Genomic DNA, 110,601 nt, shown 5'->3' on the forward strand with positions numbered 1-110,601 from the left:
CTGATCACCCCGATCGCGATGGAAGAGAAGCTCCGCTTCGCCATCCGCGAAGGCGGCCGCACCGTCGGCGCCGGCGTGGTCTCCAAGATCACGGAATAGTCGGCCTCAAGCCGCGAGCCTCCGCGAGGCGAGCATAGGCCAACAAGACAGAGCGGCCCCCGGAGCGATCCGGGGGCCGTTTTGCTATGCGAGCACGGCCTGCACGGCCCGCGCCGCGGCCGCGCCGGTGCGGAAGGCGCCGCCGCAGGTCTGGATGAGGCCGCCCGCGAGGGCTTCGCCGGCGAAGAAGATGCGGTCGCCGACGGGGCGGGCGAGGGCTTCGCGGGCGGCGTAGCGGCCGGGGCTGGCGGCGGCGTAGGCACCCCGCGTCCACGGGTTGGAGGCCCAGGGGGTGAGGCCGCCCTTGACGACAGCGGAGGCGGCGCTGGAGCCGAACATCTCGACCAGGCCCTGGGTGGCGAAGTCGACGGCGGCGGCCTCGCCGGCGGCGGACAGCTCCCAGCCCAGATCGCCCCCCACGAAGCCCACCATCAGGTCCGAGGCGAAGGGGAAGCTGAGAAAATACAGGTCGCGACGTCCGCGCCGGGCCAGCAGGACATCGGTGAAGGGCTCCAGCCCGAATCGCTGGTCGCGGATCTGCAGCGGGATCTTGGCCAGCATGCCCATGGGTATGTCGGCCACGGCCTCCTGCGTCGCCGCGGGCAGGTCGGGGGTGAAGCGGATGGCGCCCGAGGCCAGCACCCCTGTGGAGGCGGTGACGATGACGGCGCGGGGGCGGATCGATCCCGCATCGGTCTCCACCACCGCGCCCGGGCCGTCCCAGCGGATGTGGCGGACCGGGGTGTTCAGCCGCACCGCGAGGCCCCGGCCGCGATGGGCGACGATGGAGCCGTAGCCCTGGGCGCAGAGGAAATTGGGCGCGAGGTCGTCGGCGTTGGCGTAGTCGAAGGTCGACAGCTCATCGAGGTCGACCGCCATGTCGAGCGCGCCGAGATAGTCGCCCGCCGCCTCGTTCACGGGCGAGGCGACATCGACGACCGTGGATGCCGCCACATCGGCCGGAGCCGCCATGATCGCCTCACTCATCGCCTCCTCGGCTTCGTTGACGAGATGGGCGGGGGTCGGCTCGGGGCCCAGCCAGACCCGCTCCAGATCGTATTCGTGGGCCTGAAGGGTGAAGCCCTCGGCCCGGGCGTAGGCGGTGTAGGGATTGTCGTCGGCCTTGTGCAGCCAGGCGCAGCCGACGTCGAAGGGCGAGCCGAAGGTGGCGGTGTCGGTGAAGGCGCGCCCGCCGATCCGGTCCATGGCTTCGAGGACGAGGACGGACAGACCTGCCGCCTGCGCGGTCAGGGCGGCGGCGATGCCGGCCGAGCCCGCGCCGACGATGACGACATCGGGTTCGGACGGACGCCTTAGCGCGCCGAGCGTCGCGACGCCGGCCAGTCCCGCCAGGGCGGCCCTTCGGGTCAGCATCATCGGCGCATCCTCCCGGTCGCGACTGTGCCACGGCCGCGCTTGCGGCGACAGGGTGGGGCTCGGGTTCGCCCGATGGGGGACGAAGGCGGTTAATCCGCAACCGCGAAGCGCGGGCGCTTGCATGCAACCCCGCGCCGGTCCCTACGTTCGGATCACGGACGTTAGGGATTCAGTAACCATGCGGCGCGCGCTTCGGACCGGACTGTTCATCGGCACCCTGATCGGGATGTCGGCCTGCGCGGCGCTGGGCCCCAATGACGGCTCCACGACCGGCCCGTACGGCGGCGTAGAGGCCGGGCGCACGCGCTGATCGCGAAAGGCATGGCGGCGGGGGCAATTCCCCCGTATCATCGGACCTGCGGACGCCGGATGTCGCGCCGCGCTGGTCCCGCCACCTCTGGATGTTAGCCTTCGCCATCGCCGTCGTACTGCTGCTCGTGGTGCTGAACGGCCTGTTCGCCATGACCGAACTCGCGGTCGTGTCCTCCCGCAAATCCAAGCTTCAGAGCCGGGCCGAACGCGGTGACCGCGGCGCCCGGGCGGCGCTGCATCTCGCCGAGGATCCGACCCATTTCCTGTCGGCCGTGCAGGTCGGCATCACCCTGATCGGCATCGCCGCGGGCGCCTATGGTCAGGCCTCGATCGCGGGCGAGCTGACCCGCATTCTGGGCGACGCCTTCCCGGCCCTGGGCCACTGGAACCAGATCATCTCGACCGGGCTGGTCATCGTCTTCATCACCTATGTGTCGGTGATCGTCGGCGAGCTGGTGCCCAAGCGGCTGGCGCTGATCTTCCCGGAATCGATCGCCTCCAAGATGGCGGCCCCGATCTCGACGGTGGCGATCGTGCTCAAGCCCTTCGTCGTGGTCCTGACAGCCTCGACCTCGGGCATTCTCAAGATCATGGGCGTCAAGGACCGCGACGGCTCCGACGTCACCCAGGAAGAAGTCGAGACCATGATCGCCGAGGGCACGGCGTCGGGTTTGATCGAGCCGGAAGAGCAGGAGATGATCGAGGAAATCCTGCGTCTCGGCGACCGGCCCATCCGGGTGGCCATGACGCCGCGCCACGAAGTGTTCTGGATCGCGCTCGACGACACGGAGGAACAACTGCGGGAGGAAATCCGCAACTGCCCCTATTCGCGCATCGTGGTGGCGCGCGAGAACGACGTCGATAATCCGCTGGGCGTGGTCCACAAGAAGGACCTGCTGGACAGCCTGCTGGACACCGGCGAACTGAACGTCGAACGGCACGTCCAGACCCCCGCCTTCATTCCCCAGTCGACTTCGGTGCTGAAGGCGCTGGAGATACTGAAGGCGTCGAAGGTGCACATGGCCTTCCTCGTCGACGAATTCGGCGCCTTCGAAGGGGTGTTCACAGCCACCGACCTGCTGGAGATGATCGCCGGCGACTTCGACGAGGGTCACGACGAGGAAGAGGCCTATATCCGCCAGCGCGAGGACGGCAGCTGGATGGTCGACGGCCAGGCCGACATCGAGGAACTGGCGGATACGCTGGGCGAGGACTTCGGCGAGGCCGAGGGATTCCACACCGTCGCCGGTCTGGTCCTGCACCAGCTGTCGCGGGTGCCTGACGAGGGCGAAATCCTGCAGCTGGGCCGTTTCGAGGTCGAGGTCATCGACATGGACGACCGCCGCATCGACAAGCTGCTGTTCCGCCAGGTGGTCAAGCCGGAAGACGAGGCCAGCGCGGTCGCCGCACACCACGACGATTGACGGTTCCGCCCTTGAAAACCCCGGCGGCGTCGGGCATACGCCCCGGTCTGGCGATCACATCCGCTCCTCGGAGCGTGCTGTCGTTTGCTCCAGGAGTTTAGCTCAGCTGGTAGAGCACCGGTCTCCAAAACCGGGGGTCGTGGGTTCGAGTCCCCCAACTCCTGCCATTTCCCCTGTCGCCGCCGGATGGGAGCCCCTATCTGGGGGCGGCAGGTATAATTCTTAGACGGATCCATGATGGCCAAGGCCAAGACCCCCGGGCGCCGCCCGCAGACCGCCCAGCCCGCGATCGCCGGGGCCGCCGTCGCGGCTGACGCGCCGAAGAAGCCGCGGGTCACGATCCCCCAGTTCCTCAGCCAGGTTCAGGCCGAGGGCCGCAAGATCGTCTGGCCGAGCCGCAAGGAAACCTGGATCACCTCGGTCATGGTCTTCATCATGGTCGTGATCGCCGCCGTGTTCTTCTTCGTGGTGGACACCGGCCTGGCCCTCGCCTCGCGCTTCATCCTGGCCATCGGCCAGTAAGAGACCCGCCCATGACCGACGCCGCTCCCGCCAAGCCCGCCGCCAATCCGCGCCACAAGTGGTACATCGTCCACGCCTATTCGAACTTCGAGAAGAAGGTCGCGCAGCACCTGACCGATCAGGCGCGCCAGCAGGGCCTCGAGGACTGTTTCTCGGAAATCCTGGTGCCGACCGAGGACGTCGTCGAGATCCGTCGCGGCCGCAAGGTCAACTCCGAGCGCAAATTCTTCCCCGGCTATGTGCTGGTGAAGATGGAGATGACCGACGACGCCTACCACCTGGTCAAGAACACCCCGAAGGTGACGGGCTTCCTCGGCGCCGCCGGCGGCACCAAGCCGCTGCCGGTCTCGGAGCGTGAGGTCCAGAACATCATCGGCGCCGTGGAAGAGGGCGTCGAGCGTCCGAAGCCCACGATCCGCTTCGACATCGGCGAGACCGTCAAGGTCATCGACGGCCCGTTCGCCAGCTTCGACGGTCAGGTCGAGAGCGTCGACGAGGACTCGGCGCGCCTGCGGGTCGCGGTGTCGATCTTCGGCCGCCCCACGCCGGTGGATCTGGAATACAGCCAGGTGGAGAAGGTCGCGGGCTAGGCCAGGCGTCCTCGAGTGTTTCGCGGCGGCGGCCTTCGGGCCGCCGTTTGCTTTTCGGGCCCTTATCCGCTACACGCGCGCCTCGCTCTGAGGAGCGGTGCGGGTTCGCCCGCATAAATCCGTGGGAGGCAGCCATGCCACGACCACGGCTCACCGGTCGCGATTAAGTTCGGGGCCACTGTAAGGAGAGACCAATGGCCAAGAAGATTCTCGGCTACATCAAGCTGCAGGTGCCGGCCGGCAACGCCACGCCGTCACCCCCGATCGGCCCGGCCCTGGGTCAGCGCGGCGTCAACATCATGGGCTTCGTCAAGGAGTTCAACGCGCGGACCGAGAAGGAAGTGAAGGGCACGCCTCTGCCGACGGTGATCACCGTCTATCAGGACAAGAGCTTCACCTTCGTCACCAAGACCCCGCCGGCGACCCACTACATCAAGCAGGCCGCGGGCATCACCTCGGGCTCGAAGATGACGGGCCGCGAAGTGGCCGGCAAGATCAAGCGCAGCCAGCTGCGTGAGATCGCCGAAAAGAAGATGAAGGATCTGAACGCCAACGACCTGGATGCGGCGACCAAGATCATCGAAGGCTCGGCTCGCGCCATGGGCCTCAACGTCGTGGAGGGCTAAGCACATGGCCAAGCAAACCAAGCGCTTCAAGGCTCGCACCGGCGACACCCTGGTCAACATGCCGTTCGCCGACGCCATCGCGGCGGTGAAGTCCAACGCCTCGGCCAAGTTCGACGAGTCGATCGAGATCGCCGTCAACCTGGGCGTCGATCCCCGTCACGCAGACCAGCAGGTCCGCGGCGTCGTCAACCTGCCGTCGGGCACGGGCCGTGACGTTCGCGTCGCCGTCTTCGCCAAGGACGCCAAGGCCGACGAAGCCCGCGCGGCCGGCGCCGAATACGTCGGCGCCGAGGATCTGTACGAGCAGATCAACGGCGGCATGATGGACTTCGATCGCGTCATCGCCTCGCCCGACATGATGGCCCTCGTCGGCCGTCTGGGTAAGGTGCTGGGCCCGCGCGGCCTGATGCCGAACCCGAAGGTCGGCACTGTGACGCCGAACGTCGCGCAGGCCGTCAAGGACGCCAAGGGCGGCGCCGTCGAGTTCCGCGTCGAGAAGGCGGGCATCGTCCACGCCGGCATCGGCAAGGCCTCGTTCGACCAGGCCGCCCTGGAAGCCAACGTGAAGGCCTTCGTCGACGCTCTGACGCGCGCCAAGCCGTCGGGCGCCAAGGGCACCTACGTCAAGAAGATCAGCCTGTCGTCGACGATGGGCCCGGGCTTCAAGATCGACCCGGCTTCGCTGGGCGCCTGATCCCGTCTTCCAGACACGAATGAGCGGCGGCGGAGAGCGATCTCCGCCGCCGTTTTCGTTTGCGCGCGTCCGTTTCCGGGGCGAGGGTGGGCCATCGAGGGGAAGGGCCATGCGAATATTCGCCATCATCGCCGCCGTGCTGACGGTTTCCGCCGCGCCGGTCATGGCGCAGGACGCGCCGGACGCGCCGGATCCGGCCCGTGCGGCCCAGCTCGCCCGCGCCGATCGCTATCTGGCGCTTTCGCAGGGCAGCGGCCTGACCAAGATCGTCCGGCAGCAGATTGAAGAGGGGTACGGGGAAGGCTCGATCCCCGATGACCAGCGCGTCTGGCTGACCGACAACATGGCCGCGGTCTATGAGGACGTGATGGAGCTGGTGATCGCAGAGGTCCGCGACGACGTCGCCGACCAGTTCACGGCCGCCGAGCTGGACGCCCTGATCGCCTTCTACGAGACGCCGCTCGGCCGCTCCATCATCAACAAGGAGGCCGAGCTGAGCATGGATATCCAGCAGGCGATGATGCCTCACCTGATGACGCGGATGGCGTCGGTGGGCGAGAAATTCTGCCTGCGGTTCGACTGTTCGGCGATGGGCGACGCGGCGCAGAAGGATTCGCGCTGAGCCAGACCGGCGAACCGTCCGCCTTCTGACGGGTTGACGCACCCGCGTGGACGCGGGACTGACCGGTCACGGATTCTGCGGGAGATTCGCCGATGCTGGGCTGGTTTCAGGCGCTGCTGCCCAAGGAAGACAACTTCTTCCGGCTGTTCGACGCCCATGCGGCGACCCTGATCAAGGGCGCGGAGGCGCTGCGCAAGATGCTCGAGGGCGGCGACGAGGTGCCGCGCTGGTGTCAGCGGATCGTCGATCACGAGCATGAGGCCGACGCGGTGGCGCGCGAGGTGCTGTTCGCGGTGCGGCGCAGCTTCATCACCCCGTTCGACCGCTCGGACATCCGCGGCCTGACCAACTCGCTCGACGACTCTATCGACCAGATGCAGAAGACGGCCAAGGTCATCACCCTGTACGAGATGCGCGACTTCGCCCCGCACATGCGCCAGCTGGGCGATATCGCGGTGGAGGCGGCGGCGCTGACGGTCGAGGCCGTGGGCCTGCTGCCGGAGATGCGGAAAAACCGCGCGCGGCTGAACGAGCTGACCGAGCAGATCGCGCGGCTGGAGAGCGACAGCGACGCCCTCTACGACGAGGGCATGAAGGCGCTGTATCAGGCGCACAAGGGCGGCGACGCCATGGCCTTCATGATCGGCGGCGAGATCTACGACCACCTTGAGAAGGTCGTCGACCGGTTCGAGGACGTGGCCAACCGCATCAGCGGCATCCTGGTCGAGCACCTGTAGGAGCGCGCCCCATGGACGGCGCCCTGCTGATCCTGATCTTCCTGATCGCCGTCGCCCTGCTGTTCGATTTTCTGAACGGGCTGCATGACGCCGCCAATTCGATCGCCACCATCGTGGCGACGCGGGTGCTGCCGCCGGTCTATGCGGTCGGCTGGGCGGCCTTCTTCAACTTCATCGCCTTTCTGTTCTTCGGCCTGCACGTCGCCAACACCATCGGCAAGGGGATCATCGATCCGGCGATCATCTCGGATCAGGTGATCTTCGGCGCCCTGATGGGGGCGATCAGCTGGAACGTCATCACCTGGCTGGCGGGGATACCGTCCTCGAGCTCGCATGCCCTGATCGGGGGCCTGCTGGGGGCCGGCGTGGCCAAGGCGGGGACCGGGGCGATCGTTGTCGCCGGGGTGACCAAGACGGTCAGCGCCATCTTCCTGTCGCCGGCCGTGGGCTTCGGCCTCGCGCTGGTGCTGGTGCTGATCGTGTCCTGGGCCTTCGTGAAGGTGAACCCGGCGACGGCGGACCGGGCGTTCCGACGGATGCAATTCATCTCGGCCTCGGCCTATTCGCTCGGGCATGGCGGCAATGATGCGCAGAAGACGATGGGCATCATCGCCGTGCTGCTGTTCTCGCGCGGGATGACCGGCGGCGAGTTCCACGTGCCGTTCTGGGTGGTGATCAGCTGTCAGGCGGCCATCGCCATGGGCACGCTGTTCGGCGGCTGGCGCATCGTCCACACCATGGGCTCGCGGATCACGCGGCTGAGCCCGCAGCAGGGCTTCTGCGCCGAGACGGGCGGGGCGATCACCCTGTTCCTGGCGACCGGACTGGGCGTTCCCGTTTCGACGACCCACACCATCACCGGAGCCATCGTCGGCGTCGGCGCGGCCCGGCGGGCCTCGGCCGTGCGCTGGGGCGTGGCGCGCAGCATCGTCACGGCCTGGTTCATCACCATGCCCGCGGCGGCGGCCATCGGGGCGCTGTTCTACTGGATCGGCGGAGCCTTCCTGACCTGATGGCCAAGGACCCCACCCGCACCGAACAGGCTGAGCGGCGTCAGGTCGCGGCCCTGCCTTGGCGGCACGGAGCCGGTGGTGTGGAGATCCTGCTGGTGACCTCGCGGGAGACGCGCCGCTGGGTCACGCCCAAGGGCGGGCGGATGTCGGGCAAGACGGACGCGGAAGCGGCGGCGCAGGAGGCGCTGGAGGAGGCGGGAATCGAGGGCGTGGTCAGCGACAAGCCGATCGGGACATTCCGCTATCTCAAGGTGCTGAAGCGCCGGGCGTCGCGCTGGTGCGTGGTGTCGTTGTACGGGCTGGAGGTCACCGCCGAGCACGGGGACTGGCAGGAGCGGGACGAGCGCGAGCGGGTCTGGGTGTCGCGCGAGGAGGCGGCCAGCCGAGTGGACGAGCCGGATCTCAAGGCGCTGATCGCGTCGTTCGATCCCTGAAGATCAGGCCCGTCTCGCGGCGGCCATGAAGCAGCCGCGGCGGGCGGTGTGCAGGTGGATGCATTCCACGGCGGGATCGGCGAACCATAGGTCCAGACGCGCCGCCAGATCGCGGCCCTCGACCACGTCAGCGTCGGTCATCATCCAGTCTGCGTCATAGGCCCGGACGGACAGCAGGCGTCGGCCCAGCATATCCGGGATGTCGCCCGGCTGGAGCGCCGCTTCCACCGCCGCTTCACGGACAAAGATCGGGCCTTCCGCACGATAGGGGCTCCCGGCCGCATCGCGGTGCCGGTGGTTGAGCAGGATCAGGCGCTCGCCCGGCTCGGCGTCGGCCAGGCTGATGCGGCAGGGGGCGGCGTGCGGCGCGTCGGCGATCATCCCGCGCGCGCCCAAGGCGGCGAGCGCCGCGTCCTCCAGATCGAACAACGGCTGGAAGGGCGAAAGCGGCAGGCCGTGGATGCGGAAGGTCATGCGAAGTCTCCTTGCCGGCCGGTGTGACAGGCGGGCCGTTGGTGGTCTGGCGGCTTTCGGCCGTTGCGCCGGGAGGCTCGCGTCCCCACAACGGAGGCATGAACGCACCCTTCAAGACCCCCGCCGATCCCGCCGAAGCTCCGCTCTGGGACCTCACCGACCTCTATGCCTCGCCGAAGGACCCGAGGGTCGAGGCTGACCTGGACAGGGCGCGCGCGCTGGTGAGCGAGCTGAACGGGCTGCACGGCAGGCTGGTGGAGGCGCGAGGGGACGCGACCGTGCTGGGCGAGCGGCTGGACCGGGTCGTGACGCTGTACGAACAGGCGTCGGACCTGCTGGGTGCGCTGGGCGCCTACGCCTTCCTCGCCGCCTCGACCGATCGCAACGACGCCGCGGCGCAGGGCTTCGAGGGCACGGTTCGCGAGAGGATCACCGCCATCGCCACACCGACCGTCTGGGTCACTCTGGAGATCAATCAGCTTGGGGAGGCGGAAATCGAGGCGGCTCTGTCCGCATCGCCCGCCGCCGCGCAGTGGCGGCCGTGGCTGCGGCGGGTCCGGTCGATGAAGCCGCATGAACTTAGCCAGGAGCTGGAGACCTTCCTGGCCGAGAGGGGACCGATCAGCGCCCAGTGGCCGCGTCTGTTCGACGAGACCCTGGCGGCGATGAAGGTCAAGGCCGGCAAGGACGAGCTGACCCTGTCCGAAGCGCTGAACCGGCTGTCGGACCCCAAGGGAGCGCGGCGCAAGGCGGCGGCCGAGGGGCTGAACGAGGCGCTGGGCGCGCGGTCGCAGACCATGGCGCTGGTGCTGAACACCGTGGCGGCGGACAAGGCGCTGGAGGACAAATGGCGCGGCTTCAAACGGCCCGCCGACAGCCGCCACCTGGCCAATGAGGTTGATGGCGAGGCGGTCGACGCCATGGCGGAGGCGGTGGCGGCGGCCTATCCGCGCCTGTCGCACCGCTACTACGCCCTGAAAGCGCGGGCCTTGGGCAAGGCGAAGCTGGATCAGTGGGACCGCAATGCGCCGCTCGAGACCAGCGCGCCGCGTGGCTACGACTGGGCGCAGGGCCGGGAGCTCGTGCTGGAGAGCTTCTCCGATCTCGGGGGCGAGTTCGCGGACCGGGCTCGGGGCTTCTTCGAGCGGCCATGGATCGACGGCCGGGCGCGGCCGGGGAAACAGTCGGGGGCCTATGCCCACCCGGTGACCTCGGACCGTCACCCCTATGTGTTCCTGAACTGGATGGGCGAGCGGCGCGATGTGCTGACGCTGGCGCACGAGCTGGGCCATGGCGTGCACCAGACGCTCGCGGCGGGGCAGGGGAGCCTGCTGGCCGACACGCCGCTGACGCTGGCGGAGACGGCCTCGATCTTCGCCGAAGGGCTGACGTTCGACCGGCTGCTGAAGACGGCGCCCAAGGCCGAGCAGCGGGGGCTGCTGGCCGGCCGGATCGAGGACGGGCTGAACACGGTCGTGCGCCAGATCGCCTTCCATCGGTTCGAGACCCGCTTCCACGACGAGCGGGCGGCGGGCGAACTGCCGGTCGAGCGGATCGGCGAGCTGTGGCTGGAGGAGATGGGCGGTTCGCTGGGCCCGGCGGTGACGCTGAACGCCGGCTACGAACACTGGTGGAGCTATGTCAGCCACTTCGTCCACTCGCCGTTTTACGTCTACGCCTACGCCTTCGGCGACCTGCTGGTGGCGGCGTTGATGGAGACGCGGGCGAAGGACCCGGGGGGCTTCACCCCGCTGTATCGCGAGCTGCTCGCGGGCGGCGGGTCGAAGGGCTACGTCGAGGCCTTGGCGCCGTTCGGGCTGAACCCGCGCGATCCGGCCTTCTGGACCATCGGCACGAAGCGGCTGGAAGGGCTTATCGACCAGTTCGAGGCGCTGGTCTGAGTTGACGGGGCGGCGAGGTCGGGCGACCGTCCGGGCATGCGCTTCCTGATCCTGGCGGCTGTCGCCGCCCTTGCCGGTCCGTCCTTCTCCCAAGCCCAGACTCCGGCGCAGACGCCAACGCCCGCTACGCGCGCCATGGCGGCGGGCTACAAGGCGCTGATGGTGTGCGGGGCGCTGAAGAACGCCGAAGATGCGGGCGGATCAAGGACGGTCGAAAGCGTCGAGGCCAACGAACTGGTCGGCATCTATCCCGAGCTCGATGCACTGGTGCGCGAGATGCCGGTGGAGGTCGGGGAGCGGACCGTGTCGGTCGCCTGGGATCCCGCCATGGCGCCCCGGGTCGCCGTGTGGAGCCCGGATCGGGGCTGCGCGATCATGCCGGTCGGCTGGTCGGGGCAGGCGGAGACCGTTGCGTCGCCCCGTCCGCCAGCCAATCGGGATATTCCCCTCGCCGAGCCGCCGAGCATCGACTCGCCGTTGCAGGACGCCATCGAGAGAGCTTTCGGCGGCGGGTACGGCGAGCGCGCCAACACGACGGCGATCGTGGTCCTGAAGGACGACCGGCTCATTGGCGAGTGGTACGCCCAAGGCTTCGGAGTCGACACGCCCCAGCGGACCTGGTCGGTGGCCAAGAGTTTGGCGGGAACGGTTATCGGCGCGGCGGTCCAACGGGGCGAGGTGGACGTCAACGCCCCGGCCGCTATCGCCGACTGGAGCCGTCCGGGCGATCCGCGCGCAGCCATCACCCTCGGTCAGCTGATGCGGATGTCGTCCGGCCTGACCAGCGACTTCGCCGGCAACCGCACCGACGCGATCTATTTCGGCGGCGTCGGCGTGGACGAGCAGGTCACGACCTGGCCGCTGGTCGCCGCGCCGGGGTCGCGGTTCCGTTACGCCAATAACGACATCCTGCTGGCGATCCTGAGCGTCGCGCCGACCTTCGCGGAACACCCGCCGGCCGAGCTGTTCCACTGGCTGGGCATGTATGACACCTGGGCCGAGACGGACTGGCGCGGGAACTATGTGCTGTCCAGCCAGGTGTGGTCGACGGCGCGGGACCTCGCCCGGTTCGGGCAGCTGTATCTGCATGACGGCGTGGTGGACGGTGAGCGCGTCCTGCCCGAGGGCTGGCGCGACTATGTCTCACGCGCGTCGGGCCCCCAGCCGAACGGCGAGCAGGGCTATGGCGCGACCTTCTGGCTGTTCGACAAGTCCGAGGGCATTCCCGCCGACGCCATCTCGGCCAACGGCAACCGGGGCCAGTATGTGATCATCGTGCCCAGCCGGAACATCGTCATCGTGCGGCGCGGCGAGGACCCGGCCAACGCGCGGTTCGACCATATCGCCTTCACCCGCGACGTGCTGGCGGCGCTCGATTAAGCCGCCGGTGCGAATTGTCGCCGCCCGCTTGAGCGCGCGGCGCGCGCCGCTATAAGAGCGCCCAACGCCTCATCCAGATTCCGGACCCGATCATGGCCGACCCGCACCACGCCTCCGACGCCCACGACGACTACGTGCGCGGCTCGCAGCACATCGATGAACAGGCCTCGACGTTCGAGCTGTTCATCAATCTGGCCAAGTGGGGCTCGCTGTTCATCGCCTGCATCCTGACCTTCCTGGTGCTGTGGTTCCAGCCGGGCGGCAGCTTCATCGCCGGCGCCATCGCGGCCTTCGTGCTGCTGGTCGCGGGCGTGTTGTTCCTGCGGTCGGGCAAGAAGGCCCACTGACCCCAGCATCCGCCCTGCGGAAACCGGCCCAGTCTTTTTGACGCGCCGTCCCCGATCAGCCTAACGTTCCTGCGTCGAGAGATGACGGAGGGATTCGCTTGGTTGTCGCCATCGCCGTGACCCGCGAACGCCGTGATGGCGAGACGCGCTGCGCCGCCACTCCGGAAACGGTGAAGAAGCTGATCGCCCTCGGCGCGACCGTGACGGTCGAGGCCGGCACGGGGAGCGGCTCGTCCATTCCCGACGCGGACTATGCGGCCGCCGGGGCGGTGGTGAAGCCGGACATCCGGACCGTGCTGGCGGGGGCGGACATCCTGCTGAAGGTGCGTGGGCCGACGGCGCAGGAGACCAGCGCCCTGAAGCCCGGGGCGGTCGTCGTCGCCATGCTGGACGCCTACCGTGACAAGGAAACGGTGACGGCGTTGGCGGGGGCCGGCGTTACCGCCTTCGCCATGGAGTTCGTGCCGCGGATCACCCGGGCGCAGGTCATGGACGCCCTGTCCTCGCAGGCCAACCTCGCCGGCTACCGGGCCGTGATCGAGGCGGCCTACGCCTTCGGCAAGGGCTTCCCGATGATGATGACGGCGGCGGGCACGGTCGCCCCGGCCAAGGTCTTCGTCATGGGCGCGGGCGTCGCCGGGCTGCAGGCCGTCGCCACGGCGCGGCGGCTGGGCGCGGTGGTCACCGCCACCGACGTCCGGCCCGCTTCCAAGGAACAGGTCGAGAGCCTCGGGGCCAAATTCGTGGCCGTGGAGGATGAGGAGTTCAAGGCCGCCGAGACCGCCGCCGGCTACGCCAAGCCGATGTCGGCCGAGTATCAGGCCAAGCAGGCCGAGCTGACGGCCTCGCACATCGTCAAGCAGGACATTGTCATCACCACCGCCCTGATCCCCGGCCGCGCAGCGCCGCGGCTGGTCACGGCAGCGCATGTGGCCTCGATGAAGCCGGGAAGCGTGCTGATCGACCTGGCCATCGACAACGGCGGCAACGTCGAGGGGGCGAAGGCCGGCGAGGTCGTGACCACGGCCAATGGCGCGCAGATCGTCGGCTGGACCAATATGGCGGGCCGGATCGCGGCGGACGCGTCCGCGCTGTACGCGCGAAACCTGAGCGCCTTCATCGGCCTGATGGTCAAGGACGGGGCGCTGACGGTCGATCTGGAGGACGAGATCCTCAAGGCGGCGGCGGTGACCCACGGGGGGGCTGTAGTGCATGAAGGAGTGAAGGGCTGATGGAACACGTCGATCCCACCATCTTCCGACTGGCCATCTTCGTGCTGGCGATCTTCGTCGGCTACTATGTCGTCTGGTCGGTGACGCCGGCGCTGCACACGCCGCTGATGGCGGTGACCAACGCCATTTCCTCGGTGATCGTAGTCGGCGGGCTGATCGCGGCGGCGGCCCTGTCCGCGAACAGCGGCGCCGACGGCTGGATCGCCAAGGGCGCGGGCGTGGCGGCGGTGACCCTCGCCAGCGTCAACATATTCGGCGGCTTCATGGTCACGCGGCGGATGCTGGCCATGTACCGCAAGAAGGAACGACCCAAGTGATCCCCGCGCCCGACCTGTATTTCCTGTTCGCCTTTCCGGTCGTCCTGATCCTCGTGATCGGCTTTCTGGTGCTGGGCGGCAGGCTGGAAGGCGAGAAGCGGCAGCGCGTCGAGCGCGTGATCGCGGCGATCATCTATCCGCTCATCGCCCTGTTCTGGCTGTGGAAGGCCTATGACTACGGCGCGCGGGAGCAGTGGGCGCTGGGCGTGGCCATGCTGGGCGTCGGCCTGATCTTCGTCATGAACGGCATCCGCTCCGTGCATCAGGGCCGTCTGGCGCCGAGGAAGCGGGCGCGGTGACCTTCGATCTCCAGCAGTTCGCGATCGGCGTGGCGTGGGTGGTTTCCGTCGTCGGGCTCGGGCTGTGGGTGTGGAGCTGGTTTTTGGAGAAGGACGCCGTGCGGCGCATCCGCCTCCTGGACTGCGGGCTGGTGCTGATCTCGTCCGCCGTCTTGCTGCGCATCGTGGCGCAGGAAAAGTCGATGAGCATTCTGGACTGGGCGATGGCCTTCCTGGCTCCGCTGTTCATCGCCGCGGCCCTGTGGCGGCTGGCGCGGACCGCCTGTCCGCCGCCGGGGAAGTGAATGCGATGATGAGGGGGATCTGACCATATGAACGCATCGATCGCGGCCCTGGCCTATCTGGTGGCGGGCGTCCTGTTCATCCTCAGCCTGCGCGGGCTGTCGAGCCCGGAGACCAGCCGGCGGGGCAATACGCTGGGCATGGTCGGCATGGCGCTGGCGGTCGGTGTGACGCTGGCGACGCTGTGGTCAAGCGGCACGCTGGATCCGCTGACGCTGGCGCTGATCGCCGGCGGCGTGGTGGTCGGCGGCGGGGCCGGAGCCCTGATCGCGGCGCGGGTCCAGATGACCCAGATGCCGCAACTGGTGGCGGCCTTCCACTCGCTGGTGGGTATGGCGGCCTGTCTGGTGGCGGTGGGGGCGGTCTATGCGCCCGACAGCTTCGGCATCGCGACGGCGGCAGGCGGCATCAAGGTCATCTCCATCATAGAGCTGAGCCTCGGGGTGGCCATCGGGGCGGTGACCTTCACCGGCTCGGTGATCGCCTTCGCCAAGCTGAACGGAAACATGAGCGGGGCGCCGATCCTGCTGCCGGCGCGGCACCTGATCAACATCGCCCTGGCGCTGGGTCTGGTGCTGCTGATCGGGGTGATGATCGGATCGGGCGGCACGGCGGTGTGGGCCTTCTGGGGCGTATTCCTGATCGCCCTGATCCTCGGGGCGACCCTGATCATCCCTATCGGGGGAGCCGACATGCCGGTGGTGGTGTCGATGCTCAACTCCTACTCGGGGTGGGCGGCCGCGGCGCTCGGCTTCACGCTGGAGAACATCGCCCTGATCATCACCGGAGCGCTGGTCGGCAGCTCGGGGGCTATCCTGAGCTACATCATGTGCAAGGGCATGAACCGCAGCTTCGTCTCGGTCATCCTCGGCGGCTTCGGGGGCGGCGACGCGGCGGCCGGTGCGGCCGGCGCGGTCGAGACCCGCCCGGTCAAACAGGGCTCGGCCGAGGACGCGGCCTTCATCATGAAGAACGCCTCGAAGGTCATCATCGTCCCCGGCTACGGCATGGCGGTGGCACAGGCCCAGCATGCGTTGCGCGAGATGGCCGACAAGCTGAAGGAGGAGGGGGTCGAGGTGAAATACGCCATCCACCCCGTCGCCGGCCGCATGCCGGGTCACATGAACGTCCTGCTGGCCGAGGCCAATGTTCCCTATGACGAGGTGTTCGAGCTGGAGGACATCAACTCGGAGTTCTCAAGCTGCGACGTGGCCTTCGTCATCGGCGCCAACGACGTCACCAATCCCGCCGCCAAGACCGATCCGCAGAGCCCGATCTATGGCATGCCGGTGCTGGACGTGGAGAAGGCCGGGACGGTGCTGTTCATCAAGCGCGGCATGGGCTCGGGCTATGCCGGGGTCGAGAACGAGCTGTTCTTCCGCGACAACACCATGATGCTGTTCGCCGACGCCAAGAAGATGGTCGAGGGGATCGTGAAGGGGCTGTGAGCCTTCAGGAGAGCTAGACATGGCCGCCGAGCCCAAGACGAAGCCCACCGACGTTCCCGTCGCGGACTTCATCGCCGCCGTCGATAATCCCAAGCGCCGCGCGGACGCCGAGGCGGTGCGGGCCATGCTGACCGAGGTTACCGGCGAACAGCCAGTCATGTGGGGGCCGTCGATCGTCGGCTACGGCAGCTACAAGGGTCCGACGGGCGACTGGCCGATCATCGGCTTCTCGCCGCGCAAGGCGCAGCTGGTGCTCTACATCATGCGCGGCTTTGGCGATTTCGGAGACCAGTTGGCGCGGCTCGGTAAGCACAAGACCGGCGGCGGCTGCCTCTACATCAACAGGCTGGACGACGTCGATCTGGGCGTGCTGCGCGAGATGGCGGCGTCGTCGGTGGCGTGGATGCGGGAAAAATACCCCGCCTGAGCCTCAGCCCTTGCCGTAGGCGTCGAAGAACGGCTGGAGCTGCGCCTCGTACGTCTTCCAGGCCTCTTTCGAGGAGGCGTACATCGGCTTGCGGACCTGGGCGAAGCTGGCGGTGGTGACGGCGCGCTCGGTCTTGTGGAAGTCGCGGACGCCGTCTTCCCACTCGAGCCCCACGTGCTCGATGATGCGGCGCATCCAGGTATCCGGGTCGTCCACCAGCGCCTCGTAGGGCACGGTAAGAAGACTGTCGCCCAGCACGGCCGACCAGTGGGCGTGCAGCCGGTCCTCGCCCTTGAAATAGGCGGCGATGTCGGTGAGCGAGCGGGTCCAGTCGACGCCCTTGGCGAAGCGGGTGCGGTAGCAGGACCAGGCGATGCCGGCCGGCGCGCGGCGCAGCCAGATCAGCTTCGCCTTCGGCAGCACCTGATGGATCAGGCCGAGGTAGCGCGTCTGGTTCAGGGTCTTGTCCACGACCCGCCCCGTCTTGCCGAAGCGCTCGTCGACGAGGTGCAGATAGGCCTTGCCCATGCGGGTGGGCAGGGCGTCGGCGTCGGGACGCTCGAACGAGGCGCGGATTTCGTCGGGCGTATAACCCTTGATGGCCATTGATGCGGGGCGAAACAGATTGGCCTCCGCGCCGTCCACGACCTGCGAATGGCTGACCAGAATCTGCTCCACCAGGGTAGTGCCCGAGCGGGGCAGACCCAGGACGAAGATCGGCCGGTCGCTGTCGACTGAACTCTTCGGCAGGCTATCCATGAAGGCGCGGTCGTAGCCCTTGACCACGGCGTCCACGAAGGCGTCGGCCTGGGCGGCGTTGAAGGTGCTGTCGATCTTCTGCAGGCGCGCCGCCTCGTCGAAACAGGCGAAGGCGCGGTCGTTCTGGCCGGCGTCGTCCAGCGCCTTGCCGAGCGCATAGAGCATCACGACCCGGTTCTGCCGATGGGCTTCCGAGGTTCCGATCCGCTCCAGCATGGCCTCCATCTGCGCGATGTAGGGGTCGCCGGGCGCGAACTTCTTGATGTCCGCCAGGACGTGCCAGGCGTTCTCGGCCCCCAGCTGAACGCTGGGCAGGGCGATGATCCGGCGCAGGTTGGCGATGGCGGCGTCATGGTCGCCGAGCTGGACCTGGCAGGTGGCGAGGAAATGCAGGGCGGTGGGGTCGTTAGGCCGTTCACGCGCCAGCGCAGCGCCTTCGCGCAGGGCCTCCTGGGTGCGGCCGCTCTGGATCAGCAACTGGGCGTAGGCGAGCCGGGCCTCGGCCGTGGGCGTGGCGGCGACGTGTTTGCGCGCCGCGGCCAGCGCCAGGGTGATTTCGCCGATGGTGGCGGCGAGCCGCGACACCGACGCCCAGCGCGCGCCGAGCGGCGGATTGGCCTGCATCGCCTTGGCCAGCAGATATGCGGCGTCGTCGCGCTCGCGAGCCTGGAATGCGGCCAGCGCACCGTTGACCAGCTGCGCTCCATCGACCGTCTGCGTCGCCATGCTCATTCATCCTCCCGAGGCAGGAGGAGGGCTAGCCGTCCGGGCGGCGGCCCGCAAGTCCGGAGCCGCAGCGCCGGGTCAGGCCGCCATGCGGAAGTCTTCAGCCGGGTCGAAGGCGGGACGGGCCTCGTCCCACAGGGCGTCCTCGTCGGCGTAGCGGGCCGAGGCGCGGGCGTCGATGACGTCGATCACCTGTTCTTCGAGCCGGTCCCAGATGACGGCCAGATCGCCGCAGCCGTCCGCCTCGCACGGGACGATCAGGTAACGGGAAGCTGCGACGGCGGATTGGGGGGCGAAAGCGCGGGCCATGAGAGAACTCCTGAAGCGGTGTGTCTGTCGATGGTGCGACTATGGGGCAGCGTTGCGTCAAAATCGGACGTATGCTCTTCTGGCGGTATGAGACACGACAAGGCGGCCATGGTTATCGACCTGGCGCGGCGGATGGCCGCCAGCGCTGAGGGGCTGACGCTGGACGACATCTCGCGCGAGCAGGAAGTCGGCCGCCGGACCGCGGAACGCCTGCGGGACGCCGTGATCATGCTGTTCCCGCAGACCGAGGAAGTGTCGGACCCGCCGAACAAGCGGTGGCGTATCCGTGGCGGGCTCTCGGCTTTCGAACAGGCGCCGACGACGGAGGAACTGGTCGAACTGACCAAGGCCGCGCAGGGACTGCGCGCCACCGGCGAACCCGGGCGGGCGTCAGCACTGGAGGGGCTGGAGCGCAAGCTGAAGTCCGCCATGCGGTCGACGACGCTGAACCGGCTGGCGCCCGATCTGGAAGCGCTGGTGCGGGCCGAGACCATCGCCGTGCAGGCGGGGCCGCGGCCCTCGGCGGACGAGGCGGTGCTGACGGAGATCCGTCAGGCGATCCTGGCGGGGCGGCCGCTGGGCTTCATCTACAGCCGGCCCGGCGCGGAGGCCCGGCGGCGCAGCGTGGCGCCGTGCGGGGTCATGTTCGGACGCGCCAACTATCTGGTCGCCGCCGACCGCGAGAGCGGCCGCATCCAGACCTTCCGCCTCGATCGCATGAGCGGCGTCCGGGGCGAGGACGGGATGGCGTCACCGCCCGCCGACTTCGACCTGCAGGCCTTCGCCAGCCAGTCCTTCGGCATCTATCAAGACGAGATCGAGGACGTGGTGCTGGAGGTCTCGCCGGACGGCGCGGCCGAGGCCCGGGCGTGGCGCTGGCACCCCACCCAGACTGTCGAGGACCGGCCGGACGGCGGCGTCGTAGTCCGGTTCCGCGCCTCCGGCATGCGGGAGCTGGCCTGGCACCTGTTCACCTGGGGCGAGCAGGTGACGATCGTTCACCCCGCGCGATTGAGGGCGGTCATGGCCGGCGAGCTGGAGGCGGCCCGGCGGGCGCTCGAACGAACTTCCGTCCAGAAAAAGCAGTGAAACTTCCTCAGGATCGCCGGAACTGCGACTTCGCCGCAGCGTTAGGTCGAATTCCGCAGGAACCGTGGCCGGGGGGCGACGCATGAGATCTGGAGAGGCCTTGGGCGCGCCACCTGTTGTCGAAGACCGGTATCGACTGCTGGTCGACGCCATCACAGACTACGCCATCTACATGCTCGACACAGACGGACGCGTCACCAGCTGGAACGCCGGGGCGCAGCGGTTCAAGGGCTACGAGCCCTCGGAGATCCTCGGCGAGCATTTCTCCCGCTTCTACACCGACCGCGACCGCGAAGTCGGAACGCCGGCGCGCGCGTTGCGGGTCGCCGCCGAGGAGGGCCGCTTCGAGCAGGAGGGCTGGCGCGTCCGCAAGGACGGCACGGAGTTCTGGGCCCATGTCATCATCGATCCTGTGCGGTCGCCGACGGGCGAACTGGTCGGCTACGCCAAGATCACGCGCGACCTGACCGAGCGGAAGCTGGCCGAGGAGAGCCTGCGCCGCAGTCAGGAGCAGTTCCGCCTGCTGGTCGAGGGCGTCACCGACTATGCGATCTACATGCTCGACCCGTCGGGCAAGGTGAGCAGCTGGAACCCCGGCGCCGCCCGGATCAAGGGCTATATGCCGGACGAGATCGTCGGCGAGCATTTCTCGCGGTTCTACACGGACGAGGACCGGGCGACGGGGGAGCCGGCGAAGGCGCTGGAGACTGCCGCGCGGGTGGGCCGGTTCGAAAAGGAAGCCTGGCGGGTGCGCAAGGACGGCAGCCGCTTCATGGCCCATGTCGTCATCGACGCCATCCGGGACAGCGACGGCGAGGTTATCGGCTTCGCGAAAGTGACGCGCGACGTCACCGAGCGGATGGAGTCACAGCGCGCGCTGGAGGAAGCCCGCGAGGCCCTGTTCCAGTCGCAGAAGATGGAGGCGGTCGGCCAACTGACCGGCGGCATCGCCCACGATTTCAACAATCTGCTGATGGCGGTGCTGGGCAGTCTGGAACTGGTCAGGAAGCGGGTGCCTTACGATCCGCGCATCACGCCGCTGATCGACAACGCCATGCAGGGAGCGCAGCGCGGCGCCGTGCTGACCCAGCGGATGCTGGCCTTCGCGCGCAAGCAGGAACTGAAGATGGAGGTGGTCGATGTGCCGTCTCTGGTCCGAGGCCTGATGAATTTCCTCGACCGGACCATTGGCCCCAGCATCGAGGTCAATATGCGCTTCCCCGGCAATCTGCTCCGGGCGCACACTGACCCCTACCAACTCGAGGCGGCGCTGATGAACCTGGCCGTCAACGCGCGCGACGCCATGCCCCGCGGCGGCTCGATCACGATCAGCGCCAGGCCGGAACGCGTCAAGACACACCCGACGCTCGCGCCCGGTGACTATATCCAGCTGGTCGTCGCCGACACGGGGGACGGGATGGACGAAGCCACCCTCGCTCGCGCCACCGAGCCGTTCTTCACCACCAAGGGCGTCGGCAAGGGGACGGGACTGGGCCTGTCCATGGTGCATGGCCTGGCCGCGCAGTCGGGCGGCTGGCTAACCATGAAGAGCCGGCCGGGCGTCGGGACCCAGGTCGAACTGTGGCTGCCGGTCATCGCCGGTGCTGCGTCCCACGTCCCGACGGGCGAGTGCGACCGGCCCGCCGAAACCGGTCGCCGCCTGCGGATCCTCGCCGTCGACGACGACAGCCTTGTCCTCACCAATACAGCCGCCATGCTGGACGATCTTGGCCACGAGGTGATCGTCGCCTCGTCCGGCAAGGAGGGTCTGGAAGCGCTGCGCAGCCGGCCGGACATCGATCTGGTCATCAGCGACGAGGTCATGCCGAACATGACCGGGTCGCAGTTCGCCCAAGCCATCCGCCGCGACCATCCGGAGCTGCCGGTGATCATCACCTCCGGCTATGCGGACGTCGCGCCCGAGGAGACAAACCCCGACATACCCCGGCTGGCCAAGCCGTTCGGACAGGGCGATCTGGCCGAGTACGTCCGGGACGCCACGGAACCGACCGTCCCCGCCTGACGGGTCTACGGGCGGGCGGCGTCGTCGAACGGATAGGGGCTGATCGACTTGGCCCAATCATCCACCTTGAGCGGGCGATCGACCGGCGGTGCAGCGCGCTCGGCGCAGGGGTGACGATGGCACAGGCGGCAGGCGGGCCCGATGGGCGTAACCTCGGGCGCTGACAGATCGAGGCCGCGCGCGTGGATCAGACGGTGGGCGTGCTTGAGTTCGCAGCCGAGGCCGATGGCGAGATCATGCCCTTCGGTGAAGGCGTCGTGCCCCTGACGGTCGACGGTGCGGGCGAGGGTGAACCACCGCTGGCCGTCGGGCGTCTCGATGATCTGGGTGACGATGCGACCGGGCGTGCGAAAGGCGCTGTGCAGCCGCCAGCGCGGGCAGGCCCCGCCGAAACGCGAGAACGGGAAGGCGCCCGAGGCGAACCGCTTGGAGATGTTGCCGGCCTGATCGACCCGCATCAGGAAGAAGGGCACGCCGCGGGCCGTGGGCCGCGACAGCGTGGTGAGCCGGTGCGACGCCTGCTCGAACGAGACGCCGAACCGGGCCTGCAGCCGGGCGAGGTCGTAGCCGCCGGCCTCCGCCGTCTGGTGGAAGGCGGCGTAGGGCATCAGGACGGCGGCCGCGAGCGTGTTGGTCAGGGACACCTTCAGCAGGCGGCGGGTCGGCTCGTCGGGCGGTGAGGCGGCCTCGGTCAGGGCGGTCAGCTCGGCGTCGTGCTCGGCCAGGGCCAGCTGGAAGGCGACGGCGAAGGCGCGGGACGAGGGGCCCAGCGTCTCGGACAGCAGCAGCCGGCGGCGGTGGGGATCGTAGCGGCGCGTCCACTCGACCATCACGTCGGCGGGCAGGGTGCGGACGGCGAGGCTGTGCCGGGACTGCAGCCATCTCCGGGATCGCGTCTCGAACGATTCGCCCGGCGTCTCGTCATCCAGCGCGGCGGCGAGGGTTTCGCCCAGCGCGTCGAGCTCGGGGAAGTGGTTGCGGCGGGACTGAACGTATTCGCGGACCCAGTCGGCGGGCGTCTCGTCGCCCGCCCCGCCAGTGACATCGGCCTCGGCGCGGTCACGGGCGCGGCGGTCGGAGAAGGCGCGATAGAGGCGCAGCAGGGCGTCGGCGGCGGCGGGCTGGTCCTCGGCCATCTGCACGATCTCGTGCCGCGGCACGGCCAGACCCTGGAACAGCGGGTCGGAGAAGGCCTCCGCCAGCTGGGACTCGGTCGCGGGGCCGCCGGACTGGCCCAGCGTGCGAAGATCGACGTCGTAGGTCTCGGCCAGCCGGAGCAGGAGCTGGGCCGAAACCGGCCGCTGGTTTCGCTCTATGTGGTTGAGATAGCTGGGCGAAACGCCGAGATCGGCGGCCATCGCCGTCTGCGTCAGGGCGAGGTCGCGCCGAAGCCGTTTGAGGCGGCCGCCTAGGAACAGCTTCCGGTCAGCGTTCGTGTCCATGACTGGATGATGTCACAGAATGACTTAACAGCAAGTGTCATAGTGTGACCAAACGACCGAAATCACGCGGGTATAGGTGTGTTGTTCGTGACCGTCGCGTGTTGTCCTCTGCGAGCCCCGGACCCAGTCCTGAACCCGCAGAGACCGCCATGACGACCTTCGCAGACCTCGTTCCTTCGCCTTTGGGCCGTTTCGACGGCCTCGAGCGCCCGTATTCGCCCGAGGATGTGCTGCGCCTTCGCGGATCCCTGCCGATCACCCACACAGTGGCCGAGCGGGGCGCCAACCGGCTGTGGCAACTGCTGCACGACGAGCCGTTCGTGAATGCGCTGGGGGCGGTCACCGGCAATCAGGCGATGCAGATGGTCCGGGCCGGGCTGAAGGCCATCTATCTGTCGGGCTGGCAGGTGGCGGCCGACGCCAACACAGCGGGGGCCATGTATCCGGACCAGTCGCTGTATCCGGCCAATGCCGCGCCCGAACTGTGCCGCCGCATCAACCGGACGCTGCAGCGCGCCGACCAGATCGAGCATGCCGAGGGCGGGGCGAAGCGGGACTGGTTCGCGCCGATCGTCGCCGATGCCGAGGCCGGTTTCGGCGGCCCGCTGAACAGCTTCGAGATCATGAAGGCCTTCATCGAGGCCGGGGCCGCCGGGGTGCATTTCGAGGACCAGCTGGCGTCCGAGAAGAAGTGCGGCCATCTCGGCGGCAAGGTGCTGATCCCGACGCAGGCGCACGAGCGCAATCTGATCGCAGCCCGGCTGGCGGCCGATGTCATGGGCGTCTCGACCCTGACGGTGGCGCGCACCGATGCAGAGAGCGCCCAGCTGATCACCTCCGACGTCGACAAGCGCGATCACCCCTTCATCGACCGGGACCAGCGTACGCCGGAGGGCTTCTTCCGCCTCAAGGCCGGCACGGGTCTGGACCACTGCATCGCCCGCGGACTGGCCTATGCGAAATACGCCGACGTCCTGTGGTGGGAGACCTCGCACCCCGATCTGAACGACGCCCGCCGCTTCGCCGAGGCAATCCAGCGCGAGCACCCCGGCAAGCTGATGGCCTACAACTGTTCGCCCTCGTTCAACTGGAAATCGAAGCTGGATGACGAGACGATCGCGAAGTTCCAGCGCGAACTCGGGGCCATGGGCTACAAATTCCAGTTCGTGACCCTGGCCGGCTTCCACAGCCTGAACAACGCCATGTTCGAGCTCGCGGACGGCTACCGCGACCGCGGCATGGCGGCTTACTCCGAGCTGCAGCAGCGCGAGTTCGCCAACGAGGCCGCCGGCTATACGGCGACCCGCCACCAGCGCGAGGTCGGCACCGGCTATTTCGATCAGGTCGCCACGGTCATTTCGAGCGGGCGCTCGTCGACCACGGCGATGAAGGAATCCACCGAGGCCGCGCAGTTCGTCGCGGCGGAATGAGAAGGAGAGACCCCATGGAACCCATGTCCCGACCGCAGGCGATCATCGACTTCTGCCTGGAGCCGCTGAACCTCGACACTCAGACCGAGGCGGAGCGCGAGGTGCGCCGCCGGCTGGAGCACGTCATCAAGACGTTCCAGCTGAAGGCCGCACGGCCGGTCGCCGTCGATTTCTCGTCCATGCCCTCGCAGGTCATTAACGAAGCCGCTCACGGCTACGAATAGGCGGCTCGGATCAGGCGGCGATCGACTTGGCCATCGCCTTCGGCAAGGCCACGACGAGGTTCAGCAGTTCAGCCGCGTCGAACGGCTTGGCCAGATGCAGGTCGGCGCCCGCCGCTTCCGCGGCCGCAACGTGCTCGGGCAGGGCGTTGGCGGTCAGCATGACCACCGGCGTCCGCTCCAGCCCCATTGCGGCCTCGTGCAGGCGGATTTCCCGGGTCGCCGTCAGCCCGTCCATAACCGGCATCTGCATGTCCATCAGGACGAGGTCGTAGTCCGCGTCGCGCATGGCCTGCAGGGCCTGGGCGCCGTCCTCGACCGAGGTCAGGGCCACATCGGCCTGGGCCAGGATCATCTCGACCACGCGGCGGTTCACCGGGTGGTCGTCGGCCAGAAGGACGCGGACGGTGGCGCCGTCGCCCGCCGTCTGCTCGGCCACGCCCGCCGCAACGGCTGAGGGCGCCTCCAGCGCCTTGAACGGCACAGTCAGAATGAAGGCCGAGCCGCCGCCCGGCTCGCTTTCGCAATCCAGTTCCCCGCCCATCATCTCTGCCAGCTGGCGCGAGATGGCGAGGCCGAGGCCGGAGCCGCCGAATTTGCGGGTGATGGCGCCGTCCGCCTGTTCGAAGCGGCTGAACAGCCGCTCGCGGGTCTGGCAGTCGAAGCCGATGCCGGTGTCCTCGACCGAGAAGCGCAGCGTCGGCTTTCCGTTCTGGTCCGGCCCCGGAGCCGCGGTCAGAGACACGAAGCCCTCGGTGGTGAACTTCACCGCGTTGGAGACGAGGTTGGTCAGGATCTGCTTGAGGCGCACCACGTCGCCGGCGATCCAGCAATCGGCCTCAGGCGCGATCTCGACGAAGAACTGGAGGCCCTTCTCCCTGGCCGAAGCCTCGTAGAGCTGGGCGGCATCGCGGACAGCGCGGCCAAGGTCATACGCCTCCTCCGACAGCTCCAGCCGTCCGGACTCGACGCGCGCCAGATCGAGGATGTCGCTGAGCAGGACCTGCAGCGTGCGCCCGGAGGACTGGATCAGTTCCAGCATCTCGGTCTGCGTCGGGGACAGGCCGGTGTTGGCGAGCGCTTGGGCCACGCCGATCACGCCGTTCAGCGGCGTGCGGATCTCATGGCTCATATTGGCGAGGAACTGGCTCTTGGCGGCGTTGGCGGCCTGGGCTGCGTCGCGGGCCTCTGCGAGAGCGCGGGCGTCGTTCTTCAGGTCGGTGATGTCGGTGCAGACCGTGACGATGCCGCCCGCGGCCGTGCGGCGGTCAGCCACCCGCAGCCAGCGGTCCCCGGCGATCCGCTGCTCCATCATGGTGGACAGGGCGCGGCGGGACGCCATCCGCTCCTTGATCCATTCCTTCTCCCGGCCCTTGGCCTCGGCGTAGAGGCCCTCGTCCAGACCGATCTGGATGATCTCGCGGAAGGTCATGCCAGCCTGCAGGTTGGACGACAGCTCCGGGTTCACCTCGTCGTAGCGGTTGTTCCAGAGCACCAGGCGGTCGTCGGCGTCGTAGAAGGCCATGCCGTCAGGCATGGCGTCGATGGCCTCGCGGATCTGCTTCAGGGCGCTGGAGCGCGAGAAATAGCCCATCCAGGCCACGGCTCCGGCGACGGCGACGATGCCCATGACCATAAGGGCGAGCACCGCCAGCATGGTCGAGGCGGACAGGGTAGGCCCGGACACGCCCGCCGCGACGATCTCCGGCGAAACCGACATGGCGCTCATGGCGGTGAAATGCAGGATGATGATCGAGAGGGCGGCGCACAGGCAGGTCGCCGCAAAACGGGCTCCGCTCTTTCCGTAGACCACCGCGCCCGTGAGCAGGGCCATGGCAAGCCCGCCCGCGACGGCCGCTCCGGCGAGGACCGGATCCCAGCCAATCACACGGCCGGGCAGCTGAAGCGCGGCGATGCCGACGAAATGCATGGCGGCCACGCCCGACAGGCCCACGAGTCCCCCGAGGCCGCGATAGAGGCGTCCCTCCTTCACCATGACCAGCATGGAGCCCAGCGCCACGCCGGTCACGCCGAGGGCGAGCGACACCAGCGTCAGGACCACGCCGTAGCGGACCTCGCCGCCAGCGTCGTAACCCTGCATCGCCACGAAATGGGTGGAGAAGGCCGCCACGCCGCCGACCATCGCGCCCAGAAGCGCGACTTCACGCCGGCGGGCGCGCTGTAGCGAGCGGGCCTCGACCAGCAGCCGGAAGGCTGTGCCGAGTCCGAAAATGCACAGGATCGCGGCCGCCAGCGTCCAGCGCAGGTCGTGCTCGATCGTCAGGCAATAGAGGATTCGGTCCAAGTCGCCCCCTTCTCAGGGGCGCGTTATCGGACAAAGGGATGAAGAAACCGTGGGTCCGGGAGCCGACTTAGGCCGAGGCCTGGGTCATCTGAACCGCGAACTCTTGGCCAAGGACAGAGGTGGGATTGACCTGGGCCTGATCGCGGCGGACCTCGAAATGCAGGTGCGGGCCGGTCGAATGTCCTGTCGTTCCGACCAGACCGATCCGCTCCTCGGCGGCCACACGATCGCCCTTGGCGACGTCGACGCGGCTGAGGTGGGCGTAGAGGGTGCTCATGCCGTTCGGGTGACGCACTTCGATGAAGCGTCCGTAGCCGGCGGCGTCATAGCCCGTGCGCAGAACCTCGCCCTCGCAGGCCGCGAAGACGGCGGTGCCGGTCGGGGCCGCCATGTCGACGCCCTTGTGTTGGCGCGCACGGGCTTCGCTGGCGAGCCGGCGCAGTCCGAAGGCCGAGTTGATGGCGTAGCCGCGCAGGGGGGCGACGAAGGCGATCAGCCGCGTGATGGGGCCGACGGACTGGGCCACGGCAGTCACCGGCGGGGCTTCCGGAACCTCGAGTTCGGCGGCGACCGGCGTGTTGTAGTAGGGCTCCGGCAGGGGCGAAGCGGCCATGGCGAGCACGGCGACCGCGGCGAGCGCGGCGGCCTGGCCGGAGTGAAGAAGAAACGACCGGGCGGTCGGCAACAGGCGTCGCATGGGCGGCGTCAGCTCCGTCTTTTCGGCTCTTTTGAGCGATGGAGGCGCCGGCGGGCCGCGAGATGGCGACACTCTCGGCCGGCGACCGGGAGAGCTGTCTTTCTACGGGCCGCGGCGGGCGACTTTGGGGCCGAAAAGGTTCCACCGGGGTGACAGGTGGTCGCAGCGGAGCCGTAAACTCCTGAACGATTTCAACGAATGTGCTCCCCACGAAAAAGGCGCGCCGCCCGAAGACGACGCGCCTGATCCGTTAAATGCGGTCGGGCTACTGCAGCGGAATGCTGAAGCTGATCGCGCCGACGTGGCTGTTGGCGGCGTCGCCGAAGCGGCCGCGATAACCGAACGACAGGGTGCCGGGGCCGACATCGGCCTCGACGCCAGCAGAAGCGATCATCGAGCCGCCGAACGGATCCTCGATGTCGCGCTCAAGGATCTGCGCCGGGTTGCCGGCGATGCCGACCCGGACCGCGTCGCTGCTATCGGCGAAGGTGTCGCGATAGCCGCCCTCGACCCAGAAGCTCATGCCCTCGCCGCCGCCTTCGGCCCGCAGCGAGATTTCGCCGCTGGCCGACTGCACGGTCCGGTCCTCGTACTGGTACTGGGCGGCGATGCCCTGTTCGAAATAGCCGTTCACATCGGTCGAGACGAAGCTGACCGCGGCCCGCGGCGACAGGGCGATGCCGCCCATGTCGAACCAGGTACCGGCCTGCAGGCGCGCGCCGACGCTGCCGCCGTCGGTGTCGCCGCTATGGACGATCGGAGCCAGCGAGGTGCGACGCTTGATGTCGTCGTACTGGTCAATCGAGCCGCCCGCCGTGGCGTTGACGAAGACGCCGCCCGAACGCCAGCCGGCGTAGATGTCGAAGGCATAGGTCTCGACGTCGAAGTCCATCGCCCCGGCCTCGACCTCGGCGGTGCGGAAGGTGCCGGCCATGCCGAAGCGCATGCTGTCGGACATGACGTGCTCGAGGCCGACACGTCCACCCCAGCCCGTCGCATCGGCCGCGGCCACGACGCCGCGCGCATCGGTTTCGACGCTGTCATAGAGGGCGCCGAAGGTCAGGTGGGTGCCGGGCTCCCACGCAGCGCGCGAGGACAGCCCTTCGCTGGCGATGTCGAGGAGGTCTTCGCGCTGACGGAAGCCGGTCTCGGCCTGAACCGTCGATTGGGCGCCAAGGTCGCCGTAGTAGAGGTAGTCGTCGGCCAGCGCCGCGATCAGCCGGTGACCGGCCGCCGTCGGGTGGACGCCGTCCCAGTACAGATAGCTGTCCGGGTTGGCGCAGACCGTCATGGCGACCTGGTTGAAGCAGGAGTCATGGGCGTTGGTCAGGCCGAAGATGCCCGGGTTGCCCGCCAGGGTGTCGCTGATCTTGTACAGGTCCATCAGGATGATGTTGCTGTTGGGATTGGCGGCGGCGACGGTGAACAGACCAGCCGACAGGGCCGAGTTGAAGGTCGTGCCGGCGAAGTCGGCGAGGGGGCCGAGCGCGGCGCCCGCCCCTTGGTTGAACTGGGGCGTGATGCCGAGACGGGGCAGGTTGGTGACCAGGACGGTGCCGGCGCCGGCGCCGGCCACCGAATTGACGATGAAGTTGATGTCGGCGGCCGCGGCCAGCGCAGTCGGCTGGACGAAGGCCTGCGGATTGGTCACGGCCTGCTGGGCCGGCGGCAGGACCGCGAAGGCCGTGAGGCGCTGGAACAGGTTGTTGGCGCCGCCGAGGACGCTGACCAGGTCATTGGCGCCGAAGGTGCCGCCCGCGCCCGTATAGGCCAGCAGCTGGTTGCGCATGCCCGGAGGGTTGGCGGCGTTGTCCGTGCGGGCGCCGCCGAAGGCGTAGTTGACGCTGCCCGTCACCGGCGCGCCGGCGGTGAAGCGGCCTGCGTTGAAGCCCAGCAGTTCGGTGAACACCGGGCCGTTTGAGAATCGACCCTGGTAGTAGGGCGGGGAGGCAGGCTGGGTGTTGCCCGTGACGGCATACAGGTTGCCGTTGTCGCTCAGGCTGTCGCCGAAGACGACGAGGCGGGTGTAGGTTTGCGCGCTGGCGGCCGAGGCGAAAGCGCCCACGGCGGCGACGGCGAGCGCGGCGGCGGCCGCGTTGCGCAGGAAACGAGACATCGAAAAATCCTCCCTCGGCCGTCACTTGCGACCGTTGCGGGCACTCTGCGCCCGATTCCGCGCCGCGCAAGATGCCGCCGGGGAAGCTTTCACTGCAGCATGCGGAAACGCAGCGTTCCGGCAACACTCTTCAGGGCCTTGAGCGCGGCTGGATCGTAGTCGCGGTCGACGTCGGTGATGACATAGCCGGTGCGTTCGTCGGTCTTCAGGTGCTGGCCCAGGATGTTCAGCCCGGCCGCCGCCAAGGCGCGGTTCAGCTCGGCCAGAACGCCGGGCTGGTTGCGGTGGATGTGCAGGATGCGGTGGGCTCCGGAAACCTCGGCCAGTTGCACGTTCGGCAGGTTGACGCAGAAGGTGGTGTCGCCCCGGTTCAGATAGGCGAGCAGCCGCTCGGCGGCGAACTCGGCAATGGCCTCCTGCGCCTCTTCGGTGGAGCCCCCGATGTGCGGGGTCAGGATGACGTTCTTCAGGCCGCGCAGGGGGCTGTCGAACGGGTCCGCGTTGGTCGCGGGCTCGTCGGGGAAGACGTCGATGGCCGCGCCGCCGATCCGGCCCGAGCCGAGCGCCTGCGCCAGCGCCCCGACATCGACCACATGGCCACGCGACAGGTTCAGCAGGAGAGCGCCCGGCTTCATCCGCGACAGCTCGGCGGCGCCGATCAGGGCGGTGTTCTCGGTGCGACCGTCGACGTGCAGGCTGACCGCGTCGCTCTCTGCGAGAAGGGCCTCAAGCGAGTGCATCCGCTTGGCATTGCCGAGCGCCAGCCGCTCCGTCAGGTCGTGGAAGATGACCCGCATGCCCAGCGCCTCGGCCAGAACCGACAGCTGGGAGCCGATGGCTCCGTAGCCGACGATGCCCAGCGTCTTGCCACGCAACTCGCGCGACCCGGTGGCGGACTTGTTCCACTCGCCGCGGTGCATGGCGGTGGACTTGTCGGCGACGTCGCGGAGCAGGGCGATGGTCAGGCCCACGGCGAGCTCCACCACGGAGCGGGTGTTGGAATAGGGGGCGTTGAAGACGGCCACGCCGCGCCCGGCGGCTGCGTCGAGGTCGATCTGGTTGGTGCCGATGCAGAAGGCGGCGACGGCCATCAGCTTGTCGGCGGCGTCGAGGACGCGGGCGCTGACCTGCGTCTTGGAGCGGACGCCGAGGACGTGGACGCCCCGGATGCGGTCGATCAGGGCGTCCTCGCCCAGGGCGCCCTTCACCGTCTCGACCTGATAGCCGGCGGCTTCGAGGCGTTCGACGGCGGCGGGGTGGACGGCCTCCAGCAGCAGCATCCGCATCCGGCTGCGCGGATAGGACCAGCGGCCTGACAGGCCTTCGAGGTGCAGCAGTTCATCGATGGAGCGGACCTCGGCGTCGGCGGCGGCGACGGCGCGCTCGCGGCGGACGATCTCGGTGAAGGCGTAGAAGCGGTCGGCGGCGCCGGCCTGCTTCACCTCCGCGTCGGTCCAGCCGTCACCGATCATGACCACGGGGCCGGGGAGGGCGAGGGCCTTCAGCGCCTCGGCCTTGCCGAAGGGGGCCAGCAGGGGGCTGTCGGCGACGCCGGTGACCCGGCCCCCGGCGTCGTAGATCAGGTCGTTGGCGATGACGCGGTCGGGGGGCACGCCGAGGTTCTCGGCGACGCCGGCGATGACCTCGCGAAAGCCGCCGGAGACGATGACGATCTGGCCGCCTCGCTCGTGGAAGAAGCCCATGTTGCGGATTACGGATTCTGTGACCCTCAGAACGGCCTCCGCGGCCAGCGCCTGAATGTGGGACCGGGTCAGGGGCAGGAGGGCGAGGCGGCGCTTCAGGGCCTCGGCGAAGGGAAATTCGCCGGACATGGCGAGGTCGGTCAGCCGCTCGATTTCCACGCGGGTGGAGGGGGCGTCGGGGCTTTCCTCGAGAGCCAGTTCGGCCAGCAACTCGAGGGTTTCGAAGTCGACGAGGGTCGAGTCGAAGTCGAAGACATAGGTCGCGTCAGCCATGGCGCGACCTTGGCTCACCCTCGCAGGTGCAGCAACGTCGGACCGACTGTTCGCAAGAAAACAGGGTCCAAAGAGTCCGAAGAGTCGGTTTTGCTCCCCGGCGGCCTCGTCACACGAAACCGCGAGACACAGGCTAGCAGACGGCTACGTCAATATCGGTCGCAGGTCAGAACCGGCCGAGGCTGCGCAGCTTGCTGTCAGGCCGACGGGCGTCGAGGGCGGCGGCGCCCACCGCGGCCGCGATGGTGGCAAGGGCGAGGATGGCGCCGCCTTCCTTTGCGTGCTCGCGGGCATAGGAGCCGGCCTCGGTGGCGTAATGGCGGGCCCGCTTCCCGTGCTTCTTCAACGCCTTGCGCGACGAGTGTCGGGTGTCGTGGAGGAAGCGACGCGAGCGATGGCCGGCCTCGTCGCCGAACTCGGCGGCGCGTTCGCCGGCCTCCGTCAGGCCGTGACGGACCGTCTCGCTGAGGTCCTCGAACCGGCTGCGGAGGCCGTCGGTGTCGATCCAGCCGCGCGGATTGAAGCGGCCGCGCAGGTTGTCGAGCCGGGTCGGGCCGGTGCGCTGGTTCAGCAGCAGGGTGGCGAGGCCGACACCCGCGAGGATGGCGACGACGCCGGCGGCGATGCCGGGGTGTTTGCGGACTTCGGCGAGGGCGGAGAACTGTCGAACCATGGGGTAGTGGACCTCTTCGTCGAGACCGTCCTCGGTCGGGTCGTAGAGCCCGTCCTCGTCCGGCAGCCAGGCGGAACGCCTGTCCCGCATGAGGCTAGGAGCGAACCGCGCGAAAAGAGGTTCCGCCAGTCCCGGCAGGGCCGAGTAGAAGCTGGCGATCAGCCGTCCGCCGCCGCCCACGGTGATTTCCCGGATCGGATGCTCGGCGCAGTACAGGATGGTGTCCGCCACCACATGGGTCGCATAGACCGGTTGCGGATTGTGCATGGCCTGACCCGTCAGATTGCGGGCATGCCGGTTGTAGGGCGTGTCGATGGCGCTGGGCTTGACCAGGCTGACGGTGATCGGCGCGCCGTCGCGCATCAGCTCCATGCGGAAGGCATTGGTGAAGCCCTTCACCGCATGTTTGGACGCCGAATAGACGCCCTGTACCGGGATCGGCGCGTCGGACAAGATCGAGCCGACGTTGATGATCGCTCCGCCGCCCGGCCGCTCGCGCAGGTGTTCGGATGCGACGATGGAGCCGTTCACCACGCCCCAGTAGTTGGTCTCGAACAGCCGCCGCTGGTCCTCCAGTGTGGTCTCGCGGATCTCGCCGAAGATCGAGATGCCGGCGTTGTTCACCCAGGTGTCGAAGCCGCCAAACAGCCGCACGCATTTCTGCGCCGCCTCGGTCAGGGCGTCGTGGTCCGCCACGTCGGCGACGGCCCAGGCCGCCCGCGCGCCGGTGGCCTGAAGCTCTTCGGTCAGGGCCTTCAGATCGTTCTCGCCGCGCGCGATCAGGAAGACGCAGGCCCCGGCCCGGGCGGCGCGCCGCGCCACCGCCAGGCCGATGCCCGAGGTCGCGCCGGTGACCACGATGGCCTGCTGCTTCAGGGGCTTGAGCGTCGCTTTGGTCATGAAACCGCCGGCTGGATGGGGTCTGGAAGAGTCATCAGGAACGGGGGCCTGACCCCGCCGGTTCCTGCTGTAGCACGCTGCCCTTACCATCTGCGATACGGGCGCCTATCTTGCGGCGCTTCCGCACAATCACCTTTCGAGGACCGCCGTGACCGATCACGCGCCCGCCGCTCCCCACGCGCCTCTGGCCGACAATCTGGCCGCCGCCTTCCAGATCGAGGGCTGGCCGGTGCGCGGCCGTCTGGTCCGGCTGGGCGACGCCATCGACTCCATCCTGTCGGCCCATGCCTACCCGGAGCCGGTCGCCGCCCTGCTGGGCGAGGCCTGCGCCCTGGCGGCGCTGATCGGCTCCAGCCTCAAGTTCGAGGGCCGGCTGATCGTGCAGGCGCAGGGCGACGGGCCTGTCCGCTACGTCGTCGCCGACTACGACACCCAGGGTCATATGCGCGGCTACTGCCGGTTCGACGAAGCCGAGGTGGCCGAGGCCTCTCAAGGCTTCGCGCGTCCCGGCGCGAAGACCCTGCTGGGCGACGGCGTGTTCGTCATGACGCTGGACCGCGGGCCGGACTTCGAGCGCACCCAGGGCATCACGCCGATCGAGGGCGAGAGCCTGTCGCTGGCCGCCGAACACTATTTCCAGCAGTCGGAGCAGATCCCGACCAAGGTGCGTCTGGCCGTCGGCGCCGTCACGACCGACGCCGGCACGGTGTGGCGCGCGGGCGGGGCGCTGATCCAGCTGATCGCCGGCGACGAGGCGCGCGGCGAGACGACGGAGACCTGGGACCGCTCGCGGGCTCTGTTCCAGACGCTGGGCGACGATGAACTGGTCGACCCCACCATCTCGCCCGAAACCCTGCTGTTCCGCCTGTTCCACGAGGACGGCGTTCGGCTGGAGGATGCGCGGGCGTTGCAGGCGGTGTGCCGCTGTTCGAAGGACCGCATCGGCGCGGTGCTCGCCTCGTTCAGCGCGGAAGAGCGCTCGGAGATGGTCGAGGACGACGGAAAGATCCGGGTGACGTGCGAATACTGCGCCAGCGTCTATGAGCTGGAGCCGGAAGAGATCGTGGCCGGCTGACGTCGGTAGCGAAGGGCCGCAGTTTGAGGATGCGGCGTCGTGGTGGTGAAAGCACGCCGAGCGCTGACGGCAATAGACTTCGCTCGCAAATCCGTGTTCGGAGCGCCGTTGCCGGGTCGGATTCTACTGGATTAAGGTTCTCCATCTGAGGTGGAGTGACCCATGCCGACCTATACCGGAACGAACGCAGCCGAGACGCTGACCGGCTCCAGCGGCGACGATTTCATCGATGGCCGGGGCGGCGCCGACACTCTGTTCGGCCTCGAGGGCGCGGACAATTTCTTCTACCGCACCGGGCGGGGCTTCATATCCAGCGGGGACGGCGACGGCGCTGACGTAATCGACGGCGGCGCCGATATCGACCGGTTCGAGGTCCAGGGCGACGAGCTCGAGGAGCGCTGGGGCAGCAACAGCTACACCAACGTTGCGTTCTATGGTCTGACGGCCGGGGCGGGCGGCGACGTCTCGTTCACTACCACTCAGGTGTCCGGCTTCTATGGCGAGCCCGGCGGCTCGACCGACACGCGGGTGGTGACCCTGCGAAACGTGGAGACGATCACCTTCAACTTCACCCACAACCCGCCTTCGCCGCCGTTCAGCCCGACCGGCAGCTTCGGCTGGAGCTATTCGACAAACGACGTGCTGACGATCGGCGACCTGACCGGGACCGGAATGACGGGCCGGATCGACTTCGACGGTGGGCATGGCGACGACCAGCTGATGGCGGGCGCGGCGACGAACCAGATACTGGCGCGCGGCGGCGTCGGCGCCGACCGGCTGACCACGGGCTCCGGGAACGATCTGATCTACGGCGAGGACGGCAACGACATCATTATCGGCGGCGCGGGCGCGAACGCGATTTCGGGCGGCGCCGGGCAGGATACGGTGGACTATTCCGGCGTCGGCCAGGGCGTCACCGTCAACCTGAACTCCGGTGTGGCCAGCAGCAACGGCTATGGGGCGCAGGACACGCTGACGGAGGTCGAGAACCTGATCGGCTCATCTCTCAACGATGTGCTGATCGGCAACGCATCTGCAAACCGACTGACCGGCGGGGCCGGCAGCGACTATCTGATCGGACTGGGCGGCGACGACATTCTGGACGGCGGCGCCGGGGCCCTCAACTCCCTTCAGGGCGGACTGGGCGACGACAGCTATACCGTGTGGAATACCGGGGACACGCTGACAGAGTTCGCGGGCGAGGGAACGGACGAGGTCCGCACGAACCTCATCGCCTATACGCTGAGGGATAATTTCGAGAACCTGATCTTCAACGGCGCGGGCGCCTTCACCGGGCGCGGCAACGCGTCGGCGAACCGTATCTATGGCGGCGCGCTGGTCGACAGCCTCTACGGCGAAGCCGGCGACGACGTTCTGACGGGCTACGGCGGCTCCGACATCCTGTATGGCGGCGCCGGTAACGACATTCTGGACGGCGGCGCGTTCAGTGGCGACACGGCCAGCTATCAGTTCGCGGCGTCCGGTGTCTTCGTCACGCTCGATCAGGCGACGCCCCAGGCCACGAACGACGGCGACGGCGGGGTGGACACCCTGATCGACATCGAGAACCTGACCGGCTCGAACTTCAACGACGTGCTGATCGGCAACGGTCTGGCGAATGTGCTTGTCGGCGGCACGGGCAGCGACACCCTGATCGGTCTGGCGGGCAATGACGTCATGTCGGGCGGCGTCGGGGCGGCGAACGAGTTGCAGGGCGGATTTGGGGACGACCGTTATCTGGTCTCGGCGGTCGGCGACACCCTGATCGAGTTCGCGGGCCAGGGCGCCGACACCGTCGAGGTGACGCTGCAGTCCTACACGCTCAAGGACCATTTCGAGGGCCTGAAGTTCATCGGAGTCGGAGCGTTCACCGGCTTCGGCAACAGCGGCGACAACGGCGTGATCGGCGGGGCGGGCGGCGACACTCTCTCGGGCCTCGATGGCAATGACGTCCTCGGGGGCGAAGGTGGCGACGACACCCTGTGGGGCGGCGCCGGAATGGACCGCCTGATCGGAGGATCCGGCGCGGACACCCTGAACGGCGGCGACGGCAACGATACGCTGGAAGGCGAGGGCGACTCGGATCTGATGCGGGGCGGCCTCGGCAACGACATCCTTGACGGGGGCGGCGGCGAAGGGATCGACATCGCCGACTTCAGCGACGGAACGACCGGCCTGACCCTGCGGGTGACCGGGGCCAACAACGACGGTCGGGGTGGCACTGACACCCTGTCGAACATGGAAGGGCTGATCGGCACAGCCTTCAACGACACGCTGATCGGAGGCGGAGAAAATAGCGTCCTGTCCGGCGGACTGGGGTCTGACCTGCTGCTCGGCTTCGGCGGCGCCGACGTCCTCGACGGAGGGACGGGGCTCGCCAACCAGATGCAGGGAGGAACAGGCAACGACCGCTACATTGTCCGGGTCGCGGGCGACACCTTGATCGAGGCCGCGGGCGAGGGGGAGGACACCGTCGAGACCACGCTGACGACCTATACGCTGCGGGCTAATTTCGAGCGGCTGAGCTTCATCGGTGCGGGCGCGTTCACCGGGACCGGCAACGCCCTGGACAATGTCATGATCGGCGGCTCGGGCGCGGATGTCCTGACCGGTCTCGGCGGCAACGACAACCTCAGCGGCGGCCAGGGTTCGGACGTCGCGGTCGTGTCGGGCGTGGCGGCGGACTATTCCGTGGTCTTCTCGGGCGGAGGCTTCATCGTCACCGACAGCGTCGCCGGGCGCGACGGCGTCGACATCCTGTTCGACATCGAGCGCATCCGGTTCAGCGACGGGACCTATATGGACCTGACGCCGCCCGCGCCGTCGCCCGCCGCCGCCCTGCTGGAGCAGACGCTCGCCGTGCTGGACGCGCCCGCGGGTCTGGCGACGCGCACGGACGATATCGCCCTGACGCTGCCGCACGCCTCGAGCGACTGGGACGCCTGGTAGGGTTCAGCCGCCGAGATCGAGGGAATAGCCGGCCGAGCGCACCGTACGGATCGGGTTGACCGTGTTCTCGAGGTTTAGCGCCTTGCGCAGGCGGCCGACGTGGACGTCCACGGTGCGGGCCTCGACATAGACGTCGGAGCCCCAGACGGCGTCGAGTAGCTGTTCGCGGCTGAAGACCCGGCCGGGGTGCTGCATCAGGTGATCGAGCAGGCGGAATTCGGTGGGGCCGAGGTGGATTTCCTGCCCGGCGCGACGAACGCGGTGGGCGACGCGGTCGATGACGATGTCGCCGTGGTTCAGGCGGTCGTCGGCCAGCCCCGGACGGATGCGGCGCAGCACGGCGCGGATGCGGGCGTTCAGCTCGACCATCGAGAACGGCTTGGTCATGTAGTCGTCGGCGCCGGTGTCGAGGCCGCGCACGCGGTCGGTCTCCTCGGCGCGGGCGGTCAGCATGATGACCGGCAGGTTGCGCGTTTCGGCCTTGCCACGGATGCGCCGGCAGACCTCGATGCCCGACAGCTTGGGCAGCATCCAGTCGAGCAGGACCAGATCGGGCATCCGCTCCTCGATCTGCAGCATGCCTTCCTCGCCGTCGGAGGCGACGACGACGCGGTAGCCTTCCTTTTCGAGGTTGTACTGGACGAGGGTCGCCAGGGCGTCCTCGTCTTCCATCACCAGAACATAGGGTTGCACGGCGTCTCTCCGGAGATCAGGCGGTCGTCGGCGGTTCGGGGGTGGTCTCGGCGACGTCGGGGTTCCAGCGCGGGCGTTCGCCGATGAACTCCTGGCCGGTGACCTCGTAATAGATGGTCTCGGCGATGTTGGTGGCGTGGTCGCCGATGCGCTCGAGGTTCTTGGCCATGAACAGCAGGTGGGTGCAGGCGCTGATCGTGCGCGGATCGCCCATCATGTAGGTCAGCAGTTCGCGGAACAGGCTGTTGTAGTGCTCGTCGACCTCGTCGTCGGTGTTCCAGACGGCGATAGCGCGGTCGACCTCGCTGGCGGCGTAGGCATCGAGCACGTCGCGCAAACGCATCGACACCAGCTTGCCCATCCGTTCGATCGAGCGGGTCAGGGGCTGCATCGGCTCGCCCTCCGCGAGCACCAGACCGCGCTTGGCGATGTTCTTGCCGAGGTCGCCGGTGCGTTCCAGATCGGTGGCCAGCTTCATCGCCGACAGGGTGCGGCGCAGGTCGGTGGCGACGGGCTGGCGCAGGGCGATCAGGCGGATGGCCTTCTTCTCGATCTCGCGGTGCAGGGCGTCCAGCTTGTGGTCGCGCTCGATGACGGCGCGGCCCAGCGCCACATCGCGGCGGGCGACGGATTCGATCGCGTCGGCGACCTGGGCCTCGGCCAGACCACCCATGCGGGCGACCTCGGCGGTCAGCTGGTCCAGTTCGTCGCCATAGGCTTTGACGATGTGCTCGGTCATGGGCGGGTCCTAGCCGAAGCGGCCGGTGATGTAGTCGAGCGTGCGCCGCTCGCGGGGATTGGTGAAGATGTCCTCGGTGTCGCCCATCTCGATCAGCCGGCCGAGGTGGAAGAAGGCCGTGCGCTGGCTGACCCGCGCCGCCTGGGCCATGGAGTGGGTGACGATGACGATGCAGTAGCGCTCGCGCAGCTCGTCGATCAGCTCCTCGATCTTGGCCGTGGCGATGGGATCCAGGGCGGAGCAGGGCTCGTCCATCAGGATGACTTCGGGCTCGACGGCGATGGCGCGGGCGATGACCAGCCGCTGCTGCTGGCCGCCGGACAGGCCGGTGCCGGCCGAGTGCAGGCGGTCGGCGACCTCGTCCCACAGGCCGGCGCGCTTCAGCGAAGCCTCGACGATGCCGTCCAGCTCGGCCTTGCCGTCGGCGAGGCCGTGGATGCGGGGGCCGTAGGCGACGTTCTCGTAGATGGTCTTGGGGAAGGGATTGGGCTTCTGGAACACCATGCCGACGCGGGCGCGCAGCAGGACCGGGTCGACGGAGCGGGCGTTGACGTCCTGGCCGTCGATCTCGATCCGGCCGGCGACGCGAGCGCCGGCGATGGTGTCGTTCATGCGGTTCATGGTCCGCAGGAAGGTCGACTTGCCGCAGCCCGACGGACCGATAAGGGCCGTGACGGTCTTGTCGGCGATGTCCATCGAGACGTCGAACAGCGCCTGTTTGGCGCCATAGAAGACGGACACGTCGCGGGCCGCGATCTTGATGGGCGCGTTCGGGTCGGCGCTGTGCAGCACCGGCGGGGGCGCGATCACCGGCGTTTCCGGGGGCGTTCCCCCATGTGTGCCGTCGGGTGCACGGAAGAGACTGAACTTCATTGACTTACCACCGGCGTTCGAAGCGGCGCCGCAGAAGGACGGCGGCGGCGTTCATGACGACCATGAAGGCGAGGAGGACGATGATCGCCGCGGCGGTGCGTTCGTGGAACGCGCGCTCCGAGGCGTTTTCCCAGATGTAGACCAGCGAGGGCAGGGCGCCGGTCGGTTCGGTGATGCCGTGCGGCACGCCCGGCACAAAGCTGACCATGCCGATCAGCAGCAGGGGCGCGGTCTCCCCCAGGGCGTGGGCCATGGAGATAATGGCGCCGGTCATGACGCCGGGCATGGCCAGCGGCAGGGTGTGCTGGAACACGGTCTGGGTCTTCGAGGCGCCCATGGCCAGGGCGGCCTCGCGGATCGACGGCGGCACGGCCTTGAGCGACGAGCGGGTGGCGATGATGATGGTCGGCAGGGCCATCAGGGCCAGCACCAGACCCCCGACCAGTGGACTGGCGCGTGGCAGGTGCATCCAGTTGATGAACAACGCCAGTCCCAGCAGGCCGTAGATGATCGACGGCACGGCGGCGAGGTTGTTGATGTTGACCTCGATCAGGTTGGTCAGCCGGCCGCGGGGCGCGAACTCTTCCAGATAGAGGGCCGCGCCGACGCCGAGCGGAATGGCGATGACGGCGGTCACCAGCAGCATCAGGGCCGAGCCGATCACCGCGCCCAGAACGCCGGCCAGTTCGGGCTCGGTCGAGTCGCCGCGCGTGAACAGGGCGGTGTTGAAGTGGCTTTTCACCCGGCCCTCGGCCTGCAGGCCTTCCAGCCAGGCGATCTGCTGGTCCGAGAGGCGGCGCTGTTCCGCAGGGGTGTCGAGCGAGATCTCGCCCTTGAAGTAGAGGTCGGCGTCGTCGGACAGGGGCGCGGAGATGGGCACGGTCCGGCCGATCAGGTCCGGCTGGGCCTTGACCTGGTCGGCGGCGATGAACTTCAGTTCGGATGAGAAGAGGCCGCGCATGGCGGTGGCCTTCGAGCCCGCTTCGTCATCGGCGATGCCCAGGCGCGCCAGCTGCTGCTCGGCCACCAGCAGCTCGAAATTGGTCCCCTGAGGATAGCTCCGGTCGATACGGGCCGGGTCCATGTAGACGGGGACGGTGACCGTATGGGCGTAGAAGGCGGTATGGCCCTGTTCAACGATGCGCCCGAGCAGCAGCAACAGGAAGGCCACCGCCACGCCGATGGCCAGCAGGCCATAGAGGCGGAAGCGCGTCTCGCGGGCGCGGCGGCGCTTAAGCCCAGCGCGCATGCGGTCGGCGCGCGTGGCGCCGTTCGCGGGCGAGGCGACGGTCGGGGACAGGGCCGCGTCAGTCATACTGCTGCCGGTAGGTGTGCACGATCCGCTGGGCGATGACGTTGAGCGCCAGGGTGATCAGGAACAGGGTCAGGCCAAGGGCGAAGGCGGCGAGGGTCTTGGGGCTGTCGAACTCCTGATCGCCGGTCAGCAGGGTGACGATTTGGACGGTCACCGTCGTGACGGTGTCGAGCGGATTGAAGGTCAGGCGCGCGGCGAGGCCGGCGGCCATGGTGACGATCATGGTCTCGCCGATGGCCCGCGACATGGCCAGCAGCATGGCGCCAGCCACGCCCGGCAGAGCCGCCGGCAGCAGCACGCGAGTGACGGTTTCGGACTTGGTCGCGCCCATGGCGTAGGAGCCGTCGCGCAGGCTCTGCGGCACGGCGTTGATGATGTCGTCGGACAGGGAGCTGACGAAGGGGATCAGCATGATCCCCATGACCCCGCCCGCGACCAGCGCCATCTGGTTCTGGACCAGCATCAGATACTGGCCGAGCCCGTCCAGCGGTCCACCGGCCAGCTGGGCGCCGATGCCGTTGAAGAACTCGCGGAAGGCCGGGCCCACCGTCAGGGCGGCGAAGAAGCCGTAGACGACCGTCGGCACCCCGGCGAGGATCTCCAGCACCGGCTTGACCGTCGCGCGGAAGATCGGCCCGGCGTACTCCGACAGATAGATGGCGGCGAAAAGGCCGACGGGCGCGGCGACGGCCATGGCGATGAGCATGATCAGGAAGGTGCCGGCGAACAGGGGCAGGGCCCCGAAGGCGCCGCTGGAGCCGACCTGGTCCGCGCGGATCGCGGTCTGCGGGCTCCACTGGGTCCCGAACAGGAACTCCGTGATCGGCACCGAGGCGAAGAAGCGCAGGGAGTCGAACACCAGTGAGGCGATGATGCCGATGGTCGTCAGAATGGCGATGGCCGAACAGACGAAGAGGGCGCCGACGATCCAGCCCTCCACGCGGTTGCGGGCCCGCAGATCGGGTCCGATGCGGCTGAAGGCGAACAGCGCGCCGGCCACCGCCGCGAGCGCGGCGCCCGCTCCGGTCGCCAGCGCGCCGAGCGAGGGAAGGAAGATCGCCGCCCCGACCAGCACCGCCAGCGCCGGAACAAGGCTCCAGATCAGGGCATAGGCCGCGTGCTGATTGGGCCGCGAGTGCGCCCTCTGGCCCTGCTGACGCCGACGCGCCAGCGCCCGGCCGCCCAGCCAGGAGGCGAGCGCCGCGACGATCAGGATCGGCAGGAAAAGCCAGGTCATGCGGGTCCGGAATCGGGAATCAGGACGCCCCGGTCCCCCGGTCGTCCGTGGCCGGAAACTGCCCGCGAATGGTCAGCGGATTAAGACGGCAGCGTGACAGTTCTGTTACGGCGTTCGGCCGCCGTGAATGCCTCTCAGGAGGCCTTCGGAGCCGCTACGGGGAAGTAGGCGGTGAACACGGAACCCTGTCCCGGCGCGCTTTCCACGGTCAGTCCGCCCCGGTGCCGGTTGACGATGTGCTTGACGATGGCGAGCCCCAGGCCGGTGCCCGCGCGCTCACCGCTCTTCTGCCCCTCGACCCGGTAGAAGCGCTCGGTCAGCCGGGGCAGGTGTTCGCGCGCCATGCCGGGGCCGTGGTCGCGCACCGTGACGGCGGCGTAGAGCATGCCGGTCTCGCGGTCCGGCGTCACCAGCGGCAGCCGTGTCGCGCCTTCGCCCCGGTTGCCGCCAGACCAGGGGGCCGAGGCCTGGTCCAGCGTCACCTCGGGCTGGATGACGACCTCGACCGCGTCGCCGGCGGCGGAATACTTGATGGCATTGTCGACGAGGTTCTGGACCACCTGGACGATCTCGTCGCGGTCCCCGTGCACCGGAGCGCTGGCGCCGCGATCCTGCAGCACGACCCGCACCTGCCGGTCGTCCGAGAGCACGCTGACGGCGTCGATCACGTCCGAGGCGGCCCGCGCGAGATCGACCCGGCCCGACGGTGGAATATGCTCGTTCAGCTCGATGCGGCTGAGGGACAGGAGATCGGCCACCAACCGCCCCATCCGGTCGGCCTGCGTCGCCATGATGTCGAGAAACTTGTCGCGCGCCTTGGGGTCATCGCGGGCGTGGCCCCGCAGCGTCTCGATGAAGCCCGAGAGCGAGGCCAGCGGCGTGCGCAGCTCGTGGCTGGCGTTGGCGAGGAAGTCGACGCGCATCAGCTCCATGCGGCGCACATCCGTTTCGTCGCGCAGCACCACCAGCGCCATCGCATGTCCGTCGTTCGGCGCGAGGGGCCGCGTCATGACCCGCCAGTGCCGTGTCTGGGCGCCGACTCCGGCATAGGCGGCCGTCCTCTCCACGCCGCCGAACAGCGCTTCGTCGACCGCCTCCAGCACCACCGGATCGCGCAGGGCCGAGACCAGAAGGGTGCCCTCACGCGGTATGCGAAGCAGGTCGCGGGCGGCGGCATTGGCCAGCACCACCCGCCGCGCCGCCAGATCGTCGGCCTCGCCGCCGGACACCACCATGACCGGATCGGCCAAGGTCTCGAACAGTTCGTCGAGCAAGGTCTGATCCGCCAAGAGAGGTGCGGCATCCGCGTCGCCGACCGTGGCCGCGGCGGTCGAGCCCGGCGCCGGGGCGCGTTGGGAGGGCCGGTTCAGCGCCCAGGCGGTCAGGGCCACTACCGCAGCTCCGGCCAGCAGCGGGCCGGCGATGTCGCGGTGCAGCGCCGCGAGGCCAAGCAGCACCACCACGGCCACGCCGGCCGTGGCCCCAGCCGTCCACAGGCGGGAGCCGGGGGGCGGCGCGACGGGCGAGGGCGTGATTTCGTATGGCATCCAGTCTTCCGGCCGGCTGCCCGACTCTGTCCACGGAACATGACACGGAATTCATGACAAGGGCACGGCAGTCGGGCGCTGGGCTGTTGTCAAACGTCCTTTACAGACCTACGACTGTCGCCAGTGACCGGAGTCCGGGGGAGGGCATATGACAGCGGCATTGACACTCGACGGGGTGAGCAAGCGATACGGCGACTTCCAGGCCGTTCGCGACCTCAGCTTCGAGGTCGAGAAGGGCACGATCTGCGGCTTCCTCGGCCCCAACGGCGCGGGCAAGACCTCGACCATCCGCATGATCCTGGGCCTGCAGCCGGCGACGGCGGGGCGGATCACCATCCTGGGCGCCGACGACGGCCGCAAGGTGCGGGACCGCATCGGCTTCCTCCCCGAGGAACGCGGCCTCTACAAGAAGATGACGCCGGTCGACGCCATCGCCTTCTTCGGCGCCCTGAAGGGCCTGCCGACCGGCGAGGGCCGTCGCCGCGCCCGCGAGATGCTGGATGCGCAGGGCCTCGGCGCCTCGAAGCGCAAGAAGATGAAGGAGCTGTCCAAGGGCATGTCCCAGAAGGTGCAGCTGATCGCGTCGGTGGTGCACCGGCCCGAGTTCGTGATCCTCGACGAGCCCTTCTCCGGCCTTGATCCGGTCAACCAGCAGGGGCTGGAAGCCATGATCCGCGGTCTGGCCGCCGACGGCGCGACCGTGCTGTTCTCGACCCATGTGATGCAGCATGCCGAGCGGCTGTGCGACAAGGTCGTGCTGCTGGCGCGCGGCAACAAGGCGTTCGAGGGCACCGTCGCCGAGGCGCGGGCCACCACGCCGCGCTTCCTCGAGCTCGAGGGCGCCATCGCGCCCGATCAGGCAGCGGGCCTGCCCGGCGTCAGCGGCGTCGAGGTGGTCTCGGAAGCCGACGGCGTTCGCGTGCTGAAGGCCGGACTGGTCTCCGGCGGGCGGGGTCAGGACGCGCTGAAGGCCGCCTTCCTGAACGGTCTGGACGTGCGCCGCTTCGAACTGCGCGAGCCCAGTCTGCACGACGCCTTCATCGGCCTGACCGGCGACAACCCCGATCAGGATCAATCCGTCAAAGCCGCGGAGGCCGCCCGATGAAACGCACCCTGCTGATCGCGCGGCGCGAGTTCGCCGCCTACGCCAAGACCGTCGGCTTCTGGCTGTCGCTGCTGGCGTTTCCGATCTTCGGCGTCCTCGGCGGCGCCATTCCGATCCTCATGAAATCCAGCGAGCCTGTGCGCGAGGTCGTCGTGGTGGAGGAGGGGCCGCAAGCCGCCGGCTTGGCCGCGGCAGTTCAGACTGCGCTGAAGGAGGATCAGGCCAGACGTGACAAGCAGCGTCAGGAGGCCGAGGCCAATATCCAGGCCGCGGCGGGCGGAACTTCCGGCGGCAATGCGGCCAAGGGCGCGCTGAGCGGCCTCGACGGGCCGAAGATCGCCATCGTGGCGGCGCCGGCGGACCTGTCCGCCGCCGCACCCGGGGCCGCCCGCGAGGCGGTTGCGCGCCACTATCTCGGCGACGAGGTGGACAAGGCCGACCGGCTCGACGCGGTGGTGCTGCTGAACCGGGCCGATGGCAAACCCACCGCGCGGGTGTGGAGCCGCCGGGCGACCGACAGCTCCGTCCAGCGGTTCGTGAGGACGGCCCTGAAGGAAGAATACCGTCGTGAGGTGTTCGAAAAGGCCGGCATCGACGCGACGGTTGTGTCGTCCACGGCCGCTTTCGATCCCGACGTGACGACCCTGTCGCCGAAATCGGCCAGCGGCGGCGAGGTTTCGTTCCGCGACCAGCTGCCGATGATCATCGGCCTGGCGTCGGGCTTCATCCTGTGGTCGCTGATCATCACCGGCGCCTCGATCCTGCTGAACAGCGTGATGGAGGAGAAGTCGAACAAGATCCTAGAGGTGCTGCTGTCGTCGGCGTCGGCGACGGAAATCCTGACCGGCAAGGTGCTCGGCGTGGCCCTGCTGACCATGACGGTGCTGCTGGTCTGGGGCGGGATCGGCGCCGCGGGCCTGATCGCCGGCCTGCCGCAGTATGCGCCGATGATCGGGGAGGTGCTGCTGAGCAGCGGCCTGCTGTTCTATTTCGCGGCCTATGCGGTCGGCGGATATCTGATGTACGCGGTCCTGTTCGCCGCCATCGGGGCCTTCTGCGAGACGCCGCGGGACGCCCAGACGCTGATGGGGCCGATCATGATGATCCTGGTCGTGCCCTTGCTGGTCATGCAGATGGCCATCCGCACGCCGGACGCGCCTGTGGTTCAGATCATGTCTTGGATCCCGTTCTTCACGCCGTTCCTGATGAGCGCCCGCGCCCCGTCCGAACCGCCGATGATCGAGATCGTCGGCACCATGGCGGGCATGTTCGCCTTCGCCCTGCTGATGGTCTGGGTCGCGGGCCGGGCCTTCCGGGCCGGCGCCCTGTCGGACGTGAAGCTCAGCTGGAAGGCATTCGGCGCGGCGATCGGGCGGGGAAGGTAGGAAATGAAGGTCGAGGCCGGAGAGTATGAAACCCTCCGGCGTTGGGCGGCGGAGATGTTCGAACTCACGTTCGAGCCACTGCCCAACCTCAAACCTGAAGACCACCCGATCTCGGTTCTCGACGCCACGGCCGCCGGCGCGCCGGCGCGGGCGCGCCAAGGTCTCGCGATGATGATCGGGGATGAGGTGGAGATGACGGCGGCTTTTTCTCCGGAGGAGGTCGCCCGCCTAGACTCGCACTTGCGCGCGTTGGCGCTGCCAACGCTGTCAGAGATGCGCCTTCGTGTCATGAAGGCCGTGAGGCGCATCGCAGCGCGGGGCGCCATTCGATCCGACGACGAATACTTTCTGATCCGGAACGCCGTCGAAGCGCTCGGCGACAAATCGAATGCGCAAGAGTTCTGGCGACTGCTCGGGGACTACGAACTGCGCAGCTCCACGTCGTAGAAAAAGGCCGCTCCGGTTTCCCGGGGCGGCCTTTTGATCTTCGGTTCGTAACGTCGGCTTATCCGCGGGCGGGACCAGCGCCGGGCACGCGGGGCTTCGGCGGCGGCAGCAGGCCTTCGCGCTGGGCGCGCTTGCGGGCCAGCTTGCGGGCGCGGCGCACGGCCTCGGCCTTCTGGCGGGCGCGCTTCTCCGAGGGCTTCTCGTAGTGCACGTGGCGCTTCATCTCGCGGAAGCTGCCTTCGCGCTGCATCTTCTTCTTGAGGGCCTTCAGCGCTTGATCGACGTTATTATCGCGAACGAAAATCTGTACCAGGTTGAACTCTCCTTTGGCCGCCCGCCGCGTCCTGTGAGGGAGACGGGCAGACAAATAAAAATCTTCCTCGGCGAACCGGGTCCGCGAGTGAAGGCGGGCTGATACACGAGCGGCCCCCCGCTGTCCAGATCGTCGCGGCAAGATGTGAAGGGTCGAAACGCCCGCCCGACGGGCTTATGCTGGCGCCATGACCGATGCGCCACACCTGTCGAACGACCCGTCTCAAGGAGACTGGGCCGACCGCATGGAACAGGCGGTGCTGGACGCCGCCATCCAGCGCGCGCCGGCTCTGGGCTGGAACAGCCGGATGGTGCGGGCCGCGTGCGAGGCGAACGGGCAGTCGCCCGGCGACGAGGAACTGCTGTTCCCCAATGGCGCGCGCGATCTGGCCGCCCTGCTGTCCCGCCGTCACGACGACCGGGCGCTGGCCGCATTGGCCGAGGTCGATCCGAAGTCGCTGAAGATGCGGGAGCGAATCGCCCGCGCCGTCTCGGCCCGGATGGAGGCGGGGGCGGCCGATCTGGAGGCTGCGCGCCGCTGCGCCGCCTTCCTGACCCTGCCGACCAACGCCGACCTGGGGCTGAAGCTGGCCTGGGAGACGGCGGACCAGCTGTGGAATTGGGCCGGGGACACGGCCACTGACTGGAACCACTATTCCAAGCGGGCGATCCTGTCGGGCATCCTGATCCCGGCCCTGACCATGCGCTGGTTCGACGGCCGCGACGCCGCCGAAGCCTTCGTCGCCCGCCGCATCGACAACGTCATGGCCTTCGAAAAATGGAAGGCCGGCAAGGACTTCGACGCCCCGCTGCGCAAGGCAGCGGATGTGCTGAGCCGGATGCGGTACGGGGCGAAGACGGACCCGGCCTAGAGCGGCTTCACCCGGTTCACATGGCCCATCTTGCGGCCGGGGCGAGCCTCCGCCTTGCCGTAGAGGTGGAGGCGCATGTCGGGCTTGGCGGACAGGGTCTTCCACTGTTCGACCTCGTCGCCGAGGAGGTTGGTCATCTCGACGCGGGCGTGAGCGTTCGTAGGGCCCAGCGGCCAGCCGGCGATGGCGCGGATGTGCTGTTCGAACTGGTCGCAGACGCAGCCGTCCTGGGTCCAGTGGCCGGTGTTGTGGACGCGCGGCGCGATCTCGTTGACCAGCAGCTTGCCGCCGCCGAGGTCGAACAGCTCGACCCCGAGCACGCCGACGTAGTCGAGGCCGTCGAGGATGGCCTTGGCGATAGCCTTGGCCCGCTTTTCCGTCTTCGCGTCGACGGTTGCGGGAGCGACTGTGGTCTTGAGCACGCCGCCCTTGTGGGTGTTTTCGCCCAGCGGATAGACGGCCAGCGTGCCGTCCCGGCCGCGAGCGGCGATCACTGACAGTTCGCGCGTGAAGTCTGCGCGGGCTTCCAGAATGGCGGGCCGCTCGCCGATGGCGTGCCAGGCGTCGGCGGCCATCTTCGCCGAGCGCGCCCAGATCTGGCCCTTGCCGTCGTAGCCTTCGCGCCGCGTCTTCAGCAGGGCGGGCGTTCCCAGCCGCTCGAGCCCGGCCAGCAGGTCGTCGAGGCTGTCGACCGGGACGAAGTCCACGGTGGTCGCGCCGACGCCATTGAGGAAGGTCTTCTCGTCGACCCGGTCCTGCGCGACGGCCAGCGCCTTGGGTCCGGGGGCGACGAGGGCGCCGCCTTCAGCCAGCCGTTCGACCGAGGCGGCGGGGACGTTCTCGAACTCGAAGGTCACGGCCGCGCTGGTCTGGCCCAGCACGCCCAGCGCCGTCGGATTGTCATAGGCGGCGACGATCTGGCCTTGGGAGACACGACCGGCGGGGCTGTTTTCCTCCGGATCGAGGATGACGACATTGAAGCCGAGCCGCGAGGCGGCCTGGCTGAGCATCCGCCCCAGCTGGCCGCCGCCGAGAATGCCGAGGGTCGATCCGGGGGGGAGGGGCGCCACTCAGTCCTCGACCGTCTCGTGGACCGCCTCGGTCTGGGCTTCGCGGAAGGCGTTCAGCCGCCCGGCCAGCACCTCGTCCGAGAGGGCCAGGATCTGTGCCGCGAGGATGCCGGCGTTCTTGGCCCCCGGCTCGCCGATCGCGAGCGTGGCGACCGGAACGCCGCCGGGCATCTGGGCGATGGAGAGCAGGCTGTCCATGCCCTTGAGCGCCTTCGACTCGACGGGCACGCCAAGCACCGGCAGCTCGGTCATCGAGGCGGCCATCCCCGGCAGGTGGGCGGCGCCGCCCGCGCCGGCGATGATCACCTTGTAGCCCGCGGACCTAGCCCCCGTAGCGAAATCGAACAGGCGTTTGGGGGTGCGGTGGGCGCTGACGACCTTGGCCTCCCAAGCGACGCCGAGCCGATCCAGCGCGTCGGCGGCGTGCTTCATCGTCGGCCAGTCGGAACGGCTGCCCATGATGATCGCAACGGGCGGTGTCTGAGTCGCCATGCAGAACACTTTCGCGGGAAAGCGGCGCGATACAGGACTCGCGTTGCGCCCGCAACCGACGGCGTTAGGCTGAACGCAGGTCTGCACACAGTGAGTCGCGGACCGGGGAGCCCTATTCGCCTGTGACCGACGCGGCCGTCATCGACCCCATCGCCGAGATCGAACGGCTCCGCGCCGAGGTCGAAGCGCTGCGCCGCCGCGCCGAAGTGGCTGAGGCGGCTGCGGACCACGACGTGCTGACGCCGTCGCTCAACCGGCGCGGCTTCGTCGCGGCGATGAAGAGCGCCATGGCCTTTTGCCAGCGCCACGACGTGCCGGCGGTGCTGCTCTACCTCGACCTCGACGGCTTCAAGGGCGTGAACGACAGCCTCGGCCACGCCGCCGGCGACGCGGCCCTGGTCTATGTCGCCGAGATGATGCGGGCCAATCTGCGCGAATCCGACGCCGTCGGACGACTGGGCGGCGACGAGTTCGGCCTGCTGATGCTGAACGCCGGTCTGGAGGAGGGCCGCGAGAAGGCGCGCAAGCTGGCCGCCGCCCTCGAGGATGCGCCGTTTGAGTGGGAGGGGCGCTCGGCCGGGCTGGGCGGCTCGTTCGGCGTCCGCGCCTTCGCCGCCCACACGGATCCAGAAGTCTGGCTGGCCGAGGCCGACGCGGCCATGTGGATCAGGAAGAAGGCCCGCTGAGTCTCAGGCGATGATGTCCGGAAGGACGATAGCCTCGAGCTTCACGATCTCGTCCCGCAGCGTCAGCTTCTTCCGCTTCAGGCGCGCGATCATCAACTGATCCGGCAGCGGCATGTGCATCAGGGCGTCGATGGAGGCGTCGAGGTCGGAGTGCTCCTGACGCAGTTCCTTGAGCCGGGCGTGCAGCGCCAGCTCTTCCTCGCTCAGAAACGGATCGTCGTCGTTCATTCGTCAGGGCCCCGGACGCGGCTGTATAACCCGCGTCGGCCTAGGCCGGAAGCCGTTCGGCGAGCTGAACCAGCCCCGGGCGCGGCGTCATCGCCGACCACTGGCGGGCCACGGTGACGAGCGCGTCCTGAACGGGCCTTGGCGTCAACCCGGCGGGCGGCGACAGGGCCTCCAGCGCCATAAGCAGACGCCGCTCCGCCTCGAGTTCGACCGCCTTCACCTGCGCCCGGACGGCCTCGCGGTCGGCGTCCTCCAGATCGGGATTGCGGCCCTTGAGCGTGCGCCGAACCGCCCGGAGCGGGGCGATGGCCGCATCCTGCCAGGCGCGGGCGATGTCACAGGCCGCCTCGATGGCGTCCTCGTCCGGGGCGCGTCCCGTGCGCGCGGTCCACGCCGCCCACAGCAGCAGGGGCACGTTCTGGCCGGCGGCGTCCTGCAGGTGCAGGCAGGCCTCGCTCACGCCCTCGAACGCATAGGCGCGGACGGCCCAGTCCCACAGGCCGATGTCGGAGCTCATTCGGCCGTCACGCCCTTCAGCCCGGCCCAGCGACGCACCCCGGACCATTCGAGGCCGAACAGGTCGAGCGCCCGGCCCACCGACTGGTCGATCATCGCCTCGATGGACTCGGGACGCGCATAGAGGGCGGGCAGGGGCGGGGCGATGATGGCGCCCATCTCGGTCAGGGCGGTCATGGTGCGCAGGTGGCCCAGATGCAGCGGCGTCTCGCGCACCATCAGCACCAGCGTCCGTCGTTCCTTGAGCACGACGTCGGCCGCGCGGGTCAGCAGGGTGGAGGTCACGCCGGTGGCGATCTCGCTCATCGTGCGGACGGAGCAGGGGGCGACGATCATTCCCATGGTCCGGAAGGAGCCGGAGGCGATCGAGGCGCCGACGTCGGCGAGCCGGTGGACGACATCGGCGCGGCCGGTCAGGTCGTCGGGGGAAAGATCGGTCTCCTGTGACAAGGTCAGCAGGGCCGCGCGCGTGACGACCAGATGGCTTTCGACCCCGAGCTCGCGCAGGGCATCGAGCGTGCGCACCCCGTAAGCCACGCCAGACGCTCCGGAAATTCCGACGACGAGGCGGCGGGGCGAGGTACGTACGGCTCCGTTCACATCATCGGCCATATTGGGGTCCAGGGTTCGCGGGTCCGGACGGCCGGCAGCCTCACCGGAAAGTGATTCCACAGCCGGTCGAGCCGGGCGCTCAATCTAGTGGTCCCTTAGACATGGAGGCGCAAGCCATGACCATCGAAGCTCGTATCCGCGAACTGGGAAACCGTCACCGCAGCCTGGATGAGACGATCCGGCAGGAGATGATCCACCCGGCCTCGGACTCGCTTCGCGTAAGGGAGCTGAAGCAGCAGAAGCTGCGGCTCAAGGAAGAGATCACCAGTCTGGAGGCCCGAGCGCATTAGCGACGGCCTCCCGCACAAAGAACGACGGCCCCGGATCGCTCCGGGGCCGTTTTCATTTCAGTCCTTCTTGCCGAAGACCGACTCGGCGGTCGGTTCGGCCCCGCGGCGTTCGCGGGCTTCGGGCACGAACTCCGGCTCGGCCTCGGCGGCTTCCGGCGCGTCGACCGGCTGCAGGGTGGCGCCGCCCTTCTTCGCGTCGTCCTTGGCCTTCTTGTCGGCGGCCTTTCTGACCAGCTCGTCGAGAGCCAACTGGCCGACGAGGCCCAGGGTCACCGGGTCGACCGGCTTGATGTTGGCGCTGTTCCAGTGGGTGCGGTTGCGGACGCTCTCAATGGTCGATTTCGTCGTGCCCAGCAGTTTGGCGATCTGGGCGTCGGTCACTTCCGGGTGGTTACGCACGAACCAGGCGATGGCGTCCGGGCGGTCCTGACGGCGCGAGACCGGCGTGTATTTCGGCGCGGGCTTGTGGCTCTTGAGCAGTTCGGCGTGGCGGCTGACCACGGCCTGCATGCGGTAGTTCTCGTCGTTCTGGGCCTTGTCCAGCTCTTCGCGGGTCAGCTGGCCGTTGACCAGCGGATCAGCGCCGCGGATGTCGCGGGCCACGTCGCCGTCGGCGATGCCGCGGACTTCCAGCGGATGCAGGCCGCAGAAGTCGGCGATCTGCTCGAAGGTGAGGGAGGTGTTGTCGACCAGCCAGACCGCGGTGGCCTTGGGCATCAGGATGTCGGTCATGAGCGTCTTTGCTTCTGTTTTTGACCCACTTGCCCGGGTCGGGGGCGGGTTCCGGATACGACGGCGCCCGACCTTTCGGCCGGGCGCGGAGATGACCGATATAGTCGTATTCGACGCAAAAGAAAACGAAAGCCGACAACCTCATACAGCCAAGGTTCATCCGGAAGCTGAACAGTGCCCTCACAGACGCGTTGTGCGTCCATGAACACCATCGGGAGGACCCCATGCTGATCGAAACCCTTGCGGCCATGGCCGTGCTCTCCGGCGCTGGACAAGAGGCCGCCCCCTACGCCGGCGGCGGACAGGAGCGGATCGCGCCCCGCGGCGACTATCGCCAGAGCTGCAGCGGCGAATACGTGAACAGGGGCCGGCTCTATGCCGACTGCCAGGACCGGCGCGGCAATGTGCGCGGCACGTCGATCGAGCTGAACCGTTGCTCCGACTACGAGATCCGCAACGACAACGGTCTGCTGGTCTGCGGACCGGTGCGCGGGACCTATGAGGATCGCGGCGGCGGCGGGCGTCCGGACAACGACGGCGGCTGGGGCGGTGGACGCAACTCGGTCACCGTCTTCCGTGACTCGGATTTCCGCGGCGCGAGCATGCAGTTCCGGGAGGCCATTCCCAACCTGCAGAACAGCGGCCTGAACGACGCGATCAGCTCGATGCAGTTTCGCGGCGAGTGGGAGGTCTGCACCGACGCCTATTTCCGCGGCCAGTGCCGGACCTTCCGGGACGACATCCGGAACCTCCAGCAGTGGGGCCTGAACGACCGCATCTCCTCGCTGCGCCCCGCGGGCCGGGGCGGCCGCCGCTAAGGTCAGGCCGTCAGCACGATCTTGCCGACATGGCCGCCCGCCTCGAGCCTGAGGTGGGCGGCCGACGCCTGATCGAGGGGGAAAGTCGCCTCGAGGGGCGGACGGACCTGTCCCGACGCAACCCACGGCCAGACCGTCGCTTCGACGGCCGAGATCAGCCGCGCCTTCTCGTCGGCCGGCCGGGCGCGCAGGGTCGAGCCGGTCAGCACGATCCGCTTCATCATCAGCCGGGCCAGATCGACCTGGGCCAGCGAGCCGGACAGGGTGGCAATGACCACCCAGCGGCCGAAGGGTTTCAGGACGGACTGATTGAGGGCCGCATAGTCGGCGCCGACCATGTCCAGAACGACGTCGACGCCTCCGAAGACGCTGATCGCCGCCTCCAGATCGTCGGAGCCGGAATCGAGGCTCAGGTCCGCGCCGAGTTTTCGTGCGGCTTCCGCTTTTTCCGCGCCGCGCGAGGTGGCGACGACGCGGGCGCCGGCCGCCTTGGCCATCTGGATGGCGGTGACGCCGATGCCGCTGGTGGCCCCGTGAATCAGCAGGGTCTCGCCGGCCCTGAGGGCGCCGGACTCGAAGACGTTGGCGAAGACGGTGCAGACGGTTTCCGGAAGGGCGGCGGCCTGAATGAAGTCGACACCGTCCGGTATTGGCAGGGCATGGCGGGCGTCGACCACGGCCTGGTCCGCGTAGCCGCCGCCGCCGAGCAGGGCGCACACGCGGTCGCCAGTGCGCCAGCGATCGACGCCCTCGCCGACCTGATCGACTTCGCCGGCCACTTCGAGTCCGAGAATGTCGGATGCGCCGGGCGGCGGCGGATACCGGCCCTGTCGCTGCAGCAGGTCGGGACGGTTCACGCCGGCGGCGCGGACGCGGATGCGAATCTGTCCCGGACCGGCGACAGGATAGGGCCGCTCGACCAGCGTCAGCGCCTCCGCAGGACCCGCTCCGCCCGTGATTTCGACAGCCCGCATCGGCGCCTCGTTCTTGCAATCGTTCGTGTCCGGGCGTTCAGATAGTCGCTTGCCCGTGGATTGGCCAAGAAGGAGGCGGTGATGTTCGAGGACCTGGAGCCCCGTCCGGCGCGGGGAGCGCCCCTGATCGCCCTGACGCGCGAGGATCTGGACGGCTATTCGGTCGAGGACCTCAAGCAGCGCATCGCCGGGCTGGAGGCGGAGATCGCGCGGTCGCAGGCGGCGATCGAGGGCAAGTCGTCGCAACGCAATGCGGCCGACGCCATGTTCAACTTTCGCTCCTGAAACGCTCCTGAATCAGTCTGTTGGCATGGCCGTTGCACAGGGCGTAGTGACCGCGCGAAACCGTGCCGGTCGTGATACGGATGCGTCCACCCTATGAGTCTGACCGAGTTCATGCCCAGCGACGCTCTCATTCCTGCCGGACGCAGCCGCGCGGCCGTCGTCGACGACTTCGCCCGCTCGGAGCTGTTCGACCGCACCTTCCGCGAGGGTATGGAGCTGGTCGAGGAGACCGCCGCCTATCTGGATGGCGACGGACGGCGTGAATCCAAGCTGCTGTCGCGGGCCACGGCCCTGGCCTACGCCGGCGAGAGCATGAAGCTGACGACGCGGCTGATGCAGATCGCCTCATGGCTGCTGGTGCAGCGGGCGGTGCGCGAGGGGGATATGACGGCGACCGCGGCGTGCGAACCCCGCTACCGCCTCGCCGAGCGCAAGATCGAGACCGAGCCCACCCACCCGGAACTGCCGATCGCCCTGATCGAATATGTGGTGCGGACCGAGAAGCTGTACGACCGCGTGCTGCACCTCGACCGGCGGATGTATCTGGACGCGCCCGAGGAAGAGGCGGTCAACCCGGTGCAGAGCCAGCTGGACCGGCTGGCGGCGGCCTTCAGGCAGTAGAGCCCTACGGCCCGACGTCGTTGGCGACGTTGCGGCCGTCGTCGACCGGCTTGGGCAGGCTGACGGCGATGCCGAGGGCCTCGGCCAGCTTGTCGTCGCGGCCGTAGACATCCTCGCGGAAGGCGACGCGGCCCTGACCGTCAACGAAGGCCGTCCAGTAGAGCAGGCGGACGGTGATCTCTCGGCCGGTCTGGATACGCTTGGTCTCGCGGGTGTCCTGCGCCTCGTCGAACTCACCCAGCAGCGTGGGGTCGGGCGACAGCAGCAGGCGGGCGAAGTCGACGGCGTTCTGAACACGCACACAGCCGTGGCTGCGCTGGCGCATGGACAGGTTGAAGGCCGCCTTGGACGGGGTGTCGTGCAGGAAGATGGCGTAGCTGTCGCGCAGCTCGAACTTCACATAGCCGAGCGCCGCGGTCGGCCCGGCGCGCTGGATGACCTGGCCGTTCGAGACGTACATGTTCTGGCTGGCCAGATAGCCGGGGCCCTTTGGCAGGATCTCGTTGCGGGCGATCGAGGCCGGGACATACCACGGCGGGTTGGCGACCACCGAGGCGAACTGCTTCTCGAGGCTGGGCGTCTGGTTGGCGGGCGCGCCACAGACGACGCGGTTGGAGTGAACGGGTTTGCCGTCCTTCCAGTAGACCATGATGGCGGCGGCGGTGTTGACCTCGATCCGCTCGGGGGCGAGGTCGCGCTTGAGCCAGCGGCGGCGTTCGAGATTGAGGGCGATCTGGCGCGCGCGCTCCTCGGCCGAGGCCGAGAGCGAGCGCTGCGTGCCCGCGCCGATGCGGCCGTCGGCGCCGAGGCCGTGACGGACCTGGAAGCCCTTCATCGCCTCGACCAGTTCGGGGCCGTAGAAGCTGCCCATCGAAGCCAGACGTGTGCCATCGGCGGCCGACAGGTCGCCTTCCGCCACGAGACGCTGGATCAGGACCGGAATGCGCGGATCGCTGGTTCCCGGTTCGATGTTCGCGCCGACCCGGAACGCCGGCCAGCCACGGCCGTCGCGGATCATCCGGCGATAGCGCACATAGCCCGCCGAGAGGTTGGAATAGCCGATATCGGTCGGGGCGAGACCCTCGAACCAGTCGATCAGCCGGTTCTGGGCCAGGGCGTCGTTGAGGCCGACGGGCAGGTCGACGCGGTTCTTCTGCATCTCCCACAGGTCTTCGACGGTCTCGGGGCGGACGCGGCCTTCCGACAGGACCCGAGCATAGCCGAGGGCGGCGGCGGTGGTGCGCATCTCGGCCGAAGCGGCCTGGGCGGCGAGGGCGTCGAAGTCGAAGAAGTCGGATTGGGCCAGACCGTGGCGCTCAGCGCGGCCGGCGGCGCCCTGCAGGGCGCGGACCCGGTCGGCGGTCCAGACGGGGCGCCAGCCGTTCAGCTCGTAGAAGGCGCGCACGTCGGGCTGAACCGTGGCCGGCAAGCGGGCCAGCTGGTCGTTGAAGCTGTCGTAGAAGGCGATCGACGCCGGATCGCGGGTCTGCGCCCGCGCGGCGACCCCGCTCGCCGACGCGATGGCAGCCGCCGCCGCGCCCAGACCCAGTTGCCGTCGATTCATAACTGCTGCTCTTCGCCCGATTTACGCAGGACCTGCGTTCACGCCCGATGGTCCAACGCCGCCATGTTATCGGCGTTCCCGGCAAACAGAAAGGCGCCGGTCCGTGGACCGACGCCTTCGTGAAAGTCTTGGCTGCTGGTGTGGCCGCAAAGCCAGACCGCTACTTCTTGATGAAGCCGCCGAACTTGTTGTTGAAGCGCGAAACGCGGCCGCCGCGGTCCATCAGCTGCTGGTTGCCGCCGGTCCAGGCCGGGTGCGTCAGCGGGTCGATGTCGAGGTTCAGGACGGCGCCTTCCTTCTGGTAGGTGGAGCGCGTCTGATAGGTCGTACCATCGGTCATCGTCACGGTGATGAAGTGGTAGTCGGGGTGCGTATCGGCCTTCATGGGTCGTTGTCCGGTCTCTGCGCGATGACGATGCCGACCGTCGGTGCGCGAAAATGAGAAAACCCGCCAGAGAGGGGCGGGAATGAGCGGCGGCGTTTACACCGGGGGCCGTTCCGGGGCAAGAGGCGCGCGCCATGACAGACACGACCGCCCCCGCTCCCGACGCCGCCGACCTTCGCGGACGGCCCGGCGCCGGCGCGCAACTGGCTGAGCAGATGAGCGACGCGGGTCAGAGGCGGCCCAAGCGGCGCGACGTCCGCCCACTGGGACGGCTGCTGCCCTACGCCATGCGCCACAAGGGCCATGCGGCCATGGCCGGGGTCTGGCTGGTCCTGTCCACCGCCGCCTCCCTGACGCTGACGGTGACCGCCCGGGGCGCCATCGACCACGGGTTCGAGGGCGGCGGAGCCCGGCTGAACTGGTGGTTCATGCTGCTGGGCGTCAACGCCCTGTTCCTCGGCATCGCGACGGCGGTCCGCTATTTCTTCGTCACCAAGACCGGCGAGCGGGTCGTGGCCGACGTTCGCAAGGGGCTGTTCGAGCGGATCCTGACGTTGGACCCGGCCTTCTATGCGCAGATGCGGACCGGGGAGGTGCTGTCCCGCCTGACCACGGACATCGCCCTGGTCGAGACGCTGCTGACGACCTCGGTCTCCTATGCCCTGCGCAACGCCCTGACGTTGATCGGCGGGACGGCCCTGCTGTTCGTGGTCAGCCCCAAGCTGACGGGGCTGGTGCTGCTGGTCGTGCCGCTGCTGCTGGGGCCGCTGTTCCTGTTCGGGCGCAAGGTCCGACGACTGACGGTGGCCTCGCAGGACCGGTTCGCCAACGCCGTCGGCTTCGCCGGCGAGAGCGTCGACGCCATCGAGACGGTGCAGGCCTTTGGCCGGGAGCGTAGCGCCATCGCCCGGTTCGGCGAGGCGGTCGAGGCGGCGTTCGTGGTCTCGCTGGTCCGGATGCGGGCGCGGGCGCTGATGACCGCCATGATCATCGTGGTGATGTTCGGCGGCGTGACCCTGGTGCTGTGGCTGGGCGCGCAGGATGTGATCGCCGGGCGGATGACGCCGGGGGCGCTGCTGCAGTTCGTGCTGCTGTCGGTGTTCGCGGCGGGGGCCGTCGGCGCGCTGGGCGAGAGCTGGGGGGACGTACAGAAGGCCGCCGGCGCCATGGAGCGGATCGACGAGCTGATGCGCAGCACGCCGTCCATCGCCCCGCCGGCGCAGCCGCGCGACCTGCCGCAGCCGCCGGTCGGCGAGGTGTCGATGTCGGCGGTGCGGTTCAGCTATCCCGGACGGCCCGATCTGCCGGCGCTGAAGGGCTTCTCCCTGACCGTGCGGCCGGGCGAGACGGTGGCGCTGGTCGGTCCCTCGGGGGCAGGCAAGAGCACGGTCTTCCGCCTGCTGCTGCGCTTCTACGATCCGCAGTCCGGAGTGGTGTCTGTGGACGGGATCGACGTGCGCGAGGCCGATCCGGTCGATGTGCGCAACCGTTTCGCCTGGGTGTCGCAGGAGGCGCCGCTGTTCTCGGGTTCCGCCAGCGAAAACATCCGCTTCGGCCGGGAAACGGCGACGCTGGACGAGGTCCGGACGGCGGCGGAAGAGGCGCAGGCCCTGACGTTTGTCGAGGCGCTGCCCGAGGGTTTCGACACGCCTCTGGGCGAGCGGGGCAAGAGCCTGTCCGGCGGCCAGCGCCAGCGGATGGCGATCGCCCGGGCGCTGGTCCGCGACGCTCCCATCCTGCTGCTGGACGAGGCGACCTCGGCGCTCGACGCCGAGAGCGAGCGGCTGGTTCAGGTGGCGCTGGAGCAGGCCATGGAGACCCGCACCACCATTGTCATCGCCCACCGTCTGGCCACCGTCCTGCGGGCCGACCGGATCGTGGTGATGGACGATGGCCAGGTGGTGGAGGAGGGGACCCACACGGCCCTGATGGCGCGCGGCGGTCTGTATGCCCGGCTGGCGGAGCTGCAGTTCCGGGCCGACTGACACTGTCGCCCAAAAAGCGCGAAATCCTGTCATCCCGACACTTTCGGGCAGCCGAACCTGGGCGGAGCGACGCTTGGGGACGATGTCAAAGACCAATCCCCCGCAGTGTAGGGGCGTCAGGATCGGACGTGGACGTGCAACGCGCGGCTGTGCGGGGCCGTCGTCGAGCAGGCGCCGGACGCGGGATTGCCGGCGGGCACGTGATCCCCTCCTGACGCGCCGATCATCGGCTTTCCGCCAGACCGTCGCTGCTTGAGGGCACGGTCGCACGGGATGGCAGGGTTTGGCGCCGTCTGGCCGGGATGACCGGGTCCTGGAATCCACCCGCCTCCGGCTCGAAGGTGAAAGCCCGCTCCCGGCCCAATGCCCAACTTCGGTGAATTCCAAGAACGGTTTGATGAGGTCCGTTCGCCGGGTCGGACATCCCCGGTCCTCACGCGGTCCGTGCCTCAGATCAGCACCTTCGCTTGAGGCGGTTGTGTCCATTATGTGTGGGACTGCACACGCATAACGCTAACCGAAACTTTGCAAAACGTGTCGCACATTCGAGGCTGTAAGTCTTCGAGTGCGAAAAAACATGTCCTTCTCAACAACCCCGGCCGAGAGCGCCATGGACCGGGTGGTCCATCTGGCCTGCAGCCTGACGGGAACTGAGATGGGGTTCGTCTCGATCCTGGGTGACGAGGCGCTGTCGTTCAGGTCCGTGGTCGGATTCGATGCGGCCCACGTTCCCGCCGACATCAGTGTCACCCGGCTGCTCGTCGATACGGGCGCCGACGGGATCCTCGATATTCCCAATCCGCGTGCCGACACCCGCTTTCTCGCTCATCCACTCGTGGTCGGCCCGGTGGGGCTGAAGTCCTATTTAGGGGTCACGATCGCAACGCCGGAAGGCGTGCCGGTGGGCTCCTTGGCGGTCATGGCCAGTACTGAGCGGGCGACCCCTTATAGCGCCAACCAGATCGGTTCAATTCGACGCCTGGCGCGGATGGCCGGGGACATTTACGACCAGACGACCGCACGACGAGCACAACGTGAGCAGCTCGAAAAATTGACCTTGGCAGAAGAGATGGGCGGCGTGGGCCATTGGCGTCTGGAGCCGGCTCTTGGAAACGTGTCCTGGTCTGACGAAGCGTTCCGGATCCATGGGATGACGCCCCGAGAAGGCGTCCTGTCCATGTCCGACGTCATCCATCTCTATCACCCCGACGATCAGCAGGTCGTGGCCAAGCTGATCGAGAACGGCACCGTAGGGGGAGCCACCTACAGGCTTCGGATCATTCGCCCCGACGGGCAGCTGCGGTTGACGCAGTCCAGCGCCCGCTGCGAGCTGGATGATGACGGGAAGATCGCCGCGATATTCGGGGTGATCCAGGACATCACTGATCGCGAGATGGAGCATGCCGCCCTCCAGGCAAGCGAGGAAAACTACCGATTGCTTGCAGACAATCTGGGAGACGTGGTCGCGCGCCTGCGCCCCAGCGGGCGGATCACTTACATCTCACCGGCCGCGAATCGTCTGCTCGGGGTCGCTCCGGAAGACCTCGTGGGCCGCAGCGCGGAGGCGATGGTTCATCCGGATGACTGGCCCGCATTTCGGGCGCTCCTGGCCAATCACGCGATGGGTGACGACGGTCATCGTGTGCAGCACCGCGTCGTCACCAAGGACGGGCGCGCGGTCTGGGTGGAGACGGACTGCCAATTCATCAGGGCACGGGACGATGGTCGGTCCGAGATCATACTGACCGCCCGCGACATCAGTGACCGCAAACGTCTTGAGGAGGAATCCAGCGCGGCCCGGCTACAGGCAGAGGCTGCTGGCCGCGCCAAGTCGGAATTCCTCGCGAATATGAGTCACGAACTTCGCACCCCGCTGACAAGCGTCGTCGGCTTCTCGGGTGTGCTGCTCCGAAGCCCGGCCCTGACCGAGGCGGACCGGCGCTACGCCGAACGCATTGCGACCGCCAGTGAGGTCTTGCTCGCCGTAATCAACGACATCCTCGACTATTCGAAGCTTGAGGCCGAAGCGGTCGAACTCGACTTGACAGTGTTCGATCCCCGCCAGCTTCCGGAGAGCGCGGCATCCATTGTCGAGACCCAGTGCGAAGCGCGCGGCGTCGCCATGGTTCTGGACATCGCGCCCGATCTTCCCCGACTGCTCATTGGAGACGGCGCGAAGATTCGGCAGGTGATCCTGAACTTCCTCTCGAACGCGGTGAAATTCACTCACGCTGGGGAGATCCGGCTGGTCGTCGGGGGCGTTCCTTCCGAAGCGGGCTGGAAGCTTCGTGTCGAGGTACAGGACACAGGTGTCGGGATACCCCCTGACAAACTTGATCAACTCTTCACGCGCTTCACTCAGGCAGATGCATCGACGACGCGTGTCTATGGCGGCACCGGGCTCGGGCTGGCGATATCGCGGCGGTTGGTCGAGCTCTCGGGTGGAGAGATCGGCGCATTCAATCGGGTCGGCGGCGGCTCATGTTTCTGGTTCGAGCTACCGCTGCAGGTGGCCGCGGACCGGGACCGGATATCCGAACAGCCTGCGGCGGTCATACCGGCTTCTTGTCGGGTCCTGTTCGCAGACGACGCCGCGCCGAACAGGGAGCTGGTTTCGGTGATCCTGCGCTCTCTGGGGCTGGAGGTGGAGGTGGTAGCGGACGGAGCACAGGCTCTCGAGGCCGTTTCCGGAGGGGGCTATGACCTGGTCCTGATGGACGTGCACATGCCGGTCATGGACGGCCTGGAGGCCACTCGCGCCATCCGTCGTCTGGAAGGCAGGCTCGGCCAGATACCCGTGATCGCCCTGACAGCGAACAGTCAGCCCGAGCAGGTGCGCGACTGCCGGGAGGCGGGGATGGACGCCCACGTAGGCAAACCGATTCAGGTGCCGGAACTGTTGCGGGCGATGACTACGTGCTTCGAGGGCGCTCTGGCGCGGGGCTGCAGGGCTGCGATCCCTGACGAGGCGGCCCTGTAATATTCCGGCGCACTCCATGGAAAAGCGCGCCTGACCGAGGGTCGGCGAGCCGGTTGCCGGATAAGTCCGGCCACTTCCGGGCGATAGTTCAGGCGGTCAGGGCCGGATCCAGGAACTTCAGGTTCTCCTCCCGCACCTTCGCCGCCGGTTCGTCATACAGGAACGGCAGGAAGGCGAAGCGTTCGCCGCGGGTGACGGGCGTCGCTTCGTGCAGGATCGAGCAGGAGAAGACGCAGGCGCCGCCGGGGGGCGGGCGGTAGGTGCGGTCGCCGAACTCGGGGAAGCGGAGGTCGCCGCCGTCGTAGTCGGCGTTGAGGTTGATCGAGACCGCGAAACGCCGGTGGGCGGTGCCCTTGGTGGTGTTGTCGCGGTGGGGGCGGAAGAAGCCGCCGGTCTCGGCGTCGTATCGGGCCACCAGATAGCGTTCGATCCGCGTCGGCCGGAAGTTGAAGGCCTTGCCGATCTGCGGGAGCAGGCGCCGGGTCAGGCGGGCCACGACCTGTTTCTGGAGGATGTCGTCCTCGACGATGACGTCCGAGCGCCGCTTGTGCTGGTCGTTCATCATCAGGGTGGTGACGCCGTCGACCTCGCGCATGAAGCCGGACGGCTCTCCGCCGATCTCGCGGTAGAGGGCGATCAGCTGTTCGCAGAAGGCGGGCTCGAAGATGCGGGGCGTGACCAGCACGGGCGCCATGGCGGCGAAACCGCCGTGCCGGGCCGGCGGCGGCAGGGCGGGTAGGCGCTCGACGAGGGCTGCGGCCTGATCGGGCCCGACGGCGGCCATAACGTGCAGGGCGGGATCGATCAGGAACCAGCGCTCGGCGTCGCGGGCGCCGTAGAGGTCCGCCACCGAGCCGTCGGTGTCGAACAGGAAGCGCAGGCCGGGGAGGGCGTCCTGCCGGGCCTTGCGACCCTTGTCCTTGCCGACAATGACCACGAAGGCGCTGGCGTGAACGTCGTTGAAGGCGTGACGGCGGCGCTCGAGCGCCTCGACGGCGGCATCGACCCTGGCACCCGCCTTCACAAAGGCGAGCAGCAGATAGCGGCCCGCCGCCGTATCGAAGACGTAGCGGGGATTGTTGACCCCCTCGGTCGCGAAGGTCGGAGCGGGATCACCGTAGAGCAGCGCCATGCGGGCACGATGCCCGGCAAGACGCCGTCATATCAAGCCTCTTCGCCTATCCGGCGGCCATCACGCCACAAATGACGCGATCTCCGGCCCCGCCGATGGGCTGGCTGGTGTGGTCGTCCATGTTGGCGTGGATGACGAGGGCTGAGCCGTCGGCGTCCCACAGCCACTGGCCGGGACCGCTGGAGGCGATGCGCGCTTCCGTGGTGAAGATCTCGGCGCGGACGCGGCCCTGGGCGTCGGCATAGACGTTCGGCAGGTCGCCGTCGTCGGGGCCCTGGGCATTGAGCAGGCCGTGCGGGGCCTTGGGTTCGCCGTGGTTGATGTGACCGCCGGCCGAGGTGAAGGGGGCGGCGCACTGGCCGGTGGCGTGGATGTGGGCGCCGTGCCAGCCGGGGGTCAGGCCGTCAGCCTCGATGCGGATCAGGAGGCCGGTGGGGCCTTGCGTCAGGATGGCCCGGCCGACGTTGGCGCCCGCCGCGTTCCTCAGCGTCGCCTCGCCGAAATCGCCCACGGAAGCCCGCTCCGGACGGTCCGAGTAGTCGTTCTCGGTGACGCTGACGCAGGCCCCGAGCGTGGCCATCAGGGGCAGGGCGGCGAGGCGGGCGAGGCGGGAGGCGCGCATGGTTCAAAATCCCTGTGTGGAAGGGGCGCGGAACGGCGGCTTCGCTTTGCCACCACAGCCCCCGGATGCTAGAAAACCCGTTAGCGGATCACGTTCCGATTCCGGCCATTCAAAGCCCGATTTCCTTGACCGACGACAGCTATACCAACGCCCTGCCCCCGTCATCGGGCGCAGGCGGCGATATCTCCACCATCACGATCGAGGACGAGCTGCGCCGCTCGTATCTCGACTACGCCATGAGCGTCATCGTCTCGCGCGCCCTGCCGGACGCGAGGGACGGGCTGAAGCCGGTGCACCGCCGCATCCTGTATTCGATGCACGACCTGAAGATGACGCCGGACCGCGCCTATTCGAAATGCGCGCGCGTCGTCGGCGACGTGCTGGGCCGCTTCCACCCGCACGGCGACGCCTCGGTCTATATGGCGCTGGTGCGCATGGCCCAGCCGTTCTCGATGGGACTGATGCTCGTCGACGGCCAGGGCAATTTCGGCTCGGTCGACGGCGATATGCCGGCTTCGATGCGATACACCGAGGCCCGGATGGCCCCGGCCGCCTCGGCCCTGCTGACCGACATCGACAAGGACACCGTCGATTTCCAGCCGAACTACGACGAGAAGGAGCTGGAGCCGGTCGTCCTGCCGGCCCGGATTCCGAACCTGCTGGTCAATGGCGCGGGCGGCATCGCCGTCGGCATGGCCACCAACATCCCGCCGCATAACCTCGGCGAAATCGTCGACGCCTGCGTCGCGCTGCTGGACGATCCAAACATCGCCGACGATTCGCTGCTGGATATCGTCCCGGGGCCGGACTTCCCGACCGGCGGCGAGATCATGGGCCGTTCGGCGCCGCGCAACGCCCTGCGCGAGGGCCGTGGCTCGGTCATCGTGCGCGGCAAGGCCAGCATCGAGACGATCCGCAAGGACCGCGAGGCCATCGTCGTCACCGAGCTGCCGTTCCAGGTCAACAAACAGACCCTGATCGAGCGCATCGTCGAAATGGTCCGCGAGAAGCGGATCGAGGGCATCTCCGACGTCCGCGACGAATCCGACCGTGACGGCATGCGGATGGTGATCGAGCTGAAGCGCGACGCGTCCGGCGACGTGGTGCTGAACCAGCTGTGGCGCTTCACCGCCATGCAGAGCTCGTTCGGCGTCAACATGCTGGCGCTGAACCACGGCCGGCCCGAGCAGATGGGCTTGCGCCAGCTGCTGGAAGCCTTCCTCGAGTTCCGCGAAGAGGTCGTGGTCCGGCGCATCAAGTTCGAACTGGCCAAGGCACGCGACCGCGGCCACGTGCTGGTCGGTCTGGCCGTCGCCGTGGCCAATATCGACGAGGTCATCCACATCATCCGCTCCTCGGCCGATCCGACCGAGGCGCGCGAGCGGCTGCAGGGCAAGAGCTGGCCGGTGGGCGACATGATCGCCCTGATCGAACTGATCGCCGACCCGCGCTCCATGCTGGTCGACGGCGACAAGCTGAACCTGACGGACGAGCAGGCGCGCGCCATTCTGGCGCTGACGCTGAGCCGTCTGACCGGTCTGGGCCGCGACGACATCTTCGGCGAGGCCCGCAGTCTGGCCGACACCATTCAGGGCCACCTGACCCTGCTGTCGGACCGGGCCAACATCCTGGCCGTGATCCGCGAGGATCTGCTGGAGGTGAAGAAGGAGTTCGCCGTGCCGCGGCGGACCATGATCGGCGACGGCGACTTCGAACTGGAAGACGAAGACCTGATCCCGCGCGAGGACATGGTCGTCACCGTGACCCACGGCGGCTACGTCAAGCGGGTGGCGCTGAACGCCTACCGGACCCAGCATCGCGGCGGCAAGGGCCGCTCGGGCGTGGCGATGAAGGAGGACGACGCCGTCGTCGGCGTCTTCTCGGCCTCGACCCACACGCCGGTGCTGTTCTTCGCCACCAACGGCAAGGCCTACAAGCTGAAGACCTGGCGGCTGCCGCTGGGCAACCCGCAGTCGCGCGGCAAGGCGTTCGTGAACCTGCTGCCGATCGAGCCGGGCGACAGCATCATGAACGTGCTTCCGCTGCCGGAGGACGAGGCGGACTGGGCTGACTATGACATCATGTTCGCCACGAAGTCGGGCGACGTGCGCCGCAACAAGCTGAGCGACTTCGCCACCGTCAACCGGGCCGGCAAGATCGCCATGAAGCTGGAAGACGGCGACCGGATGGTCGGCGTGGCCCTGTGCACCGCCGAGGCCGACGTCATGCTGACGACGGCCCTGGGCCGGGCGATCCGCTTCAAGGCCGACGACGTGCGGGTGTTCAAGGGCCGGGATTCCACTGGTGTGCGCGGCGTGCGTCTGCAGGCCGGCGACGAGGTCATCTCGATGGCCGTGCTGGGCCGGGTCGATGCGACGCCGGAAGAGCGGGCCGCCTACGTCAAATACGCCAACGCCATGCGCCGCGCTGCGGGCGACGAGGACGACACGCCGGTGGAGGCCGACGACGAGGCGGTGGCGGAAGCCGCCCTGTCCGTCGAGCGGATCGCCGAACTGGGCGCTGCGGAGCAGTTTATCCTGACCGTCACTGAGACGGGCTTCGGCAAGCGGTCGTCGGCCTATGAATATCGCCGCACCGGTCGCGGCGGGCAGGGGCTGACGGCGCACGGGCTGGGCGGTCGCGCGGGAACGCGTCTGGCGGCGTCCTTCCCCGTCGAGGAGGGCGACGACCTGTTGCTGGTCACCTCGGGCGGGCAGATGATCCGGACGCCAATGAAGCAGGTCCGCATCGTCGGCCGCTCCAGCCAGGGCGTGACCATCTTCCGCACCGCGGAGGGCGAGCGGGTCGTGTCGGTCGAGCGCCTGCCGGATTCCGGCGGCGACGATGACCTCGAGACGGGTGTGGAAGGCGCGGTCGAGGGTGGCGAGGCCGACGGGAACGAGGGCGGCGGCGAGAGCTGACCGACCGTTCGGGGGCTTGATGGCGGACGCCGGAGACATCCTGATCGATGGCGTCCCCGCCAAGGCGGCGGACCTGACCCATGTGGCGCTGGTCAACTACGGCGCATACACCTCCTTCCGGGTGGAAAAGGGCCGCGTGCGGGGGCTCGATCTGCATATCGAGAGGCTGGAAGCCTCGGCGCTGGAGCTGTTCGGCGAGACGGTGGGCGAGCCGCGGCTGCGGGCGTTCATGCGGGCGGCGGTGGGCGACCGGCGCGACTGCTGGCTGCGGGTTAGCCTGTTCTCGCCGGAGATGTCGCCCAGACAGCCCGCGTGGACGGGCCGGCCGAAGGTGATGACAGCGACCTTTCCGCCGCCGCCGCCGCTGGCGGACAGTCTGAGGCTCCAGACGCAGGTCTATGCGCGCGAGGCGGCGCATCTGAAGCATGTGGCGACCTTCGGACTGATCCGGGCGAGGCGCGCGGCGCGGGCCGCCGGCTTCGACGATGCCCTGTTCGTGGATGCGGAGGGACGGGTGTCGGAGGGCAGCTTGTGGAACATCGGCTTTATCCGGGGCCGTGAGGTGCTGTGGCCGCAGGCGCCGATGCTGGCGGGCGTGGCGCAGGCGCTGGTGCAGCGCGGGCTCGAAGGGGTTGGCCTGACCGGCGTGACGGCTCCGCTGACGCTGGCTGACCTGTCGTCGTTCGACGCGGCCTTCATCTGCAACAGCGCGACGCCCGCCTGTCCGGTGGCCTCGATCGACGGGCTTTCATTGGGGCCGGCGCCGCTGGAGGCGCTGAACGCGGCATGGGCTTCACAGCCCTGTCAGCCGATCTAGGCCGTCCGTTTCGCACCTGCTAAACCGGACCAAAGGGCGGGGAGACCATCGATGCGCATCGGCCTGTACCCAGGCACATTCGATCCCGTCACCAACGGGCATATGGACATCATCGGACGCGCGGTGAAGCTGGTCGACCGGCTGGTCATCGGCGTGGCGCGCAACGACGACAAGGGCCCGCTGTTCTCGACGGACGAGCGCGTGGTGATGGTCCGCGCCGAGGTGGCGCACCTCGGCGACAAGGTCGAGGTGCGGCCGTTCGACAGCCTGCTGATGCATTTCGCCGAGTCGCTGGACGCCAGCATCATCGTGCGGGGCCTGCGCGCCGTCGCGGACTTCGAATACGAGTTCCAGATGACGGCGATGAACCAGCGCCTCAATGCCGACATCGAGACGGTCTTCCTGATGGCCGACCCGCGGCACCAGGCGATCGCCTCGCGGCTGGTCAAGGAGATCGCCCGTCTGGACGGCGCGATCGACAGTTTCGTCAGCCCCAACGTCGCCGCGGCGGTCCGGGCCAAGGTTCAGGGATAGTCAGAGCTTGAAGATCGTCACCGCCGCCGCGCTTTCGCTTTCGTTGCTGGCCGCCGCGCCGGCGATTTCCCAGACCGCTGCAGGCGACTGGCGCACCGTTGCGCCCGAGAATCTGCTGGTCATCGACACCGTTCACGGCCGCATACTGGTCGAGATGGATCCGCGAGTGGCCCCACAGGCGGTGAACCGCATCCGCACCCTGGCGGATCAGGGCTTCTACGACGGGCTGAAGTTTCACCGGGTGATCCCGGACTTCATGGCTCAGACCGGCGATCCGCAGGGCACGGGGCAGGGCGGCAGCGAACTGCCCGATCTGGCCGGAGAGTTCGAGTTCCGGCGCGGCAGAGACGCCGGCTTCGTTCCGGTCGCGCCGACGGCGCAGGGACAGGCGGGTCTGGTCGGCTCCGTGCCCGTGGTCACCCAGCCGGACGCCCAGATGATGGTGACGGCCGACTTCAAGGCGCGGGCGCAGGGGCTGTTCTGCCCCGGAGTCGCCGGCATGGCGCGGGCCAGCTCGCCCGACAGCGCCAACAGCCAGTTCTTCCTGATGACCGGGCCGAAGGACGAACTGAACGGCAAATATACGCCGTTCGGGCGGGTAGTCGCGGGCATGGATGTGGTCCGGGCGATCAAGGCCGGCTCCGAGGCCGAGAACGGCGCGGTCGCCGATCCCGACGTGATGACCCGCACCCGCACCGCCGCCTCGATGCCGCAGGGTGAACGCCCCGCCGTGCGTGTCGCGACCGGCGCCTCGCTGCAGGCCGAGATCGAGCGGGTCCGGACCCGCCGTGGGGCCGCCTTCGATATCTGCGATGTACAGCCGCCCGCCGAGGTCGTCGGGGGCTGACCAAGACCGTCTGATCCTGGGGAGGATGCGATGACTTCCAAGACCGTGCTGGCCGCCGCCATCGCCGCGATGCTGCTGGCGGCGCCTGTTCTGGCGCAGGACGCCGGCGGGACGCCGCCTCCACCCCCGCCCCCGACGCCAGAGACGACCATCGCCGCGACGGAATGGCGGGCGGTCCCGGCCGAGAACCTGCTGGTGATCGACACGACCAAAGGCCGTATCCTGCTGGAGCTGATGCCGGAGGTCGCGCCGCTGCACGTCGAGCGGATCAAGCTGCTGGCCCGACGCGGATTCTACGACAACATCCCGTGGCACCGGGTGATCGACACCTTCATGGCCCAGACGGGCGATCCGCTGGGCAATGGCGAGGGCCAGAGCCCGTTCCCGGACCTGAAGGCCGAGTTCACCTTCCGCCGCGACGCGGCCATGCCGTTCGCCGCCGCCGCCGAACCGGCGGGCGCGCGTGTCGGCTACCTGCACTCCCTGCCGATCCAGACCCAGCCCGACGCAGTGTTCGCCACGAGCGGCGACGGCAAGGTGCACGGCTGGGGCCTGTACTGCCCCGGCGTGGCCGGCATGGCCCGCGACGAGGGCAATGACACCGCCAACAGCCAGTTCTTCATCATGCGGCAGGCCTATCCCGCGCTCGACAAGCGCTACACCATCTGGGGCATGACGGTCGGCGGACTGGATGTGGTGCGCGCGCTGCAGGTCGGAGACGGCGAGAACGGCATGATGGCCTCGGCCCAGCCGGACCGGATGACGCGGGTGCGGGTCGCGGCGGACATTCCCGAGGCCGAGCGGCCGGCAGTCGAGGTGCTGGCCCCCGGCACGCCCCGTTTCCGGGCCCTGATCGAGGAAGCCCGGACGGCGCGGGGCGCGGACTTCTCGGCCTGCGACGTGACCCTGCCGGTGCAGGTCACCAACTAGGGTCAGCGGCGGCGACGGCGACGGCGCGGACGGCGATCCTCGCGCATCTTCTGCAGCAGCAGACCCTCGCGCAGGCCGCGGTCGGCGACCCTGACCCGCTCCGACGGCCATGCGCGCTGGACCGCCTCCATGATGGCAGCGCCGGCGAGGACCAGATCGGCGCGGTCGGGGCCGATGCAGGATTCGGCGGCGCGTCCGTCCGGCCCCAGTTGCATCAGCCGATCAGCGGCCTTCTCGCAGTCGCCACGGGTCATCCACAGTCCATCGACCAGATTGCGCTGATAGCGGCGCAGGCTGAGGTGGATGCCGGCGAGGCTGGTGATGGCGCCCGAAGTGCCGACCAGATGAGCCCGGCCCGCGGCGAAAACCTCGCGCAGGGCGGGATCGATCGGTGATTTCGACAGGGCCTCGCCCATGTCGACAACCATCGCCTCGTACCAGGCGTCGAGCGTTTCCGGTGTTGCGCCGACCGGTTCGGGGTGACGCTCGGCGAGGGTGACGACGCCGATCGGGGCCGACATCCAGCCCTCCAGCACGAAGGCGCCGTCGGTGCGTTTCAGCCAGCTGAGCTCGGTGGAGCCGCCGCCGACATCGACGACCAGCACGGCCTCGGCCTTGTCGTCGAACAGGTTCAGACAGCCTTCGACCGCCAGCTTGGCCTCTTCGATCGGATCGATGATCCGCAGACGCAGCCCGGTGCCCTGCCGCACCCGTTCGATGAAGGCGGGGCCGTTCTCCGCCTGTCGGCAGGCCTGGGTCGCGACCGCCATGAGCCGGACGGACTCGACGCCCTTTCTGGCGACCCGCTCGCCGCACAGGACGAGCGCCTCATAGGCCCGCTCCATGGCCGCGTCATCGAGCCTGCCGGTCCGAGACAGGCCTTCGCCGAGGCGGACGATGCGGCTGAAGGAATCGACCACGCGGAAGCCGTCCCGCGCCGGTCGGGCGATCAGCAGGCGGCAGTTGTTGGTCCCCAGATCGAGCGCCCCGTAGAGGGGCGGCTCCCGACCTGATGCGCCGGTGCCGTCGGAGGCGCCGCCACGGGCGCGCTGGCCGCCGGACCCGGATCGCTGGGACCGCGAGGCGCCGCGGGGCGCGTCGTCGGTCTCCGGCATGGGCCGAACTTTCACGGTGGGCGGTCCGAAGCGGCGCCCGTCCCGAGCAACCTAGACCGGCCTTGTCTCCGCCGCCAAGGACCGTGACGCGAAAATGAACGGCGTGGTCGGGATGCGGCTCAGGTTGCGGAGCGCATTCTGCCCCTCATGACCGATCAGATCGTCGCCAAATTCGGCCTTGGGCAGATCGTCCGTCACCGCGAAGCGGCGTTCCGCGGCGTGGTGATCGACGTCGACCCCGTGTTCTCCGGCAACCGGGCGGACACGGGCTCTGTCTCGCCCGATCAGCCGTTCTATCAGGTGCTGGCGCTGGGCGCCGAGGGCGGCTTCGTCGCCTATGCGCCCGAGGATGCGCTGGAGCATGACCCGGAGCTGTCGGCGGTGACCCGCGAGGCGGAGAGCCGCTGGTTCAATGTGGACTCCCGCGGCCGTTACGCCCCCAAGGCGCACGCCATTCACTGACGCGCTGGCGTGGCCCGCGCCGGAGTTCTAGATTGGCGTCAAAGGGCCGCCAGAGCCCGAAGGTAGCAGGAGCGCGTCCATGTCCGATTTCGAGCACGTCTTCGAAACGCCGCCCGAGGGCGCGGCCGCCGACTGGACCATTCCCCAGAACTGGGGCGCCTATACCGAGGTCGAGCATTCGACCTGGGACACCCTCTACGCCCGCCAGATGAAGATCCTGCCCGGCCGGGCCGCCGATGTCTTCCTGAAGGGGCTGACGGCGCTGGACCTGAACACCGGCGGCATCCCCGATTTCGAGACGATGAACCCGAAGCTGCAGGCGCTGACGGGCTGGACCGTGGTCTGCGTGCCGGGTCTGGTGCCGGACGAGGTCTTCTTCGACCATCTGGCCAACCGCCGCTTCCCGTCGGGTCAGTTCATCCGCAAGCCGGACCAGCTGGACTACCTGCAGGAGCCGGACATCTTCCACGACGTATTCGGCCATGTGCCGATGCTGACCGACCCGGATTTCGCCGCCTATATGGAGGCCTATGGCAAGGGCGGGCAGCGGGCGGCGTCGCTGGGCATGCTGCAGAATCTGGCGCGGCTGTACTGGTACACGGTCGAGTTCGGCCTGATGCAGGACGCGGGCGGACTGCGCATCTATGGCGCCGGGATCGTGTCGTCGGCGACGGAGAGCGTGTTCGCGTTGGAAGACCCTTCGCCGAACCGGCTGGGCTTCGATCTCGAGCGGGTGATGCGGACGCTGTACCGGATCGACGACTTCCAGCAGGTCTATTTCGTGATCGACAGCATCGACCAGCTGAAGCGCGAGACGCTGAAGGATTTCGGCCCGATCTATGACCGGCTGAAGGGGGCGGAGGACATCGCCATCGAGGCCGTCCTGCCGGCGGACCCCGTGTTGACGCGGGGAACGCAGGCCTATGCCGTGGGGGGCGGACGCTTCGCCGCCTGAACCGCGGCGGGTTCAGTCGTCGTGTGCGATCAGGCTATGATGCCTGGTGTCGCGCATGAAGAGATAGACCAGCAGCGACACGCCGATCATGCCGGTCACGTACCAGAAGAAGACGCTCTCGATGCCCTCGCCCTTGAGCCAGAGGGCCACGTATTCCGCCGTACCGCCGAAGGCCGCATTGGCGATGGCGTATGGCAGGGCGACGCCGAGCGCGCGGATATGGGCGGGGAACAGCTCGGCCTTCACCACGGCGTTGATCGAGGTGTAGCCGCTGACGATCACCAGCGCGGACAGGGCCAGCAGGAAGGCTATGAACGGGCTGTCGACCCGGGCCAGCGCGGTCATGATCGGCACGGTCAGCAGGACGCCGAGCACCCCGAAGGCGATCATCACCGGCTTGCGCCCGATACGGTCGGACAGGGCGCCCACGGCGGGCTGAAGGCACATGAAGATGAACAGGGCGGCGGCGCTGATCTCGGTCGCCGTGGTCTTGGAGAAGCCGGTCGTGTTGACGAGGAATTTCTGCAGGTAGGTCGTGTAGGCGTAGAAGGCGAGCGTGCCGCCGGCGGTCAGGCCCATGACCAGCAGCGCCTCCTTCGGATGTTTGACGAACAGCAGCAGGGCGCTGGATTTGGGCGTCGCATCGGCATCGGAGGCGACGAAGGCCTTGGTCTCGTCGAGGCGGCGCCGGAGCCAGAAGACGATCACCGCCAGCGCCGCGCCGACGAAGAAGGGAATGCGCCAGCCCCACGACGCGAGATCGGCCTCGCTGAGGGTGTTCTGCAGCAGGATCAGCAGCATCAGGGCCAGAAGCTGGCCCGAGATCAGCGTCACATACTGGAAGCTGGACCAGAACCCGCGGTGGTTCTTCGTGGCCATCTCGGACAGGTAGGTGGCGGATGACCCGTATTCGCCGCCGACGCTGAGGCCCTGCAGCATGCGGGCAAACAGCAGCAGAGCCGGGGCGGCGATGCCGATGGCCGCATAGCCGGGGGTGCAGGCGATGATCAGGCTGCCGGTGCACATCAGGGTGACGGAGAGGGTCAGGCCGGCCTTGCGCCCCTTGCGGTCGGAATAAACACCCATGATCCAGGCCCCGACGGGCCGCATCAGGAACCCCACGGCGAAGACGGCGGCGGTGCTGAGCAGCTGGGCGGTCGAGTCGCCCTTGGGGAAGAAGACGGGGGCGAAGTACAGGGTGAAGGCGGCGTAGGCGTACCAGTCGAACCACTCGACCAGATTGCCGGCCGATCCGCCGAGGATGTTGCGCAGGCGGCGGGCCGGCGACATGGCGGCGTCAGTCATCGCAGATCCCCCTCAGAGCGTGGCATCATCCAGTTGTTTGCCCATCCTGACCAGCGGCACGGGCGCGCCGCCGCGGTCGTCCTCGAACCGTTCGATCTCGCGGTAACCGGCCGAGAGGTACAAGGGTTCGCCGCCCAGGGTCGCGACCAGTTCGACGCGGTCGTAGCCGGCCGCGCTGGCGGCCTGCTCGCACAGGGACAGGATCAGGCGGCCGACGCCCTGCCGCAGGAACTCCGGGGCGGTGTACATGGCGCGGACGCGGGCGGCGTCGACGCCGGGCGTCAGGGGCGCGGGAATACGGCCCGGCGTATGGTCGCCGCCGTAGGTGGTGATCCGGCCGCTCCAGCCGCCGCAGCCGGCGAGGACGTCGCCGCTCTCGACGATGAAATAGGTGCGGTCGGCGATGATCTGGCTGTCGAGGCCCATCAGCTTGCGGCTGGCGGCGATCTGGTCGGGCGTGAGGAAGTCGGCCAGCGGGCCGGAAATGGCGCGGTCCATCAGGGCGACGAGCGCCGGGATGTCGGCCTCGGTGGCGACGCGGTGGGTCAGGCTCGCCATAGCTGCAGCGTCCCCACCAGGTGCACGGCGGCGTAGAGGGCGACGATGGCCGAGCTGATCCAGGCGAAGGCGCCGACAGTCGCGCCTGTGGCGTAGAGCGCCGGGACGTAGCCCACCGCACGAAGCAGGTAGATGGCGGTGATCGCCGCGAGGCCCAGCTTCAGCAGCGGCAGGCGTGGGATCAGGCCGGCGCCGGAAAAGGCCCAGGCGGCCCAAGCGGCGAGCACGACGGCGATGCCAAGGGTGATCAGCGCCGCCTTGGGCGATCCCTGCTCGGCCAGCCGAACCATGCGGGGTCCGGCGCCGAAGAAGGCGTACCAGCGAGGGCCGCCGACGATAATGGTCAGATGCGCCGCCGAGGCCCCCGCGCTGAGCAAGCCGCCCGCCACGAGCCACGGATTGGTCACTGCCGCGCGTCCCGCTGAAACGGATAGAAGCCGGAGCCGAGTTCGAGGATCGAGGTCAGTTCGTCCAGCGCGCCGCGGCTTTCGTCGAGCAGGGCGGGATCAGCGAGGTCGGCGGGGCTGAGGGTGTCGCGGTACCAGGTCGCCCCCCAGATCGACAGGCGGGCGTGGAGCTCGTCCGTCATGCGCATGGCGGGGTTGGTCGCCGCCAACTCGGCCTCGGTCAGGGCGACGCGCAGGCGCAGGCAGGCGGGGCCGCCGCCATTGCGCATCGACTGGCGCACATCGACGTATTCGACGCGGCCGATGGGACCATTGGAAGCGGCCAGCGCTTCCGCCACGGCGTGACTGCGGGCGTTGTCGCGGGTCTCGGTCGGGCAGATGAGGGTCAGGCGATCCTCGCCCGGAATCCGCACCAGCATGGAGTTGAAGATGTAGCTGGAGATGGCGTCCGCCAGCGGCAGGTCGGCGGCGGGGACCTCGACGAAGACCGGCTCGAACCGGCCGTCGGCGGCGCGGCGGATGGCGTCGAGCGTGCGGCCCGTGTGCTCGAAGGCGAGCTCGTGGAAGAACAGGGTGTCCAGCGCGCCCACGCAGACGACGTCGTTGTGGAAGGTCCCGCCGGCGATCGCCGCGGCGGACTGCCGGGCGAGGACCACTCCGGACGCGCCGTGGCGGCGGGCGATAGCCTCGGAGGCCTCTCGCGTCTGGCGGGCGGGATAGCGGCCTTCCCAATGCTCCCAGGCCTCGCGGCCCCATACCAGCAGGTTGACGCCGGGCTCGCCGTGGTCGGCGCACAGCCGGACGTGATTGGCCGCGCCCTCGTCCGCGAGGTGGGCGACGGAGGGCAGGGCCTCGTGCACCGCGAACCGCTCCAGGTCGGGGAAGAGGGCGTCCAGCGAGCGCTTCGTCTGCTCATGCTCCAGCGAGCGGTGCAGATTGGTGATCAGATTGGCCGGCGTGAGATGCACCCGGCCGTCCGCGGCGTCTGCGCTGGGCGTCACCGTGGCGGCGTTGGCGGCCCACATGGGGGAGGCGGAGCAGGCAGCGGCAGCGAATGAGGGGGCAGTCTTCCATGCCGCCTCCAGAACGGCGGCGTCGGAGCCGGTGAAGCCGAGGCTGCGCAGGAACGGGATGTTCGGCCGCTCGTGCGGCGGCAGGACGAACTGGGGCAGGCCGAGGTCGGCGAGCCGCTTCATCTTGTCGAGCCCTTGCAGCACGGCCGCGCGCGGGTTGGACGCCTCGCCGGCGTTGAGGCTGGAGGCGAGGTTGCCGGGCGACAGGCCGGCATAGGAGTGGGTCGGGCCGATCAGGCCGTCGGCGTTGGCTTCGACCGCGGTCGAGCTCATGCCTGCAGACCCTTGATCTCGCTTTCGATATTCTTCACCGCCGCCGCCTCGAAACTGGCCACCGGATAGGCGCAGTAGTCGGCGGCGTAGTAGGCGGACGGCCGGTGGTTGCCACTGGCGCCGAGACCGCCGAACGGCATGTCGCCGGCGGCGCCGGTGGTCGGGCGGTTGAAGTTCACGACGCCCGCGCGGATGCGGCGGATGAAGCTCTGCCAGTTGGCCGGGTCGTCGCTGACGAGACCGGCGGACAGGCCGTAGCGGGTGGCGTTGGCCTCGGCCACGGCGGCGTCGAACGACGACACGCGGGTCACCGACAGGAAGGGGGCGAACATCTCCTCGTCCGGCACGGCGACGCCGGTGACGTCGATGATGGCGGGCTTGACGAAGGCGCCGGGCAGGTTGCCGACAGGACCCGAGGCGCGGATGACCTTGGCGCCCATGTCGATGCGGTCCTGCAGCGCCTTCAACGCTCCCTCGGCCGCCTTCTGCGAGATCAGCGGGCCGGCATAGGGCTCCGGCGTGGAATTCCAGGGCGCGAAGATCAGGCGATCAACCATTGACTCGACCGCCTCGACGATGGCGTCGCCCTGCGGCCCCTCCGGCACGATCAACCGGCGGGCGCAGGAGCAGCGCTGGCCGGTGGTGATGAAGGCGGACTGGACCACGATGCCCGCCACCGCCTCGGCGTCGGCGGCGTCCCAGACGACCAGCGGATTGTTGCCGCCCAGCTCGAGGGCGAGGATGACGTGCGGATTGTCCGCGAATTTGCGCCGGAAATGCGCGCCCGCCGCGCCGGAGCCGGTGAACATCAGGGCGTCGATGCCGCTGTCGAGCAGGGCCGCGCCGGTGTCGCGCCCACCTTGGACCACATTGACGACGCCCATAGGCAGGTCGGCCGCCTCGAAGGCCTCGGCCATCAACTGACCCGTCAGGGGCGTCTCCTCCGACGGCTTGAAGACGACGGTGTCGCCCGCCAGCAGGGCGGGGACGATGTGGCCGTTGGGCAGGTGGCCGGGGAAGTTGAACGGGCCCAGCACCGCCGCGACCCCGTGCGGCCGGTGGCGCAGGACGGCCTGTCCGAAGGCGGTGTCGGCCATCCGCTCGCCCGTGCGCTCATCATAGGCGCGGATCGAGATGTCGACCTTGCCCTGCATGGCGGTGAGTTCGGTCGCCGTTTCCCACAGCGCCTTGCCGGTCTCGCGGCTGATGGCCTCGGCCATCTGCGGCGCGCGTTCCTTGAGCACCGCCTGATACTGTTTCAGGGCGTCGATCCGCTCCTGCCGCGGCCGGTCGGCCCAGTCGGGGAAGGCGGCGCGGGCGCGATCAACGGCGGCCTGCACCTCGGCGAGGGAGGCTGCGGCACCTTCCCAGACGGTGTCGCCAGTGGCGGGATCGATGGACTGGAACTGGGTCATGGGGTTCAGATAGTCGCTCACGACTTGACCCGCACCGTGTCGCCGGCGCGCACCTTGAGGGCGTCGGCGGTTTCGCGGTTCAGGGTGACGGCATCCCCCTCGACGGCGGCGCGCTGACGCACGGCGCGGAAGGCGGAGACGCTGTCGGTGGAGATCAGCGCCGGCAGTTCGGCCTCGACCTCGTCGGCGATGCGGGCGGTCAGGCGGCGGGCGTCGCGCACGGTGCGGATGTGGTCGCGGTCGCAGCAGACCGTCGGGCCCGCGTCGAAGATGTCGACCAGACCGTTGGGACGGAAGCCCTCGCTCTCCAGCAGGGCCATGGCCGGCACGCCCTGTGGATGGACCTTGCCGATCACGGCGCGCGCCGCCTCGGGCAGCAGTTCGACATAGATCGGATGGCGCGGCGACAGGTCGAGGATGAACTGCTTGTCGGTGGAGCCGGTCATGCGGTCGGCGTCGTCGAACTCCATCGGGAAGAATTTGTGAGCCACGTGATCCCAGAAGGGGCAGGCGCCGTCCGGGGTGAAGACCCCGCGCAACTCGGCCAGCACCCGTTCGGCGAACAACTCGGGCTGGGCGCCGATCAGCATGTAGCGCGACTGGCTGAGCAGCCGTCCCGCGCCGCCCTTGCGCCGGTCGGCCTTCAGGAACAGCGAGCCCACCTCGGTCCAGCCGGTGCATTCATTGACCAGCACCAGCGTCTGGTGATCCAGCTTCACGCCCAGCGAGGGCGACGACTGGGTGTTGTTGACCAGCCGGAACGAGAAGAACGGCCGGTCCAGCCCAACGGCCGCCTTGACCGAGCCGACGCCATCCACGTCGCCGGTGTCCGACTCCTCCAGCATCAGGGTGTACCAGCACTCCTCCGGCTTGAGTTTGCCGGAGAAGCTGTCGCGGCCGACCTCAAGCCGTTCCGACAACTGGTCAGGATCCTCTGGCAGGCTGGTGAAGCCGGGACCACTGAGGATGGCGAGCTCCAGGAGGTGGTCGAGGTCGGAGGGGCCGGCGGGGCGGACGACGAGCATGGTTACATCGTCTCCAGACGCAGGGACTTGAGTTTGAGGGCGTCGATCTCACCCGAGGCGATCTTGCACAGGATCAGCGCCGAGAGCTGGGCGCGTTCGACGAAGCTGGCGGGCCAGGCGAACTCCTGATCCGAATGAATGTCGCCCCCGAGGACACCGAGCGTGTCGATGTTGGGCAGACCGGCAGCGTGCAGATTGTTGCCCTCGCAGACGCCGCCGGACGGCTTCCAGGCGAGGGTCTGGCCCAGTAGGGCGCCGGTCTCGCGAACGGCCTCGAACAGCGCCGACTGGGACGCGTCCATCGGCTTGGGCGCGCGGGTCATGCCGCCGTGCAGGTCGAGGGTGAGGCCGGGGAAGGGCGGTTCCGATGCGATCTGGCGCACCGTCGCCTCGATCCAGTCCGATGCCGCCCTGTCGGGAACACGGACATTGAACCGAACCACGGCGTTGTCGGCCACGACGTTCAGAGGACCGCCGCCCGCGATCTTCGCCACATTGATGGTGACGCCCTCGCGTTGGCCGTTCAGTGCGTGCAGGCGGGCGGCGATAATGGCGGCGCCGGCGACGGCGTTGGCCCCATCGTCGAAGGCGCGGCCCGCGTGGGCGGCCTTGCCTGTGACGATCAGGTGGTAGTTGCCGCTGCCCTTGCGGGCGCCGGCCAGCGTGCCGTCGGTCAGGGCAGGCTCGTAGGTCATGCCGACATGGCCGCGGGCCCCCAGTTCAGCCAGCAAGGGGGCTGAGGCCGGCGACCCGATCTCCTCGTCCGGCGACAGCAGCACCGTCCAGCCTACGCCGGCCTTGTCGGGATGGATTTCGAACGCCTCGAGCGCCGCCAGAAGGACGCTGATCCCGCCCTTCATGTCGGCGATGCCGGGGCCATTCAGAGCGCCGTCCGGGCGCGTCACGACAGTCTGGAAGGCGCTGTCGATGGGGAAGACGGTGTCGTAGTGGCCGGTCAGGACCACCTGCACCGGCGCGTCGGGCCGCATCGTGATTTGCAGGGCGTCGGCATGGGCCTCGGTGCGCACCGCGCCGTCGTCGCCGACATTGACCGATCCGCCTGTCGGCACTCGCCTGACCTCAGCCGCCAGCGAGCCCGCAGCGCTCTCAAGCCGATCCAGCACCCGGTCCAGACCGGCCGCGTTGCGACTGCCAGAGTTGAGGTTCGCCCAGTCGACCGCCCGGCTGACAATGGCCGCCTCTCGCGCCGCGACATGGTCGAGCACGGCCTGGTCGTGAGGGAGAATCCGCATGCGCCCGGACCCTAGCGGGGCGGGCGGCAAAGGTGAAGGCGAGCACGGAATGTGCGTTGCACAGGCCCCGGGGCCTTATAGGGTGCCCGGGCCACTAAAGGGAGGAACTGGCATGACTGACATGGTGAGGGGAATGAACCCAACCGCTGCGATCACCAACGCGGCGGAAGCGAAGGCCGCGGCGCGCGCCAGCGCAATCGCGATTTTCATCGGCGTCATCTGGGGGATCATTGGTCTGGTCTGGATGATGGGGCCGGGCGCTGCGGCGGTGGAAGCCGCGATGGCTGAAGCCACGGCGGCGTCGCCGGGTGCAGCCGGCATGGCCGGCATGGCGACGAGCATGGCTGTCGGTTTCGGCGGCTTCCTGATTGTGGTTCAGCTGATCCTGGGCCTGGTCCAGTGGTTCAAGCCCAACATCGTCATCCCGATCCTGTTCACCGTTCTGGTCGTCTACGGCCTCGGCACGGGCGTCTGGGGCATGATGATGGCTGACCAGATGAATATCGAAGCCGCCAGCCCCCCGTGGCAGGTCTATGGCGGCCTCGTTGTTCTCGTGGTGGAGCTGATCCTGCACATCGCCGGCATCCGCGGAGCCAGCGCGATGAACAAATTCCGCGACGCCCAGGCGTACTGATTACCGGTTCGGGCGCCGGTCCTCGCGACCGGCGCCCGGCTGCCGTGACTGGCGGCGCCAGCGGATCGACAGGCTGGCCTCGCCTTGTCCGCCGAATTTCGAGCTGACGGTCAGGTTGCGGCGCACCTGCCATTCGACATTCACGGCCGCGCCGTTCTCGCCGCCGCCGATGATCTCCAGATAGACATCGTCCGTGATGTAGCGCCCGCCGGCGACGGTCAGGCTGGACGCCTCGCCGCCGAACGACAGCCGATCCAGGCCGGCGAGCTCGCGCAGATTCCCGATCACATCGAATCCGCCGCCACCGGCCAGGGCGCCGACGCTGGCCGCGAGCTGCGCCGCCTCAAAGGCCGACAGCTGCGAGGCCGATCGCCCGAACAGCACCTGCGACAGGATCTCGTCCTGAGGCAGGGCCGGTGTCGAGGTCAGGGCGATCTCCGGCCGCGCGGCCGTGCCCGTGACCCGGATGGTGGCCGTCAGGGCCGGATCGTCCCGCGTCGCCGTCAGGTTCAGACGGATCTGGTCGGGGCGGGTCGAGAGGGTCACCGTGCCCCGATCGTCGAAGACGAACCGCTTGCCGGCAAAGTCATAATCGCCGCGCACCACGCGGGCCGTGCCGCTGAGCGTCGGCTGGTTGATGGTGCCTGTGACGCGGGCGTTGACGCTCATTTCGACGTTCAGGCCGCGGCCAACCACGCGAACGTCGCCGCCGGGCGAGCGGATGGCGATGTCGACGCCGATCTGGAGGCCTCGGGGACGGTTCTGCTGCGCCTCCGGGATGTCGCCGCCCGGCTTGTTGATCTCGATCACATCCATGCGGACGATGCCGTTCGAACCCGGAGGATTGGCCTCGATCCGCGCCTCGTCGATGTCGATCCGGCCGGTCAGCTGGATCTTGCCGTCGGCGGCGCGCACCACGCTGAGGGGGCCGGAGGCCCGCGCTTCGGCGAGGTCGTTGTCGATGATCCGGAAGCGGCTGAGGGCCAGTTCGACGCTGGAGCCGGAGCCTTCGCGCAGTCCGATGCGGCCATCGCCCGAGACCGTGCCTCCGGACCCGTCAGTGGCCGAGAAGCTCTCGACCAGGGCCGTGGTGTCGTCGAAGCGGCTGGCCAGGGTCACGTCGGCGAGGCGCAGGCCCGTGGCGTTGTCGCGGAAGCCGCCCTGGCGCAGGTCCAGTCGGCCGTTGATCCGGGGGGCCGCGATCGTGCCGGCGAGCGTGGCGCGGGCGTTAATCTGGCCGGAGAGCGAGCGTTCCCCGCCGAGGAACAGGTCCCAGACAGGCTGCACCTGACCCTGGATGTCGATTTCGCCGGACATGGGCCGGGTCCGCACGACCGCGAGGCGCAGCGGGGCGGCCGAGGCCTCGACGGGCAGGGTGACGTCGGCGCTGGCCTGCACCGCGCCCTCGTCGACGACCCGCGCCTGCACCCGCAGGGTGCTGTCGACCAGCACGGCGTTCAGCGTTCCGTCGATGGCGAGATTGCTCGGCGCATCGATGCTGCGGACATCTTCCAGCGCGAGGTTGGCGGAGCCCGAGAGATCGGCGCCCGAGCCTCGCAAAGACAGGCGGCCGGTGGCCCGGCCCCGCAGATCGGGGGCGAGCGAACCCAGTTCGACGCTGGTCAGGTTGGCCTCGATCACGGCGGCGCGGGAATCCTGTCGCAGTTCGCCCGTCAGCACGCCGCCGCCGACCCCGAGGTCGACCCGCACCACACGCCCGTCGCCGGCAAAGGCGACCACGGCGGGATTGCGGGTGGCGAAGGCGACGTCGCGCACGCGGCCGGATCCTTCGAGCACCACGGTCTGGGATGCGGGCTGGCGCGAATAGACGCCCGTGCCGTCGAAGCTGACCGGGGTCGAGCCGCCTACGTCGGCCTTGAGCGTGAAAGGCAGGCGGTCCAGCGTCCCGCGGCCGTTGAGGTCGAGACTGCGGATGATCCAGTTCGACCCCGCCAGCCTTACGTTGCGGCCGGTCACGTCGAGAATGGCGGTCTCCGATCCCGCGCCCTCGGTCAGCCGGATACGGCCGTCGGCCGTGCCCGAGGCGAGGAAGGCGCCCGGGCGGGCGGTGAAGGTCAGGTCGGCGCTGGACGGGAAGCGGTTCGACAGGGCGATGGCCCCGCGAGCCGTCACGCCCCCGGCATCGAGATCGACGTCGGTCAGGCGGATGCGATCGCCGCCGAGATAGAAGTTTCCGCTGCCGCGGGCCGGGCCGTAGTTCGAACCGGCGACGACCGAGATCCGGCCATCGGACGCATCCGCGCCGCGGCGGAAGCTCAGGTCCATGGTCGCGTCGGTCAGGACGAGGGCGCCCGCGCTGACCCGGCCGAAGGCGGCGCGCAGATCGGCGCTCGGCCGGGCCAGGGTGCCGCCGACGGTGCCGCTGCCGGTCATGGCGCCGTCGATCTCGACGGGGCCAACGCCGAAGGGTCCGCGAGCATTCCAGTTCATGGCCATCCGCAGCCGGCCGTCGCCCTCGACGAAACCACGAGCGGCGGCATTGCCGTGGGCGCCGCTCAGCCGGGCCGAGTCGATCGTCACCCGGCCGTCGCTTAGGGCTCCAACGAGCTGAAGCCGCGGCGTCTGACCCAGCAGGCGGTCCAACTCCGCGATACCCAGCGCAAGGCCCCGGCCTCGTCCATCGAAGGTGACCCGCCAGGGCGCGCCGGTGCGCGCCATAGAGGCGGCTATGCTTCCCCCGAAGGCGCCCTTGGCTCCCTTGCGAAGCCGCGACGCGTCCGTGACCTCCGCCCGGCCCCGGAAGCCGAGGCCCCCCAGCAGATTGCGTCCGCCCGTGCCGGTGACCTTCAGCGCCTGCCCGGTGGCCTCCAGCCGTTCAAGCAGGAGGGAGCCGTCGACGAGGCGAGCGGCTTCGAACTGCACTCGCGGCCGCGGTCCCAGCAGGCCGCCGATCATGCCGGCCGTCGAGCCGCCCGCCGTGCTGACGTCGCCGTCGATGTCGAACCGGCCCTTGGCCGCCCGGATGTTGACCGGGCCCCGAATGCGCTGGGCGCGGTAACTTGAAAGCTCGGCGTTGCGCACATCGACCGATCCGTCGAGGCTCCACGCCTCGGCGTCGCCACGGAACAGGGCCGACCATGCGGCGCCATTGCCCGCGGGTCGTCCGGTCAACCGGGTCAGCGACGGCGTCGAGACGCTTATGCGCACGCCCTGCGGCGCGCTGCGGTCGCTCATGCGGATCAGGCCGCTGGCGTTGGAGTTCAGATTGTCGGCGATCAGCCGCCAGCCGACGCCCTGCAGCCCGTCGTCGTTGCGGTCCGGCGCCGTGGCCAGGGCGAACCGGGCGGTTCGGCCGATGCGCCGCGCGAACGGATCGAGCAGGTCAGAGCCCGAAAAGTCGATGTAGCCGGAAATCCGCGTCTGTTTGGGCCCGTATCGCCCCTTGATCGTCAGCGGCGTGAAGTCGCCGGTGCGCACGACGGCGTCGATCACCTCGCCATTCACCAGGGCGGTGGCGAGGAAGGGTTCGTCAGGCGAATAGCCCAGCGCCCCGGCGATGGGTCCGCCGCGCGCCTCCTGCGCCCGCAGGTTCAGCCGGATGTCGGCGATGTCGTCGCCCATGGCGGCGGTCAGCCGCAGGAAGTCGCCCGGCCGGCTGTTGCTGTCGGCGTTGACGGTCACCTGCTTCAGCCCGGTACGGGGGACGAGGGCCTCGCCTGCAAGTTTCCAGCGGCCGTATTCCTTGCTGAAGCCCTCGAGCAGTTCGACGTCCGCGGCGAACCGGTCGATATCAATGGACAGGGGCTGCGGGCCCGGTGGCTCGGTCGACGGCTCGACGAGCGGGCGACGGATCAGGCGGATGACCTGCGCCTCGACATTGGTGGCGTGGAAGCGGCGGGTGATCAGCGGCCACCAGTCCCAGTCCACGCGGACCTTGCGGGCCTCCAGCCACATCCCGTCGGCGTCGGTGACCGTCACCCGGTCGATGGTGAAGTCGTCGAACAGGTCCCCGTGGACGCCCTCGACATTGATGCGTCCATACCGCCCGAGCTTTTTGCCGGCGACGAAGCTGGTGACGAGGTCGCGGCCCGGTCCGGACAGCAGGTACATCCGCCCGCCGACCAGACCAACGATCAGCAAGGCAGCCAGAAGGGCCGCGCCCAAGCCGCCGAAGAAGGCCAGCGCCTGCAGACGGGTGCGCTTCTTCCGCGCCTTCACGGCGGGCGTTTCAGGCGCGTCCGGAGGCGGCGGGGCGTCGGTCAAAACGCCTGTCCGATGCTGACATAGACCTGGAAATCGGCGTCGCCGTCGCGTTTGTCGAGCGGGAAGGCGATGTCGGCGCGGATCGGACCAAACGGCAGTTTGTAACGGACGCCGAAGCCGGCGCCGTAGCGCATGTTGCTGAAGTCCGGCGCCTCGTCGAAGCCGACCGAACCGGCGTCGACGAACGCCACGCCCTGGAAGTTGCGGAAGACGTCCCGCCTCACTTCCGCCGACACCTCGAACAGGCTGAGGCCGCCGCGCGGCGTGTTGTCGGGCAGGCGAGGGGCCACGCCCTGGTATTCGTAGCCCCGGACCGAACCGCCGCCGCCGGAATAGAACAGCCGGTCAGAGGGAATGGTCAGCTCTTCGCCGCCGATGATCGAGCCCAGCCTGATGCGGCCGGCCAGCACCGTTTTCGCATTGTCCTGGATCGGCAGATAGGCGGTGGCCTGCGCCTCGGTGCGGAGGAAGACGACGGTGTCCTCGCCCGACACGGCGGTGGGCTGGGCGTTGACGGTCAGCCGCCACCCCGTCGTGGGATCCAGCGGGTCGTTGGAGTTGTCCAGATATGCGCTGCCCCGGCCCGTCAGGATGACCAGATCCCGGTCGAAATTGATCGGCAGCTGGGTGACCGGGTCGAAACGGTTCTCGTCGTATTTGCCCGCATCGAGCCCGACCCCGTAGCTGAAGTAGGATGTCTTGCCGATGCGCTGCTGCAGATCTGCGGCGGCGGCGAAGGCGGTCCGGCGGTAGGCGTCGGTGTCTTCGTTCAGGATGGCCGCCGACAGCCTCAGCGTCTGCCCGGGTCTGCGCCAGTGCGGCAGGCGCAGATCGACGCCCAGCCGGCTGTCGACATCCGCGGCACGGGCCTGCCAGACGAGGGTGTCGGCGCGACCGAAGCGATTGTGCCAGGTCCAGATCAGGTCGACGCCGGACCCCTCGGCCGTCGAGAAGGTCGCGCCGGCCTCGAGAATGCGCCGGGGCCGGTCGGTGAGGGTGACGACGACCGGGCGGTTGCCGTCGGCGTTGGTCTGGTCGGCGGGGGCAAGAGCGACGCCCACGCCGTCATAGACGCCGGTTTCCAGCAGACGGCGTTCCAGTTCCGCCACGTCTTCGGGGTCGTAAACCTCGCCTTCGGACCACGGGGCGAGGCCCGCGACCCAGTTCGGATTCGTCGGGCCGCGCGTCTCCAGCCGGACCCCATTCAGATGCACGAGAGGCCCGGCGATGATGTTGTAGGTCGGTTCGACCGTCAGAGCGGCGTGATCGACGACAACCCGGCGTGGATCGGCACGGGCGTCCGCGTGACCGCGGCGGGTCAGGCCGGCGACCAGCCGCCCTTCCGCCGCGATGACCTCGACCGCCCGGCCCGGATCGCCGGCCTTGAGGCCGATGTCGCTGCGGACCTCTTCCTGCAGGTCCGGCGCGGGGGGCGGCTCGACCCAGTTGACGATCGGTTCGGTCAGAAGGAAGCGCGGCCCCGGCGTCACATCGACGATCGCGACTGGCGTTTCCTCGCCCTCGACGACATCCTCGAGGACCGGCTGATAGTAGCCTTCCGAGCGCAGCAGGGCCTCGGCGGCCTCCAAGGCCCCACGGGCGCGCCGCCTGGCTTCGAAGCGGTTGGAAGGCGGTGCGTCGACCTCGCCGATGGCGCGTTCGATCTGGGCCCTGAGTTCGGCGTCCATCTCGCCCCGCACCTGGGCGCGCGGATCCGCGGCGGCCGCCGAAGCCACGAGCGTGAGACCGGCCACGCTCGAAAGAAACAGGGCGGGCCTCGACGTCAAACTCGAACCTTCGTCAGCGGGCGGGCGCCCTGTGATTGGCGGGCGGCGGGCGGGGTCGCATCCGCCGGCGGCGCAAATGGGGCGCCGCCCTGCTGGTCATGTCAGTAGAACAGGGTTTCGCTGTCGGGCTGCACCGATTGTTCCGAGGTGCGCTTCTCGGGGGGGAGGCTGTCAGTGGGGGGCGCATCGGTCGCGCTCGGAGCCGCGACGGGCGCCTGAACGGTTTCCGCGGACGGGGCGACGGGCTCTTCCATCGGCATATCCTGCACTTCGGGCTCTGCGGGGCGCGGGTCGTCGCAGGCGGTCAGCGCAACCGCGCCAGCCATGGCGACAAGGGCGAAAAGGCGTTTCATCTCAGAGCTCCCCGGATCGGCGTTCCAACGCGCAACGGCATCGCCTGTTCCATAGCCAGAATCAGGCCCGTGGTCACCAAGTGCGGCAACCAATCCTTTTCCAATTCGCGCGAAGGTGGAGAACTGGAGGGCCTTCAATGACGGCGACCGCCTACGCCATGGTTTCGCAGGTGCGATTCCGTGAACTCACGACACGCATCGCGCTCGCCGCCTTTATCGGAGCCACGGCCTGGCTCGTGACCCCGACGGTGTGGCCCGCGGTGTGGTTCGCCGCCGTTCTGATCACCCAGGCGGTGGACTGGGTGGTCTTCGCCCGCTTCCGCCGCAACCCGGAGTGGGAGCCGGATCGCCTCTATGTGGCGCTGTCGTGCCTGACCACCGTGCTCGGCGTGGTCGTCTACGCCGGGATCACAGCCTACATGTGGTTCAGGGGCGGCGACGTAGGCCGGATCTTCGCCATGGTGCAGTGCGCGGGCGGTCTGCTGCACGTCAGCCTGCACATGCATCACGTGCGCCCGATCCTGATCTCTGCAGTTGCATCCCACGCTACATATTTTCTCGGTCTGCCGATCATCGGCGCGGTCGCCACCGGCAATTGGCACGAGCTGCTGATCGCCATCGGCTGCGTCCTCTATATGAGTCACCTGGTGGTGGCGGTGCGGCAGAGTTCGTCCACGACCTCGGCGCTCCAGTCCGCTCGCGACGCCGAGCAGTACGCCCGCCAGAAGGCGGAGGTCGCCAGCGCCGCCAAGTCCGACTTCCTCGCCGTCGTCAGCCACGAGATCCGAACGCCGATGAATGCGGTGATCTCGGCCGCCAACCTGCTGAGGCGCACCCGCCTCGACACCGAGCAGCGCGAGCATGTCTCCATGCTGATCGACGCCGGCGACGTGCTGATGGGCCTGCTGAACGACGTGCTCGATTTCTCGAAGATCGAGGCCGGCAAGATGGAGCTCGAGAGCGCCGAGATGGTGGTGCGCGAGCGTCTTGCGATGCTGAACCGCCTGTGGGAACCGCGCGCCTTGGCCAACGGCGTGCGCCTCGTGCTGCGCGTTTCGCAGGGTGTGCCTGAGACGGTCCGGACCGACCCGCTTCGCTTCCAGCAGATACTGTTCAACCTTCTCTCCAACGCCGTGAAATTCACCTCCCACGGCGAGATCGTCGTGGCGGTCAGTTGGGACGGCGCGCGGCTGTCCGTTGCCGTTTCCGACACCGGTTGCGGCATTCCCGCGGACCGCATCGCGCAGGTGTTCAACAGCTTTGAGCAGGCGGACGTCGGCACCACCCGCCGTCACGGCGGCACCGGGCTGGGGCTGTCGATCAGCCGGAAGCTGGCCGAGATCATGGGGGGCGAGCTGTCGGTCGCCAGCCGCGAGGGCGAGGGGTCGACCTTTACCCTGTCCCTGCCGATGGAGGCCGTCGAGGCTGCCGCCGTGCGTCCGGAAAGACTGACCGAAACCGCGGGCTCGCTGAGCGGCCGGTCGATTCTCGCCGCCGACGATCACGAAGTGAACCGGCGCATCCTGACCCTGCTGCTGGAGCCGCACGGCTGCCGGCTGACGCTGGTCGAGAACGGGGCCGAGGCGTTGGCGGCCGCCGCCGGCGAGCGGTTCGACGCCATCCTCATGGACATGCAGATGCCGGTGATGGACGGGCTCGAGGCCACGAGGCGCCTGCGGGAGGGTGGCCTGAACAGTGGCACGCCGGTCGTGGCCCTGACCGCCAACGCCCTGGATACGCACCGCGCGGCGTGGGATGCGGCGGGGGTGCACGCCTTCCTGACCAAGCCTATCGATCCGGTCATGCTGGCCCGCACCCTGGCCGAAGCCTGCGTCGCCGAACGCCGCGAAATGGCGGAGAGCGCGGTCGCCTGACTGGCCTCAGCCCCAGCGGGCCGCGGCTTCCTCGAGAGAGAGCGTCGCCGGCTGCTGTTCCGGTGTAACCGCCTCACCATCGAAGCGCGGCGCCGGCGCGGGCTGGAGCACGCCTCGGTCGACGAAGGTCCTTCGCGCGACGTTGTGCGGATGCCGCGCCGCCTCGGCCATCGTCAGCACCGGCGTGACGCAGGCGTCCGTGCCTTCGAAATGCGCCGCCCAGTCGTCCCGGTCTCGCGTGGCGAATACGGCGGCGAAACGGGCGTGAAGGCCCCGCCAGCCAGCGAGGTCGAACTGCGGCGCGTCGGCGGCGGCTATGCGCAGCCCCTCCAGCAGGGCGGCGTAGAACTGAGGCTCCAGCGCGCCCACCGCCACGAACCGGCCATCGGCGCAGGCATAGCAGCGGTAGAAGGGCGCGCCGCCGTCCAGCAGATTGCCGCCCCGTGTCTCGCTCCACAGGCCCCGTGCGGACAGCGCGTGGAACAGGCTGGTCAGCAGGGCCGATCCGTCCGTCATGGCCGCGTCCACGACCCGGCCTCGACCCGTCGACTTTGCGTCCAGCAGGGCCGCCAGCACGCCCGTGACCAGCAGCATGGCGCCGCCGCCGTAGTCGCCAAGGATATTGAGCGGCGGGCGCGGGGGGCGGTCCGGCTCACCCATCATGGACAGGGCACCCGACAGGGCGATGTAGTTGAGATCGTGGCCGACCTGCCGCGCCATCGGTCCGGACTGTCCCCAGCCGGTGATACGCCCGAACACGAGGCGGGGATTGAGATCGGCGCAGACGTCCGGGCCCAGCCCCAGTCGCTCCATGACGCCCGGCCTGAAGCCCTCGATCAGGGCGTCGGCCCCCGCGACCAGGCCATGGACCCGGACAAGATCGGCCGGGTTCTTCAGATCGACTTCGACCGCGGCGCGGCCCCGGTGCAGCACCGCTCCGCCGACCTCGGTGAACACCGGCGCGCCGGCCGCGGCGCTGCGCGTCAGGCGCAGCACCTCGGCCCCCAGATCGGCCAGCACCATCCCCGCGAATGTCACCGGCCCAAGACCGTCGAACTCGAGGATGCGCAGGCCGGCCAGAGGTTTCATGGCCTTTTCCTAGCCGTGACCGCCGCAAGCGTCGAGGCGACGCTTGACCCCGGCCCCGCTTTGCAACAGAAGGCGCGTCGCGGTGCGCAAGCGCGGGCCGCGTCGGTGTGCGTCCTTAGCTCAGTTGGTTAGAGCATCTGACTTTTAATCAGAGGGTCCTCGGTTCGAGCCCGAGAGGACGTACCACCTCCTTTTGCAGGAACTGACGACAGGCAGGCCCCGTTGTCGGGAGACAGCGAAGGAGTTCCGCCATGCCGCACCAGAACGTCGAATCCTCCAAGGCCACGGCCCAGAACGCCGCCACCGATCCGGTCGGACCGGGCGACCAGATGCAGGCGGGCGGCGAGAACCGGCGTCCCGAGCCGAACAGCTATGCCGCCCCCGACGTCGCCGATTCCACCCTGGCGCCTCCGGCGGCGGGCGAGGTGGCGGACTTCATGGACGAGGGCGATGCGCTGGGCGCGGACGACGTGCAGCTGGGAAGCACCAACCGCAACCGGCCGCGAAACAGCGATGCCGATACGGGGCAGGGTCCCCGCACGCGCGAGGCGAACAGGAACCGTGTGCAGACGGGCTCGGCTGACGGCAGCTAGTTTGGCTTGGGGCGGCGGGCGCGGCACTTCTTGCAGACCAGTGTGCCCGGCCGCGAACGGCTGTACCTGAAGGTGTGGTCACAGCGCGCGCGCCGCAGCCAGGTCTTGAGCATCTCGATCATGGTCTGGCGGCGTCCCGATGTCCGGACAGGCTAGCCAAGGCCGACTGCACAATCTCGGCATTGTGAGCACTTCCGATGCGGCATCTGGCATGGTTCAAGGGCGCATGCGCGCGTTCGGTCCCCTCTTGGTCGCCACCCTCATGCTGTCCGGCTGCGGCGGAGCCATGAGCGACTTCGGCGCCGGCGTGGGCGCGGCTGCTACCGCACCGCTCGATGACCTGAACCTGCGCCGCCAGCAGATCCCGACGGTCCTGTTGCAGGCCGAGGCCAACCCCTACGACCTGCGCAATCTGAATCAGTGCACCACGATCGGAGCGGAGGTCGCCCGACTGAACGAGGCGCTGGGGCCGGATACGGACGAGCCGCCGGCGCCGGATGGCTCGACGCTGGGGGAGCGCGCCGGCGACGCCGCTTCGAAGGCCGCGCTGGACGCCATCCGTGACGCCACGACGGACTTCATTCCCGGCCGCAGCTGGATTCGCAGACTTACCGGCGCCGAGCAGCACAGCCGGCATGTGCAGGCCGCAATTCAGGCCGGCCGGATGCGACGGGCGTTTCTCAAGGGCATAGGCATGAACCGGAACTGCGCCCCGCCGGCCGCGCCCGCCTGGTTCCGGCCGCGGGGCGGCAGCCGCCGCTAGCCGTTCGACACGTGCCGGGCGTGGAAGTCACGCCGGAAAGCCTCGAACCGACCCTCCGCGATCGCCGTGCGCATTGCCGCCGTGAGGGCCTGGAAGAAGGCGATGTTGTGCCAGCTCAACAGGATCTTGCCGAGGATCTCGTCCGCCCGGATCAGGTGGTGCAGATAGGCCCTGGAGTAGTCGGTGGAGGCGGGGCAGGGCACTTCAGGCGCCAGCGGGTCCTGATCCTCGGCGAAGCGGGCGTTCTTGAGATTAATCGGGCCGTCCCAGGTCCAGGCCTGACCATGTCGGCCAGCGCGGGTGGGCAGGACGCAGTCGAACATGTCGACTCCTCGCCACACCGCTTCGACGAGATCGACCGGCTTGCCCACGCCCATCAGATAGCGGGGCCGGTCTGCGGGCAGCATCTGAGGGGCGTAGTCGAGCACCTCGCACATCGCCTGATGGCCCTCGCCGACCGCAAGGCCACCGATCGCGTAGCCGTCGAAGCCGATCTCCTGCAGCCGGTCAGACGATTCCCGACGCAGGTTCTCGAACGTCGAGCCCTGCTGGATGCCGAACAGCGCCTGTGTGTCCCGCGTCCCGAAGGCGTCCTTCGACCGCTTGGCCCAGCGCGCCGACAGCTCCATGCCGGAGCGGGCGCGGGGCTCCTCCGCCGGCCATGCTACGCACTCGTCCAGCTGCATCGAGATGTCTGCGCCGATCCGGTCGGCCTGGATCTCAATGGAACGCTCGGGCGACAGGACGTGCTTCGAACCGTCGATATGGCTGGAGAAGGTGACGGCCTCCTCCTTGACCTTTGAAATGCCAGCCAGCGACATGACCTGAAAGCCGCCGCTGTCGGTCAGGATCGGCTTGTCCCAGCCCATGAATTTGTGGAGGCCGCCCAGCCGCTCCATCCGCTCCGGGCCGGGCCGCAGCATCAAATGGTAGGTGTTGCCCAGCAGGATATCGGCGCCGGTCTGCTTCACCTGATCGACCGTAAGCGCCTTGACCGTGGCGGCGGTGCCGACGGGCATGAAGGCGGGCGTGCGGATGTCGCCACGAGGCGTCTTCAGCACCCCGGTGCGGGCGCGGCCGTCGGTGGCGGAGATGTCGAAGGGGAAGGTCATGGGGCCGCGCGGAATAGCAGGCTGCCGTCCCCGTAGGAATAGAAGCGGTAACCGTCCGCCACCGCATGGGCATAGGCCGCCTTCATCGTTTCCAGTCCGGCGAAGGCGCTGACCAGCATGAACAGCGTTGACTTCGGCAGGTGGAAATTGGTCATCAGCACGTCGGCGGCTCGAAAGCGGTAGCCGGGCGTGATGAAGATGGCGGTATCGCCGTGGAACCGCCGGACCTCGCCGGCTTCCGTCGTGGCGCTCTCCAGCAGGCGCAGCGAGGTGGTGCCCACGCAGATGATGCGCCCGCCTGCCGCCCGCGCGGCGTTGAGAGCGGCGGCGGTGTCGGCGGACACCTCGCCCCATTCGCTGTGCATTCGATGGTCGGCTGTGTCGTCGGCCTTGACCGGAAGGAAGGTGCCGGCGCCGACGTGCAGTGTCACGGCGTGGGTCGAAACGCCGCGTGCGCGCAGAGCCTCCAGCAGGGCCGGGGTGAAATGCAGGCCGGCCGTCGGGGCCGCGACGGAGCCGTCATGCTCCGCGAAGACGGTCTGATAGTCCGACCGGTCGCGGTCGTCCTCGGCCCGTTTGGCGGCGATATAGGGCGGCAGGGGCATGACGCCGACGTCCCGGATCGCCTCGTCGAGCATCGGTCCCGACAGGTCGAAACGCAGGGTGACCAAGCCGTCCTCGCCCTTGGCCTCCACCGTCGCGTCGAGGCGGCCCAGCAGACAGGCGCCGTCGCTCCCCGCGCCGAAGCGGATGCGGTCGCCGGCCTTGATGCGCTTGCCGGGCTTCATGAACGCCGACCAGACGTCCGGGGCGTCGCGGTGATGCAGCGTCGCCTCGACCTCGACAGTGAGGGTCTCGCCCTCCGCTCCGGTCCGCTCGCGCACGCCGGACAGCCGGGCGGGGATCACCCGGGTGTCGTTGAAGACCAGGGCGTCGCCGGGCTGAAGGAAGTCCGGCAGGTCGCGGATGATCCGGTCCTCAAGACTGCCGTCCCGCACGACCAGCAGCCGCGCGGAATCCCGCGGCTCCGCGGGACGCAGCGCGATCCGGTCTTCCGGCAGGTCGAAGTCGAAATCCGCGGTCTTCATGAGGCGGCGCAAAGCGCACGGTCGGGCAGGGTGGTCAAGTCGGCCCGCCTGAACTTCCGGCCGGCCGGTGAGTTGAAGGCCGATGAGCCGTTCCGACCTGCTGCCCTCCGCCCTCATCGGCGCCGTCGCCAGCGCCCGGTCCATGACGCCCATGGCGGCGCTGGCGGGTGCGCATCTGGCCGGCCGCCAAACTCCGGGGCGGCTGCGCCGGCTCGGCCATCCGCTCGTCACCGCGGGGGCGCTCGCGATGGGGGTGGGCGAGCTGTTCGGGGACAAGATGAAGTCGGCGCCCGACCGCACCGTCTTCCTCGGTCTGCTGGCCCGCATCATGAGCGCAGGCATTGCAGGCTCCGCTCTTGCCCCAAGGGGCCGCGAGAGGGCGGGCGCGGCGCTGGCGGCCGCGACCGCCGTGCCGCTGGCCTATGCCACATTGGCCGGTCGCAAGCAGGCCATGCGCCGGGTCGGGCAGACGAAGAGCGGCCTGATAGAGGATGCCTTGGTCGTAAGCGCAGGAATGGCCGTCGTGGCCTGGGCCCTGAACCGGCGCGGGTGAGCGCGGCGCGTTGACCGGCGGCGCGGGAAGCTGCAAACCGCGCTCATGCTGCAGAACATCGAAACCCTCGCGCGCGACGCCAAGTCGTGGCCGTTCGAACAGGCCCGAAATCTTCTCGCCCATGTGCTGAAGAAGCGGCTGTCGGATGTAGAATTGGTCGCGGCCAAGCTGCTGATCGATGCCGGCAAGGCGGATGAGGCGCTGGCGACGTTCGAGGCGCTGCAGCGGCCGGTGATCCTCGAAACCGGCTATGGCCCGTCCGGCCTGCCGCACATGGGCACCTTCGGCGAGGTTGCGCGCACGACCATGGTGCGCAACGCCTTCCGCGCCCTGACCGGCGACCACTGGCCGACGCGCCTGATCGCCTTCAGCGACGACATGGACGGCCTGCGCAAGGTCCCCGAAGGCATCCCGAACCCGGAGATGCTGCGCGAGGACCTGCACAAGCCGCTGACGGTGGTCCGCGATCCGTTCGGCACCCACGACAGCTTCGGCGCCCACAACAACGCCCGCCTGCGCGCCTTCCTCGACGGCTTCGGCTTCGAATACGAGTTCTTCTCCTCGACCGAATGCTACCGCTCGGGCCGGTTCGACGAGGTGCTGCTGCGGATGCTGGAGCGGTTCGACGCCGTTCAGGCCATCATGCTGCCGACGCTGGGCGAGGAGCGCCGCGCCACCTATTCGCCCTTCCTGCCGGTCAGCCCGGTCACCGGCCATGTGCTGCAGGTTCCGACGCTGGAGCGGAACGTGGAAAAGGGGACCATCGTCTTTGACGACCCGGCCGGCGGCCGCACGGAGATTCCAGTCACCGGCGGCCATGTGAAGCTGCAATGGAAGCCCGACTGGGCCATGCGCTGGACGGCGCTGGACGTCGACTACGAGATGTCGGGCAAGGACCTGATCGAGAGCGTGCGCGAGAGCGGCAAGATCTGTCGCGCGCTGGGGGGGGTGCCGCCGGAGGGGTTCAATTTCGAACTCTTCCTCGACATCGAGGGAAAGAAGATCTCCAAGTCCAAGGGCAATGGCCTGACCATGGACGAGTGGCTGCGCTACGGCACGCCGGAGAGCCTGAGCTGGTACATGTTCCAGTCTCCGAAGTCGGCCAAGTCGCTGCACTTCAACGTCATTCCGCGCGCCATCGACGACTACCTGGCGTTCATCGAGAGCTACAAGACCCAGGAGCCGGCCAAGCGGATCGACAACGCCGTCTGGTCGATCCACGCCGGATCGCCGCCGGAGCACACTTCGCCGGTGTCATTTGCCCTGCTGCTTAATCTCGTCGGCGTGGCCAACGCCTCGTCCAAGGCGCAGCTCTGGGCCTATTTCGCCAAATACCTGCCCGAGGCTACGCCCGAGAACGAGCCGCTGCTCGATCAGTTGATGGACCGGGCGCTGAATTACTACGAAGATTTCGTCAAACCGACGAAGGCCTACCGCCTGCCCGACGACAAGGAGAAGGCGGCGCTGCTCGATCTCGCGGGGCGTCTGAAGGCCTTGCCGGGGGACACGACAGACGGCGAACTGATCCAGGCCGAGGTCTATGCGGTGGGCAAGGAACATGCGTTCGAGCCGCTGCGGGGCTGGTTCGGCGCGCTCTACGAAGTGCTGCTGGGTGCGTCCCAAGGCCCGCGCTTCGGATCCTTCGCCGCCATCTACGGCCTGCCGCAGACGATCCAGCTCATCGAGGGCGGCGCGAACGGCGAACTCGCCCAAGCGTGACGGGAGACCGGCGTTCGTCCGGTAACGTACATGAACTGAACATAACGGCTCGCCTCCGGGAGCCTTCATGTTGAGCCATGCATTGTGACTGCCATCGACCAACTCGATGACAGGAGATGAGCCATGTCGAAGAACAAGATCACCGTCGCTCTGGCCTCGGCCGCCATTCTGGCCTCGCTGGCCCCCGCTGCCCTCCCGACCGCCGCCATGGCGCAGTCCAACGGCGTCACCAGCTGTGACGCTCCGGGCGGCCGTCAACGCGCCGGCGCCCTTATCGGCGCTGTCGTGGGCGGTCTCGCCGGCAGCCAGGTCTCGCGCAACGAACGCACCCTCGGGGCCGTGGTCGGCGCGGGCGCCGGCGCCGCTGCCGGTTCCTACATCGGCTGCAACCAGCAGCGCGCCCGGTCCGCTTCGCAGTCGAACGCCGGCGGTTACCGCGCCACCTCGAACCTGCGCATCCGCTCGGGTCCCGGCACCAGCTACCGTCAGGTCGGCAGCCTGTCGGCCGGCCAGCCCTTCTCGGTCGTGGCCTCGCAAGGCGAGTGGGTCCAGATCGCCGGCGGCGGCTGGGTCAACGCCCACTACGTCAGCTCGTACTAGGACGACACACTCAACGACGAGGCCGCTCCGAAAGGGGCGGCCTTTTCTTTTGCGCCATCGCCGCCGGCGGATCGGTCTACTGGCTGACCCAGAGAATGCGGCCCATCCAGACGATCTCCTTGCGCGGCACCACACGGGCTTCGTAGGCCGGATTGATCGAGGACAGCGTCACCGTCCGGGCCGTCAGCCCCGACACCTCCTTGGCCAACGTCTCGCCGCCGGTCGTCCGGACGACGACCCGGTCGCCCTTGCGCACATCCGAGGCCTCGCGGTCGACAATGATGCGGTCGCCCTCGCGATAGACCGGCGCCATGGAATCACCGGTGACGCGCAGGCTCAGCAATGTGTCCTTCGGCCGTGGAAGCTCGGTCTGATCCCAGTCGCCGACCGGCAGGCCCGCATCGTCGAAGAAACCGTCCTGTCCCGCCTGCGCCATGCCCAGCATCGGCACCGTAACGGGCCGCTCCGGCGCGTCCTTCGCCAGGCTGGCGAATTCCGCCAGTGAGAGGCCGGTGGCGTGCAGAATCCGCGTCAGGCTCTCGGTCGAGGGCCAACGCGGCCGCGGGGGATCGCCCGGTCCGAACCGCTTCGATGGATTGAAGCTGGTGGCGTCCAGCCCGGCGCGCCTGGCCAGGGCCGATGCGCTGATGCCTTCGCGCCGTGCGAGGCCGTCGATCGCCTTCCAGAGCTGATTGTGGGAGAGGGGCATCGTGTCCGCGGGCCCGAATGACTGATTCGTCCCACCCTACAGCAGCGGCCTAGGAATTTCTACCTAGCGGATGACGGAGGGGGCGCGGGCCGCCGCCCGCTCTGCTCGCCAGGCGTGAGCGACGCCGAGCGCGAGCGCCAGAAGGACGCCGTAGTTGGACAGGTTGATGACGGCGTAGAAGGCCATGATCGGCGGCCGAAGGTCCACGAGCGTCAGCACATGGGTCATGACGATCAGCGACTGCAGCGCGGCGGCCCAGACCGGCCACGAACGCCGGCTCTTCCATGCAAGGGCCGCATAGGCGGCGAGCAGCCCTGCGTCGACGATCATCAGACCCCACTGGGGCCCGTACAGCGCCGTGTCGTTCTGGATCAGCAGCGAGGCGAGAGAGCCGATCGCATAGACGCTGCCGCCGATCCGTTCAGTCTCGTCGCCCCTGAGCAGGGCGAAGGCGACGATGATCACGCCTATGGCCGCGGCGACCTGGGAATAGAGGGTGTCGAACACAGGTTGGCCCCCTCTTGGCTTTCGCGGCTTGAGCGCTATCCGGCGCCCATGGTCGCCGCTCGGCGCTCCTGCCACGCCCAGAAGGTCCCGACGGCCATGGCGACCAGCAAACCATAGTTGGCCAGATTGTTCACGGTGGCGAAGGCGTCCGAGGGCGGCCGTAGATTGGCCGCAACGAGCAGATGGCCGGCGACTATGAGGCCCTGGAACGCTGAGGCCCAAACCAGCCAGGCCCGGCGGCTGTGCCAGACCAGACCCACCAGGACGACCAGCAGAAGTATGTCCAGGGCCATCACGCCCCAACGGGGCACGCTCAGGCTGCCGCCGTCGCGGATCATCAGTGTGGCGAGGATGATCAGGGCATAGGAACCCGCTGTGATCCGTTCCGGCTCGTCCCCTTTGAAGAAGGCGAAGGCCACGACGAGGACCGCGACCGCTGCAAAGATCTGAGAGTAGATCGTCTCAAGCACAGAATCGCCCCCACGCGGCTAAGCATGGGGGCGACAATGCCTGAAGTCGGGCGGCGCGGGAATGACCGGCCGCCGACATTACCTCGAATTAAACCGCGCGGAGACGGTGCTCGCCGGTGGTCTTCGGACGGTCGCCCTGACCCTTGTCCTGACCGAATTCGGCGTAGGTGCCCCAGCCCATGCGGCGGTGGTCCTTGGCGAGTTCCTCGTGGCACGCCACGACGGCCGAACGCGCGGCGCCGAGGGCGGCGATCGCTTCCATGGCCTTGGCCTGCGCGTCGGCGCCCATCACGGGCGAGACGTTGAGCGCGGTGCGCGAGCCGATCATCGACTGCACCAGCGTCGTGGCGCGAGCGATGGCCTCATCAACGGATTGCTCCGTCGCGTACAGATCGCCGGCGACGCTGGCGATGACTTGAGCCTTATCCATGAGAAGCCTCCAAACTGAACAGGTAAACGAGGCCTTAACATAGCTCCCCGGATTCCGGTAGGGATTTGTTCACCATGGAGTGAACTGTGTCGCCTTCCGGACACACTCCGCCGCCGATGGGCGGGGTATCTCCGGGCTTGTCGACAGGCCCGACCGCGAGCGTTTCCAGCCCGAGGCTGCGGGCCAAGGCGGCGAGTGTGTTGTGGGTCTGCACAAGATGCCCGCGGGCTTCCGCCAAGGCTCCGATCGCGGCGGCTGCGCCAATGAAGGCGCGCTGGCCCGTAACCGCAGACAGATAGGCGTCGGCTCGAGCGGCGGGCAGGGCCGCAGTCAGCGCGGCCGCTTCGCTCATGGCGCGATCGATAGCCGACTCGGCGGCGTAGAGACGGACGGCCAGCGCCTCGCCGATGACTTGTCTGGACATGGTGTTCCTCCGGTTGAGGACTCACCAGCTATCGGACGAAAACTCCGATAACAACGTTCTACAACTAGAGATCGTAACCCGACACCAAGAAGTGCGCCGTGAGTGAGGCGACGGGCTGCGTCTCGTCGTCCTGCCACGCCTCGGCCAGCACATGGGCGACACGCCGCCCCGCCTTGCTGATGCGGGCGCGGGCGTGGACGTCCACGGGCCTGCCAGTGCGGAGGTAGGCCACAGTGACGTTGATCGGGCGGGGCAGGCGAATGCGTGGATAGGACAGGGCGACCTGCGCCACGGCTGTGAGTTCCAGCAGGGCGGCCGTGGCGCCGCCGTGCAGGGCCGGCAGCATCGGATTGCCGATCAGCCGGTCGGCGAACGGCATGCTCACGGTGAGGACCTCGGCATCCTGCTGCGACGTCAGTCCGAGGAAGCGGGCATAGGGGAGGCGATCCAGCAGGTCGCTCATTTGGACGCCTCCCGCTTGTCGCGGCTGCTGAGCACATAGGTGGCCTGCGCCGCCGCCACCGGGTTATCCGGCCCGTCCTCGAACGCCCACGCCCGCACGAAAGCGATGGAGTGGGTCAGGCGGTAGCAGCGGGCCTCGGCGATCAGCGCCCGGCGCGGCTCGGCGGCGCGCATATAGTCGACGCGCAGGTCGAGGGTGGCGATGGGTTCGAACTGATCCAGGGCGATCCAGACCGCCAGTCCGCCGACGTGATCGAGCAGGGCGGTGACCAGCCCGCCAGCGAGCACGCCGGTGTCGGGATCGCCGACCAGATCCTCGCGCCACGGGACGCGAATGCGCACCCGATCTCCCTCCAGCCCCTCATAGGCGAAGCCCAGCGCGTGGGTGTGCGCCGCGCCGGAGGCCAGCTGAGGCAGCAGCGAAACGAGGGTCGATGACGTCATGCCCTGCTATCGCTCCGCCGCGGCCATGGACGCAAGCGCGTCTCGCGCGTTCCACCTTCCGCTGCGAGGGCCCATATCCGACTCATGATCCGTTTCGAGGACCTGCTCAGGCCGACGCTGGCCGGCCTGTACTGCCCGCCGGGCGACTTCTACGTCGACCCGGTGCAGCCGGTCGACCGGGCGGTGATCACCCACGGCCACTCGGATCACGCCCGGTCCGGCCACGGCGCCGTGCTGGCCACACCCCAGACCCTCGCGATCATGGCCGAGCGCTATGGCGAGGACTTCGCAGTCCGACAGCAGCCCGTGGCCTATGGCGAGACGGCCTCGCACAACGGCGTCGAGGTGACCCTGGTCCCGGCGGGGCATGTGCTCGGCTCGGCCCAGGCGGCGATCCGGTGGAAGGGCGTCACCATGGTCGTCTCGGGAGACTACAAGCGGCGGCGCGACCCGACCTGCTCCCGGTTCGAGCCCGTGCCCTGCGATGTCTTCATTTCGGAGGCGACGTTCGGATTGCCGGTGTTCACCCACCCGCCGGATGCGGAGGAGATCGGCCGTCTCGTCCACTCCCTGCGCCAGTTCCCGGAGCGGGCGCATCTGGTGGGCGCCTATGCGCTGGGCAAGGCGCAGCGGGTGATCCGTCTCCTGCGCGAGGCTGGCTGGGAGCGGCCGATCTATGTTCACGGAGCGCTCGAGCGGCTGAACCGACTCTACGAGCGGGAGGGAGTCGATCTCGGTCCGCTGTCGCCCGCCACGGGCCTGAAGCCGAATGCGCTTGGCGGGGAGGTGGTGATCGCGCCTCCGTCCGCCACCCAGGACCGCTGGGCCCGGCGCTTCGCCGATCCGGTTCTCGCTTTCGCATCAGGCTGGATGGGTGTGCGCGCCCGAGCGCGGCAGAGGGGCGTGGAATTGCCGTTGGTGCTGTCGGATCACGCCGACTGGCCCGAACTGATCACCACCTTCACCGAGCTTCGCCCGGAAGAGGTCTGGATCACCCACGGCCGCGAGGAAGGGCTGTTGCGCTGGTGCGAGCTAAACGGTCAGAAGGCGCGGGCGCTGCGGCTTGTCGGCTATGATGACGAGGACGAGGAGGCTGCGGAACCCGGCGAGGCCGCCTAGGCGGCGGAGCGCGAGCCGCGGACCTTGGCCGGCGCCGCGGTCGTGGCGGCGATCTGGTCCAGCGCGGCGTTCATGGCCATGCGCAGACGTTCGGGCTTGATCGGCTTCTCGACCACCGCAGCCATGCCGGAGGCGAGGTACTTCTTCGCGTCTTCGGGATCGGCGTTGGCGGTCAGGGCGACGATCGGGATGGCGCTGACGGGGCCCGTCAGGGCGCGGATGGCCTGCGTGGCCTGGACGCCGTCCATGCGGGGCATCTTGATGTCCATCAGCACAAGATCGAACTGGCGCTCCTGCACGGCCGCCAGCGCTTCCACGCCATCCTCGGCGGTTTCGGAGGTGCAGCCGAACATCTCGCAGAGGGCCTGCGCCACGACGCGGTTGGTGGCGTTGTCATCCACGATCAAAACGTGCGGCGTCGCCGTCATTTCGTGGTTCGACAGGGATTGAACGTTCGACGCCGGCGCGGCCTCGACGCTGGTGCGTTCGACATCCAGATCGAAGGCGAAGGTGGCGCCACGGCCCGGGTTGTTCTCGGCCCAGATGCGGCCGCCCATGCGGTCGATAATCTGGCGGCAGATCGACAGGCCAAGGCCCGCGCCGTCTTGGCCGGAGCCGTGAACGAACGGCTCGAAGATCTGGTCGACCCGATCGCCGTCCACGCCCGGACCGTCGTCGCGGATGCGGGCTTCGAGCATGATGCGGTCGCCGGCGGCGACAGCCTTCAGACTGGCCTCGACGACGCCGTTCCGGGCGAATTTCAGGGCGTTGCCGATCAGGTTGTTGAACACCTGTTTCAGCCGCACGCCGTCGATGACCGCGGCCAGCTCGGTGTCGCCCTCGTAGCCGATCATCAGGGCTACGTTGTCCTGAGAGGCCCGCGGCGCCCACATGGCTTGGATGTCGTCCATCAGGCTGCGCAGGGCGGTCGGCTCTGCGTTCAGTTCCAGTTCGCCCGCCTCGGCTCGCGACAGGTCGAGTGCATCTTGCAGGATGCGGAGCAGGGTCTCGGAGGATTCCACGATCGTGGTGACGTGAGCGTGCGCCTGGGCGTTCAGGGGCTGGCGGCGCAGCAGCTCGGCCACCGCCAGCACACCGTTCATCGGCGTGCGCAGCTCGTGGCTCATGATGGCGAGGAACTGGCTCTTGGCCCGGGCCGACATCAGCGCTTGTGTGCGGGTGTCGCTGAGCTCCCGCGCCTGGGCGGCCAACTCGGCGTTCTGGCGGCGCTGGCTGTCGTTGACGGCCTGCAACAGGGACACCGCGGTGCCGACGCCATGGTAGAGGCCGCTGCGGGTGACGATGAAGCCGCGCATCAGGGCGGATGGTCCGCTCTTGCGCAGAGCGTCGCAGAAGGTGTCGATGGCCACGCCCGCTTCGACGACCGCGGGCTCCGGATCCATGAGCAGGGTCACCGGGCGTTGGGCATACAGGGCGTGGCCGAACGGGCCGGCGATCTTCAGCAGGAAGGTGTTGCGCTCGATCAGGCCGACGGGGCGGCGGCCGTCCACGACGGCGATGACCAAGGTGTCAGGTTCTCTCTCGAAGCGGGCAAACACCTCGCTTCCCAGCGTCTGGGGCGTGACCGCCTCGGCGCGCTCGGTGAGAACTTCAATGGTCGGCATACGCACCGCTACTCCACTGCGACCCTCGCACATTGGCGGGAACCGTTTGCGGAAGCGTTAAGGGCGAGGCGCCGCTTTCGCGCCCTTTTTGCGCAGGCTCCCGCGCTGGTGTAGAAGGCGCGCCCCGCCTCCGGGCGGCCCTATCACCCCTTTTCATGCGCGCGGCCGACCGGCCGACCGCAGGTTTGTCATGCCCGATTCACTGCAAAATCCTGCAAACTCAGCGCTTGTCCTGTTCTCGGGCGGGCAGGACAGCGCCACCTGCCTGGCATGGGCGCTGACGCGTTTCGGGCGGGTCGAGACGGTGGGCTTCGACTACGGGCAGCGCCACGCGGTCGAGATGGAGGCGCGGCTGGCGGTGCGTGAGGGCATGGCCGGCGTCATGCCCGGCGTCGCCGACCGGTTGGGCCCGGACCACATCGTCGACCTGACCGGGTATGGCCGGATCGCGGAGAGCGCGCTGACGGCTGATCGCGCGATCGAGATGGACGCGCGGGGCCTGCCGACAACGTTCGTGCCGGGCCGCAACCTTGTCTTCCTGACCTGCGCAGCGGCCTTGGCCGACCGGCGGGGAGTGGAAGTTCTGGTCGGCGGAATGTGCGAGACCGACTATTCCGGCTATCCCGACTGCCGGCGCGACACCATTGACGCCATGGAAGTGGTGCTGAGCCTCGGGCTGGACAAGCCCGTCGTCATCGAGACGCCGCTGATGGCCCTGACCAAGGCGAACACCTGGGCGCTGGCGCATGAACTGGGCGGCCAGCCGCTGACGGACCTGATCGTCGAGGCGTCGCACACCTGCTACCGCGGCGACCGTGAGCACCGTCAGGCCTGGGGCTATGGCTGCGGCGACTGCCCGGCGTGCGAGCTGCGGGCTGTCGGCCATGCCGAATGGGCAGCGCGGCCATGACCTATTCTGCGAAGGAAGTGTTCCTGACGGTGCAGGGCGAGGGCGGACAGGCGGGGCGCCCGGCCGTCTTCCTGCGCTTCGCCGGCTGCAATCTGTGGAATGGGCTGGAGCGCGACCGCGCCACCGCCGTCTGCACCTTCTGCGATACGGATTTCGTCGGCGTCGACGGTGACGGCGGCGGCAAGTTCGTGACGGCGGACGCCCTGGCCGATCATGTCGCCGCGATGTGGCGGGGGCGGGCAGGGGACCCGAAACTGGTCATCTGCACCGGCGGCGAACCCCTGCTGCAGCTGGACGCGGCCCTGATCGAGGCCCTGCATGCGCGAGGCTTCGAGATCGCGATCGAATCCAACGGTACGCTGGCGGCGCCCGACGGGATCGACTGGATCTGCATCAGTCCCAAGGCGGACGCCCCGGTACTCCAGACCGCCGGGCAGGAACTGAAGCTGGTCTTTCCCCAGGACAAGGCCATGCCCGACCGGTTCGAACACCTCGCCTTCGAGCGCTTCTGGCTCCAGCCCATGGACGGGCCGGATCAGGCGGCGAATACGGCGGCGGCCATCGACTATTGCCTGACCCACCCCAAATGGCGGCTCAGCGTACAGACCCACAAATACATCGGCGTAAGATGAGCGTTTTCGAGATCACCAAGGCGGCCACCTTCGACGCTGCCCATCACTTCCCGAACGAACCCGACGGCAGCCCGTACCGGCGCATGCACGGCCACTCCTTCTCGGTCGAGGCGACGGTGCGCGGCGAGGCGCTGGACGGCCACGGCTGGGTCGCGGATCTGGGCGCCCTGGACCGGGCCCTGAAGACGGCGGCCGAGGAACTGGATCACGGCCTGCTCAACGACAAGCCGGGACTGGAGCTGCCGACGCTGGAGCATCTGTGTCTGTGGTTCGCGGACCGGCTGAAACCCGAATGGCCGGGCCTGTGCCGTATCGCGGTGGCTCGCCCGACGATCCACGAGCGCTGCGTGCTTACGCTGTAGCCGGCGACCCGTTCGTGGCCATTTCGGTCAGGAATCCGCGATCAGTTCGACCATTGGAAAACCCGCTCTAGCAGTCGCGGCCCTGCCGTTGCCGCTGTTCGCAGCGGCGTTGCTCGCGCTCGTATTCGCGCTGCTCGCGTTCGCGCTTGGCCCGGGTCTCCTCGTCGGAGGTGGTCACGGCGTCGACGCCCGCGCCCACGACCGCGCCGGTAGCCTTGACCGTGCCGCCGACGACAGCGCCTGCCGTCCCCACGACGGCCCCGACCAGACAGCCCTGCAGCATCAGGGCGCCGCCGAGAACGGCGGCCAGGGCGGCGGTGCGCTTGAACGTGGTCATCATCGAATCTCTCCCGACGCCGCATCGTGACGGAGCAATGGTGAACGCCGCCTGACCGGCCGTGCGGCCGGACAGGAGTGGTGGGCGGCGAGGGGTTCGAACCCCCGACCCCCTCGGTGTAAACGAGGTGCTCTGACCAGCTGAGCTAGCCGCCCGTCCTTCTGCCCTGATGCTCGCCGCGCGTGGCGGCCAGCGTCCAGAGGGCGACCGTGTCCTAGAACCGGAAGCTGGCCCGCAGGAACAGCATGTAGCGGACATAGTCGTCGATCATTTCGGCGTCCGCGCTGACCGACAGCATGCCCAGTTCGTTGCCGACGTTCAGACGGAAGCCGATGATCGGACCGCCGCCCTCGATGGTGTCGGGCGTCAGGGTGAAGTCGCCGCCGCCCGAGCGGAAGCGGGCGATGGTTTCGCCCGGATCGACCGAGATGTTCTGGCGCCAGCCGAGCCGGATTTCCGGACGCAGCCAGTCGTTCTGGCCCATCTTCATGCCGAGGTTGATCGCGGCCGTGGCCGAGAACATGTGGCCCTCGCGGTCGTCGATCTCTAGATCGAAGCCGTCGCCGCCGCCTTCTTCAAGGTGGCCGTCCTCGTTCAGGCCGAAGTATTCGACGTAGGCCTCGGGCCGGACGGTGAACCGGCCGAAGTTGCGCTCGTAGGAGACGCCGCCGGCCGCCGTCAGGGTGAAGCCGTTCCAGTCGGACTCGTTCGACAGGTTCAGGCCGGCGCCGACGAAGCGGCGCTCGGACGTGAAGGAGGCGTAACCGGCCGCGGCTCGGGCCCAGGTCGTCCAGTACTGGCCCTGGGCGCGCCAGTAGAGGCCGAGCTCCAGCAGGCTGGCGGACAGGACCTCTTCGGCCTCGGACTCCGGATCCTCGAGATCCGAAGACGTGAAGGCGGCCGAGATGCCGACATTGCCGAGACCCGTGCCACGCTCGATGCCGCCGGCGACGCCGAAGCCCTCGGAGCGGAAGCCGTAGGTGTCGGTCTTGTCCTTGTCGGCGTAGAAATTGATCTCCTGGACCCAGGCGCTGGTCTCGCCCGGCGCCGCCGCGGCGTTGCGGCCGGTGAGGGCGCGGGTGACGGCGTCGACGCCTGACGCGAGCGACAGCAGCGGACCGCCGGAGTGATCGGGCAGCAGTTGCTCGTACAGGTTCAGGAAGTCGTCGCGGTTGGTCTGTCGCAGGAAGGCGTTGCGGATGTCCTCGGCGTCGGCGGCGCCGATGGCGCCGTAGAAGGAGTCGAACAGCTGGGCCTCGACCGGGATCAGGTCGGCTTCTTCGGCCGTCCGGCGACGAACGTCGGCGAACACCTGTCCGGCCGGCACATCGGCCCCAACCTGCACCACGTACAGATAGGGAGAATTCGCCTCGATCGAGCTCAGGTCGATGGCGCCGTAGTTCAGGGTGCCGGCGTCGATGAGGGTGAACCGGTCGGGGGCGTCCAGCAGCGAGGTGAAGCGGACACCGAGACCGGCGCCGTCGGCCAGGGTGGCCGTGCCCGAGACGTTGAAGGCGCCCGAGCTGTTGTTGACCGGGTCGACGGTAATAATCAGGTCGCCCTGCGCCCCGACGTTGAGGCTGGTGAGGTTTACGGCGGTGGTCTGCCGTCCCTCCAGCGTGCCGTTGGAGACGTTGATGTCGAGGGCGCCGTCGGCGTCAGAGAGGGCGCCGCGCACGATCGCGCCGCCCGAGATCAGCAGGGTGTCAGCGCCGGCGCCGAAGGAGATGTCGCCGAGGACGAAGCCGTTGCGAATGTCCAGGGTGTCGGCGCCGCTGCCCAGATTGACCCCGCCGACAAGGTTCGGCTCGTTGTTGTCGGGCACGCCGTCGCCGTCCGTGTCGGGGTTCGAGGTCGTCGGCGTGGCCGCGACGCCCTGTTGGATCAGGGTGAAGCCGGTGGTGTTGGCGCTGACATCGATGGCGGTGGCGACACCGGTGATCGGATCGTTGTCGGCGTTGGCGTTCACCGTCGCCTGGATCGAACGGGTGTTGGTGACAGAGGTCAGCGTTCCGCTGAGGTCCCGGATGCCGAAGGTGTCAGCCGTCCCGCCGCCGGTGCTGGCCAGGATCGTGCCGCTGTTGACGAAGCTGTTGACCGTCGCGCCGGCGTCGATCTGGATCGCCGTGGTCGTCGTCGCCTGGTCGCTGTTCGAACCGGCCGTGATGGCGCTGGTGTTCACGATGCTCGGGGCTGTCGTGCCGTCGCCGATGCGGATGGCCGTCGAGTCTGCATCGAACGACAGGGCGACGATGGTGCCCTCGTTGCGGATACCGCCGCTGAGATCGACCGTCTGTCCGGCATTGCCGCCGATGACGAGCCCGTTGGCCGCAACGCCGTCATAGACGCCTTGGGCCGTGACGTTGCCGCGGTTGATGAAGCCGTAGGCGTTCAGGCCCGTGCCCACATTACCAAGGGTGATGGACTGGGTCGCCGAGCCGATTTCAATGGCCGGCGCCGATCCGTAGACGTTGACCGCCGCCGTGGTTTCGATGGTGTCCGTGATGCCGTCCCCGTCGCGGTCCGTATCCGTGCGGTTGGGCGTTCCGTCGCCGTCGTCGTCCTCGTCGCCGTTCTTGACGCCGTCGGCGTCATCGTCGCCCTCGATGCCTAGGCCTGAGTAGCTGGGGCCACGGTCGAGCACGAGGCCGCCGGCGATGTTGCCCTGAATGCTGACGCCCGGTCCGCCCTGAAGCAGATCGTCGGGGTCGAGTTCATCGAGGAACAGGATGCCTTCGTCGTTCTGGCTCGTTTCCACGAAGCCTTCAGGCCGGTCGGCCGGACGGGTAGTGTAGCGGTAGCCGGTGGCTGCGATATTGGAATGGATCACCATCGCGCCGCCGACGTCGCCCTCGACGGACAGGGCGGCCGAGCCGGCGCCACGGGCCGTGATGCTCCCGCCCGTCTGCACGTCGCCGCTGATGTCACCCAGCACCCGGACGCCATAGCTGTTGTCACCCGTGACGGTGACGGCGCCGAACATATCGAAATTACCGGTGAGCGGAGCCTCCAGCAGAATGCCGTAGGAGCTGTTGCCGTCGACGCCGATCTGGGCGCCGCTGCCGACGTTGATGTTGCCGACCAAGGGCGCCACGCCGGTCAGGCGGACGCCGTAGTGGTCCGAACCGTGAGCGAACGGGCCGTCGTCGTCGCCGTCGTTGTCCGTGTCGGTGTCCGTCTCGGTGTTGATGTCATCCAGCAGCGCGATCGTTCCGAGGATGCTGATGTTGGCGGTGTTGCCGCCTTCGATCAGGACGCCGGTCGAGCCCGCCGCGCCGTTATCGATGGTGATTCCGCCGCCTTCCATGGTGAAGTTGTGGCTGGAGTTCACCGTCACGGCGGCGCCGCTGTTCACCGTAATCGACCCCGTCGAGGTCATCCGGATGCTGTCAGGGCCGCTGCCCGTCGCATTGGCCGTCGTGATCGGCGTTGTGCGGGCCGTCGATATGACGACCTCGGCCATGGCGCCGGAAGCCGCCATCAGGGGAGCGATCGCCACCGCGGTCGCAAGCATAATACGCATTCGGAGAAACCCCAGTGGACGACACGCACAGAGACGCCGGCGATCCTCTAACAGGGACCACGCCAGCCTGCCTCAAGTTTCTCGAATTTGAGGCGAATGCAAGGCCGAACGCGTCCCTCCGCCGATGATGGCAAGCGCGGCTATTGCCAAGTTTGAAAGCAGAGTGATATCACTTTCATATCGACTCTGGAGGGACTGATGACCACGACCCATTCGAAATCCACCGAGCGCCCGGCGGCGACCCCCAACGGCCTGCTTATGCTGCTGCTCGGCCTTCTGCTTATCGTCGGGGGACCGGTGACGGTGGCGCAGGATCCCGACAACGCCATTCTCGTTGTTGCGGGCATCGTCACGGCGGTGATCGGTCTGCTGCTGGTCTGCGGCCTGTATTCGCTGCAGCCCAACGAGGGCATGGCGATTATGCTGTTCGGCGACTACCGCGGCACCGACCGCAAGACCGGTCTGCGCTGGGTTCTGCCCTGGTACACCCGCAAGAAGATCAGCCTGCGCGTCCGCAATCTGACCAGCGACAAGCTGAAGGTGAACGACAAGCGCGGCAGCCCGATCGAGATCGCGGCCAATGTGGTCTGGCGCGTACAGGATTCGGCGCAGGCCCTGTTCGATGTCGACGACTATCAGGCTTTCGTGAACATCCAGGTCGACACGGCCCTGCGCGACATCGCCTCGCACTACGCCTACGACCACGGGGACGAAACCGACGTGCCGGAACTGACCCTGCGCGCCGACGCCGAGGACGTGGCGGGCCGCCTGCGCGACGAACTGGTCGGCCGGGTCAGCGTCGCCGGGGTGGCCGTGGACGAGGCCCGTCTGGCGCACCTGGCGTATGCGCCGGAGATCGCCGGCGCGATGCTGAAGCGTCAGCAGGCGGAGGCGGTCCTGTCGGCGCGCAGGCTGATCGTGCGCGGCGCCGTCGGCATGGTCGAGAACGCTCTGGCCGATCTCAACGAGCGCGGCGTCGTGGAACTGGACGAGGACCGGAAGGCGGCCATGGTCTCGAACCTGCTGGTCGTGCTGTGCGCCGACCGCGAGGCGCAGCCGGTCGTCAACACCGGGACGCTGTACGGCTGACATGGCGCGCTCCAGGAAGCCGTTCCTGATGCGCGCCTCGTCCGGGGTGATGGCGGCGGTCGAGCGATTGGCCGCCGCCGAACTGCGCTCGGTCAATGCCCAGGTGGAGATCCTGCTGCGCGAGGCGCTCGCCCGGCGCGGGGTGACGCCGCAGGAAGACCCTCCGCCGGCTGACGAACCCAAGGATGAAGCTTGAGCTTCGCCGTCGCGAGCGCTACGGCGCGCGGATGGTGAAGTCGCATATGTCCAAGGTCCGCAAGGCCCGCCGCATCCAGAAGCGGGTCAAGCGCGTTGGCCCTCTCGGGATCAGCGCAGCGGAGAAGGAACTGATGAACCTGGCGGGTCTCGAGGTTCAGGAGGGCGAACTGCGCCTCATCCCGGGCTGGGACGAGGAAGTTTCCGAGACTCTCCGTGCCACCAAGGCGGCGGGCGAGGATGGTCGGCCCCGGCTGGTCGACACCACCATGCTCTATGCGCCGCGTTCGGGCGGGGTGAAGCGCTACCTGCTGTCCAAGAAATCCTGGCTGGAGGCCAACCGGCCGGGCGTGGCCCATTCGCTGGTCGTGCCGGGTCAGCACCACAAGGCGGGCGACGACGGCATCGTCCAGCTGCACGCGACCAAGCTTCCGTTCGGCGACGGCTACCGCTGGCCCACCTCCGTGAGACGCTGGGGCGCGTGGGTCGCCTCGCTGAACCCGTCGGTGATCGAGGCTGGCGATCCCTATACGCCGGGGCAGGGGGCCCTCGAGGCCGGGCAGCGGGCCGGCTGCCCGGTGGTCGGCTTCTGCCACTCCGATCCCGCCGGCCTCGCCGCGCTGCACTTCGGCGAATGGGCCAAGAAGCCGGTCGAGAAGCGCTGGGCCCGGCTGTTCGGCCAGTTCGACCGCGTCGTCTCGCCCAGCCGCTACATCGCCCGCCGGCTGGAAGAGGCCGGGATCAAGGACATCGTCATCCAGCCGCTGGGCGTCGAGGTGGATACGTTCCGCCCGGACCGCCGAGATCGCGACTGGCTGCTGAAGAAGCTGGGTCTGCCCGCCTCGGCCCGCCTGCTGTGCTTCGCCGGCCGTCCGGCGCGCGAGAAGAACATCGATGTGCTGATCGAGGCGGTGCAGCGGCTCGGCGAGCCGTATCACCTGGTGCTGGTCGGCGCCGGGGCCGGCCTGCCGGCCGAGGACCGCGTCATCTCGCTGCCCTATGAGGCCAATCCCAAGGCTGTCGCCCGGATCATCGCCTCCTGCGATGCCTTCGTGCACGCCAACGACAAGGAGCCGTTCGGCCTGATCGTGCTGGAGGCCATGGCCTGTGGCCGCCCGGTGGTCGGGGTCAACGCCGGCGGGGTCAAAGAGACGGTCGACGACAGCGTCGGCCAGTTGGCGAAGAGCGCCGATCCCGTCCACTACGCGGCGGCCGTCGAGGCGCTGTTCGCCCGCGACATCGAGGCCATCGGGGCCGCCGCCCGGGTCAAGGCCGTCGAGCGGTTCTCGTGGGGCCGGGTGTTCGAGGACCTGTGCATGA

At 68.6% G+C, this 110,601-nt stretch carries 110 protein-coding genes and 3 tRNA genes (1 of these 113 only partly in view); 60 read left to right on the plus strand and 53 right to left on the minus strand.

What is annotated here, in order from left to right; all coding sequences use genetic code 11:
• On the plus strand, positions 1-99 hold a 99-nt coding region (locus GGQ87_RS10315; protein ID WP_168047512.1), incomplete at its 5' end, for an EF-Tu C-terminal domain-related protein.
• A gap of 84 nt (positions 100-183) precedes the next feature.
• Here GGQ87_RS10315 and GGQ87_RS10320 read toward each other — a convergent pair.
• Entirely contained in the window at positions 184-1,476 is a 1,293-nt protein-coding gene (locus GGQ87_RS10320; protein ID WP_209282538.1) for a flavin monoamine oxidase family protein, read from the minus strand.
• A gap of 178 nt (positions 1,477-1,654) precedes the next feature.
• Here GGQ87_RS10320 and GGQ87_RS15585 point away from each other — a divergent pair, with 178 nt between their 5' ends.
• The 11 genes from GGQ87_RS15585 to GGQ87_RS10370 all read left to right on the plus strand — a co-directional run bounded on the left by GGQ87_RS15585 (position 1,655) and on the right by GGQ87_RS10370 (position 8,450).
• Positions 1,655-1,786 carry a hypothetical protein gene (locus tag GGQ87_RS15585; RefSeq protein ID WP_280644137.1) on the plus strand — a complete coding sequence of 44 codons (132 nt, stop codon included), beginning with the start codon at positions 1,655-1,657 and terminating at the stop codon, positions 1,784-1,786.
• Between the two features lie 91 nt (positions 1,787-1,877).
• Positions 1,878-3,212 carry a hemolysin family protein gene (locus GGQ87_RS10325; protein WP_209282539.1) on the plus strand — a complete coding sequence of 445 codons (1,335 nt, stop codon included), beginning with the start codon at positions 1,878-1,880 and terminating at the stop codon, positions 3,210-3,212.
• Positions 3,213-3,303: 91 nt separating this feature from the next.
• Positions 3,304-3,379, plus strand: a tRNA-Trp gene (locus GGQ87_RS10330).
• A 70-nt stretch (positions 3,380-3,449) separates the two neighbouring features.
• Positions 3,450-3,734: a preprotein translocase subunit SecE gene (gene secE / locus GGQ87_RS10335; RefSeq protein WP_168047514.1), complete on the plus strand. Its 285-nt coding sequence runs from the start codon at positions 3,450-3,452 to the stop codon at positions 3,732-3,734.
• A gap of 11 nt (positions 3,735-3,745) precedes the next feature.
• Positions 3,746-4,324 carry a transcription termination/antitermination protein NusG gene (nusG, locus tag GGQ87_RS10340; RefSeq protein ID WP_168047516.1) on the plus strand — a complete coding sequence of 193 codons (579 nt, stop codon included), beginning with the start codon at positions 3,746-3,748 and terminating at the stop codon, positions 4,322-4,324.
• A gap of 194 nt (positions 4,325-4,518) precedes the next feature.
• Positions 4,519-4,950 carry a 50S ribosomal protein L11 gene (rplK, locus tag GGQ87_RS10345; protein ID WP_055829960.1) on the plus strand — a complete coding sequence of 144 codons (432 nt, stop codon included), beginning with the start codon at positions 4,519-4,521 and terminating at the stop codon, positions 4,948-4,950.
• A 4-nt stretch (positions 4,951-4,954) separates the two neighbouring features.
• Positions 4,955-5,644: a 50S ribosomal protein L1 gene (rplA, locus tag GGQ87_RS10350; protein WP_168047518.1), complete on the plus strand. Its 690-nt coding sequence runs from the start codon at positions 4,955-4,957 to the stop codon at positions 5,642-5,644.
• A gap of 109 nt (positions 5,645-5,753) precedes the next feature.
• A complete protein-coding gene (locus tag GGQ87_RS10355; RefSeq protein WP_168047520.1) occupies positions 5,754-6,266 on the plus strand; it encodes a DUF2059 domain-containing protein in 513 nt (170 codons plus the stop codon).
• 92 nt (positions 6,267-6,358) lie between these two features.
• On the plus strand, positions 6,359-7,003 hold the full coding sequence (locus GGQ87_RS10360) for a DUF47 domain-containing protein (RefSeq protein ID WP_168047522.1): 645 nt from the start codon (positions 6,359-6,361) through the stop codon (positions 7,001-7,003).
• A gap of 11 nt (positions 7,004-7,014) precedes the next feature.
• Positions 7,015-8,016, plus strand: a complete 1,002-nt coding sequence (locus GGQ87_RS10365; RefSeq protein WP_168047524.1) for an inorganic phosphate transporter — start codon at positions 7,015-7,017, stop codon at positions 8,014-8,016.
• On the plus strand, positions 8,016-8,450 hold the full coding sequence (locus GGQ87_RS10370) for an NUDIX hydrolase (protein WP_168047526.1): 435 nt from the start codon (positions 8,016-8,018) through the stop codon (positions 8,448-8,450). Before GGQ87_RS10365 ends, GGQ87_RS10370 begins: the two co-directional genes overlap by 1 nt.
• Before the next feature lie 3 nt (positions 8,451-8,453).
• On the opposite strand, the gene GGQ87_RS10375 is transcribed toward GGQ87_RS10370, so the two are convergent.
• Positions 8,454-8,924, minus strand: a complete 471-nt coding sequence (locus tag GGQ87_RS10375; RefSeq protein ID WP_168047528.1) for a DUF1203 domain-containing protein — start codon at positions 8,922-8,924, stop codon at positions 8,454-8,456.
• A 98-nt stretch (positions 8,925-9,022) separates the two neighbouring features.
• Between GGQ87_RS10375 and GGQ87_RS10380 the strand changes: the two genes are divergently transcribed.
• The 9 genes from GGQ87_RS10380 (at position 9,023) to GGQ87_RS10420 (ending at position 16,557) form a co-directional block, all read left to right on the plus strand.
• A complete protein-coding gene (locus GGQ87_RS10380; protein WP_168047530.1) occupies positions 9,023-10,825 on the plus strand; it encodes a M3 family oligoendopeptidase in 1,803 nt (600 codons plus the stop codon).
• A 36-nt stretch (positions 10,826-10,861) separates the two neighbouring features.
• The gene (locus tag GGQ87_RS10385; RefSeq protein ID WP_168047532.1) at positions 10,862-12,205 is read left to right on the plus strand and encodes a serine hydrolase domain-containing protein; all 1,344 of its coding nucleotides are present in this window, start codon (positions 10,862-10,864) and stop codon (positions 12,203-12,205) included.
• 92 nt (positions 12,206-12,297) lie between these two features.
• Positions 12,298-12,552 (plus strand): aa3-type cytochrome c oxidase subunit IV, encoded by a 255-nt coding sequence (locus GGQ87_RS10390; RefSeq protein WP_168047534.1) that lies wholly within the window; start codon positions 12,298-12,300, stop codon positions 12,550-12,552.
• A gap of 98 nt (positions 12,553-12,650) precedes the next feature.
• Positions 12,651-13,784 carry a Re/Si-specific NAD(P)(+) transhydrogenase subunit alpha gene (locus tag GGQ87_RS10395; RefSeq protein WP_168047536.1) on the plus strand — a complete coding sequence of 378 codons (1,134 nt, stop codon included), beginning with the start codon at positions 12,651-12,653 and terminating at the stop codon, positions 13,782-13,784.
• Positions 13,784-14,101, plus strand: a complete 318-nt coding sequence (locus GGQ87_RS10400) for an NAD(P) transhydrogenase subunit alpha part 2 (protein ID WP_168047538.1) — start codon at positions 13,784-13,786, stop codon at positions 14,099-14,101. Before GGQ87_RS10395 ends, GGQ87_RS10400 begins: the two co-directional genes overlap by 1 nt.
• On the plus strand, positions 14,098-14,400 hold the full coding sequence (locus GGQ87_RS10405; protein ID WP_168047540.1) for a hypothetical protein: 303 nt from the start codon (positions 14,098-14,100) through the stop codon (positions 14,398-14,400). Before GGQ87_RS10400 ends, GGQ87_RS10405 begins: the two co-directional genes overlap by 4 nt.
• On the plus strand, positions 14,397-14,684 hold the full coding sequence (locus GGQ87_RS10410) for a hypothetical protein (RefSeq protein ID WP_168047542.1): 288 nt from the start codon (positions 14,397-14,399) through the stop codon (positions 14,682-14,684). Before GGQ87_RS10405 ends, GGQ87_RS10410 begins: the two co-directional genes overlap by 4 nt.
• A 27-nt stretch (positions 14,685-14,711) precedes the next feature.
• Positions 14,712-16,130, plus strand: coding sequence for an NAD(P)(+) transhydrogenase (Re/Si-specific) subunit beta (locus tag GGQ87_RS10415; RefSeq protein WP_168047544.1), 1,419 nt, complete (start codon positions 14,712-14,714; stop codon positions 16,128-16,130).
• A gap of 19 nt (positions 16,131-16,149) precedes the next feature.
• Entirely contained in the window at positions 16,150-16,557 is a 408-nt protein-coding gene (locus tag GGQ87_RS10420; RefSeq protein WP_168047546.1) for a DUF1801 domain-containing protein, read from the plus strand.
• Positions 16,558-16,560: 3 nt separating this feature from the next.
• Here GGQ87_RS10420 and GGQ87_RS10425 read toward each other — a convergent pair whose 3' ends face one another.
• Complete coding sequence (locus GGQ87_RS10425) at positions 16,561-18,042, minus strand: sulfotransferase family protein (protein ID WP_168047548.1); 1,482 nt, start codon at positions 18,040-18,042, stop codon at positions 16,561-16,563.
• A 78-nt stretch (positions 18,043-18,120) separates the two neighbouring features.
• Complete coding sequence (locus tag GGQ87_RS10430; RefSeq protein ID WP_168047550.1) at positions 18,121-18,351, minus strand: hypothetical protein; 231 nt, start codon at positions 18,349-18,351, stop codon at positions 18,121-18,123.
• 87 nt (positions 18,352-18,438) lie between these two features.
• Here GGQ87_RS10430 and GGQ87_RS10435 point away from each other — a divergent pair, with 87 nt between their 5' ends.
• Both GGQ87_RS10435 and GGQ87_RS10440 read left to right on the plus strand, forming a co-directional pair.
• Entirely contained in the window at positions 18,439-19,440 is a 1,002-nt protein-coding gene (locus tag GGQ87_RS10435) for a helix-turn-helix transcriptional regulator (protein ID WP_168047552.1), read from the plus strand.
• Positions 19,441-19,540: 100 nt separating this feature from the next.
• Positions 19,541-21,463, plus strand: coding sequence for a hybrid sensor histidine kinase/response regulator (locus GGQ87_RS10440; protein WP_245161571.1), 1,923 nt, complete (start codon positions 19,541-19,543; stop codon positions 21,461-21,463).
• A gap of 5 nt (positions 21,464-21,468) precedes the next feature.
• On the opposite strand, the gene GGQ87_RS10445 is transcribed toward GGQ87_RS10440, so the two are convergent.
• Positions 21,469-22,905: a helix-turn-helix domain-containing protein gene (locus GGQ87_RS10445; protein ID WP_168047556.1), complete on the minus strand. Its 1,437-nt coding sequence runs from the start codon at positions 22,903-22,905 to the stop codon at positions 21,469-21,471.
• 149 nt (positions 22,906-23,054) lie between these two features.
• On the opposite strand from GGQ87_RS10445, the gene aceA reads away from it, so the two are divergent.
• Both aceA and GGQ87_RS10455 read left to right on the plus strand, forming a co-directional pair.
• A complete protein-coding gene (aceA, locus tag GGQ87_RS10450) occupies positions 23,055-24,335 on the plus strand; it encodes an isocitrate lyase (RefSeq protein ID WP_168047558.1) in 1,281 nt (426 codons plus the stop codon).
• A gap of 14 nt (positions 24,336-24,349) precedes the next feature.
• The gene (locus tag GGQ87_RS10455; RefSeq protein ID WP_168047560.1) at positions 24,350-24,559 is read left to right on the plus strand and encodes a hypothetical protein; all 210 of its coding nucleotides are present in this window, start codon (positions 24,350-24,352) and stop codon (positions 24,557-24,559) included.
• 10 nt (positions 24,560-24,569) lie between these two features.
• Here GGQ87_RS10455 and GGQ87_RS10460 read toward each other — a convergent pair whose 3' ends face one another.
• From GGQ87_RS10460 to GGQ87_RS10480, 5 genes are all read right to left on the minus strand, one after another.
• Positions 24,570-26,861, minus strand: coding sequence for an ATP-binding protein (locus GGQ87_RS10460; RefSeq protein WP_168047562.1), 2,292 nt, complete (start codon positions 26,859-26,861; stop codon positions 24,570-24,572).
• A 67-nt stretch (positions 26,862-26,928) separates the two neighbouring features.
• Entirely contained in the window at positions 26,929-27,558 is a 630-nt protein-coding gene (locus tag GGQ87_RS10465; RefSeq protein ID WP_168047564.1) for a M23 family metallopeptidase, read from the minus strand.
• A gap of 265 nt (positions 27,559-27,823) precedes the next feature.
• Positions 27,824-29,674 (minus strand): autotransporter domain-containing protein, encoded by a 1,851-nt coding sequence (locus GGQ87_RS10470; protein WP_168047566.1) that lies wholly within the window; start codon positions 29,672-29,674, stop codon positions 27,824-27,826.
• A gap of 89 nt (positions 29,675-29,763) precedes the next feature.
• Positions 29,764-31,650: a phosphoglycerate dehydrogenase gene (gene serA / locus GGQ87_RS10475; protein ID WP_168047568.1), complete on the minus strand. Its 1,887-nt coding sequence runs from the start codon at positions 31,648-31,650 to the stop codon at positions 29,764-29,766.
• Positions 31,651-31,816: 166 nt separating this feature from the next.
• Positions 31,817-33,223 carry an SDR family oxidoreductase gene (locus tag GGQ87_RS10480; RefSeq protein WP_168047570.1) on the minus strand — a complete coding sequence of 469 codons (1,407 nt, stop codon included), beginning with the start codon at positions 33,221-33,223 and terminating at the stop codon, positions 31,817-31,819.
• Between the two features lie 148 nt (positions 33,224-33,371).
• Here GGQ87_RS10480 and GGQ87_RS10485 point away from each other — a divergent pair, with 148 nt between their 5' ends.
• Entirely contained in the window at positions 33,372-34,298 is a 927-nt protein-coding gene (locus tag GGQ87_RS10485) for an Hsp33 family molecular chaperone (protein WP_168047572.1), read from the plus strand.
• Positions 34,299-34,460: 162 nt separating this feature from the next.
• Positions 34,461-37,247, plus strand: a complete 2,787-nt coding sequence (locus GGQ87_RS10490; RefSeq protein WP_168047574.1) for a beta strand repeat-containing protein — start codon at positions 34,461-34,463, stop codon at positions 37,245-37,247.
• 3 nt (positions 37,248-37,250) lie between these two features.
• Here the strand turns inward: GGQ87_RS10490 and phoB are convergent, their stop codons facing one another.
• The 6 genes from phoB to GGQ87_RS10520 form a co-directional block, all read right to left on the minus strand.
• A complete protein-coding gene (gene phoB / locus GGQ87_RS10495; RefSeq protein WP_168047576.1) occupies positions 37,251-37,940 on the minus strand; it encodes a phosphate regulon transcriptional regulator PhoB in 690 nt (229 codons plus the stop codon).
• A gap of 16 nt (positions 37,941-37,956) precedes the next feature.
• Positions 37,957-38,679: a phosphate signaling complex protein PhoU gene (phoU, locus tag GGQ87_RS10500; RefSeq protein ID WP_168047578.1), complete on the minus strand. Its 723-nt coding sequence runs from the start codon at positions 38,677-38,679 to the stop codon at positions 37,957-37,959.
• 9 nt (positions 38,680-38,688) lie between these two features.
• Positions 38,689-39,552, minus strand: coding sequence for a phosphate ABC transporter ATP-binding protein PstB (gene pstB / locus GGQ87_RS10505; protein ID WP_168047580.1), 864 nt, complete (start codon positions 39,550-39,552; stop codon positions 38,689-38,691).
• Positions 39,553-39,556: 4 nt separating this feature from the next.
• Complete coding sequence (pstA, locus tag GGQ87_RS10510; protein ID WP_168047582.1) at positions 39,557-40,867, minus strand: phosphate ABC transporter permease PstA; 1,311 nt, start codon at positions 40,865-40,867, stop codon at positions 39,557-39,559.
• Positions 40,860-42,104, minus strand: coding sequence for a phosphate ABC transporter permease subunit PstC (pstC, locus tag GGQ87_RS10515; protein WP_168047584.1), 1,245 nt, complete (start codon positions 42,102-42,104; stop codon positions 40,860-40,862). Before pstC ends, pstA begins: the two co-directional genes overlap by 8 nt.
• Positions 42,105-42,238: 134 nt before the next feature.
• A complete protein-coding gene (locus GGQ87_RS10520) occupies positions 42,239-43,651 on the minus strand; it encodes a sensor histidine kinase (RefSeq protein WP_168047586.1) in 1,413 nt (470 codons plus the stop codon).
• Positions 43,652-43,799: 148 nt separating this feature from the next.
• On the opposite strand from GGQ87_RS10520, the gene GGQ87_RS10525 reads away from it, so the two are divergent.
• The 3 genes from GGQ87_RS10525 to GGQ87_RS10535 are packed head-to-tail and all read left to right on the plus strand — an operon-like array spanning position 43,800 to position 46,588.
• Positions 43,800-44,756 (plus strand): ABC transporter ATP-binding protein, encoded by a 957-nt coding sequence (locus GGQ87_RS10525; protein WP_168047588.1) that lies wholly within the window; start codon positions 43,800-43,802, stop codon positions 44,754-44,756.
• Positions 44,753-46,141: an ABC transporter permease gene (locus GGQ87_RS10530; protein WP_168047590.1), complete on the plus strand. Its 1,389-nt coding sequence runs from the start codon at positions 44,753-44,755 to the stop codon at positions 46,139-46,141. Before GGQ87_RS10525 ends, GGQ87_RS10530 begins: the two co-directional genes overlap by 4 nt.
• A 3-nt stretch (positions 46,142-46,144) precedes the next feature.
• A complete protein-coding gene (locus GGQ87_RS10535) occupies positions 46,145-46,588 on the plus strand; it encodes a hypothetical protein (RefSeq protein WP_168047592.1) in 444 nt (147 codons plus the stop codon).
• Positions 46,589-46,646: 58 nt separating this feature from the next.
• Here the strand turns inward: GGQ87_RS10535 and rpsU are convergent, their stop codons facing one another.
• A complete protein-coding gene (gene rpsU, locus GGQ87_RS10540; RefSeq protein ID WP_168049186.1) occupies positions 46,647-46,901 on the minus strand; it encodes a 30S ribosomal protein S21 in 255 nt (84 codons plus the stop codon).
• Positions 46,902-47,088: 187 nt separating this feature from the next.
• Between rpsU and GGQ87_RS10545 the strand changes: the two genes are divergently transcribed.
• Positions 47,089-47,772, plus strand: a complete 684-nt coding sequence (locus tag GGQ87_RS10545; RefSeq protein ID WP_168047594.1) for a COQ9 family protein — start codon at positions 47,089-47,091, stop codon at positions 47,770-47,772.
• Here the strand turns inward: GGQ87_RS10545 and GGQ87_RS10550 are convergent.
• Together GGQ87_RS10550 and purE are read right to left on the minus strand one after the other, a co-directional pair.
• A complete protein-coding gene (locus GGQ87_RS10550) occupies positions 47,769-48,842 on the minus strand; it encodes a 5-(carboxyamino)imidazole ribonucleotide synthase (RefSeq protein WP_168047596.1) in 1,074 nt (357 codons plus the stop codon). The two genes, GGQ87_RS10545 and GGQ87_RS10550, sit on opposite strands and share 4 nt — an antisense overlap.
• The gene (gene purE, locus GGQ87_RS10555) at positions 48,843-49,334 is read right to left on the minus strand and encodes a 5-(carboxyamino)imidazole ribonucleotide mutase (RefSeq protein ID WP_168047598.1); all 492 of its coding nucleotides are present in this window, start codon (positions 49,332-49,334) and stop codon (positions 48,843-48,845) included. It abuts the gene before it with no gap.
• 122 nt (positions 49,335-49,456) lie between these two features.
• Between purE and GGQ87_RS10560 the strand changes: the two genes are divergently transcribed.
• Positions 49,457-50,020, plus strand: coding sequence for a diguanylate cyclase (locus tag GGQ87_RS10560; RefSeq protein WP_168047600.1), 564 nt, complete (start codon positions 49,457-49,459; stop codon positions 50,018-50,020).
• A 3-nt stretch (positions 50,021-50,023) separates the two neighbouring features.
• Here GGQ87_RS10560 and GGQ87_RS10565 read toward each other — a convergent pair whose 3' ends face one another.
• From GGQ87_RS10565 to GGQ87_RS10575, 3 genes are read right to left on the minus strand one after another with little or no spacing between them, the layout of a single operon-like run.
• Positions 50,024-50,248, minus strand: a complete 225-nt coding sequence (locus GGQ87_RS10565; protein WP_168047602.1) for a YdcH family protein — start codon at positions 50,246-50,248, stop codon at positions 50,024-50,026.
• Positions 50,249-50,288: 40 nt separating this feature from the next.
• On the minus strand, positions 50,289-50,765 hold the full coding sequence (locus GGQ87_RS10570; RefSeq protein WP_168047604.1) for a TIGR02444 family protein: 477 nt from the start codon (positions 50,763-50,765) through the stop codon (positions 50,289-50,291).
• Positions 50,762-51,376, minus strand: a complete 615-nt coding sequence (locus GGQ87_RS10575; protein ID WP_168047606.1) for a UbiX family flavin prenyltransferase — start codon at positions 51,374-51,376, stop codon at positions 50,762-50,764. Before GGQ87_RS10575 ends, GGQ87_RS10570 begins: the two co-directional genes overlap by 4 nt.
• Before the next feature lie 116 nt (positions 51,377-51,492).
• Between GGQ87_RS10575 and GGQ87_RS10580 the strand changes: the two genes are divergently transcribed.
• Positions 51,493-51,666 (plus strand): YdcH family protein, encoded by a 174-nt coding sequence (locus GGQ87_RS10580; protein ID WP_168047608.1) that lies wholly within the window; start codon positions 51,493-51,495, stop codon positions 51,664-51,666.
• Positions 51,667-51,723: 57 nt separating this feature from the next.
• Here the strand turns inward: GGQ87_RS10580 and GGQ87_RS10585 are convergent, their stop codons facing one another.
• Positions 51,724-52,398: a DUF1013 domain-containing protein gene (locus GGQ87_RS10585; protein WP_168047610.1), complete on the minus strand. Its 675-nt coding sequence runs from the start codon at positions 52,396-52,398 to the stop codon at positions 51,724-51,726.
• 224 nt (positions 52,399-52,622) lie between these two features.
• Between GGQ87_RS10585 and GGQ87_RS10590 the strand changes: the two genes are divergently transcribed.
• Positions 52,623-53,216 (plus strand): beta/gamma crystallin-related protein, encoded by a 594-nt coding sequence (locus GGQ87_RS10590; RefSeq protein WP_245161572.1) that lies wholly within the window; start codon positions 52,623-52,625, stop codon positions 53,214-53,216.
• A 2-nt stretch (positions 53,217-53,218) separates the two neighbouring features.
• On the opposite strand, the gene GGQ87_RS10595 is transcribed toward GGQ87_RS10590, so the two are convergent.
• A complete protein-coding gene (locus GGQ87_RS10595; RefSeq protein ID WP_168047612.1) occupies positions 53,219-54,190 on the minus strand; it encodes an NAD(P)H-quinone oxidoreductase in 972 nt (323 codons plus the stop codon).
• 81 nt (positions 54,191-54,271) lie between these two features.
• On the opposite strand from GGQ87_RS10595, the gene GGQ87_RS10600 reads away from it, so the two are divergent.
• Together GGQ87_RS10600 and rcdA are read left to right on the plus strand one after the other, a co-directional pair.
• Entirely contained in the window at positions 54,272-54,475 is a 204-nt protein-coding gene (locus GGQ87_RS10600; protein ID WP_168047614.1) for a DUF1192 domain-containing protein, read from the plus strand.
• 93 nt (positions 54,476-54,568) lie between these two features.
• Positions 54,569-55,096, plus strand: coding sequence for a protease adaptor protein RcdA (gene rcdA, locus GGQ87_RS10605; RefSeq protein WP_425339280.1), 528 nt, complete (start codon positions 54,569-54,571; stop codon positions 55,094-55,096).
• A 4-nt stretch (positions 55,097-55,100) separates the two neighbouring features.
• On the opposite strand, the gene GGQ87_RS10610 is transcribed toward rcdA, so the two are convergent.
• Entirely contained in the window at positions 55,101-56,660 is a 1,560-nt protein-coding gene (locus tag GGQ87_RS10610) for a L,D-transpeptidase family protein (RefSeq protein ID WP_168047616.1), read from the minus strand.
• Between the two features lie 160 nt (positions 56,661-56,820).
• Positions 56,821-57,045, minus strand: a complete 225-nt coding sequence (gene rpmE / locus GGQ87_RS10615) for a 50S ribosomal protein L31 (protein WP_168047618.1) — start codon at positions 57,043-57,045, stop codon at positions 56,821-56,823.
• 134 nt (positions 57,046-57,179) lie between these two features.
• Between rpmE and GGQ87_RS10620 the strand changes: the two genes are divergently transcribed.
• Both GGQ87_RS10620 and GGQ87_RS10625 read left to right on the plus strand, forming a co-directional pair.
• Complete coding sequence (locus GGQ87_RS10620; RefSeq protein ID WP_168047620.1) at positions 57,180-59,030, plus strand: ABC transporter transmembrane domain-containing protein; 1,851 nt, start codon at positions 57,180-57,182, stop codon at positions 59,028-59,030.
• Positions 59,031-59,640: 610 nt separating this feature from the next.
• Entirely contained in the window at positions 59,641-62,010 is a 2,370-nt protein-coding gene (locus GGQ87_RS10625) for a PAS domain S-box protein (RefSeq protein ID WP_168047622.1), read from the plus strand.
• Between the two features lie 88 nt (positions 62,011-62,098).
• Here the strand turns inward: GGQ87_RS10625 and GGQ87_RS10630 are convergent, their stop codons facing one another.
• Positions 62,099-63,142: a 2OG-Fe(II) oxygenase family protein gene (locus GGQ87_RS10630; RefSeq protein WP_168047624.1), complete on the minus strand. Its 1,044-nt coding sequence runs from the start codon at positions 63,140-63,142 to the stop codon at positions 62,099-62,101.
• A 46-nt stretch (positions 63,143-63,188) separates the two neighbouring features.
• Complete coding sequence (locus GGQ87_RS10635) at positions 63,189-63,764, minus strand: superoxide dismutase family protein (RefSeq protein WP_168047626.1); 576 nt, start codon at positions 63,762-63,764, stop codon at positions 63,189-63,191.
• 125 nt (positions 63,765-63,889) lie between these two features.
• Between GGQ87_RS10635 and gyrA the strand changes: the two genes are divergently transcribed.
• From gyrA to GGQ87_RS10660, 5 genes are read left to right on the plus strand one after another with little or no spacing between them, the layout of a single operon-like run.
• Positions 63,890-66,685, plus strand: coding sequence for a DNA gyrase subunit A (gene gyrA / locus GGQ87_RS10640; RefSeq protein ID WP_245161573.1), 2,796 nt, complete (start codon positions 63,890-63,892; stop codon positions 66,683-66,685).
• Between the two features lie 19 nt (positions 66,686-66,704).
• Positions 66,705-67,502 (plus strand): aminotransferase class IV, encoded by a 798-nt coding sequence (locus GGQ87_RS10645; protein WP_168047630.1) that lies wholly within the window; start codon positions 66,705-66,707, stop codon positions 67,500-67,502.
• 51 nt (positions 67,503-67,553) lie between these two features.
• Positions 67,554-68,036, plus strand: a complete 483-nt coding sequence (gene coaD, locus GGQ87_RS10650; protein ID WP_168047632.1) for a pantetheine-phosphate adenylyltransferase — start codon at positions 67,554-67,556, stop codon at positions 68,034-68,036.
• Positions 68,037-68,043: 7 nt separating this feature from the next.
• On the plus strand, positions 68,044-68,883 hold the full coding sequence (locus GGQ87_RS10655; RefSeq protein ID WP_209282540.1) for a peptidylprolyl isomerase: 840 nt from the start codon (positions 68,044-68,046) through the stop codon (positions 68,881-68,883).
• A gap of 30 nt (positions 68,884-68,913) precedes the next feature.
• The gene (locus tag GGQ87_RS10660; protein WP_168047634.1) at positions 68,914-69,813 is read left to right on the plus strand and encodes a peptidylprolyl isomerase; all 900 of its coding nucleotides are present in this window, start codon (positions 68,914-68,916) and stop codon (positions 69,811-69,813) included.
• Between the two features lie 2 nt (positions 69,814-69,815).
• Here GGQ87_RS10660 and GGQ87_RS10665 read toward each other — a convergent pair whose 3' ends face one another.
• The gene (locus GGQ87_RS10665) at positions 69,816-70,928 is read right to left on the minus strand and encodes a Ppx/GppA phosphatase family protein (protein WP_168049194.1); all 1,113 of its coding nucleotides are present in this window, start codon (positions 70,926-70,928) and stop codon (positions 69,816-69,818) included.
• Positions 70,929-71,075: 147 nt separating this feature from the next.
• Here GGQ87_RS10665 and hspQ point away from each other — a divergent pair, with 147 nt between their 5' ends.
• A complete protein-coding gene (gene hspQ, locus GGQ87_RS10670; protein WP_168047636.1) occupies positions 71,076-71,390 on the plus strand; it encodes a heat shock protein HspQ in 315 nt (104 codons plus the stop codon).
• A gap of 79 nt (positions 71,391-71,469) precedes the next feature.
• Complete coding sequence (phhA, locus tag GGQ87_RS10675) at positions 71,470-72,345, plus strand: phenylalanine 4-monooxygenase (RefSeq protein ID WP_168047638.1); 876 nt, start codon at positions 71,470-71,472, stop codon at positions 72,343-72,345.
• A gap of 12 nt (positions 72,346-72,357) precedes the next feature.
• Here phhA and GGQ87_RS10680 read toward each other — a convergent pair whose 3' ends face one another.
• The 7 genes from GGQ87_RS10680 to GGQ87_RS10710 are packed head-to-tail and all read right to left on the minus strand — an operon-like array spanning position 72,358 to position 79,654.
• Entirely contained in the window at positions 72,358-73,650 is a 1,293-nt protein-coding gene (locus tag GGQ87_RS10680) for an MFS transporter (protein WP_168047640.1), read from the minus strand.
• A 12-nt stretch (positions 73,651-73,662) separates the two neighbouring features.
• The gene (locus GGQ87_RS10685; RefSeq protein WP_168047642.1) at positions 73,663-74,208 is read right to left on the minus strand and encodes a GNAT family N-acetyltransferase; all 546 of its coding nucleotides are present in this window, start codon (positions 74,206-74,208) and stop codon (positions 73,663-73,665) included.
• A complete protein-coding gene (locus tag GGQ87_RS10690; protein ID WP_168047644.1) occupies positions 74,196-74,615 on the minus strand; it encodes a hypothetical protein in 420 nt (139 codons plus the stop codon). The genes GGQ87_RS10685 and GGQ87_RS10690 overlap by 13 nt, the downstream gene beginning before the upstream one ends.
• On the minus strand, positions 74,612-75,961 hold the full coding sequence (astB, locus tag GGQ87_RS10695; RefSeq protein WP_168047646.1) for an N-succinylarginine dihydrolase: 1,350 nt from the start codon (positions 75,959-75,961) through the stop codon (positions 74,612-74,614). Before astB ends, GGQ87_RS10690 begins: the two co-directional genes overlap by 4 nt.
• Positions 75,958-77,376, minus strand: a complete 1,419-nt coding sequence (gene astD, locus GGQ87_RS10700; RefSeq protein ID WP_168049196.1) for a succinylglutamate-semialdehyde dehydrogenase — start codon at positions 77,374-77,376, stop codon at positions 75,958-75,960. Before astD ends, astB begins: the two co-directional genes overlap by 4 nt.
• Positions 77,377-77,393: 17 nt before the next feature.
• The gene (locus GGQ87_RS10705; RefSeq protein WP_168047648.1) at positions 77,394-78,401 is read right to left on the minus strand and encodes an arginine N-succinyltransferase; all 1,008 of its coding nucleotides are present in this window, start codon (positions 78,399-78,401) and stop codon (positions 77,394-77,396) included.
• Positions 78,402-78,403: 2 nt separating this feature from the next.
• A complete protein-coding gene (locus GGQ87_RS10710) occupies positions 78,404-79,654 on the minus strand; it encodes a hydrolase (RefSeq protein ID WP_168047650.1) in 1,251 nt (416 codons plus the stop codon).
• Between the two features lie 133 nt (positions 79,655-79,787).
• Between GGQ87_RS10710 and GGQ87_RS10715 the strand changes: the two genes are divergently transcribed.
• Entirely contained in the window at positions 79,788-80,288 is a 501-nt protein-coding gene (locus GGQ87_RS10715; RefSeq protein WP_168047651.1) for a hypothetical protein, read from the plus strand.
• Here the strand turns inward: GGQ87_RS10715 and GGQ87_RS10720 are convergent, their stop codons facing one another.
• The 3 genes from GGQ87_RS10720 to GGQ87_RS10730 all read right to left on the minus strand — a co-directional run bounded on the left by GGQ87_RS10720 (position 80,289) and on the right by GGQ87_RS10730 (position 86,652).
• Positions 80,289-84,512 (minus strand): translocation/assembly module TamB domain-containing protein, encoded by a 4,224-nt coding sequence (locus tag GGQ87_RS10720; RefSeq protein WP_168047652.1) that lies wholly within the window; start codon positions 84,510-84,512, stop codon positions 80,289-80,291.
• Positions 84,509-86,299 carry an autotransporter assembly complex protein TamA gene (locus GGQ87_RS10725; RefSeq protein WP_168047653.1) on the minus strand — a complete coding sequence of 597 codons (1,791 nt, stop codon included), beginning with the start codon at positions 86,297-86,299 and terminating at the stop codon, positions 84,509-84,511. The genes GGQ87_RS10720 and GGQ87_RS10725 overlap by 4 nt, the downstream gene beginning before the upstream one ends.
• Before the next feature lie 101 nt (positions 86,300-86,400).
• On the minus strand, positions 86,401-86,652 hold the full coding sequence (locus GGQ87_RS10730; RefSeq protein ID WP_168047655.1) for a hypothetical protein: 252 nt from the start codon (positions 86,650-86,652) through the stop codon (positions 86,401-86,403).
• A 137-nt stretch (positions 86,653-86,789) separates the two neighbouring features.
• Here GGQ87_RS10730 and GGQ87_RS10735 point away from each other — a divergent pair, with 137 nt between their 5' ends.
• Positions 86,790-88,526 (plus strand): ATP-binding protein, encoded by a 1,737-nt coding sequence (locus GGQ87_RS10735; RefSeq protein ID WP_168047657.1) that lies wholly within the window; start codon positions 86,790-86,792, stop codon positions 88,524-88,526.
• Positions 88,527-88,532: 6 nt separating this feature from the next.
• Here GGQ87_RS10735 and GGQ87_RS10740 read toward each other — a convergent pair whose 3' ends face one another.
• Positions 88,533-89,615, minus strand: a complete 1,083-nt coding sequence (locus GGQ87_RS10740; protein WP_168047659.1) for a CaiB/BaiF CoA transferase family protein — start codon at positions 89,613-89,615, stop codon at positions 88,533-88,535.
• 109 nt (positions 89,616-89,724) lie between these two features.
• On the opposite strand from GGQ87_RS10740, the gene GGQ87_RS10745 reads away from it, so the two are divergent.
• The 3 genes from GGQ87_RS10745 to GGQ87_RS10755 all read left to right on the plus strand — a co-directional run bounded on the left by GGQ87_RS10745 (position 89,725) and on the right by GGQ87_RS10755 (position 90,971).
• A tRNA-Lys gene (locus GGQ87_RS10745) sits at positions 89,725-89,801 on the plus strand.
• A 65-nt stretch (positions 89,802-89,866) separates the two neighbouring features.
• Positions 89,867-90,208, plus strand: a complete 342-nt coding sequence (locus GGQ87_RS10750) for a hypothetical protein (RefSeq protein ID WP_168047661.1) — start codon at positions 89,867-89,869, stop codon at positions 90,206-90,208.
• Between the two features lie 226 nt (positions 90,209-90,434).
• On the plus strand, positions 90,435-90,971 hold the full coding sequence (locus tag GGQ87_RS10755) for a hypothetical protein (protein ID WP_168047663.1): 537 nt from the start codon (positions 90,435-90,437) through the stop codon (positions 90,969-90,971).
• Here GGQ87_RS10755 and tgt read toward each other — a convergent pair.
• The gene (tgt, locus tag GGQ87_RS10760; RefSeq protein WP_168047665.1) at positions 90,968-92,083 is read right to left on the minus strand and encodes a tRNA guanosine(34) transglycosylase Tgt; all 1,116 of its coding nucleotides are present in this window, start codon (positions 92,081-92,083) and stop codon (positions 90,968-90,970) included. The genes GGQ87_RS10755 and tgt overlap by 4 nt on opposite strands.
• On the minus strand, positions 92,080-93,171 hold the full coding sequence (gene queA, locus GGQ87_RS10765) for a tRNA preQ1(34) S-adenosylmethionine ribosyltransferase-isomerase QueA (protein ID WP_209282541.1): 1,092 nt from the start codon (positions 93,169-93,171) through the stop codon (positions 92,080-92,082). The genes tgt and queA overlap by 4 nt, the downstream gene beginning before the upstream one ends.
• An 82-nt stretch (positions 93,172-93,253) precedes the next feature.
• Here queA and GGQ87_RS10770 point away from each other — a divergent pair, with 82 nt between their 5' ends.
• The 3 genes from GGQ87_RS10770 to GGQ87_RS10780 all read left to right on the plus strand — a co-directional run bounded on the left by GGQ87_RS10770 (position 93,254) and on the right by GGQ87_RS10780 (position 96,043).
• Positions 93,254-93,724 carry a hypothetical protein gene (locus GGQ87_RS10770; protein WP_168047669.1) on the plus strand — a complete coding sequence of 157 codons (471 nt, stop codon included), beginning with the start codon at positions 93,254-93,256 and terminating at the stop codon, positions 93,722-93,724.
• A 45-nt stretch (positions 93,725-93,769) separates the two neighbouring features.
• Positions 93,770-95,443 (plus strand): lysine--tRNA ligase, encoded by a 1,674-nt coding sequence (locus tag GGQ87_RS10775; protein WP_168047671.1) that lies wholly within the window; start codon positions 93,770-93,772, stop codon positions 95,441-95,443.
• Between the two features lie 123 nt (positions 95,444-95,566).
• A complete protein-coding gene (locus GGQ87_RS10780) occupies positions 95,567-96,043 on the plus strand; it encodes an SH3 domain-containing protein (protein WP_168047673.1) in 477 nt (158 codons plus the stop codon).
• Between the two features lie 76 nt (positions 96,044-96,119).
• Here the strand turns inward: GGQ87_RS10780 and GGQ87_RS10785 are convergent, their stop codons facing one another.
• The 7 genes from GGQ87_RS10785 to GGQ87_RS10815 form a co-directional block, all read right to left on the minus strand.
• Positions 96,120-96,752 carry a S24 family peptidase gene (locus tag GGQ87_RS10785; RefSeq protein WP_168047675.1) on the minus strand — a complete coding sequence of 211 codons (633 nt, stop codon included), beginning with the start codon at positions 96,750-96,752 and terminating at the stop codon, positions 96,120-96,122.
• A gap of 63 nt (positions 96,753-96,815) precedes the next feature.
• The gene (locus tag GGQ87_RS10790; RefSeq protein WP_168047677.1) at positions 96,816-97,259 is read right to left on the minus strand and encodes a hypothetical protein; all 444 of its coding nucleotides are present in this window, start codon (positions 97,257-97,259) and stop codon (positions 96,816-96,818) included.
• A gap of 35 nt (positions 97,260-97,294) precedes the next feature.
• On the minus strand, positions 97,295-97,729 hold the full coding sequence (locus GGQ87_RS10795; protein WP_168047680.1) for a hypothetical protein: 435 nt from the start codon (positions 97,727-97,729) through the stop codon (positions 97,295-97,297).
• A gap of 88 nt (positions 97,730-97,817) precedes the next feature.
• Positions 97,818-98,159, minus strand: a complete 342-nt coding sequence (locus tag GGQ87_RS10800; RefSeq protein WP_168047682.1) for a hypothetical protein — start codon at positions 98,157-98,159, stop codon at positions 97,818-97,820.
• A gap of 34 nt (positions 98,160-98,193) precedes the next feature.
• On the minus strand, positions 98,194-98,583 hold the full coding sequence (locus tag GGQ87_RS10805) for a hypothetical protein (RefSeq protein ID WP_168047684.1): 390 nt from the start codon (positions 98,581-98,583) through the stop codon (positions 98,194-98,196).
• A 64-nt stretch (positions 98,584-98,647) separates the two neighbouring features.
• Positions 98,648-99,046, minus strand: a complete 399-nt coding sequence (locus GGQ87_RS10810; protein ID WP_168047686.1) for a PaaI family thioesterase — start codon at positions 99,044-99,046, stop codon at positions 98,648-98,650.
• Positions 99,043-99,489 (minus strand): PaaI family thioesterase, encoded by a 447-nt coding sequence (locus GGQ87_RS10815; RefSeq protein WP_168047688.1) that lies wholly within the window; start codon positions 99,487-99,489, stop codon positions 99,043-99,045. The genes GGQ87_RS10810 and GGQ87_RS10815 overlap by 4 nt, the downstream gene beginning before the upstream one ends.
• Positions 99,490-99,573: 84 nt before the next feature.
• Between GGQ87_RS10815 and GGQ87_RS10820 the strand changes: the two genes are divergently transcribed.
• Positions 99,574-100,608, plus strand: coding sequence for a ligase-associated DNA damage response exonuclease (locus GGQ87_RS10820; RefSeq protein WP_168047690.1), 1,035 nt, complete (start codon positions 99,574-99,576; stop codon positions 100,606-100,608).
• On the opposite strand, the gene GGQ87_RS10825 is transcribed toward GGQ87_RS10820, so the two are convergent.
• Positions 100,605-102,233, minus strand: a complete 1,629-nt coding sequence (locus tag GGQ87_RS10825) for a response regulator (protein ID WP_168047692.1) — start codon at positions 102,231-102,233, stop codon at positions 100,605-100,607. The two genes, GGQ87_RS10820 and GGQ87_RS10825, sit on opposite strands and share 4 nt — an antisense overlap.
• Before the next feature lie 190 nt (positions 102,234-102,423).
• Between GGQ87_RS10825 and queC the strand changes: the two genes are divergently transcribed.
• Genes queC through GGQ87_RS10840 form a run of 3 tightly spaced genes read left to right on the plus strand, consistent with a single transcriptional unit; the run spans position 102,424 to position 104,137 of the window.
• Complete coding sequence (queC, locus tag GGQ87_RS10830; RefSeq protein ID WP_168047694.1) at positions 102,424-103,143, plus strand: 7-cyano-7-deazaguanine synthase QueC; 720 nt, start codon at positions 102,424-102,426, stop codon at positions 103,141-103,143.
• The gene (gene queE / locus GGQ87_RS10835; protein ID WP_168047696.1) at positions 103,140-103,775 is read left to right on the plus strand and encodes a 7-carboxy-7-deazaguanine synthase; all 636 of its coding nucleotides are present in this window, start codon (positions 103,140-103,142) and stop codon (positions 103,773-103,775) included. The genes queC and queE overlap by 4 nt, the downstream gene beginning before the upstream one ends.
• Positions 103,772-104,137: a 6-pyruvoyl trahydropterin synthase family protein gene (locus tag GGQ87_RS10840; protein ID WP_168047698.1), complete on the plus strand. Its 366-nt coding sequence runs from the start codon at positions 103,772-103,774 to the stop codon at positions 104,135-104,137. Before queE ends, GGQ87_RS10840 begins: the two co-directional genes overlap by 4 nt.
• Before the next feature lie 67 nt (positions 104,138-104,204).
• On the opposite strand, the gene GGQ87_RS10845 is transcribed toward GGQ87_RS10840, so the two are convergent.
• The 3 genes from GGQ87_RS10845 to GGQ87_RS10855 all read right to left on the minus strand — a co-directional run bounded on the left by GGQ87_RS10845 (position 104,205) and on the right by GGQ87_RS10855 (position 107,997).
• Complete coding sequence (locus tag GGQ87_RS10845) at positions 104,205-104,477, minus strand: hypothetical protein (RefSeq protein ID WP_245161574.1); 273 nt, start codon at positions 104,475-104,477, stop codon at positions 104,205-104,207.
• 75 nt (positions 104,478-104,552) lie between these two features.
• Positions 104,553-104,629: transfer RNA gene (locus GGQ87_RS10850), tRNA-Val, on the minus strand.
• 59 nt (positions 104,630-104,688) lie between these two features.
• Entirely contained in the window at positions 104,689-107,997 is a 3,309-nt protein-coding gene (locus GGQ87_RS10855) for an autotransporter outer membrane beta-barrel domain-containing protein (RefSeq protein WP_168047700.1), read from the minus strand.
• 198 nt (positions 107,998-108,195) lie between these two features.
• Between GGQ87_RS10855 and GGQ87_RS10860 the strand changes: the two genes are divergently transcribed.
• The 3 genes from GGQ87_RS10860 to GGQ87_RS10870 all read left to right on the plus strand — a co-directional run.
• Positions 108,196-109,086: an SPFH domain-containing protein gene (locus GGQ87_RS10860; protein ID WP_168047702.1), complete on the plus strand. Its 891-nt coding sequence runs from the start codon at positions 108,196-108,198 to the stop codon at positions 109,084-109,086.
• 1 nt (position 109,087) lies between these two features.
• Complete coding sequence (locus GGQ87_RS10865) at positions 109,088-109,282, plus strand: type II toxin-antitoxin system antitoxin (protein ID WP_168047704.1); 195 nt, start codon at positions 109,088-109,090, stop codon at positions 109,280-109,282.
• Positions 109,283-109,415: 133 nt separating this feature from the next.
• Positions 109,416-110,601, plus strand: partial view of a glycosyltransferase gene (locus GGQ87_RS10870; RefSeq protein WP_168049200.1) — the 5' portion only. The gene runs 65 nt beyond the window's last position; 1,186 of the gene's 1,251 nt are visible here — the first part of the coding sequence; its start codon is at positions 109,416-109,418; its stop codon lies beyond the right edge, outside the window.

Source organism: Brevundimonas alba (assembly GCF_011927945.1).
In the GTDB taxonomy this organism is placed as follows: domain Bacteria; phylum Pseudomonadota; class Alphaproteobacteria; order Caulobacterales; family Caulobacteraceae; genus Brevundimonas; species Brevundimonas alba.

Coding starts and splice junctions, on each gene's coding strand:
- GGQ87_RS10520 (WP_168047586.1), bottom strand. CDS start 43,651: ATGCCATACGAAATCACGCCCTCGCCCGTCGCGCCGCCCCCCGGCTCC.
- queC (WP_168047694.1), top strand. CDS start 102,424: ATGCCCGATTCACTGCAAAATCCTGCAAACTCAGCGCTTGTCCTGTTC.
- GGQ87_RS10865 (WP_168047704.1), top strand. CDS start 109,088: ATGGCGCGCTCCAGGAAGCCGTTCCTGATGCGCGCCTCGTCCGGGGTG.
- GGQ87_RS10425 (WP_168047548.1), bottom strand. CDS start 18,042: ATGGCGACGCAGACGGTCGATGGAGCGCAGCTGGTCAACGGTGCGCTG.
- astB (WP_168047646.1), bottom strand. CDS start 75,961: ATGAGCTCGACCGCGGTCGAAGCCAACGCCGACGGCCTGATCGGCCCG.
- rcdA (WP_425339280.1), top strand. CDS start 54,569: ATGAGTCTGACCGAGTTCATGCCCAGCGACGCTCTCATTCCTGCCGGA.
- tgt (WP_168047665.1), bottom strand. CDS start 92,083: ATGACCTTCCCCTTCGACATCTCCGCCACCGACGGCCGCGCCCGCACC.
- GGQ87_RS10465 (WP_168047564.1), bottom strand. CDS start 27,558: ATGCGACGCCTGTTGCCGACCGCCCGGTCGTTTCTTCTTCACTCCGGC.
- GGQ87_RS10365 (WP_168047524.1), top strand. CDS start 7,015: ATGGACGGCGCCCTGCTGATCCTGATCTTCCTGATCGCCGTCGCCCTG.
- queA (WP_209282541.1), bottom strand. CDS start 93,171: ATGAAGACCGCGGATTTCGACTTCGACCTGCCGGAAGACCGGATCGCG.
- GGQ87_RS10575 (WP_168047606.1), bottom strand. CDS start 51,376: ATGGCCGATGATGTGAACGGAGCCGTACGTACCTCGCCCCGCCGCCTC.
- GGQ87_RS10385 (WP_168047532.1), top strand. CDS start 10,862: ATGCGCTTCCTGATCCTGGCGGCTGTCGCCGCCCTTGCCGGTCCGTCC.
- astD (WP_168049196.1), bottom strand. CDS start 77,376: ATGACCCAGTTCCAGTCCATCGATCCCGCCACTGGCGACACCGTCTGG.
- GGQ87_RS10785 (WP_168047675.1), bottom strand. CDS start 96,752: ATGCCCCTCTCCCACAATCAGCTCTGGAAGGCGATCGACGGCCTCGCA.
- GGQ87_RS10855 (WP_168047700.1), bottom strand. CDS start 107,997: ATGCGTATTATGCTTGCGACCGCGGTGGCGATCGCTCCCCTGATGGCG.
- aceA (WP_168047558.1), top strand. CDS start 23,055: ATGACGACCTTCGCAGACCTCGTTCCTTCGCCTTTGGGCCGTTTCGAC.
- GGQ87_RS10400 (WP_168047538.1), top strand. CDS start 13,784: ATGGAACACGTCGATCCCACCATCTTCCGACTGGCCATCTTCGTGCTG.
- GGQ87_RS10645 (WP_168047630.1), top strand. CDS start 66,705: ATGGCGGACGCCGGAGACATCCTGATCGATGGCGTCCCCGCCAAGGCG.
- GGQ87_RS10570 (WP_168047604.1), bottom strand. CDS start 50,765: ATGAGCTCCGACATCGGCCTGTGGGACTGGGCCGTCCGCGCCTATGCG.
- GGQ87_RS10730 (WP_168047655.1), bottom strand. CDS start 86,652: ATGAAACGCCTTTTCGCCCTTGTCGCCATGGCTGGCGCGGTTGCGCTG.
- hspQ (WP_168047636.1), top strand. CDS start 71,076: ATGACCGATCAGATCGTCGCCAAATTCGGCCTTGGGCAGATCGTCCGT.
- GGQ87_RS10630 (WP_168047624.1), bottom strand. CDS start 63,142: ATGGCGCTGCTCTACGGTGATCCCGCTCCGACCTTCGCGACCGAGGGG.
- GGQ87_RS10770 (WP_168047669.1), top strand. CDS start 93,254: ATGAGCCGTTCCGACCTGCTGCCCTCCGCCCTCATCGGCGCCGTCGCC.
- GGQ87_RS10780 (WP_168047673.1), top strand. CDS start 95,567: ATGTCGAAGAACAAGATCACCGTCGCTCTGGCCTCGGCCGCCATTCTG.
- phhA (WP_168047638.1), top strand. CDS start 71,470: ATGTCCGATTTCGAGCACGTCTTCGAAACGCCGCCCGAGGGCGCGGCC.
- GGQ87_RS10580 (WP_168047608.1), top strand. CDS start 51,493: ATGACCATCGAAGCTCGTATCCGCGAACTGGGAAACCGTCACCGCAGC.
- rplA (WP_168047518.1), top strand. CDS start 4,955: ATGGCCAAGCAAACCAAGCGCTTCAAGGCTCGCACCGGCGACACCCTG.
- GGQ87_RS10710 (WP_168047650.1), bottom strand. CDS start 79,654: ATGCGGATTCTCCCTCACGACCAGGCCGTGCTCGACCATGTCGCGGCG.
- serA (WP_168047568.1), bottom strand. CDS start 31,650: ATGGCTGACGCGACCTATGTCTTCGACTTCGACTCGACCCTCGTCGAC.
- GGQ87_RS10370 (WP_168047526.1), top strand. CDS start 8,016: ATGGCCAAGGACCCCACCCGCACCGAACAGGCTGAGCGGCGTCAGGTC.
- GGQ87_RS10810 (WP_168047686.1), bottom strand. CDS start 99,046: ATGAGCGACCTGCTGGATCGCCTCCCCTATGCCCGCTTCCTCGGACTG.
- GGQ87_RS10530 (WP_168047590.1), top strand. CDS start 44,753: ATGAAACGCACCCTGCTGATCGCGCGGCGCGAGTTCGCCGCCTACGCC.
- GGQ87_RS10680 (WP_168047640.1), bottom strand. CDS start 73,650: ATGACTGACGCCGCCATGTCGCCGGCCCGCCGCCTGCGCAACATCCTC.
- GGQ87_RS10470 (WP_168047566.1), bottom strand. CDS start 29,674: ATGTCTCGTTTCCTGCGCAACGCGGCCGCCGCCGCGCTCGCCGTCGCC.
- GGQ87_RS10585 (WP_168047610.1), bottom strand. CDS start 52,398: ATGACCGACATCCTGATGCCCAAGGCCACCGCGGTCTGGCTGGTCGAC.
- GGQ87_RS10415 (WP_168047544.1), top strand. CDS start 14,712: ATGAACGCATCGATCGCGGCCCTGGCCTATCTGGTGGCGGGCGTCCTG.
- nusG (WP_168047516.1), top strand. CDS start 3,746: ATGACCGACGCCGCTCCCGCCAAGCCCGCCGCCAATCCGCGCCACAAG.
- GGQ87_RS10705 (WP_168047648.1), bottom strand. CDS start 78,401: ATGCTCGTCGTCCGCCCCGCCGGCCCCTCCGACCTCGACCACCTCCTG.
- GGQ87_RS10610 (WP_168047616.1), bottom strand. CDS start 56,660: ATGAATCGACGGCAACTGGGTCTGGGCGCGGCGGCGGCTGCCATCGCG.
- rpmE (WP_168047618.1), bottom strand. CDS start 57,045: ATGAAGGCCGATACGCACCCCGACTACCACTTCATCACCGTGACGATG.
- GGQ87_RS10525 (WP_168047588.1), top strand. CDS start 43,800: ATGACAGCGGCATTGACACTCGACGGGGTGAGCAAGCGATACGGCGAC.
- GGQ87_RS10360 (WP_168047522.1), top strand. CDS start 6,359: ATGCTGGGCTGGTTTCAGGCGCTGCTGCCCAAGGAAGACAACTTCTTC.
- GGQ87_RS10735 (WP_168047657.1), top strand. CDS start 86,790: ATGACGGCGACCGCCTACGCCATGGTTTCGCAGGTGCGATTCCGTGAA.
- GGQ87_RS10620 (WP_168047620.1), top strand. CDS start 57,180: ATGACAGACACGACCGCCCCCGCTCCCGACGCCGCCGACCTTCGCGGA.
- GGQ87_RS10840 (WP_168047698.1), top strand. CDS start 103,772: ATGAGCGTTTTCGAGATCACCAAGGCGGCCACCTTCGACGCTGCCCAT.
- coaD (WP_168047632.1), top strand. CDS start 67,554: ATGCGCATCGGCCTGTACCCAGGCACATTCGATCCCGTCACCAACGGG.
- secE (WP_168047514.1), top strand. CDS start 3,450: ATGGCCAAGGCCAAGACCCCCGGGCGCCGCCCGCAGACCGCCCAGCCC.
- phoU (WP_168047578.1), bottom strand. CDS start 38,679: ATGACCGAGCACATCGTCAAAGCCTATGGCGACGAACTGGACCAGCTG.
- GGQ87_RS10435 (WP_168047552.1), top strand. CDS start 18,439: ATGAGACACGACAAGGCGGCCATGGTTATCGACCTGGCGCGGCGGATG.
- GGQ87_RS15585 (WP_280644137.1), top strand. CDS start 1,655: ATGCGGCGCGCGCTTCGGACCGGACTGTTCATCGGCACCCTGATCGGG.
- GGQ87_RS10820 (WP_168047690.1), top strand. CDS start 99,574: ATGATCCGTTTCGAGGACCTGCTCAGGCCGACGCTGGCCGGCCTGTAC.
- GGQ87_RS10775 (WP_168047671.1), top strand. CDS start 93,770: ATGCTGCAGAACATCGAAACCCTCGCGCGCGACGCCAAGTCGTGGCCG.
- GGQ87_RS10635 (WP_168047626.1), bottom strand. CDS start 63,764: ATGCGCGCCTCCCGCCTCGCCCGCCTCGCCGCCCTGCCCCTGATGGCC.
- GGQ87_RS10800 (WP_168047682.1), bottom strand. CDS start 98,159: ATGGATAAGGCTCAAGTCATCGCCAGCGTCGCCGGCGATCTGTACGCG.
- GGQ87_RS10490 (WP_168047574.1), top strand. CDS start 34,461: ATGCCGACCTATACCGGAACGAACGCAGCCGAGACGCTGACCGGCTCC.
- GGQ87_RS10860 (WP_168047702.1), top strand. CDS start 108,196: ATGACCACGACCCATTCGAAATCCACCGAGCGCCCGGCGGCGACCCCC.
- rplK (WP_055829960.1), top strand. CDS start 4,519: ATGGCCAAGAAGATTCTCGGCTACATCAAGCTGCAGGTGCCGGCCGGC.
- GGQ87_RS10815 (WP_168047688.1), bottom strand. CDS start 99,489: ATGACGTCATCGACCCTCGTTTCGCTGCTGCCTCAGCTGGCCTCCGGC.
- GGQ87_RS10455 (WP_168047560.1), top strand. CDS start 24,350: ATGGAACCCATGTCCCGACCGCAGGCGATCATCGACTTCTGCCTGGAG.
- GGQ87_RS10845 (WP_245161574.1), bottom strand. CDS start 104,477: ATGATGACCACGTTCAAGCGCACCGCCGCCCTGGCCGCCGTTCTCGGC.
- GGQ87_RS10565 (WP_168047602.1), bottom strand. CDS start 50,248: ATGAACGACGACGATCCGTTTCTGAGCGAGGAAGAGCTGGCGCTGCAC.
- GGQ87_RS10665 (WP_168049194.1), bottom strand. CDS start 70,928: ATGCCGGAGACCGACGACGCGCCCCGCGGCGCCTCGCGGTCCCAGCGA.
- GGQ87_RS10390 (WP_168047534.1), top strand. CDS start 12,298: ATGGCCGACCCGCACCACGCCTCCGACGCCCACGACGACTACGTGCGC.
- purE (WP_168047598.1), bottom strand. CDS start 49,334: ATGGCGACTCAGACACCGCCCGTTGCGATCATCATGGGCAGCCGTTCC.
- queE (WP_168047696.1), top strand. CDS start 103,140: ATGACCTATTCTGCGAAGGAAGTGTTCCTGACGGTGCAGGGCGAGGGC.
- GGQ87_RS10380 (WP_168047530.1), top strand. CDS start 9,023: ATGAACGCACCCTTCAAGACCCCCGCCGATCCCGCCGAAGCTCCGCTC.
- GGQ87_RS10750 (WP_168047661.1), top strand. CDS start 89,867: ATGCCGCACCAGAACGTCGAATCCTCCAAGGCCACGGCCCAGAACGCC.
- GGQ87_RS10660 (WP_168047634.1), top strand. CDS start 68,914: ATGACTTCCAAGACCGTGCTGGCCGCCGCCATCGCCGCGATGCTGCTG.
- GGQ87_RS10600 (WP_168047614.1), top strand. CDS start 54,272: ATGTTCGAGGACCTGGAGCCCCGTCCGGCGCGGGGAGCGCCCCTGATC.
- pstA (WP_168047582.1), bottom strand. CDS start 40,867: ATGACTGACGCGGCCCTGTCCCCGACCGTCGCCTCGCCCGCGAACGGC.
- GGQ87_RS10480 (WP_168047570.1), bottom strand. CDS start 33,223: ATGACCAAAGCGACGCTCAAGCCCCTGAAGCAGCAGGCCATCGTGGTC.
- GGQ87_RS10325 (WP_209282539.1), top strand. CDS start 1,878: ATGTTAGCCTTCGCCATCGCCGTCGTACTGCTGCTCGTGGTGCTGAAC.
- GGQ87_RS10805 (WP_168047684.1), bottom strand. CDS start 98,583: ATGTCCAGACAAGTCATCGGCGAGGCGCTGGCCGTCCGTCTCTACGCC.
- GGQ87_RS10430 (WP_168047550.1), bottom strand. CDS start 18,351: ATGGCCCGCGCTTTCGCCCCCCAATCCGCCGTCGCAGCTTCCCGTTAC.
- GGQ87_RS10320 (WP_209282538.1), bottom strand. CDS start 1,476: ATGATGCTGACCCGAAGGGCCGCCCTGGCGGGACTGGCCGGCGTCGCG.
- GGQ87_RS10595 (WP_168047612.1), bottom strand. CDS start 54,190: ATGCGGGCTGTCGAAATCACGGGCGGAGCGGGTCCTGCGGAGGCGCTG.
- GGQ87_RS10420 (WP_168047546.1), top strand. CDS start 16,150: ATGGCCGCCGAGCCCAAGACGAAGCCCACCGACGTTCCCGTCGCGGAC.
- GGQ87_RS10545 (WP_168047594.1), top strand. CDS start 47,089: ATGACCGATGCGCCACACCTGTCGAACGACCCGTCTCAAGGAGACTGG.
- pstC (WP_168047584.1), bottom strand. CDS start 42,104: ATGACCTGGCTTTTCCTGCCGATCCTGATCGTCGCGGCGCTCGCCTCC.
- pstB (WP_168047580.1), bottom strand. CDS start 39,552: ATGAAGTTCAGTCTCTTCCGTGCACCCGACGGCACACATGGGGGAACG.
- GGQ87_RS10685 (WP_168047642.1), bottom strand. CDS start 74,208: ATGGCGAGCCTGACCCACCGCGTCGCCACCGAGGCCGACATCCCGGCG.
- GGQ87_RS10740 (WP_168047659.1), bottom strand. CDS start 89,615: ATGAAACCTCTGGCCGGCCTGCGCATCCTCGAGTTCGACGGTCTTGGG.
- GGQ87_RS10535 (WP_168047592.1), top strand. CDS start 46,145: ATGAAGGTCGAGGCCGGAGAGTATGAAACCCTCCGGCGTTGGGCGGCG.
- GGQ87_RS10755 (WP_168047663.1), top strand. CDS start 90,435: ATGCGCGCGTTCGGTCCCCTCTTGGTCGCCACCCTCATGCTGTCCGGC.
- GGQ87_RS10590 (WP_245161572.1), top strand. CDS start 52,623: ATGCTGATCGAAACCCTTGCGGCCATGGCCGTGCTCTCCGGCGCTGGA.
- GGQ87_RS10375 (WP_168047528.1), bottom strand. CDS start 8,924: ATGACCTTCCGCATCCACGGCCTGCCGCTTTCGCCCTTCCAGCCGTTG.
- GGQ87_RS10445 (WP_168047556.1), bottom strand. CDS start 22,905: ATGGACACGAACGCTGACCGGAAGCTGTTCCTAGGCGGCCGCCTCAAA.
- GGQ87_RS10825 (WP_168047692.1), bottom strand. CDS start 102,233: ATGCCGACCATTGAAGTTCTCACCGAGCGCGCCGAGGCGGTCACGCCC.
- GGQ87_RS10625 (WP_168047622.1), top strand. CDS start 59,641: ATGGACCGGGTGGTCCATCTGGCCTGCAGCCTGACGGGAACTGAGATG.
- GGQ87_RS10715 (WP_168047651.1), top strand. CDS start 79,788: ATGAACCCAACCGCTGCGATCACCAACGCGGCGGAAGCGAAGGCCGCG.
- GGQ87_RS10355 (WP_168047520.1), top strand. CDS start 5,754: ATGCGAATATTCGCCATCATCGCCGCCGTGCTGACGGTTTCCGCCGCG.